The 88,103-nt window shown below is 45.8% G+C and carries 76 protein-coding genes, 1 tRNA gene and 1 pseudogene; 40 read left to right on the forward strand and 38 right to left on the reverse strand.

Annotated features, from left to right (window positions below):
* Nucleotides 1–46: 46 nt before the first annotated feature.
* Together clpP and IQ257_RS01800 are read right to left on the reverse strand one after the other, a co-directional pair.
* Entirely contained in the window at nucleotides 47–655 is a 609-nt protein-coding gene (gene clpP, locus IQ257_RS01795; RefSeq protein ID WP_193875076.1) for an ATP-dependent Clp endopeptidase proteolytic subunit ClpP, read from the reverse strand.
* Nucleotides 656–739: 84 nt separating this feature from the next.
* Nucleotides 740–1,315 (reverse strand): sporulation/spore germination protein, encoded by a 576-nt coding sequence (locus IQ257_RS01800; protein ID WP_193875074.1) that lies wholly within the window; start codon nucleotides 1,313–1,315, stop codon nucleotides 740–742.
* A 645-nt stretch (nucleotides 1,316–1,960) separates the two neighbouring features.
* On the opposite strand from IQ257_RS01800, the gene IQ257_RS01805 reads away from it, so the two are divergent.
* On the forward strand, nucleotides 1,961–3,253 hold the full coding sequence (locus IQ257_RS01805; protein WP_193875071.1) for a hypothetical protein: 1,293 nt from the start codon (nucleotides 1,961–1,963) through the stop codon (nucleotides 3,251–3,253).
* Nucleotides 3,254–3,423: 170 nt separating this feature from the next.
* On the opposite strand, the gene IQ257_RS01810 is transcribed toward IQ257_RS01805, so the two are convergent.
* The 5 genes from IQ257_RS01810 to IQ257_RS01830 form a co-directional block, all read right to left on the reverse strand.
* Complete coding sequence (locus IQ257_RS01810; RefSeq protein WP_193875069.1) at nucleotides 3,424–3,999, reverse strand: hypothetical protein; 576 nt, start codon at nucleotides 3,997–3,999, stop codon at nucleotides 3,424–3,426.
* Between the two features lie 108 nt (nucleotides 4,000–4,107).
* Nucleotides 4,108–6,450: a nitrite/sulfite reductase gene (locus tag IQ257_RS01815; RefSeq protein WP_193875067.1), complete on the reverse strand. Its 2,343-nt coding sequence runs from the start codon at nucleotides 6,448–6,450 to the stop codon at nucleotides 4,108–4,110.
* 162 nt (nucleotides 6,451–6,612) lie between these two features.
* Nucleotides 6,613–7,347, reverse strand: coding sequence for an NUDIX hydrolase (locus tag IQ257_RS01820; RefSeq protein ID WP_193875065.1), 735 nt, complete (start codon nucleotides 7,345–7,347; stop codon nucleotides 6,613–6,615).
* On the reverse strand, nucleotides 7,320–7,910 hold the full coding sequence (locus tag IQ257_RS01825; protein ID WP_193875063.1) for a nicotinate-nucleotide adenylyltransferase: 591 nt from the start codon (nucleotides 7,908–7,910) through the stop codon (nucleotides 7,320–7,322). Before IQ257_RS01825 ends, IQ257_RS01820 begins: the two co-directional genes overlap by 28 nt.
* Nucleotides 7,911–7,990: 80 nt before the next feature.
* Nucleotides 7,991–9,361: a nicotinate phosphoribosyltransferase gene (locus tag IQ257_RS01830; protein ID WP_193875061.1), complete on the reverse strand. Its 1,371-nt coding sequence runs from the start codon at nucleotides 9,359–9,361 to the stop codon at nucleotides 7,991–7,993.
* Between the two features lie 528 nt (nucleotides 9,362–9,889).
* Here IQ257_RS01830 and IQ257_RS01835 point away from each other — a divergent pair.
* Nucleotides 9,890–10,045 (forward strand): hypothetical protein, encoded by a 156-nt coding sequence (locus IQ257_RS01835; protein WP_193875059.1) that lies wholly within the window; start codon nucleotides 9,890–9,892, stop codon nucleotides 10,043–10,045.
* A 683-nt stretch (nucleotides 10,046–10,728) separates the two neighbouring features.
* Here the strand turns inward: IQ257_RS01835 and IQ257_RS01840 are convergent.
* Entirely contained in the window at nucleotides 10,729–12,171 is a 1,443-nt protein-coding gene (locus IQ257_RS01840) for a YcjF family protein (RefSeq protein ID WP_193875057.1), read from the reverse strand.
* A 382-nt stretch (nucleotides 12,172–12,553) separates the two neighbouring features.
* Here IQ257_RS01840 and IQ257_RS01845 point away from each other — a divergent pair, with 382 nt between their 5' ends.
* From IQ257_RS01845 to IQ257_RS01855, 3 genes are all read left to right on the forward strand, one after another.
* Entirely contained in the window at nucleotides 12,554–13,159 is a 606-nt protein-coding gene (locus IQ257_RS01845) for a Uma2 family endonuclease (protein ID WP_193875056.1), read from the forward strand.
* Between the two features lie 116 nt (nucleotides 13,160–13,275).
* Nucleotides 13,276–13,524, forward strand: a complete 249-nt coding sequence (locus IQ257_RS01850; RefSeq protein ID WP_193875055.1) for a DUF4160 domain-containing protein — start codon at nucleotides 13,276–13,278, stop codon at nucleotides 13,522–13,524.
* Nucleotides 13,525–13,543: 19 nt separating this feature from the next.
* A complete protein-coding gene (locus tag IQ257_RS01855; protein WP_193875083.1) occupies nucleotides 13,544–13,828 on the forward strand; it encodes a DUF2442 domain-containing protein in 285 nt (94 codons plus the stop codon).
* 166 nt (nucleotides 13,829–13,994) lie between these two features.
* Here the strand turns inward: IQ257_RS01855 and IQ257_RS01860 are convergent, their stop codons facing one another.
* The 3 genes from IQ257_RS01860 to IQ257_RS01870 form a co-directional block, all read right to left on the reverse strand.
* The gene (locus tag IQ257_RS01860) at nucleotides 13,995–14,951 is read right to left on the reverse strand and encodes a polyprenyl synthetase family protein (protein ID WP_193875054.1); all 957 of its coding nucleotides are present in this window, start codon (nucleotides 14,949–14,951) and stop codon (nucleotides 13,995–13,997) included.
* Between the two features lie 78 nt (nucleotides 14,952–15,029).
* Nucleotides 15,030–15,428: a hypothetical protein gene (locus IQ257_RS01865; RefSeq protein ID WP_193875053.1), complete on the reverse strand. Its 399-nt coding sequence runs from the start codon at nucleotides 15,426–15,428 to the stop codon at nucleotides 15,030–15,032.
* A gap of 7 nt (nucleotides 15,429–15,435) precedes the next feature.
* A complete protein-coding gene (locus IQ257_RS01870) occupies nucleotides 15,436–17,373 on the reverse strand; it encodes an eCIS core domain-containing protein (RefSeq protein ID WP_193875052.1) in 1,938 nt (645 codons plus the stop codon).
* Nucleotides 17,374–17,594: 221 nt separating this feature from the next.
* Here IQ257_RS01870 and IQ257_RS01875 point away from each other — a divergent pair, with 221 nt between their 5' ends.
* Nucleotides 17,595–19,691 (forward strand): ATP-binding protein, encoded by a 2,097-nt coding sequence (locus IQ257_RS01875; RefSeq protein ID WP_193875051.1) that lies wholly within the window; start codon nucleotides 17,595–17,597, stop codon nucleotides 19,689–19,691.
* A 14-nt stretch (nucleotides 19,692–19,705) separates the two neighbouring features.
* Here the strand turns inward: IQ257_RS01875 and IQ257_RS01880 are convergent, their stop codons facing one another.
* Complete coding sequence (locus IQ257_RS01880) at nucleotides 19,706–20,335, reverse strand: HEAT repeat domain-containing protein (RefSeq protein ID WP_193875050.1); 630 nt, start codon at nucleotides 20,333–20,335, stop codon at nucleotides 19,706–19,708.
* Nucleotides 20,336–20,375: 40 nt separating this feature from the next.
* Complete coding sequence (locus tag IQ257_RS01885; protein ID WP_193875081.1) at nucleotides 20,376–21,236, reverse strand: HEAT repeat domain-containing protein; 861 nt, start codon at nucleotides 21,234–21,236, stop codon at nucleotides 20,376–20,378.
* 268 nt (nucleotides 21,237–21,504) lie between these two features.
* Here IQ257_RS01885 and IQ257_RS01890 point away from each other — a divergent pair, with 268 nt between their 5' ends.
* The 6 genes from IQ257_RS01890 to IQ257_RS01915 all read left to right on the forward strand — a co-directional run bounded on the left by IQ257_RS01890 (nucleotide 21,505) and on the right by IQ257_RS01915 (nucleotide 32,124).
* Nucleotides 21,505–26,193 (forward strand): response regulator, encoded by a 4,689-nt coding sequence (locus IQ257_RS01890; protein ID WP_193875049.1) that lies wholly within the window; start codon nucleotides 21,505–21,507, stop codon nucleotides 26,191–26,193.
* Nucleotides 26,194–26,263: 70 nt separating this feature from the next.
* Nucleotides 26,264–27,121, forward strand: a complete 858-nt coding sequence (locus tag IQ257_RS01895; RefSeq protein WP_193875047.1) for a CheR family methyltransferase — start codon at nucleotides 26,264–26,266, stop codon at nucleotides 27,119–27,121.
* 46 nt (nucleotides 27,122–27,167) lie between these two features.
* On the forward strand, nucleotides 27,168–27,827 hold the full coding sequence (locus IQ257_RS01900) for a chemotaxis protein CheB (protein WP_193875078.1): 660 nt from the start codon (nucleotides 27,168–27,170) through the stop codon (nucleotides 27,825–27,827).
* Nucleotides 27,828–27,829: 2 nt separating this feature from the next.
* Complete coding sequence (locus tag IQ257_RS01905) at nucleotides 27,830–29,866, forward strand: response regulator (RefSeq protein WP_193875045.1); 2,037 nt, start codon at nucleotides 27,830–27,832, stop codon at nucleotides 29,864–29,866.
* Between the two features lie 184 nt (nucleotides 29,867–30,050).
* Nucleotides 30,051–31,253: an RNA-guided endonuclease InsQ/TnpB family protein gene (locus tag IQ257_RS01910; protein WP_193875043.1), complete on the forward strand. Its 1,203-nt coding sequence runs from the start codon at nucleotides 30,051–30,053 to the stop codon at nucleotides 31,251–31,253.
* A 73-nt stretch (nucleotides 31,254–31,326) separates the two neighbouring features.
* Entirely contained in the window at nucleotides 31,327–32,124 is a 798-nt protein-coding gene (locus tag IQ257_RS01915; RefSeq protein WP_193875041.1) for a DUF4058 family protein, read from the forward strand.
* 54 nt (nucleotides 32,125–32,178) lie between these two features.
* Here IQ257_RS01915 and IQ257_RS01920 read toward each other — a convergent pair.
* Nucleotides 32,179–32,991, reverse strand: a pseudogene (locus tag IQ257_RS01920) (CHAT domain-containing protein); the annotation flags it as partial.
* 246 nt (nucleotides 32,992–33,237) lie between these two features.
* Here IQ257_RS01920 and IQ257_RS01925 point away from each other — a divergent pair.
* The gene (locus tag IQ257_RS01925; RefSeq protein ID WP_193882876.1) at nucleotides 33,238–34,035 is read left to right on the forward strand and encodes a transposase; all 798 of its coding nucleotides are present in this window, start codon (nucleotides 33,238–33,240) and stop codon (nucleotides 34,033–34,035) included.
* Between the two features lie 393 nt (nucleotides 34,036–34,428).
* Here IQ257_RS01925 and IQ257_RS01930 read toward each other — a convergent pair whose 3' ends face one another.
* The 6 genes from IQ257_RS01930 to IQ257_RS01955 all read right to left on the reverse strand — a co-directional run bounded on the left by IQ257_RS01930 (nucleotide 34,429) and on the right by IQ257_RS01955 (nucleotide 40,735).
* Nucleotides 34,429–36,117, reverse strand: coding sequence for a GH3 auxin-responsive promoter family protein (locus IQ257_RS01930; RefSeq protein ID WP_193873211.1), 1,689 nt, complete (start codon nucleotides 36,115–36,117; stop codon nucleotides 34,429–34,431).
* 256 nt (nucleotides 36,118–36,373) lie between these two features.
* A complete protein-coding gene (locus tag IQ257_RS01935) occupies nucleotides 36,374–37,117 on the reverse strand; it encodes a hypothetical protein (RefSeq protein WP_193873212.1) in 744 nt (247 codons plus the stop codon).
* A gap of 46 nt (nucleotides 37,118–37,163) precedes the next feature.
* Entirely contained in the window at nucleotides 37,164–37,931 is a 768-nt protein-coding gene (locus tag IQ257_RS01940) for a hypothetical protein (RefSeq protein WP_193873213.1), read from the reverse strand.
* Between the two features lie 277 nt (nucleotides 37,932–38,208).
* Nucleotides 38,209–38,703, reverse strand: a complete 495-nt coding sequence (locus IQ257_RS01945; RefSeq protein WP_193873214.1) for a PepSY domain-containing protein — start codon at nucleotides 38,701–38,703, stop codon at nucleotides 38,209–38,211.
* An 85-nt stretch (nucleotides 38,704–38,788) separates the two neighbouring features.
* Nucleotides 38,789–40,033, reverse strand: coding sequence for a sensor histidine kinase (locus IQ257_RS30995; RefSeq protein ID WP_193873215.1), 1,245 nt, complete (start codon nucleotides 40,031–40,033; stop codon nucleotides 38,789–38,791).
* Nucleotides 40,034–40,057: 24 nt separating this feature from the next.
* Nucleotides 40,058–40,735, reverse strand: coding sequence for a response regulator transcription factor (locus IQ257_RS01955; protein ID WP_193873216.1), 678 nt, complete (start codon nucleotides 40,733–40,735; stop codon nucleotides 40,058–40,060).
* 179 nt (nucleotides 40,736–40,914) lie between these two features.
* On the opposite strand from IQ257_RS01955, the gene IQ257_RS01960 reads away from it, so the two are divergent.
* The gene (locus IQ257_RS01960) at nucleotides 40,915–42,357 is read left to right on the forward strand and encodes a BCD family MFS transporter (RefSeq protein WP_193873217.1); all 1,443 of its coding nucleotides are present in this window, start codon (nucleotides 40,915–40,917) and stop codon (nucleotides 42,355–42,357) included.
* A gap of 45 nt (nucleotides 42,358–42,402) precedes the next feature.
* Nucleotides 42,403–43,254 (forward strand): inositol monophosphatase family protein, encoded by an 852-nt coding sequence (locus IQ257_RS01965; protein WP_193873218.1) that lies wholly within the window; start codon nucleotides 42,403–42,405, stop codon nucleotides 43,252–43,254.
* A gap of 396 nt (nucleotides 43,255–43,650) precedes the next feature.
* Here the strand turns inward: IQ257_RS01965 and dnaG are convergent, their stop codons facing one another.
* The 5 genes from dnaG to IQ257_RS01990 form a co-directional block, all read right to left on the reverse strand.
* The gene (gene dnaG / locus IQ257_RS01970) at nucleotides 43,651–45,639 is read right to left on the reverse strand and encodes a DNA primase (protein WP_193873219.1); all 1,989 of its coding nucleotides are present in this window, start codon (nucleotides 45,637–45,639) and stop codon (nucleotides 43,651–43,653) included.
* A 151-nt stretch (nucleotides 45,640–45,790) separates the two neighbouring features.
* On the reverse strand, nucleotides 45,791–46,147 hold the full coding sequence (locus tag IQ257_RS01975; protein WP_193873220.1) for a hypothetical protein: 357 nt from the start codon (nucleotides 46,145–46,147) through the stop codon (nucleotides 45,791–45,793).
* Nucleotides 46,148–46,435: 288 nt separating this feature from the next.
* Nucleotides 46,436–47,242 carry a TPM domain-containing protein gene (locus IQ257_RS01980; protein ID WP_193873221.1) on the reverse strand — a complete coding sequence of 269 codons (807 nt, stop codon included), beginning with the start codon at nucleotides 47,240–47,242 and terminating at the stop codon, nucleotides 46,436–46,438.
* A 190-nt stretch (nucleotides 47,243–47,432) separates the two neighbouring features.
* Nucleotides 47,433–47,978, reverse strand: coding sequence for a DUF948 domain-containing protein (locus IQ257_RS01985; protein WP_193873222.1), 546 nt, complete (start codon nucleotides 47,976–47,978; stop codon nucleotides 47,433–47,435).
* A gap of 11 nt (nucleotides 47,979–47,989) precedes the next feature.
* Nucleotides 47,990–48,343, reverse strand: a complete 354-nt coding sequence (locus IQ257_RS01990) for a YtxH domain-containing protein (protein WP_193873223.1) — start codon at nucleotides 48,341–48,343, stop codon at nucleotides 47,990–47,992.
* A gap of 169 nt (nucleotides 48,344–48,512) precedes the next feature.
* On the opposite strand from IQ257_RS01990, the gene IQ257_RS01995 reads away from it, so the two are divergent.
* A complete protein-coding gene (locus IQ257_RS01995) occupies nucleotides 48,513–48,671 on the forward strand; it encodes a hypothetical protein (protein WP_193873224.1) in 159 nt (52 codons plus the stop codon).
* On the opposite strand, the gene IQ257_RS02000 is transcribed toward IQ257_RS01995, so the two are convergent.
* Nucleotides 48,654–49,004: a hypothetical protein gene (locus tag IQ257_RS02000; protein WP_193873225.1), complete on the reverse strand. Its 351-nt coding sequence runs from the start codon at nucleotides 49,002–49,004 to the stop codon at nucleotides 48,654–48,656. The two genes, IQ257_RS01995 and IQ257_RS02000, sit on opposite strands and share 18 nt — an antisense overlap.
* A 238-nt stretch (nucleotides 49,005–49,242) precedes the next feature.
* Here IQ257_RS02000 and IQ257_RS02005 point away from each other — a divergent pair, with 238 nt between their 5' ends.
* From IQ257_RS02005 to IQ257_RS02040, 8 genes are all read left to right on the forward strand, one after another.
* Entirely contained in the window at nucleotides 49,243–50,019 is a 777-nt protein-coding gene (locus tag IQ257_RS02005) for a hypothetical protein (protein WP_193873226.1), read from the forward strand.
* A 3-nt stretch (nucleotides 50,020–50,022) separates the two neighbouring features.
* Complete coding sequence (locus IQ257_RS02010; protein ID WP_193873227.1) at nucleotides 50,023–50,364, forward strand: hypothetical protein; 342 nt, start codon at nucleotides 50,023–50,025, stop codon at nucleotides 50,362–50,364.
* Nucleotides 50,365–50,368: 4 nt separating this feature from the next.
* Complete coding sequence (locus IQ257_RS02015) at nucleotides 50,369–52,867, forward strand: hypothetical protein (protein WP_193873228.1); 2,499 nt, start codon at nucleotides 50,369–50,371, stop codon at nucleotides 52,865–52,867.
* A gap of 2 nt (nucleotides 52,868–52,869) precedes the next feature.
* Nucleotides 52,870–53,658, forward strand: coding sequence for a hypothetical protein (locus IQ257_RS02020; protein WP_193873229.1), 789 nt, complete (start codon nucleotides 52,870–52,872; stop codon nucleotides 53,656–53,658).
* 110 nt (nucleotides 53,659–53,768) lie between these two features.
* The gene (locus tag IQ257_RS02025) at nucleotides 53,769–54,257 is read left to right on the forward strand and encodes a hypothetical protein (RefSeq protein ID WP_193873230.1); all 489 of its coding nucleotides are present in this window, start codon (nucleotides 53,769–53,771) and stop codon (nucleotides 54,255–54,257) included.
* Between the two features lie 347 nt (nucleotides 54,258–54,604).
* Nucleotides 54,605–54,904, forward strand: coding sequence for a hypothetical protein (locus IQ257_RS02030; RefSeq protein WP_193873231.1), 300 nt, complete (start codon nucleotides 54,605–54,607; stop codon nucleotides 54,902–54,904).
* Nucleotides 54,905–54,916: 12 nt separating this feature from the next.
* Nucleotides 54,917–55,273, forward strand: coding sequence for a hypothetical protein (locus IQ257_RS02035; protein ID WP_193873232.1), 357 nt, complete (start codon nucleotides 54,917–54,919; stop codon nucleotides 55,271–55,273).
* Nucleotides 55,257–55,640: an FHA domain-containing protein gene (locus IQ257_RS02040; RefSeq protein WP_193873233.1), complete on the forward strand. Its 384-nt coding sequence runs from the start codon at nucleotides 55,257–55,259 to the stop codon at nucleotides 55,638–55,640. The genes IQ257_RS02035 and IQ257_RS02040 overlap by 17 nt, the downstream gene beginning before the upstream one ends.
* A 307-nt stretch (nucleotides 55,641–55,947) precedes the next feature.
* Here IQ257_RS02040 and IQ257_RS02045 read toward each other — a convergent pair whose 3' ends face one another.
* Both IQ257_RS02045 and IQ257_RS02050 read right to left on the reverse strand, forming a co-directional pair.
* Nucleotides 55,948–56,457 carry a DUF4352 domain-containing protein gene (locus IQ257_RS02045; RefSeq protein ID WP_193873234.1) on the reverse strand — a complete coding sequence of 170 codons (510 nt, stop codon included), beginning with the start codon at nucleotides 56,455–56,457 and terminating at the stop codon, nucleotides 55,948–55,950.
* Nucleotides 56,458–56,613: 156 nt separating this feature from the next.
* Nucleotides 56,614–56,853: a helix-turn-helix transcriptional regulator gene (locus IQ257_RS02050; protein WP_193873235.1), complete on the reverse strand. Its 240-nt coding sequence runs from the start codon at nucleotides 56,851–56,853 to the stop codon at nucleotides 56,614–56,616.
* Between the two features lie 178 nt (nucleotides 56,854–57,031).
* On the opposite strand from IQ257_RS02050, the gene IQ257_RS02055 reads away from it, so the two are divergent.
* The 4 genes from IQ257_RS02055 (at nucleotide 57,032) to IQ257_RS02070 (ending at nucleotide 62,699) form a co-directional block, all read left to right on the forward strand.
* Entirely contained in the window at nucleotides 57,032–57,205 is a 174-nt protein-coding gene (locus IQ257_RS02055; RefSeq protein ID WP_193873236.1) for a hypothetical protein, read from the forward strand.
* Nucleotides 57,206–57,405: 200 nt separating this feature from the next.
* On the forward strand, nucleotides 57,406–57,639 hold the full coding sequence (locus tag IQ257_RS02060; protein WP_193873260.1) for a hypothetical protein: 234 nt from the start codon (nucleotides 57,406–57,408) through the stop codon (nucleotides 57,637–57,639).
* 114 nt (nucleotides 57,640–57,753) lie between these two features.
* Nucleotides 57,754–61,578 (forward strand): DUF3987 domain-containing protein, encoded by a 3,825-nt coding sequence (locus IQ257_RS02065; protein ID WP_193873237.1) that lies wholly within the window; start codon nucleotides 57,754–57,756, stop codon nucleotides 61,576–61,578.
* Between the two features lie 35 nt (nucleotides 61,579–61,613).
* Nucleotides 61,614–62,699: a tyrosine-type recombinase/integrase gene (locus IQ257_RS02070; RefSeq protein ID WP_193873238.1), complete on the forward strand. Its 1,086-nt coding sequence runs from the start codon at nucleotides 61,614–61,616 to the stop codon at nucleotides 62,697–62,699.
* Between the two features lie 138 nt (nucleotides 62,700–62,837).
* Here the strand turns inward: IQ257_RS02070 and IQ257_RS02075 are convergent.
* Nucleotides 62,838–62,910: transfer RNA gene (locus tag IQ257_RS02075), tRNA-Phe, on the reverse strand.
* A gap of 269 nt (nucleotides 62,911–63,179) precedes the next feature.
* The gene (locus IQ257_RS02080; protein WP_228060344.1) at nucleotides 63,180–64,949 is read right to left on the reverse strand and encodes an alpha/beta hydrolase; all 1,770 of its coding nucleotides are present in this window, start codon (nucleotides 64,947–64,949) and stop codon (nucleotides 63,180–63,182) included.
* Between the two features lie 496 nt (nucleotides 64,950–65,445).
* On the opposite strand from IQ257_RS02080, the gene IQ257_RS02085 reads away from it, so the two are divergent.
* Nucleotides 65,446–65,709 carry a DUF4278 domain-containing protein gene (locus tag IQ257_RS02085; protein WP_193873240.1) on the forward strand — a complete coding sequence of 88 codons (264 nt, stop codon included), beginning with the start codon at nucleotides 65,446–65,448 and terminating at the stop codon, nucleotides 65,707–65,709.
* 83 nt (nucleotides 65,710–65,792) lie between these two features.
* Here the strand turns inward: IQ257_RS02085 and IQ257_RS02090 are convergent, their stop codons facing one another.
* From IQ257_RS02090 to IQ257_RS02100, 3 genes are read right to left on the reverse strand one after another with little or no spacing between them, the layout of a single operon-like run.
* On the reverse strand, nucleotides 65,793–66,086 hold the full coding sequence (locus tag IQ257_RS02090) for a hypothetical protein (RefSeq protein ID WP_193873241.1): 294 nt from the start codon (nucleotides 66,084–66,086) through the stop codon (nucleotides 65,793–65,795).
* A 37-nt stretch (nucleotides 66,087–66,123) separates the two neighbouring features.
* On the reverse strand, nucleotides 66,124–67,188 hold the full coding sequence (locus IQ257_RS02095; protein ID WP_193873242.1) for an ABC transporter permease: 1,065 nt from the start codon (nucleotides 67,186–67,188) through the stop codon (nucleotides 66,124–66,126).
* A 31-nt stretch (nucleotides 67,189–67,219) separates the two neighbouring features.
* Nucleotides 67,220–67,738: an adenine phosphoribosyltransferase gene (locus tag IQ257_RS02100; protein WP_193873256.1), complete on the reverse strand. Its 519-nt coding sequence runs from the start codon at nucleotides 67,736–67,738 to the stop codon at nucleotides 67,220–67,222.
* Between the two features lie 165 nt (nucleotides 67,739–67,903).
* Here IQ257_RS02100 and IQ257_RS02105 point away from each other — a divergent pair, with 165 nt between their 5' ends.
* The 10 genes from IQ257_RS02105 to IQ257_RS02150 all read left to right on the forward strand — a co-directional run bounded on the left by IQ257_RS02105 (nucleotide 67,904) and on the right by IQ257_RS02150 (nucleotide 80,962).
* Nucleotides 67,904–68,131, forward strand: a complete 228-nt coding sequence (locus IQ257_RS02105) for a hypothetical protein (RefSeq protein ID WP_193873243.1) — start codon at nucleotides 67,904–67,906, stop codon at nucleotides 68,129–68,131.
* A gap of 142 nt (nucleotides 68,132–68,273) precedes the next feature.
* Nucleotides 68,274–68,903, forward strand: a complete 630-nt coding sequence (locus tag IQ257_RS02110) for a DUF3038 domain-containing protein (protein ID WP_193873244.1) — start codon at nucleotides 68,274–68,276, stop codon at nucleotides 68,901–68,903.
* A complete protein-coding gene (locus IQ257_RS02115) occupies nucleotides 68,903–70,324 on the forward strand; it encodes a DUF4335 domain-containing protein (RefSeq protein ID WP_193873245.1) in 1,422 nt (473 codons plus the stop codon). The genes IQ257_RS02110 and IQ257_RS02115 overlap by 1 nt, the downstream gene beginning before the upstream one ends.
* 605 nt (nucleotides 70,325–70,929) lie before the next feature.
* A complete protein-coding gene (locus IQ257_RS02120; protein ID WP_193873246.1) occupies nucleotides 70,930–72,297 on the forward strand; it encodes a methyl-accepting chemotaxis protein in 1,368 nt (455 codons plus the stop codon).
* Nucleotides 72,298–72,476: 179 nt separating this feature from the next.
* A complete protein-coding gene (locus IQ257_RS02125; RefSeq protein ID WP_322744138.1) occupies nucleotides 72,477–75,599 on the forward strand; it encodes an Hpt domain-containing protein in 3,123 nt (1,040 codons plus the stop codon).
* A gap of 65 nt (nucleotides 75,600–75,664) precedes the next feature.
* Nucleotides 75,665–76,723 carry a chemotaxis-specific protein-glutamate methyltransferase CheB gene (cheB, locus tag IQ257_RS02130; RefSeq protein ID WP_193873247.1) on the forward strand — a complete coding sequence of 353 codons (1,059 nt, stop codon included), beginning with the start codon at nucleotides 75,665–75,667 and terminating at the stop codon, nucleotides 76,721–76,723.
* 20 nt (nucleotides 76,724–76,743) lie between these two features.
* The gene (locus tag IQ257_RS02135) at nucleotides 76,744–77,856 is read left to right on the forward strand and encodes a CheR family methyltransferase (protein ID WP_193873248.1); all 1,113 of its coding nucleotides are present in this window, start codon (nucleotides 76,744–76,746) and stop codon (nucleotides 77,854–77,856) included.
* Entirely contained in the window at nucleotides 77,853–78,863 is a 1,011-nt protein-coding gene (locus IQ257_RS02140; RefSeq protein ID WP_193873249.1) for a chemotaxis protein CheW, read from the forward strand. The genes IQ257_RS02135 and IQ257_RS02140 overlap by 4 nt, the downstream gene beginning before the upstream one ends.
* Before the next feature lie 111 nt (nucleotides 78,864–78,974).
* Nucleotides 78,975–79,124 (forward strand): hypothetical protein, encoded by a 150-nt coding sequence (locus tag IQ257_RS02145; RefSeq protein ID WP_193873250.1) that lies wholly within the window; start codon nucleotides 78,975–78,977, stop codon nucleotides 79,122–79,124.
* 440 nt (nucleotides 79,125–79,564) lie between these two features.
* Nucleotides 79,565–80,962: an adenylate/guanylate cyclase domain-containing protein gene (locus tag IQ257_RS02150; RefSeq protein WP_193932907.1), complete on the forward strand. Its 1,398-nt coding sequence runs from the start codon at nucleotides 79,565–79,567 to the stop codon at nucleotides 80,960–80,962.
* A gap of 583 nt (nucleotides 80,963–81,545) precedes the next feature.
* Here the strand turns inward: IQ257_RS02150 and IQ257_RS02160 are convergent.
* Entirely contained in the window at nucleotides 81,546–81,971 is a 426-nt protein-coding gene (locus tag IQ257_RS02160) for a leucine-rich repeat domain-containing protein (RefSeq protein WP_193873252.1), read from the reverse strand.
* Nucleotides 81,972–82,335: 364 nt separating this feature from the next.
* On the opposite strand from IQ257_RS02160, the gene IQ257_RS02165 reads away from it, so the two are divergent.
* Nucleotides 82,336–83,829 (forward strand): glycosyl hydrolase family 57, encoded by a 1,494-nt coding sequence (locus IQ257_RS02165; protein ID WP_193873253.1) that lies wholly within the window; start codon nucleotides 82,336–82,338, stop codon nucleotides 83,827–83,829.
* Nucleotides 83,830–84,014: 185 nt separating this feature from the next.
* Here IQ257_RS02165 and IQ257_RS02170 read toward each other — a convergent pair whose 3' ends face one another.
* The 4 genes from IQ257_RS02170 to IQ257_RS02185 all read right to left on the reverse strand — a co-directional run.
* Complete coding sequence (locus IQ257_RS02170) at nucleotides 84,015–84,692, reverse strand: lecithin retinol acyltransferase family protein (protein ID WP_193873258.1); 678 nt, start codon at nucleotides 84,690–84,692, stop codon at nucleotides 84,015–84,017.
* A 75-nt stretch (nucleotides 84,693–84,767) separates the two neighbouring features.
* On the reverse strand, nucleotides 84,768–85,475 hold the full coding sequence (locus IQ257_RS02175; RefSeq protein ID WP_193873254.1) for a transaldolase family protein: 708 nt from the start codon (nucleotides 85,473–85,475) through the stop codon (nucleotides 84,768–84,770).
* Nucleotides 85,476–85,548: 73 nt separating this feature from the next.
* Nucleotides 85,549–87,003 (reverse strand): adenylate/guanylate cyclase domain-containing protein, encoded by a 1,455-nt coding sequence (locus IQ257_RS02180; RefSeq protein ID WP_193873255.1) that lies wholly within the window; start codon nucleotides 87,001–87,003, stop codon nucleotides 85,549–85,551.
* Nucleotides 87,004–87,068: 65 nt separating this feature from the next.
* On the reverse strand, nucleotides 87,069–88,103 hold a 1,035-nt coding region (locus IQ257_RS02185), incomplete at its 5' end, for a molybdopterin-dependent oxidoreductase (RefSeq protein ID WP_228060345.1).

Consider the following 88,103-nt stretch of genomic DNA (forward strand, 5'->3'; position numbering starts at 1 on the left):
CCTTGTCCCCTTGTCCCCTTGTCCCCTTGTCCCCTTGTCTCACTCCCTAACCAACACCTACAGGAGTTCGCGTGGCTGAAGGACGCCGCTCGATCACTTGGTCAATTAAACCGTAGTCCTTAGATTCTTTAGCTGACATGAAAAAGTCGCGTTCTGTATCTTCCTCAATCCGCTCTATGGGCTGACCGGTGTGGTCTGCCAAAAGTTGGTTGAGCTGTCGCTTATGATAGAGGATCTCTTTGGCTTGAATTTCGATATCGGTTGCTTGCCCTTGAGCACCACCCAAAGGCTGGTGAATCATAATTCTGGAATGAGGTAAGCTCATCCGCTTACCTTTAGCACCAGCACTAAGCAAAAAGGCTCCCATACTGGCAGCTAAACCGACACAGATTGTGGAGACATCTGGACGGATTTGATTCATGGTATCGTAAATACCCATGCCTGCCGTCACAGAACCTCCTGGAGAGTTGATGTAGAGGTAAATGTCTTTGTCTGGGTCGTCTGCTTCTAAGTACAGAAGCTGGGCAACGATGAGGTTAGCCAAGTCAGAATCAACCTGTTGTCCCAGGAAGACGATGCGTTCCCGCAAAAGACGAGAGTAGATGTCAAAGGCGCGTTCGCCACGACCAGATTGTTCTATAACTGTAGGAATCATGCGGTAAGAGCTCAAGCTGGTATTTTTCTAGATTGTAGCGATTGACACGCGGCTATTGTCGGATTAGCTCAAACCCATAACACTTCATAAATAAATCTCTTGTCCTTGTTCGGTAAAGCGAACCTCTTTAATCTTGAGCGGAGAATTCTCGATTAGGGTTTTGCGCAAGCTACCAAATAAGGCAAATCGTTCGCAGGTAGAGAGGGAGGCAAAGTGTCGCCGGGAATCTGGAGACAGGCGCAAATCGATGGTAGCGACACCACTGCTGGAATTGAGGTTGACACGATAGCCTGCTAGCTCGAAGTCGCTGGAGTTCACTTGCTCTAGGACTTTGCCGACAGCGGCATTGGCAGAATTGGTAGTGGGAACGTCTACTTTTTCAGGGATTAACGTCTCACACTGACTGTCGGCTTGATAGATGCTGAGGGTAACGGTGTTCGCAGGATTCTGAGTGACAGATACTGGAGAAGAGTTAGATTTATCGATGACTGAGGCGTTCTGATTTGGGGTGATTGATGGGGTTGGATTAGGATTAGTTGCTGTCGGCGGCAGTTCAGGGGCATTTCCACTCCTGCTAGTTGCAAGTAAACCCCAGCTACTAAACCCCGCAAGTATCATGCTGGTGACTATAGGAATTAAATAGGATTTAAGACTATTCATATCGGATGGGTTGTTGCCTCTGGTAGATGTTCATTTTTTAGGATTCGAGGCAATGAGCGACTCATCCGGATAGGAATTGTTCTTGGGGAAATCTGTTATCCGGGAGATGAGGAGATGGGGAGGATTAATTGAAATGAAGGAAGGTGAAATGAATGAAGGAGAAGTAACGATAACTGCCACTAATTATAGAAGTCGCGTAATCACCAATATAAAATCGGGACAAAGGCATAGATGATGGGGTCAAATGGCTAGACTAATGCCTCCCTAAAATCAAAGATTTGATGAACTTCATGAGTTTCTAGCTGAATCACCTCAGATTTGTGCCAATAATAGAAGTAAGGAATTATGCGGGAACTCTACAGCTAGAGTTAAAAATCCACTTCTAATTTTTACGGAGACTTGATCAGTCTCTCGATTTTCTATGCCGTGGGTAGTGTAGCTGTGTCCCAAAAGCTTAAGGGTTGTATCTAATCAGGTATTCAGGATTTTGCATCTCATCCATTAGTAAATCGAGGTTCATTACTGCCTTACTAAGTTTTGGCTGGAACCTTGTAGAGACATTACCTACAACGTCTCTAATCCAATGCTTAATCAACACTACAAATTTCAGGGGTAAATTACTTTGTCTACCCTTCAAGGGATTTCATGAAAGACCCTATTATCTTGCGACACAAACATACATTATCACCAATCACCGCTATTTATTGGAAAGATTTACTTTATCGCGTCAGCAAGATTGGTACTGAACTGGAAGTGGCTTGTCCAAAGGGGTTAGAATGCTCCATCTTTGAAGAAGTGGTACGCCAAGACTTAGAACCGTCCCATGATTTTGAACGACTGGGAACCTATGGCGTCATGGATGTCATACCTGAACACTGCGGCATTGAGATTCGGGTAATTGGTCGGCAACCTTACTTTCGTATCTTACAGCAGCAGTATAGCCAGATCATCGACCGACTAGAAGCTAGAGATGCACGCCTCAAAGCCACTTGTGGATTACACTTTCATTTGCTAACTCCAGGTTTAGCCGAACCCGTTCCCGAAATCATTCTTGCTAATCTGTGGAATCTGATACGTCGCTATGCTCCGGAACTGAAATTTATCACTAGTGGCGGTGACAAACGAGAAGCCCTTTGCCGCCGCCGCAATCACAACAGCCATTTAGAAATGGTGCATCATTCCCCTGGAATGACGAGTATGGCTGAGATTCAAAAACTACTCAAGCAAAGTCATAGAGTACCGGAGCATCAAAACTTCCTCAATTTAGAACATCTCAGCTTTACTGAAACCGGAAACGTACTCCCCTTTCACCTAGAGTTTCGTTTCCCTGATGCTGATTTCTCGCCAACTTCAATAACAGCCAAGACTTTTTTGTTTCTGGCAATGCTCCTCAAAGCCGTAGACTTAAGTCAATATGGGGTGATTCATGTCGGTAAAATCAGTTCTTGGCGACGCAAAATTAAATTGCTGAATATGATTAGCAACAACAAGGGCAATCTAGCAAACAGCGACACCAGTGCTGTTACTGATGAGATCATCGAGGAATTGCGCCAGGGAGCTTATGAATTGTTGGACTTGCTAGCTCCTACTTTCAGTCGTTTTACAGACAACCCAGCTTTAGATGTGTTAACGGCTTTAACGGAGCAACCTATCTCTCTGCTGCGCTGTGCCGGTTACAGTTGGGATGAAATTGAAACGCTATTAGCCAGTCGAGCGGCATTAGATGAAGTTGGACTCGATGAAACCGACCGTCGTTTAATGCAGTGTATCGAGCTAGGGGAGTGGGCAAATCTGTCGTCGGTTGATGCTTGGCGCTGGTATGCTGCCCGCGAACTTTATCTTACACCACAAAACCTTGAACTTCGCTTAGAACGGTTGGCAGCTTTACGAGGTATTCGCTGGGATATTCGCCAAGGGGCAATGGTCTTTACCAGTTAATAGACATAAGAAATAAGTCAGTTCATAGTTGGCACAAAGCGTGCCTCAAGCCCTAAAGCGCTGACTACGAACACTTAAGTCAGTGCCATTGCTGTACAAAGAATAATGAAACTCCCGAAGTTTCCCCACACCCCTCCCCAGTAACCTTATATTTGTGTCAAGCTACTTACCTAGGCAGCTTGGGCTAAAGTTGCGAGATTCACCGAATTTTCTACCTGAACGACAGCCGTTAAGCGATCGCGCGGATCGTTTTCCAGACGAGTAATTGAAACCGATTGTCCTGGATAAAGTTCAGCGGCTGCTGCTTCTAAATCAGGTTTGAGGGCAGCAAACGCTTCGTCTGTGTTGGGTGCTTGCAAGCGATCATTCGCCATATAAACGAATTTTCCACCCTCTAAGCTCAGTTTTCCTGTAACCCGGTTATCGGACTCTAGCAAAGCCCCAAACGTTGCGGTTGCCTTGGCGACATTTAAAATGCGGTCTTTATGGGTTTCACCTTCACCTAATTTACGTTGAGCATACAGACCAAATTGACCATTAGCATGATCCATCGCGTAATTAATTTCATGGGTAATTAGCATAATACCGGGACCATTAGGCACATGGCGATAATCAGCGACATCAATCAACGTACCTTTCAGCTTTTGTCGGCGAATCCATTCGTGAAAAATTTCGATAAAGGTTGTTTCGTCAATGTTGGTTTCCGGACGAACAAAGAATTTAATGCAAAAACGATCAAGATTCATTCTTTCTTCCTTCAAGTTTTTCTGAGAATTGGCGCGTTGCAGATTGCCATTGCACACACTCCCCAACACGCACAATTCACTTTACAGATGCACTAATTTGATAAGCTGCTATGAGCCAGCCACCTGCATTTGCTGCTCTATCAGCCATTTACTGAAGCTAACGGGAGTAGTAACACCCGCCTGCACCATGCGAGTATTGCATTCATGAGCGGCTTCAATAAACAAACGAGCTTCTTCAATGAGTTGTCTTGTTTGATCGAGGTTCTTAGCCTCGTGGCGTTGCTCATAGGTATTGAACAAATAGCTGGCAAATTTCCCTTTTGCAAAGGGGTCAAAGAATAGCTCAGTATCGTAGAAATAGGTGCGGAACTCGTTAACAATTACATCTGGCTCATTGGTAATATCTATGTTCTGCACTTTCAGCAACGCCTGAGCTGCACTCAACATCGCTTCTAGCGCCTTCTCTGCCGCTTGCTGCACGTTCCCATTGTTGGAATTGCCTTCTAGCAGCAGGGTGGCATCAAAGTAAATACTTTCTGCCGCTGCTACACCAAAATCGGTTAAGGAAACAACTTCTCCGGCACATTCACCCACTCCAATGTCACCGATTGTAAATTCACGGGCATCGCCCCAATCAGTGTAGAAGGATTTATCAACGGCATAGAGTGGCACTTTTGTAAAGGGCTGTATTTGGTCTTTAATTTCCTTTTTACCAACGCGGTTTACAAATTGGGGAAATTTTTCACCGTTTTGGCGTTCTCGCAGATACTTATCGACCAAAAATTCTACTACCTCTGGCACACGCTTGGAGGGAATTACACCTAAGGATTGTCCATATTGAGCGGCATTATTATCCCATTCACCTCCGAGGATGAGATGGAAGTGAGGCACCCGATGGCGATCAACCAGACGGTTTGAGCCGTAGAAGCCAATTTCGGCAACCATTTGTTGACCGCAGGAGTTGAAACAACCGCTGACTTTAATGCGAATATCTTTAACGGCGGCATCGTACTGCCAACCTTTAACCGTTAAGCGATCGCGTAATTCCCCAGCTAAACCGCGAGAGCTAGAAATACCTAACTTACAGGTATCTGTACCGGGGCAGGCAGTAATATCGACAATCGAGTGTGCGCCCGCCCCATGGAGATTAATCTCTTTGAGTGCTAGATAGAGAGCCGGTAAATCTGCTTCGTGAATCCAACGCAGCAGGATATTTTGCTCTACCGTTGTGCGGATGGTGTCGCGGGTAAAGCGACGGGTAACATCAGCTAAACCGCGCATTTGTTGGGAGGTTAAATCACCTAAAGGGAGAGCGATCGCTACACAAACAAACCCCCCTTGCCGTTGGGGATACAAATTAGTCGATTTCCACTGAGCAAAGGCTTCTGCATCCTCACCCAAGTCAATGGATTGTTCGGCAGACACAGGCTCCGGCAATCCGGCTTCTTCAAAGGTTGATAAACTGTCTAAGAATTCCGTCCATTTCGGGTCATGCTCTAAAGCGGCTCGTTCTTCTTTCACTAAGCGACGGAATTCTTCAATTCCTAACTTAGTAACGAGAAACTTAATCCGCGCCTTATTGCGATTTTTCTTTTCACCCAAGCGAGCATACACCCGCGCTACAGCTTGAGACAGGGGCAGTAATTCTTCGGGGGGGACAAACTCATCCAGCAGTTTAGCCAGATGGGGAACCGCACCTAATCCACCTCCCACATACATCTCAAAGCCTTGTTGCTCCACACCATCCACCGTCCGGGTTGTGGCAATCAAACCCATATCATGCATATAGGTTAAACCACAAGGATGCTGCTTACAGCCAGAGAAGGCAATCTTAAACTTCCGTCCAAAGTCTTGTACATCTCGGTGTCCCAAGAAGTAACGAGTCGCGGCATCAGCATAGCCACTGACATCAAAGGCTTCATCGTGGCAAACGCCAGCGAGAGGGCAAGCCGTGACATTCCGCACCGAGTTACCGCAAGCTTCACGAGTGGTGATACCCACAGCCGCCAAACGCCGATGCATATCTGGGGTATCCTCGATGGAAATAAAGTGAAGTTGAATATCCTGACGGGTGGTTATGTGCAGGATGCAATCAGAATACTCTTCCGCCACATCTGCCAGCACTTCCATCTGTTCAGCCGTCATTCCCCCATAGGGAATTTTGATGCGCTGCATCCCCGGCGCTTCCCATTTAGTTTCGGGTCCTTTCGTTAAGTCTCGATGGGGGAAGGGAATTTCTTGAGACTGTTCACCATCGTATCGGAAGCCGTTGTCATAGCGCTGACCATAGGCACCCCGACGCAGCCGTAACTCAGCAAACACTTTCTCATCCAGCTTTCCCTGGCAGCGTAAGGTCATTTGGGTTTCAAACAGATCAATCTCCTCCGCCATCTGAGTGGGAATTTTCTCGGCTAGGACGGCTTTCCACGTTACATTTTGTTCAGTTGTCATGTCAGAATCCTAAGGAAACGTTACTAAGAGTTGGGGCTGGTCGGATTAATTGGGACAATCAATCATCTTCCTACCTATCCCTACTAGTTCGATCGGATTTTTAATTTTTTTTTACAGTTAAAGCTTAGTGGAGAGTGGGGAGTAGTGCTTTCGGGATTTTTTTTAAATAAACACTAAGGGTTTATTCTTCAACGGCGCAAACGCTTCCGAGTCGAAGCGGTACAAACTCGCTGGACGTCCCGCCCCTCGTGATACCTTCAAACCTGTATCTGCCAAAAAACCCAGCTTCAAGAGGCGCGTGCGGAAATTGGAATAATCGGAGAAGTTTTCCCCCAAAACGGTCGTGTAAAGCTGATAAAGGTCGCCGAGGGTGAATAGTTCCGGCAGTACGTCAAAGGCAACGGGGCTGTATTCTAACTTATTGCGTAGTCGCCGATAGCCGTACTCTAAGATTTGATTGTGGTCAAAGGCAAGCTGGGGTAACTCGGTGACAGGATACCAGGCAATACCGCTGACTCCCTCAGCAATTAATTGGGCTTCTTCAAACCGGACTAGGGCAAAGTAACTGACTGATAGGTAGCGGACGCCAAAACTGTCCGGTGATTCTCGTGGGTCACGACCAGGACCGCCGAAGGTGTACAGTTGCTCTAGGTATAAGTTATTGACCCGGATTTTTTCTGCTAAGATGCGATGTGCGGCATCTTCTAAGGATTCTCCATTGCGCACCAGCGTCCCTGGCAAACTCCATTGAGCTGAGAACGGTTCGTCTTGGCGCATCACCAACAGCACCAAGACACGATTTTGCTGGGTATCGACCGAGAAAATAACGTTATCAACTCCGACTTTGAAATCGGCTAACGCTGGTTGGTTTACCTGCTTGGTGCCGCGTTCTGGCATTCGTACAACTGCTCTTGATGGATGTAGTCCTCAACGGGAGGCGTCAAGACCTCAGAGTCTCCTTTTTCACGATACTCTGTAGAAGACACTGCCGGAACTTGCAGATCGGCGACTTCTACACGAGCACCTAGCTGCCTCAACCTCTGGATATCTTCGTCGTTTATTTCATAACCCGGACGCGGGACTACTAGCAACTGCACTTGTGCTAACAATTTTTCAACTTCATACCACTTGGGCAACTGACTGACTAAATCCGAACCAATGATCAAGGTGTACTCGACTTCCTCTCCCCAAATTTCCTTGGCTTTCTTGACGGTTTCCAGAGTTCTGCCACTGCTGAGTTCTTCGTGCAAAGCGATGTTGTTTTGAGGTGTATCAATTTCGGAAATTAAGACTCGCAACATCCGCTTACGGTGTTCAAGGGGGGTTTGGTGAGATTTAAAGGGATTATCTGACGCCCAAGCTGCTATCCCATCATAGCGATCGCACAACCACTTGAGAATGGCTTTGTGTCCTGCAGTCGGTGGATCGGCACTAGTACCAAAAAGTGCAATGGTGTTCATAAATTAATGATTTAGGGGAATGGGGAGTAGGGAGTAGGGAGTGCTAAAACTGAACCTGTGCAAGGGGTTTAATTTATCTGTTATTCCTCTTTCAATCTCTGTTCAACCTCTGTAGTAAGCTGTTGCAAGGTGTCAGAGATTTCTACGGAAATGGGTATTGGGTCGTGTAATTGGCGAGTTTGGGGGGGAAGACTGGCAACTGAGGCAGTGGTGCGATCGCTAATTATTCCCAAGGTTTCAGGTTCTCTCACGGGTTTACCCTGTTTCATTACCAACTCCAACAACGACTGTTCCTCACTAGTGGGGGCTTCTGACGTTATACCCAGTCGATCTGCTTGAATGAGGGATGTACCTTTTTGGAAGCGCCGAAACACTTGCTTGCAACCGGGATAGGTTTCTTTACTACTCGACTGCTTCATTGTCGGAATGCCATCAATATCTACTAGTTTGTAGACACCGTTCACGGGTTTTCCTGTCACCAGTCGCGTACCAACGCCATAACCATCAACAATACCACCCGCCCCTTTAATCTTGGCAATTTCCCATTCATCCATATCACCACTAGCAAAGATTTTCGCATCCGGCAGGAGCGATCGCACTTCTTTCGAGAGTGTGACTATATCTCCTGAATCCAGGCGCACCCCTGAAACCTGCGTTTGACCTGCCTTTACCTTTTCTGCCAGACCCTTGGCAGCGGCAACTGTATCGTAGGTATCAATTAACAAAGCCGCTGTGGGAAAATAGCGCTGGAAGGCTTCAAAGGCTTCATCTTCACTGCCAGAGATTGCCCCCAATGCCATCACCAGGGAATGAGCCATGGTGCCACTTGGCTGACTGCCTAATTTCAGCGCTGCCAAAACATTGGAGGTAGAATCAAACCCGGCGGCTAAAGCTGCTCGTGCTGCCCACATAGAACCCTGAGGGCTAAATGCTCGTCGGGTGCCAAACTCCAGTAATTTAGTGTCTGCACCGGCGATATCTCGCATTCGAGCGGCTCTCGTTGCAATTAAAGTTTGATAGTTAATGGTATTGAGAATATATGTTTCTACCAATTGAGCTTGCCACAGAGGTGCCTCTACCCGTAACAGAGGTTCGTTGGCAAATACAGCCGTTCCTTCTGGCACTGCCCAGACATCACCAGTGAAGCGTCCCGATTCTAGCAACAACCAAAAGCGATCGGGTACTTGCTCGAAAATTCCCGTTGCCTGTAACGCCTGAATCTGAGCCTGAGAGAACTGTAGCTTCTCTAGATAATCCAGCGCTTGTGCCAATCCCATGGCAATCAGGTAGCCAAAGCCACTGGGAAGCTTGCGCACAAATAGCTCAAAGCTGGCTCGTCGTTCCTCTAGACCTTCGCCAGTGTAACAAGCTACCATCGTCAGTTGGTAGAGATCGGTCAAAAGGCTGTATTCTTGTGCATCAAGGGTCAATTCTTGGTCTTCATGGTTCATAACGCTGCTGGAAGAATGCTTCCTCACTAGCCGTCTCTAGCCGGACTCATTGTAGAGTCCAGTTGGAGGAGGTGGGTTGATTGCTTCAATTATAGTAGAATTCACCAAAACTAATCCACTGAACTCAAGCTATAAATTTCTGTATCTCTGACGTGTCTGAAGAATAAGGCAGTCTGAGCTAGCGATTTAGAGAATTAATTGACGCTAAACCTGGATCAAAACAGTCGCTTGAGTATTTGGTGCGATCGCTTTCTAAATTAGAGCCTAAATCTGCTAAGATTTACCGACGATCAGAAGCAGAGCATCGTTACAAATTGTTGTAAAAGCTCAAAAATGTAAAAGAAAGTTTATAAGTTTGACCAATTATCTGACTTTTAGCTGGATTGTAAGAAAAGTATTGCAAACATAAACAAAAAAATATTGCAAAGTCTCTGCATTCTAGAGAGGCTCCCTCATAATTAAAGTGGATTGAAGAATTCAGTTATTCACTGTCACTTGTCGATCGTCACTTTATCAGGAGAGGCTAGTATGAGTATTTACAAATGGTTAGACAGCATTAGCCAGTATATCTCTGAAGCCGTAGTCAGAATTTTCGGTCCCACCGATGATGCTTATCCGATTACTGGCGTGCAACCCTTCAGTGGTGAACTCTTACACAAAAAGAGAGGGGCAGCAGACTGGTAGATAGTCACAGGACTAGTTTTCCATTACGTTTCATGGGTTAATCGGGCTAAATAAGTTGGTGGAGATACGTTTTTGTTTCTCTACCGATTTTTGCTGTCTATAGCGTTTCTCTATATGGTGAGGTACACCCTGATGAAGGTAGGGAGTAGGGAGTAGGGAGTAGGGAAAGGGACTGTACCTCATGTAAATGAGAACCGCTATATATAATTCCTATGAAAACAAAACCCTGAATCGATAAAAAAACAGGGTTTGAGTTTTGTTTTTAACAATAGCTTTAGACCACTGGCATTTTAACGTCTACCACCTCAGACCGCTCTGATGAGGAGTTTAGTCCCCCTTTGGTAGTAACAAAGTGAAGGAAGCGACAAAAACTTCACACCGCCTTTAGCCAGCTATTTATTGACACCGTTTGCACATCTGACGTCGCTCTCCTTCGATGCGCAGCTATGGGACACAGCGGCAGAACCCCCATCCAGTGTGTTTTTTCTTGTATCAGGTTAGTGACTAACCTATTTATCCCTATGACTAGGGTGACAAAGGAGCATACTATGCTACTAGCCTATACAAATAGACCTACTTGTCGATACTAAAAATAATGCCATGAAAGTGATTATTTTTTTTTTACAAGATATGAAGCATTATTTCTGTAGCTCCTGGCTTTCAGTCTGTGGGTGTGTGTTGGCTTACAAAGGAGTTGGTTCAGCTTGAGCAGATTCCGATCGCAACCGCCCCAGAGCTTGCTTGACAAAACCCTGTAAGAATGCCCTCCGCTGATTTTCTTGGAAAACCTTTTTCAGTTTCTCAGCGACGCGCTCAAGATTCAACGGTTGACTCGTTGCCGCATTTGCGCCAATCTCTTGCTCTTGAAAATACTCGATTAAGCTCAAACCCGCTAATCGAGTGAGATAGGCAGCACTAACTCCCTGCACAACTCCTCCAGCCACGTAGGTAAAGGCATTGCTCTTAAGAATCCCCCCAATAGTTTGCGTAGAAAGCTCCACCAGACCTAATTTAAACATCAAACTGCCTAAGGTTTGAGCCGCTGACTGGGCTTGGGAGAGAGAAAATTGTTGTTGGTAAATCCCGCCTAATTCAATCACCAACTGGGTACTAATCGCAGCCGTTGCTAATAAATCTAGCGCTGGCACTGGGTTGGCAAAGGCAGTGGCTCCAGCAATCCACTGATATTGTTCAATAAGGGGTAAAACGCGATCGCGTCTGGCTTGATTTAACTGTGCCTTCGCCTCAGCTTTTAGCGCTGATGCTGCTCTCACGGTACTTGCCCATACTAATTGTTGCGCTTCTTGAGTGAAGATTTGACTGATTCGCTGAGTCAGTGCCGTTAAATCGGGCGTTTGCTCCTCCATCCATTCTTGTAGCGAAGCATCTGGCTGATGCTGGCGTACTTTTACAGGGGCGGGGGATGCTGAAATTTCAACGATATCGTCTGCTGGTAATAGTTCCGACATCCGCTGTCGCAATTGTTGCAAAATAAGCGCTCGATCTGTGGGTAAATACTGGTCTTGCTTGTTAAGAACTACCAGAGTCCGCTGATTTACTGCTTTGAGTTGTTGTAAGGTTTGAAATTCCGTATCGGTGAGATCGCCAGTGATGACGAATAAGACTAAATCTGAGTCAGGGATAACTTCTGGAGCTTGATTACTCACAAACAAGGTGGGTGTATCTTGCAGGTTAACGCTTTGGGACTGCTGGGGCAACCAGTCAGACTGCAACACTTTCACCAAATGGGTTTTACCAACTCCCTTACCACCTACAATCGCAACTTGGAGGTTCTGCCGCTCTAATTCTGCCGTGAGTTGGGCAAGCTGCTGTCGTAATTGCTTTTGATCGCCTATTTCAATTTCTACTAAATCGATAACTCTCTGGGTTTGAGCGATCGCCTGTTCTACCGTTGCTCGCTCTAGGGGTGAAGATAGGGGTGATAGGTCAATTTTACTAGACCCGCGCTTCTGAAAGAACCACAACCCCGTACCGAGTGCGATCGCTCCGATTACTCCAACTTCATCAAACTGGGCTACTGATTCGTGAATGCCTTGCAACATCCACAGCCCAAATGATAAACCAATACCGCCCACTAAAATAGGTCGCCGCAACTGAACAGCCATATCTCTCTTGTCAAGCGTACTTTCATTAAGATACCGTTTTTGGAGGTTGAATCGTTTACATAGTAGTGCTTTTTGCTATGTTATAGCCAAGTGCTGAGTACTTTTCCAGTGGTTTCAAGCCTTTGAGTATCAACACTGTCCTATGAAGTACCACACAGATACTTTGAAGGCTTATATCCAACGTTTTTGCGATCGCGCCAACAGGATTGATTGAGATAGGCTGGCATTACTGACGGCGAAATGAAATACACTTGCTCATTGCAGGTGCAGGATGGGATAGCTGGTGTTGCTGTATCGTAACAAGCGCGATCGCCTCTGCTTACAGAAACCTGTTGTACCCTGTAGAAGGATTCGGTACGATAGGGCGAAGCGAAGTGAGCTTATGACTTATACTCCATCAAGATTCCTGACTTTTGAGGAATTTCTGCATCAGTACGGTGACAACCCACGCTACGAACTTGCTGATGGAGAACTCATTGATATGGAACCTACAGGGCATCACGAAGCGGTTGGGGGGAAGCTGGCAACAAAAATTAGTGTTGAGATTGAGCGGCAGAACTTGCCTTGGCTGATTCCTAGAACTTGCATCGTTAGTCCTTTTGCCAATGAAGCCACTGCGCGTCGTCCTGATGTTGTCATCCTTGATGAAGCGGTGCTATCAAACGAACCCCTTTGGAGTCGAGAACCTGTGATTACGCTGGGGCGTTCGATCAAGTTAGTCGTTGAGGTTGTTAGCACTAACTGGGAAACGGATTATGCTCGTAAAGTCGAGGAGTATGCTCTATTCGGTATTCCTGAATATTGGATTGTGGATTACAAAGGACTCGGTGGGATTGAGTTTATCGGTAGGCCAAAGCAGCCAACGTTTACAGTTTGTAGGCTTGTGGGTGAGGATTATCAAAAACAACGGTATCGGCTGGGAGAAGCGATTGTCTCAGAGCTTTTGCCAGAGTTGTGTTTGCAGCTAGATGATGTGATGCCTCGGTAGGCAATAGTAGACTAGCGATTGTCAGTTATGTTGGTGCGTTCTCCGTTAACATACCCCACAAGATCGGCGATCGCACTTTGATAAAATAAAGGAATTCAGTATTTCTTAAATGTTGTATGCCAGAGGTTGCACGGTTTTATGGAATTGTAATTAAGGTGTTCTTTGGCGATCACCCTCCACCTCATTTTCATGCAATTTATGGTGAGTACAATGCGTTAGTCAGTATTGAGTCACTTGAGATTATTGAGGGAGACTTACCAAGTCGTGCACAAAAATTAGTTTTGGAGTGGGCAACTTTGTACCAGCAAGATTTATTGCAAATGTGGAATAGTCAGGAGTTTCGTAAATTACCTCCTTTAAAGTAAGTTTAGGTTTATGAGCAGCATGAAGTATCCTCAAATCCATAAAGCTAGAGCGCTAGATGACACAACTCTAGTCATTGAATTTACCAATGGAGAGGTGAAAAAATATGATATTCGTCATCTTTTAGAAACTCCAATGTTTTCTCCACTTCGACAACCTGCTTTTTTCAGGAACTTTAAAGTCGAGCCAGGTGGTTATGCAATCGTGTGGAACGAAGAGATTGATATTAGCGAGTATGAGCTTTGGAAAAATGGTGTGATATTGGAAAGCAAAGATTTAGCTGGCGATCGCATTCAGTCGCTTTAGCGGGAACGCCCTTCAAACTCCACCATCCGAGAAAAATCAGCGATCGCACTGCTTCATCAAGACGAGTTAGAGTTGGGAGTTACGGTTAAGGGGAATGTGACAACGTTTGGTGAGTATTGCTCTGAGTAGGTAATCGCAACCCTCCTTCGGAAAGAGAACATCTGCACTAAGCCTTGTCACTTTCTGACTGTTGCAATAATAAATCGATGTCTCCGAACATCCCGGTTATGTAAGATTCAAGGACTTCTCTTCCCTCAGCGTTGGGACAAATTTTGATGGCTTCTAATGCTTGCTCCCGTTCTTTTAGAGCCGCCCATAGCAAGAAACTTTTTGTATCAATATTGTCTAATATTTCTTTAATTCTTTCGGCATGATTAGCAATTTTATTGTCTGTCATTAGGGACAAGAGTTCATCGCGTTCTGGGTGATGAAATTGTAACCCATAGAGCAAAGGAAGAGTAATTTTTCCCTGTTTTAAGTCAGTTATGCCATCAGGTTGCCAAATGGAGTCCATATCATTAAGGATTTGTACAGCCATACCTGAATGATGCCCATAAACACCACAAGCCTGAATTAAACTAGAACTGTCAGTCCCAGCCATTGCTCCAGTTGCACAAGCGGTAGCATAGGCGCTGCCAGTTTTCATTTCTATGGTTTTCCAATAGTCTTCGATGGTTTTCGTGACTCCAGCCAGATCACGATCTTGGCCTGCGGCGATACAAAAGTAAGTATCGATGCATGTTTGGCTAATTCTATGGAATGTAGAAGGAGGAAGAGGCGCTTGACTTAAAATTTTAAAACAAAGAATATGCACAGATGAAGCATAGTTCCAAGCTCTAGAGAATCCGACTTTCTCCCACAACTGATCGGGTCTGTCTTGATCTTGTAGTTCGTCAAAAATACGTAAGCAAACTGCAAAGGCTAACATCGCAGCTGTTACATGGATAGCATCTTTTGGATCGCCATTTACAGCCTTACAAGCTGCCAGAGGTAATGCTGTCTCCAGGGGTACTGGTTCCTCAAATAGCTCGGCTAAGACTCCCCCAAGTTCGTGCCAACAAATTGGTAGGGAATCTTGAAGAATCTGTCTAATATCCGGATAAAGTGATTTCAGCCAATTCACTTGAAAAAAATTAAAGCAATTTTTAGAGGTTGATCGCTCAAGATCGAGTTATTGACATTTTATTCGCATCACTGAAGATTATTCATCAGGCCAGGGGAAAACTAACTTAGTTTCACCAACCTCTAAACAGCCGATATGCTCAAGAATTGAAGCATACTCTTTATCAGTTGGCGAATAGGTCAAAAATGTTTGACCTGAAGCACCATCTTCGGTCTCTGCCCAAAGCTGAAGTATGATTGAGCCATCTTCCTGCATGGTTGCCTGACCGATAGGTTGTTGAGTATTTTCTGTTTGCTCAACCGATTTAGTATTTTCTTTTTTCACTGTCTGCTCCCTTACACCTTTAAATATTTTTGAAATACCAATAGCCGTCATGTCGGAGCGAATATTCAAGGCAAACACCAGATTGTGCTTAAGTGATTCTGATATGAGTGGGAATTCCAAAGAATCTATCAGACTCAAGTGTTGAGTGGTCAAGACATCCTCATTTTGAGTCAGAGATGAATGGGTTCCCTGCCCAATAAGCATGAAGGTTGGGATATAAAGTAGCATCATTAGGATCTTTTCCATAAAACCTTGCAAAGCTTTCCGCATAAGTTTCTTCTACTCCTGCTGCACCAGCTTGATTTTCATAGCCACTCAGTTTGGCTTTATCTTGATTACGTGCTGCCAGAAACTGCGGGTCGTTCTCACCCCCGCTTGCAGAACCCAACGTACCGCCAACTGCATGACCAACCTCATGAAGCACTAGATTATGGCTACCATGACCATCACCAGACGGTGGAATACGTCCGTTTCGAGTCGCAATGATTACACGATTACTATTGGGATCATATAGACCTGGCACACTATCCCAGGTTGCACCTGGCGGCCATCCACGAGGTTGAACTCCTTTGAGATCTGTCCGGATCTCGGTCACTGAGTTTCGACAGACCACTACTTTAATACCTTTATTTTTGAGAGCATTAAGTGCAGGTAAGGGCATCTTAATTAATTCTGCAACAACGAGTTGTTTGTCTCCAGCGTCAGCCGTCCCACCAATCTCAACTAAGGATTCGGCAACTTTTTTGAGCGCTACTGTAGGATCTACAGTTGGTTGGGATTTTTCCGCTGCCTTTTTGATCTTTTCTTTCTTTTGTCCACTACAGCCACATCCTCGACGAAGAGCTTGTGATTTGTCTGTTTGAACCACTTCTACAGCGTTTGGCTGTTCGAGAAGTTGATACTGGGATGCTCTGATCTGTTGCGGAGGATTAGCCTGCTGGAAGCTAGATATCTCTTTTCGATAAACAGATGAGTTATGATTTGCATCTTCAGTTAGGGACTGAAGATGGCTCAACACAGGACTTCTGGACACCTCACCCGCAAGAACAGGAATGGGGTGAAAAGTCTTTTGGGTATTTGTTGGCGTTGTCTGCCTATCTAGTCTTGTTGCAGAGCTTGGGTGAGTTCTTCGCTGAACTTTATCGCTATTCTGCTGCACCACATGAGTCAACTCATGCGCCGTCAACTCATTATTCCCCGGCGACTTCCCCGCCCCAAAATAAACATCACTCCCATGAGCAAACGCCTGAGCGCCCAACTCCCGGTTCATCTGCACCGCTTCAGAACCCGTATGCACCCGCACTCCACTAAAATCAGCACCAAAGCGCGGCTCCATAAACGATCGCACGTCCTCTGATAAAGCCGAACCCCCACCCGAAGATGCATTCAAACGACTTTCTAAATCCCCAGGCGTTTCATTCCCACCCGCTTGAAATGCCCGTTGCACCAACGCTTGCATTTGCACCTGCTCATCCACTTGCCTCTGCACCACAGGTGTAATTGACTGCGCCAATGACAACCTCTGAACTGGGTTGTCCTCTGCGGTAAAACGCTGCACTTGGGTCGAACTATTTGGCATCGACATTACCTGCGCCGCTACCCGATCCGCTTCCTGCTCATACACATCTCCGGGCGCTCCTACTGTTAACTTAGCCTGAATCCCACTCGCCGCCAAGGACATATCATCAACATCTTTCCCCTCTGCGACAGATTCCTCAAGCTGTTCAGATGCACAATCAGCACATTGCCGTTGAATCGGGTGTTCTTGTAACATTCCCGAAACCGTTCCCATTTGGGGAGTGGGTGTCTGTATTGTCGGTTTCACTACATCAGCAACAGAAATCCCACCTGAGTCTGACTGAGGCTGCACCCTTTGCGTTTCTGCCTGTTCCTGCTCCTTCGCTTCCAGACTTCGCATCACATTCGCCATTATTCCATCGGATGCGCCTCTGGAGTAATTGGGCATTTCCGACTGCTGGGAAGATTTGTTCTCCCGCTTGGGTTGGATAGCTTTACTCCCAGCAGCAAGGCTTTTACTCTTCTTCTGTACAGATGCCGGAGTCCAGGAGGAACTTTTCTTTTGCAGGGGTTTATACATGATGAAGCCTCAGTTGTCTGATGAGTTGCCGATTGCCTCAAGAATTCTAGGGAATTTTCCCACAAGCCAATACCTACCCGTCGCTAGGAAACCTGAGCGCTAATGAATCGAGACTTCTTGAGAGGTGGCTAAAGTATAAACTATTTTTTTCTAACTTAGATCAAACCGAAATATGCCTTAACATAGAAGCCATCAAATTCTAGATACTTAAGCAGCCACCTATGGATACTCCCGCACCAACCAACTGGTATACCGCTAATTTTCACTATTTGCAGACAGCCGTCAATCAAGTCCGTCAGGTATTAGAAGATACTATTAATCGCCGCCAAAATCAGCCCAGTCCGTTCAGATTTGAAAGAACCTTAGCGCCAGACGCCTTAGCCATTCTACAAAATACTCCCTCAGCCTTAGATCAACTCTGCACACTCTTTAACCTTTCCCACTTTGAGCGCCATATCCTCTTACTCTGTGTCGGCATGGAATTAGATGATGAGTTTGAAGAATTGTGTATCAAAGTTCACGGCAATTCAGAACGAAATTATCCGACTCTTGGTTTAGCTTTATCTACTTTCAACGATGCTCATTTCAGTATTCTATCCTCCCAATCTCCTTTACACCGTTGGGGACTGATTGAAATTGTAGAAGGACAAACCCTAACTCACTCTCCTCTACGAATTAATCGGCGTATTCTTTGTTATCTATTAGGCGAACATTCCTTAGATGATGAATTAGCGGGCATCCTCCAACCCGTGCCACCCTTACCCCCAACCTCTCTCCCTCCTTCTTACCAAAAATTGTCGGATCAACTCATCTCCACTTGGTCTCAAAAAACACCAACCTCTACATTTCCCATCGTGCAACTCTGTGGTGCAGAATTAGCCGCCAAGTATACGATTTCATCGGCTAGCTGTAGTGCTTTTGGTTTACGTCTGAATTTACTCTCAGCTTCCCGACTTCCTATCAATCCCAATGAACTTTATCAATTAAAACAGCGGTGTTTACGCGAATCATTTTTAACCAACAGCGCCCTTTTACTAACCTGCGATGAAGTGAACCAAGCAGATGGTATGCGAGAGTCTACTATCGCTCAATTCATTGAAGACTTAAATCTGCCCTTAATCCTCAGCACTCAGGAACGACAGCCGCAACGCCAACGTCCGATGATTACCTTGGATGTGGGTCAACTTTCTCACAACGAACAAAAGGCTATTTGGGAATCTTACCTGGGTTCAACTGCTTCAGAACTGAATGGGCAAATTGATGTACTAGTCTCCCAATTCAACCTTAGCCCCTCGGCGATTCAAGCTGCTTGTTTATCGTTTAAAAGTATAGAATATATACCAACAGAAGTAGAAAAGCCAAAAGAGATAGAACTGGAGAAACCCTCCCCATCCTCAACCCGCACTCGTAAATCTAAAACTCCAATCTCAAAAACTCAACTACAGAGTCCACTATCTCCAATTCAAACTCACTTGTGGGATTTTTGTCGTGTCCAAGCCCGTCCCCGTTTAGATGATTTAGCTCAACGTATTGAAGCGATGGCTACGTGGGAGGACTTAATTCTGCCAGAGCAACAAAAAAATATTCTCCAGGATATTTCCGCTCACGTTCGACAACGGGCTAAAGTTTACCAAGAGTGGGGATTTGCAGGCAAAGGAGGTCGAGGATTAGGCGTCAGCGCCCTCTTTTCTGGACAAAGTGGTACTGGAAAAACAATGGCAGCCGAAGTGCTAGCCAAAGAATTACGATTAGATCTGTATCGCATTGATTTGAGTGCTGTTGTTAGCAAATATATCGGCGAGACAGAAAAAAATCTGCGGCGAATCTTTGATGCAGCGGAAACGGGGGGTGCAATTTTACTCTTTGATGAAGCGGATGCTTTATTTGGTAAACGGACTCAAGTGAAAGACTCTCATGACCGTCATGCTAATGTGGAAGTTAGCTATTTACTCCAACGGATGGAAGCGTATCAAGGGTTGGCTATTTTAACAACAAATCTTAAAGACTCTTTAGATCAAGCCTTTTTGCGTCGCATCCGTTTTGCTATTACATTTCCGTTTCCCGATGCCGCCGCACGCAGCCAAATCTGGCAGCGCATTTTTCCCAAGGAAACCCCTACTCAAAAGATAGATATGAAAAAATTGGGTAATCTCAATGTTGCTGGGGGAAATATCCGCAATATCGCCTTAAATGCGGCGTTTTTAGCAGCGGAAGCGGGAGAACCTGTGATGATGAAACATCTGTTTCAATCGGCTAAAACTGAATGTGCCAAGTTAGAAAGACTCCTCACAAATGTTGAAATCAGAGGTTGGGTTTAGGAATTGTGGATGAATTAAGGAAGTTGCCCCAAAGCTAGCCGCACACGAGTACACACGGCTAAATCGGACTCCCGATCCAGCATCGTCTGGTAATGAGTCATAATTTGCGAGAAAAACTCTGGCTGAATTACAGCAGTTGCCAGTGCTTGCAATCCCGCTACAGAAGCATAGCGCACTACCCATTCCGGGTCTTGGCTCGTTAATCGTAAGGTATTGAGCGATCGCTCTTGGGCAGATTGAATTTCCTCAGCAGGCAGTTGAAACCAATGCAGATTGCCCAACCCTTGAGCAGCAGCTCGACGAACGCTCAAGGCAAAATCTGTTTCTGCGGCGACTAGTAATGTTTCCAAAGCTCTAGGATCAGCAATTTTGGCTAAAGCCCGAATTGCCCACGCTCTGCCCCCATAGTTATACCCATCTAGTTGGTGGAGCAAGGGCAGTACGGCAACATCTCCCAACTGTACCAACCCGTCTACCGCAGCGACGGCAGCACCAGGATTGTTGTAGCTGAGGACGGCAATTAAGGTGGAAATCCCCGCTTCCAAACGGGCATTGGCTAGCGATCGCACAGCGGCAACTAAGCTAGAGGCAGAATCAGCTTGTTCAACGGCTTGGATGAGGGTTTGTCCTTTGTCATTAGTCATTAGAACAAATTCTTTCACAGTAGAAACTAAGGATTGGGAATTACAGTAAATTGTCCATTAATGTCATAAGGTGGGTAGCTGCATCAGACACTTCCGAAGATTCTGTGGAGTTATTTTTGACTTCATGCTCTAGAAGCCCTTTGAGAGCAATGAGTTTTAGGCTATTTTCTGCCAGGGTTTCAGCGATCGCATCCGCTGCATTCAAATAAGCGATCGCTCCTAAATCGGCTAGCGCTGCCCGCCGCAGTTGCAACTTTTGACCTTTTAGGGCTGTTATTAAGCGATCGCCATAGACCCGATCTTGAGTAAGCTGGTACATAGCTCGGAAGGTGGCATACTGGACTAACTCAATCGGGTGCTCTAAGAAGGGGGCAATTAAATCGATAGCTTCGGTAGCGCCTAGAGTGCCTAGGGCTTCAATCACGGCATTGTAGGGTTGGGTTAGGTGAGGGGAACCGGGTATAGGCAAGGCTGCTGCCAAGCCACCGTCTAGAAGGCTCATCAGCTTAGGAATGCAGGTAGAATCCCCCAACTTTCCCAAAGATTGAGCGGCTGCTTCCCGAACATAAAAATCCGGGCAATCCAGACAATCAATCAACGGCTGCACCGCTCTAGAATCTCCCAGTTTGCCTAATGCCCTCGCTGCATTTCTGCGCAGGGGATATCCTCCCGATTCCGTTTGATCCGCCTCTTCGGCTAGTGCCGCAATTAACGCTTCAATCGCTACTGATTCCCGGACTCGAAACTTACCGAGCCACCAAGCGGCGTAATAACAAAGACTTAAGTCTTCCCGTTGCTGTAGATTAGCGATCGCCTGTTCTACGGTTAAAGACTCAGAACCCGCAGAGGCTTGCTCTGCCGACGATCCAGATTTTAAATTTTGTTCAGCGCCAGACACCATTAAAGACACGTAAAGACACGCAAACAGGATAAAAGGTGAGAGTTTTTGGCTCCCTACTTTTGTTTACCATTGTGCCATAGGAGGGGTCGATTCTGAACTTCTCAACTCCTGCATTCTTCTGAGTTTTTCTCCCAATGTCAGCCTCGCGAATGATGCCGATCCAACTCCTACAATGTGACGCTAAAGTAAGTATCCTAGTGCAATATTGCAGAAATAACTAACATCTCCCCTGCTCATCTGCACCCTTACGCCCCTTAATCCTAAGGTCATGCCAACTGCACAGATAGCTAACGATAATACCGATAATTTAGACCTCAAACAGCTCCTAAAAACCCTAATAGCGGTCAAAAAAGGTGATTTTTCCGGTCGTATGCCCATCGATCGGACGGGTATCGCTGGGAAAATCGCGGATACACTCAACGACATTATCGAACTCAACCAGCAGACAACTCAGGAGTTAGAGCGGGTAGCGACGGTGGTGGGGAAAGACGGTAAACTTAACCAACGTGCCTCCCTCAACGGTGCTAGCGGTGGCTGGGCATCAGGTATTGAGTCAGTCAATACCCTGATCACCGATTTAGTCCAACCGACAGCAGAAACCGCACGGGTGATCCGAGCCGTAGCCAAAGGCGACTTATCCCAAAAAATTGCCACAGAGATTGATGGCAGACCCCTCAAAGGAGAGTTTCTGGCTACCGCCCAAGTGGTTAATACAATGGTCGATCAGTTGGGTGCCTTTGGCTCAGAAGTGACGCGGGTTGCCCGTCAAGTCGGCACAGAAGGCAGGTTGGGCGTTCAGGCAGAGGTTCCAGGGGTAGCAGGAACCTGGAAAGATTTGACCGATAGTGTCAACTCTATGGCAGGCAATCTCACCGCTCAAGTGCGCAATATTGCCGACGTGACAACCGCCGTTGCCAAAGGCGACCTTTCCAAAAAGATTACCGTTGAAGTCAAAGGCGAGATTTTAGAACTCAAAAACACCGTCAATACGATGGTGGATCAACTCAACTCCTTTGCCTCAGAAGTGACGCGGGTAGCCCGAGAAGTTGGCACCGAAGGCAAGTTGGGCGCTCAAGCCGATGTCAAAGGTGTGGCAGGCACTTGGCGAGATTTAACGGGGGCAGTCAATACTATGGCTGACAACCTGACAGGACAGGTACGCAACATTTCAGAAGTGGCAACCGCCATTGCCAACGGCAACCTCTCCAAAAAAATTACCGTCCCAGTACAAGGAGAAATTCTAGAACTCAAAACCACCATCAACACCATGGTGGAGCAACTTTCCTCCTTTGCCTCAGAAGTGACGCGGGTAGCGCGGGAAGTTGGCACCGAAGGCAAATTGGGCGCTCAAGCGGAAGTGCGGGGTGTAGCAGGCACCTGGAAAGACTTAACCGACAACGTTAACTTGATGGCAGGCAACCTCACTGCCCAAATGCGCAACATTGCCGAAGTCACCAAAGCCGTTGCCACGGGCGATCTCTCCAAGAAAATTACCGTTGAAGTCAAAGGAGAAATCTGGGAGCTAAAAAATACCATCAATATTATGGTCGATCAGCTCAACTCTTTTGCCTCAGAAGTCACACGGGTAGCGCGAGAAGTCGGCACCGAAGGTAAGTTAGGAGGACAAGCTGAAGTCAAGGGTGCAGCCGGGATTTGGGAAGATTTGACCGATAATGTCAACTCCATGGCAAGCAACTTGACGAATCAGGTGCGCGGCATTGCCAAGGTAGTAACAGCAGTCGCCAATGGGGACTTGAAGCGCAAATTGTCCCTAAATGCCAAGGGGGAAATGCAAGCCCTAGCCGATACGATCAACGAGATGATCGAAACCTTAGCCACCTTCGCCGATCAAGTCACGACAGTGGCACGGGAAGTCGGTATTGAAGGCAAGCTGGGAGGACAAGCGAAAGTGCCGGGGGCGGCTGGCACTTGGCGAGACTTGACGGATAACGTTAATGAACTGGCTGCTAACCTAACTCGACAGGTACGAGCAATAGCAGAAGTTGCCACGGCTGTCACCAAAGGCGATTTAACCCGCTCTATCTCCGTTGAAGCCCAAGGTGAAGTAGCTGGACTCAAAGATAACATCAACCAGATGATCGCTAATCTGCGAGAAACCACTCGTAAGAGTACCGAACAAGACTGGTTGAAAACTAACCTCGCTAAATTTAGTCGCATCCTCCAAGGTCATCGTAGCTTGGAAACCGTCTCCAAACTCATCCTATCGGAGTTGGCTCCCCTAGTCGGAGCCCAACAGGGCGTTTTCTACCTGATGAATTCAGAAGACGATCAATCCGTTTTAAAACTCTTTAGTACCTACGCCTACCGCGAACGCAAGCATCTGGCAAATCGCTTCCACTTGGGTGAAGGCTTAGTCGGACAGTGCGCCTTAGAAAAAGAACGAATTCTGCTTACCGAGGTGCCGAATGACTATATCAAAATCAGCTCTGGTTTAGGAGAAGCCACACCCCTCAACGTGGTTGTCCTCCCCGTCCTGTTTGAAGGACAAGTAACCGCTGTGATCGAACTGGCATCCTTCCAGTATTTTCGAGAGATTCACCTCACCTTCTTTGACCAACTTACCGAAAGTATTGCCATTGTTCTCAACACCATCGCCGCCAACACGCGCACCGAAGAATTGCTCAAGCAGTCCCAGTCTTTGACCCTAGAACTGCAAACCCAGCAAAAAGAACTCACCGAAACCAACCAGCGTTTGGAACAACAAACCCAATCCCTCAAGTCATCGGAGGAACTGCTCAAGAAACAGCAGGAAGAGTTGCAGCAAACTAACGAAGAACTCGAAGAAAAAGCCGAGTTATTCTCCTTGCAAAACAAGGAAGTTGAACGCAAAAACCGCGAGATTGAACAAGCGAGACGGTCATTAGAAGAAAAAGCCGAGCAATTGGCACTCACCTCTAAGTACAAGTCAGAATTTCTGGCAAATATGTCCCACGAGCTGCGGACACCCCTCAATAGTTTACTGATTTTAGCCAGACTGCTGGCGGATAACAGCGAAGGCAACCTGACAGACAAGCAAGTTGAGTACTCCCGTACTATTCATTCCTCCGGCAGCGACTTACTCAACCTAATCAACGACATCCTGGATCTCGCCAAAATTGAATCGGGAACCATGTCCGTCAACCTCGACCATATGCCCTTCACCGAGTTAGAAGGTCAGCTCGAGCGCACCTTCCGTCAAGTTGCACAGAACAAAACCCTTGATTTTGTCGTTGAATTTGACCCTAACCTGCCCCAAACTATCTATACCGACTCCAAACGCTTGCAACAGGTGTTAAAAAACCTGCTCTCCAATGCCTTTAAATTCACTGAAAAAGGACAAGTTAGCTTGCGAGGGCAAGTAGTTCAATCCGGCTGGAGTCCCGACCGACAGCCCTTGAATCACGCGAACACTGTCATCGCCTTTGCCGTCACCGATACAGGCATTGGTATCGAACCCGCCAAACAGAAGGTCATTTTTGAAGCCTTTCAGCAGGCAGATGGCACCACCAGTCGCAAATACGGCGGTACAGGTTTGGGCTTGTCCATCAGCCGGGAAATCGCCGGACTACTGGGCGGCGAAATTCAGCTACTCAGTCATCCCGGTCAAGGCAGCACCTTCACTCTCTACTTACCCCATATTTATCAAAAAGTCAATGAAAAAAGAACAGCAAATAACAATTCTACAGGAAGATTAGCTCCCCCATCTCTCCCATCTCTCCCATCTCTCCCATCTCCCCCATCTCCCCTAGCCGATGACCGAGACACCATCGAAGCGAGCGATCGCGTCCTCCTAATAGTAGAGGATGACATTAACTTCGCTCGTATACTCTTAGATATGGCACGTGCCCAAGGGTTCAAGGGTATCGCTGCCTTAGAAGGCGATACAGGTCTGGCAATGGCACAGCAATTTCAGCCTGATGCCATCACCCTAGATATCCAGTTACCCGTAATGGATGGCTGGACTATCCTCGACCGTTTGAAGCACGACCCGAGTACCCGTCATATCCCCGTGCATATTCTCTCTGTACAAGAAGGAGAGCAACGGGGCTTACAGCAGGGAGCGATCGCTTATCTGCAAAAACCTGCAACCGGCGAGGCACTCACCGAAGCACTCTCAAACATGAAAAACTTTGTCGAGCGCAAGGTGAAAAACCTGCTGGTTGTCGAAGACGATGAAGTGCAGCGCCAGAGCATTGTGGAACTGATCGGCAACGGTGACGTTCAAACCACTGCCGTTGGTACAGGTGCCGAGGTACTCTCAGCACTGCAAGCGGGACACTTTGATTGCCTAGTCTTGGATCTAGGACTGCCGGACATGACGGGTATCGAACTCATTGAGCAGATCAAGCAGCAAGAGAACCTCTCGAAGCTCCCCATTATTGTCTATACCGGTAAGGAGCTTACCCTGCAAGAAGAAACCCAACTCAAGCGTATCTCTGACACGATCATTATCAAAGATGTGCGATCGCCTGAGCGTCTCCTGGATGAAACGGCATTGTTCTTGCACCGAGTCCAAGCCAATTTGCCGCCCACTAAGCAGCAGATTCTGGAACGGCTCCATCAGAATGATCCCGTTCTCGCTGACAAGAAAGCTCTGATTGTTGATGATGATGTACGCAACATCTTTGCCCTAACCAGTATGTTGGAGCGTTATCAAATGGAGGTTGTCTATGCTGAAAACGGTCGAGATGGCTTGCAGTGTTTGCGCAATACTTCCGATATTGCGGTGGTGTTGATGGATATCATGATGCCGGAAATGGATGGCTACGAAACCATGCAGGCTATCCGCACCATGAGTCAGTTTGCTTCGCTGCCCATTATTGCTCTAACGGCGAAAGCGATGAAAGGCGATCGCGAAAAGTGTATTGAAGCTGGAGCCTCTGACTATATCACCAAACCTGTTGATACTGAACAGTTGCTCTCTCTGCTGCGCGTCTGGCTCTACCAATCCCAGTAGAGAATCCCTCAATAAAGTTAAACTTTTGTTAAGTACCCTTGTTAATTTATGAATAAACCCCTGTTCCAATATGCTAGTGCTATCCCCTGACCACAACTACAGCCCCCTAAAAAATGAATTAGAAAAACTAGAGATTCACTTGCTCTTAGAGGGAATGTTCCGTTATTACGGATTTGACTTTCGTGATTATGCTCTAGCATCCCTCAAGCGTCGTATCTGGAACACCATTCGTGACGAAAAGTTGACCACCATATCTGGACTGCAAGAGAAGGTACTTCACGACCCCGCCTGTCTGGAGCGCTTCCTACTCGGTCTATCGGTGAATGTCACCTCTATGTTCCGCGACCCCAGCTTTTATGTTGCCTTCCGTCGCCGAGTCGTACCCCTATTGCGCACCTATCCCTTTATCCGGATCTGGCACGCGGGTTGCTCTACGGGTGAGGAGGTTTACTCAATGGCGATTTTGATGCAAGAAGAAGGATTATACCATCGCTGTCGGATTTATGCAACCGACATGAACGAAATGGTTTTAAAACAAGCCAAAGCTGGTATTTTTCCGTTGGAACTGATGCAGGAGTATACCCAAAACTACCTGCAAGCCGGTGGGAAGCGATCGTTTTCGGAGTATTACACTGCCGCCTATGACCATGCCATTTTTCGCTCGTTTCTGAAAGAAAATATTATCTTTTCACAACACAATTTAGTAACCGATGGCTCATTTAACGAATTTAATGTCATATTTTGCCGCAATGTTCTGATTTATTTCAACCAATCCCTGCAACAGCGTGTTCACACGTTACTCTATGAGAGTCTGAGTCGCTTTGGTGTTTTGGGACTGGGACGCCAAGAGACGCTAAAATTTACTCCCTACGAAAACGATTACGAGGCATTGGATCAGCGTGAAAAGCTCTTCCGCAGAACTAGGTAACGGTCAAGCTGGAAACCTGGAAAGCGAGGGTTTCCAGGTTTCCAGCTTGAACACCCCGACAAGCCAGACGGCAGAGGGTGCGAATGCTCCCTTTAATCTGGTGCTGATTGGTACGTCATTGGGGGGATTACACGCCCTGGAAATTCTGCTTTCGGGTTTCCCCAAAGATTTCCCGTTGCCCGTGGCGATCGCTCAACACCGTCACAAAGACTCGGATGAAACCTTGATTACCTTCTTACAACGTTGGTGTATTCTGCCGTTAAAAGAAGCAGAAGATAAAGAAGCGATCATGCCAGGGCGAGTTTATCTGGCTCCCCCTGACTACCATTTACTGGTGGAAACCGAATCCCATAGCAACGATTGGCAGCAGAAAACAGGTTGCCCCATGCCCCGATTTTCCCTATCAAGTGACCCACCCGTATGCTATGCACGTCCCTCAATTAATGTCCTGTTTGAGTCAGCAGCCGATGCCTGTGGTGAGCGGGCAATTGGGGTGATTTTAACGGGAGCGAGCGCTGATGGTGCTCGTGGGTTGGTGAGTATCAAAGCCCGAGGTGGCTTGGCGGTTGTGCAAGACCCGACAACTGCTGAAAGTGCCACCATGCCAAGGGCGGCGAGGGCGGCTGTTTCGACGGCAAAGATTCTCGCTTTAGAAAATATCGCTCCCTTTTTAACTCACCTTTGTTGCTCCTCCCTAACCTCTTGAATATGGAGTCTGAATCAAAAGCTAACATCCTGCTTGTGGATGATCGTCCCGAAAACCTATTGGCTCTAGAGGCAATGCTCGAGAGCCTGGGTCAGAATTTGGTGAAAGCCCATTCGGGGGAAGAAGCCCTCCGATGTCTGTTGCATCAAGATTTTGCTGTAATTTTGCTAGATGTGCAAATGCCGGGGATGGATGGCTTTGAGACAGCAACTTTGATTCGGAACCGCAAGCGATCGCACCATACGCCGATTATTTTTCTGACAGCGTTTAGTAAAAGCGAATCGCTGATGTTTAAAGGGTATTCTCTGGGGGCGGTAGACTACCTGTTCAAGCCGATTAATTCGGATATATTAACCTCGAAAGTGACGGTCTTTGTTGACTTATTTAAAAAAACCGAAGAAGTCAAACATCAAGCCGAACAACTCACCGCCGTCAATGCTGAACTCGGGGAAAGTGAAGAGCGATTTCGTTCCTTAAGTGCTTGTTCCCCAGTTGGCATTTTTTTGACCGATGTAGCCGGGAACTGTAACTACATCAATCCCCGCTGCCAAACGATTTGCGGGTTTACTCCTCAGGAGATTTTGGGAGGCAGATGGACGCGGTTGGTTCATCCAGAAAATCCGGGGCAAGTACTGGCAGATTGGTCAGCTAAGGCACTCAATAGTCATGAATACTTCCAAGAATTTTGCTTCCTGACTGTCGAGGAAAGGGCGCGTTGGGTGCGGGTGCGATTGTCACCCATGTTCTCTGATAACGGGGAATTGTTGGGTCATGTGGGAACCATTGAAGACATTACCGAGCGCAAGCAGGCTGAGGAAGCACGCGCTCAGATTATCCGAGAACAGGCAGCACGACAGCAAGCCGAAGCTGCAAACCGGATGAAGGATGAGTTTTTGGCAACCCTTTCCCACGAACTGCGCACACCCCTAAATTCGGTATTGGGTTGGGCGGGATTGTTGCGAACTCGCAAGTTTGACGAAGCAACGACAGCTCGCGCCTTAGAAACGATTGAGCGCAATGCTAAATCCCAGGCACAACTGATTGAGGATATTTTAGATGTATCGCGGATTATTCAAGGCAAGCTGAGTTTGAACTTGTGTCCGATTTCCCTCGTCCCTGTTATTGAGGTGGCGATGGATGCGGTGCAGCCTGCGGCTGAGGCAAAAGCGATTCAACTGGAGTCTGTAGTTGACCCGGAGTTAGAGCTGGTTTTAGGGGATTCTGAGCGCTTGCAGCAAGTCGTCTGGAATCTGCTGACCAATGCGATTAAGTTTACACCTGAAAGTGGACGGGTTGAGGTGCGACTCGAGTGTGTAGACTCCTATGCCCAAATTCGGGTCATTGATACGGGGATTGGTATCGGTTCTGACTTTCTTCCGTATGTGTTTGAGCGCTTTCGTCAGAAAGACAGTACAACCACTCGGACACATGGCGGTTTGGGGCTGGGACTTGCCATTGTCCGGCACTTAGTTGAATTGCAGGGTGGCTCAGTCTGTGCAGATAGTAGCGGCGAGGGACGAGGGGCGACTTTTACGGTGAAGTTGCCGCTCCAGAAATCAGCGGAGTTGGAAGACAATTGTATAAAGTCACTGGAATTTGAGTCAGAAATTAATGCCACATCCGCAGAATTGTCAACCCTTCTCTCTGGCTTACAGGTATTTATTGTGGATGATGAACCGGATGTGCGCGAATTTCTAACAACGGCCCTGGTGGAGTCTGGGGCTAAAGCGATCGCACTTTCATCAGCAGGTGAAGCGTTTAAGTTTCTCGAACAGCTCAAGCCGGATGTCTTGGTTAGCGACATTGGTATGCCGATTGAAGATGGCTATACACTAATTCGCAAGGTGAGAGATTTGGAAGCTAAACGAGGGGGATTTCTGCCTGCTGTCGCTTTAACGGCTTACGCCCAGAAGGAGGATTGCAAGTCTGCGATTGAATCGGGTTTCCAAATGCATCTGTCTAAGCCTATTGATTCGACTAAGTTGGTGATAGCAGTTGCTCGTCTTGCCGGACGAACCCTGGAGAGGGTTAAACCATGAGGGGGACAAAAATCCCTGGTGGACGTTCTTTGGTTAAACTTAACTTGTCGCAGGGAAGTCCCCCACTATAGATGTACTCATCTTAGTGGCGGGATGAAAGGCAGGGAAATTGGAGGGACGGAAATTTCCAAATCATCCTGACAGTCTTACTACGAAGTGTATAATGCAGTAAGGAGGTATTAAGATGCTACACAAAGCGGTCAAGGTTCGACTCTATCCAACACCAGAGCAAGAAGTGTTACTATCTCAGCACTTTGGTTGTGCCAGGTGGTGGTGGAACTACGCTCTAAATAAGTCAATCGAGACTTATAAAGAAACTGGAAAAAGCCTTGGTCAGTCAGCGCTTAATGCCTTCTTGCCAAAACTCAAAAAAGCAGAAGAAACTCTATGGTTGTCTGAATGTTACAGCCAAGTTTTGCAAGCAACGACTCTCAATCTAACAACAGCCTACAAAAACTTTTTTGCAGGTCGTGCTAGATTCCCTCGTTACAAATCAAAGCATGGTAAACAGTCAATTCAGTATCCTCAAAATGTCAAAGTGCTTGAGGGGCTAGTTCAATTTCCTGGTAAAGTTGGCAAAGTTAAAGCTAAATTGCACAGGAAAATAGAAGGAACAATAAAGACTGTAACGATCAGCCTAGATCCTTCAGGTAAATACTTTGCCTCAATACTGACTGAAGCTGAAGGAGAGAATCCAGAAGTTTCAACTGATGGCAAGGTGATTGGAATTGACTTAGGATTGTCTCATTTTGCTATTACCAGTGATGGTAGCAAAGTGTCTAAATACAACAATCCTAAGCATTTAGCCAAGCACGAAAAAAACCTCAAACGTAAGCAGCAGAAGCTGGCTAAAAAACAGAAAGGAAGCAATTCAAGAAACAAAGCCAAAAAGACTGTAGCTAAAGTGTACGAGCGGGTAACAAAATCCCGTCAGGATTTTCTGCATAAGTTATCAAGAAAACTCGTCAACGAAAACCAAGTTGTCGTAGTAGAAAATCTTAATGTCAAAGGCATGGTACGCAATCACAATTTAGCTAAAGCAATATCTGACACTGGATGGGGAACCTTTGTCAATTTTTTAGCGTATAAGCTAGAGAAGAAAGGTGGGAAGTTAGTAGAAGTTGACCGTTGGTTTCCCAGTTCTAAACTTTGCTCTAATTGTTATTACCAAATCGACAAGTTGCCAGTTGATGTCAGGGAGTGGACTTGCCCTCATTGTGGCACTCGTCACGACCGTGATGGTAATGCATCGACCAATATTAGAGCAGAAGGTATCAGAATGTTACAGACGGATGGAACAGCCGTCTCTGCTGAAGGAGGGGGAGTAAGACCAAAGTTGGGACGCAAGTCCGTTCTGAGGCATTCCCCCGCGAATTCAGAAGCCTAGACTATAGTCGCTTCGACTTAGTGTAGGTAGTTCACTTCTAAGTAGTCAATTGATCCCAGATGGACTAATAGCCATGCCTTCGCCGTTTCCGGGAATGAATCCGTATCTGGAACAGCCTGCTTTTTGGTCGTCATTTCACAGCCGTTTGATTGTGGCTCTAGCTGATGCCTTGGCTCCCTGTCTGCGCCCGAAGTACTACGTTGAGGTGGAAACTCGCACTTACTTGGATACTCTGGAAGACGAGATTTTGGTGGGCATTCCCGATGCTGTTGTCCTTTCGTCAAAACTTGTTGCCCGCTCCGAAATCAGAACAGAGGCAACAGTTCCCAGTACAGCGGTACAACCACGCCCCAAGCAAGTGACTGTTCCCATGCCCGTTGAGGTCAACGAGCGTTATCTGGAAGTACGCGAATTAGGCACAGATACCGTGCTTACGGTAATTGAGGTGTTATCTCCCAAGAATAAACGCAAGGGGGAAGGACGAACTGCCTATGAAACCAAACGACAAACGGTTCTCGGTAGTCTGTCCCATCTGGTTGAAATCGACTTGTTGCGTGGGGGAAAGCCAATGGCAATGAGCGGGGACGATATAGCAGTAGACTATCGCATCCTCGTGAGTCGCCGCCAGCGTCGTCCAACTGCCGAGCTATACGGATTCAGCTTGCAAGAAGCGATTCCCGACTTTCCCTTGCCACTCATGAGCGGGGATACAGAACCTTGGGTAGATTTGCAAGCCATCCTCAATGGGGTGTACGACCGGGCTTTTTATGATGCGCGGATAGACTATCGTCAGCCACCACCGCCACCAGCCTTAGGAGAAGCCAATCAGCGATGGTTGGATGAGTTGTTAGCAGCTTTCTGGGAAAGCTGAACAGATCGCGCGTTGACACTCAGCGCTAAATCTTGGGCTACGCCCGCCGCAACCCTACCAAGGATTTCCCACTAAAGTAAATGCACTCCAGTAGTAAGGATGGGTGAGTTCTTTGTCCCCTTGTTCGGCTAATTCAGGGGGTAAAGGAATCGTACTGTTAGGGGTGATGAGCTGACCGTTTTTGAGTTGCACTTCGCCTCTGAGCATTGCTAATTGAGCTTGTCGCAGGGCTTCAGCTTTGATGGGGGCTTGTTTCAATTGCTCGTAAAAGTGAGTCATGAATCCCAGTGTGCCTTCGTCACTGACATACCATAAACTTCCCATAGCTGATTTTACCCCAGCTTGTACAGCTAATCCGGTAAATCCTAACTCGGCTTCCTCATCCCCCAAAGCGGTGCGACAGGCACTTAAAACGAGGAGTTCTACGGGTGGATTGTTTAATTGTAGTGAGCGCAGTTGGTCAAGTCCCAATTTTGTGTCCCAAAATTGGATATAGGAGTTTTCGGGTTTACCGGGTTTAAATTCGCCGTGGGTGGCTAAATGGAGGATGCCAAAGGGTGCTTGAGCGCGGGCGGTTTTCAGATTTTCTGGGGTAAAGGTAGAGTTGAGGAAGGATTCACCTTACCATAATTTATCTGCGATCGCATTTAATTCTGTTGGGACTGCGGGTAAGGGGTTTTGGTTAGTAAATTGGGAGGCTCCCATGGCTAGGACTTGCAGATTCCTGACATCTACATAGCGGGTATCGGTAAGGGAGAGGCTGGGCATGAAACCGATACTATAGTGTTCTACGATAAAGCCAGTGCCATCATGGAGGGCGGCAATGGGGAGCGATCGCAGTCCTTGATCTACAATGAATGCCAAATTCAGTAGATCAAAAACTTTTGTCTTAGGCGGCGCTTACCTTGATATAACTAGGCTTTTAGACGCTTATTTAAGAAAGTGATCGCCATAATTTTGTCGCCGCTTTAGTACATTTGCTCTAATCTCGACTTGATTTATAAGTTTACCTTATTATTAAACTTGAATTTACTCAACTTGAATATATGGAGAAAAAAACCTTGTTAAAAATGTTAAATAGTGAGAGTTGTCTCTAAAATTCCTTGAGAAAAATTGACCCAACTAACAGAAAAACCAGCTCTTACTGATGAAGAAACATTAGAAGAAGTTCTAGACTGTTTAACAGAACACATCTCTGTTGACACACAAGGAGCTTTTGACCAAAGGGACTTATTTCAAATTCTAGTCAGAGCGGCAAGTAACAAAGACAGCCTCGAAACTTATTTATTAGCTGAACTTTCGGCTCTGAAAATTAAAATTAAAACGCTATATTTAGATAGAGGTTTTTTTAGCGTCCCAGTCATCCGGTGGTTAAAAGCCTTGAAGATTCCTTTTATTATGCCAGCTATCCGCCGAGGTAAAACAGGCGGAATTAAGCAATACTTAAAGGGAAGAAGCAGCTATAAAACCAACCACACCATGAGCCGAGGTCAAGATGAATCCGTTACTTTTGACCTATGGATTGTTTGTAAATATAGGAAAGGTCAGCGCGGAAAACAGGGTCTTGAATATTTTGCCTATGTAGTTTATCAAGCTTCAATTAGTTTGACATATATCCATGAAGATTATCGAAAACGATTTGGTATTGAAAGTAGTTATCGCTTAAAAAATATCTGTAGAATTAAAACAACGAACAAGAAACCTGCTCTCAGGTTATTCTTTGTCTGTCTCTCTTTTCTTCTGGTTAATATTTGGGTCAACTTATTATGGCGAAGGATTAGCCGACCGAGAAAAGGAGGACGCCTAGTTTATCGTGAACTGTTGACTTTCAAACAAATGTTATTGTTTTTATGCCAAGCTGTTGAGCGAATTTATCAGGTTGTTCAAGCCATCTACCTTCCTGCTGGCTAGTTAAACCAAGTAGTTTCTTGAGCAAACTATAAGTAATATTAATAAATAGCTCGCTCACTTGTCCCAGACAAAAGTATCGCAGAATACAAAATTATGGGGGCTTGCTCCTGAAACGAAACTTTTCGATCTACTGACTCTACCAGAATGACTGACTTGAGCGAATAGATCTGCGATCGCACCCGGTAAGAGTCGAAGTGGGGCTTTCATATCAATAAAGCAGAACTCGACTTTATCTAGTATGAAGGATTTTGTCGATCAAGACCGTGATTGAAGATGGACGTATTGGTGAGAATTTCATATTTTTAACGTGATTTAAATACCTTTTGACAGTGATAGCAATCAAATTTTATGGTGATTTGGATCACATTACTTTCCCTTCACTAAAAATATTCTTCACACATCTGCATATTCTGGAAGCCTGACTTCCATATTTACTGGGAGTCCTGCGAGAAAACTTCGGTCTTCACTGATGTGGGGAAACTTCAATTGCGAATCAGGAATTCCTCTTTGCAGTTGTCTTTGGCGAAGAACCGCAAAACTCCCTTGCTCTAAAATTCGCAGTCGGGGAGGAGGGATGACATCTCGACGACTAATTTCATAGTGAGTGTTGACGTTTTGGAGCCTACAATCAAACTGAGCGAGAAAAGCTTGGGAGTTGAGGAGGATTTGACCAGAAGCCAGCTCAATATTGACTAAATAACGAGCTGGAAAATCATGCTCAGACAGCGTAATACAAAAATCTTCTAAGTGTACGTTAAATTCCTGTTGTAAGGCTTGCATGACTTGAGTCACATGAAACTCAGTCGTCTTCTCAGTTGTCGAAGAAATGAAACCACCTCGACGGTAACGAAAAACAATTAAGGGAGCTGTGTTATAAAAACCTAAAACTTCGACGACATCACCGATATCATAACGGTAAAAACCACCGTAGGTAGTGATGAGAATCCGATAGCATTCTCCTACCTTAACATCCGTAGCAAGTAGGGTCTTGGGGTGTTCTGCTTCCCACTGCTCTTCAGGAATAAACTCAAAAAAGCCACTCTCGATCGCTAGAATACTGCTATCTTTGTTGAGGTCATGGTAAATACTAAACATCCCTTCTGCCGATGAGTAGACGGCTCCCCATAGGGGAGTATCTCCGAAGTAGGTAGGAAATCGCTCAAAGTAAAAATCTGACGTTCCCCCACGTGCCGTAGCTACAAAAGATAGATTCGACCAAGCTAGTTTGGGAGTAAGCCGTCCCTCTGATTTCAAAATTTGCCGTAATTTTGCAGCGCGTCTGGGTGCAGGTGTCCATTGTTGCTCTAAGTTGGCGCGAATCTCTGGTTCTAGTTCTAACCAAGGTGCAATGGTTCCTGTTTCTAAATCTTGAAGTAAGTATTCGGCATATTTCTCCAAATAGTTGCAAGTTCGTAGAATCAGCATCGGAAAGTTGGCAACCATGCCGCGCATTAACGGTTCTCGCAGGGAAAATAGCAGACAAACGTAGTGGCGAGCAAGGCTGTTGGCGGGTTGCAACGTCTCGTAAGGGTGGGCAAAAAATTGCTTGTACAAACGCTTATCCATACGGAGAACGCCAGCACTAGAGGGACCGTATGGGATGTCGCCACAGGTGCGTCCCCATAGTTGCGTCGAGTTCGTCACGAGCAGTTTGCCAAACTTCAGATTTTGAGCTCCGAGTGCCTCACTTAAAAAGCCCATACTGGTTAGTGTTGCCTGTCGGACAATATTTTGCGATCGCCGAGTCGTGGGAATTAGCTTTTTCTTTCCGGTTGAGCCACTGGTGAGAGTCAGATAGACAACAGGTTCGGCGGTGAGAATGTTCGGCTCCCCTTGGGCAATGCGCTCAGTCAAGGGTTCATAGCTGCTGTAGGGTAGAATGGGAACCTGTTGCTGAAATTGTTCAATCGTTTTAATCGCGCTCAACCCAAATTTCTGACCTAGTTCAGTATCTTGATGTGCTAGTAATAAGTCACGTAATAACTGCGTTTGCACCGCTTCAGTTTGGCTGGTTTTTCTGACGAATTTTGCTTGAGTATATCTAGCAACAGCGGTCAATATTGACAGGGCAAAACCATTCATAAAAATCCTAGGGTGATGTTCCTTGAAAAAAGCACTAAATCCTAATAAGTTTGACTTTCTGGATTCACTCAAATGAAAAAGAAATGTCATTCATTGTTAGGAATTCTAACCTAACCACGGCTACTGTTCTCTGCTTTAGAGGGATGAGTCATCTAAGCTAAAACGCATTTAAATTGTGTATTTCCTGTTGCCTGTTGCCTTTGAGGCGTGTAGGCATCCTACTTTAAATGCCGAACAGCTTATCTACTTAAACCCATCATTCAATTGGGTAAGGCACTTTTTTCTCCTTTCGCACGGAAAAGAATAGGACAACTGCCAGTAAAATAAAGGCAATCGCCGTAGCATAGCCCCTTGACAGTGATAGACCGCCATTTTTGATTGGCTTGGTCAGAAAATCTCCGAAGGTGGCTCCGAAAGGCCGCGTGAAGATGAACGCGATCCAGAACAGGAGGTTATCGTTCAGCTTTGTTACATAGTGAAGGGCGATGACAACACCAATGACACTAGCCGTCACAAATGCACCTTGGATATAGCTCAATCCCACGTTGTCTGTCAGAAAGTCACCAAAAGCTGTTCCCAAACTGTTGGAGAAGACAATAGCTAACCAATAGGTGGTTTCTGCGTCTTTTTTCAGGATCGGATAAACGCTCAGATCCCGATCTCGGTAGTACCAGATGGCAAGAACGCTCAAAAGACCGGCTACCAGGATAAGCGATCCCACTGCGTAGCCCAGCCCGAAAGAGCGATCCATCAAGTCTGAAACTTCGGTGCCGGCTGTGGTTGTTCCGATGATAGCCATCCAATAAAGGGCTGGACGATATCTGTCGGATTGAATTTGAAAAAACAGGAGAATGGCCAGGATGGCGAACGTTACGGCAAAGCCGACGTAATACCCCAGTCCGAGAGACATTGAGATGAAGTCACCAGCCGTCTCGCCGATTGTCGTGGCGATGATCTTCATGATCCAGAAGTAAATTGTGATTTTTGCAACTTTGTTCATTTCTTTTTCACAAGAAAAATACCCAATTTGATAAGGCGATCGCTAATTAGTTTTGTTGGTCAATCGGCAGTGAGGCTGGTTTCTTCTGCTTAAAGCTTAAGTAAATAACCAGAATCACAATGATAGAAAGAAACATCATACTAGTTCCGACCGTACCGAAACCAAAGCCACCATTTTTAGCAGGTTGGGATAGTAAATCACCCATAGATGCTCCCAGGGGACGAGTCAAGATGTAAGCTATCCAAAATGCCAAGACTGCATTCATGTCGAAGTAATAATAACCGATCGTTATTATTGCAATTGAAGCCCCAAATATTAGTCCTGCTTGGGCATAACCCAAGTTCAAAGACTCTGCCAATAGATCTCCTGTTGCAGTACCCAAAGCAAACGTAAATAAAATAGCCACCCAGTAGTACAGCTCTCTTTTAGCCGTGTTAATTGAGTGCATAGCTAATGTCTTTTCACTTGAATACCAAAGCCCAAAAACCACCAATAAGACAACACTAAAAACTATAGTTGTTGTCACCAAGCTAACTCCAAAATCGTCCACTAATTTATCCGTAATGAGCGTGCCAACAATACTTATTAAAACGACTACCAGCCAGTAAATTGCTGGGACATATCGTTTAAGCTGAACCTGCTTAAAAAGTGCAATTAGTAACAAGCCGCTCATAATATAAGATGTCACACTTAAACCCAGGTTCAGCGTTACTGACAGAAAATCAGCCGCCGTTTCACCTACTGTGGTTGCCAGAACCTTAATAATCCAGAAGTAAAGTGTAACCTCTGGAACTCTGTTTAACCTCTTATTCATGATATTTATAACTCCTGATTCTTCGTAAAATTGAGATTACTTCACATCCTAAAATTTGCTCATTATTGCTCCTAATTAAGGCAATTGATTTCACTTTAAAACACAAAAGGGGAGAACTAGGGAAGATTGAAACAAGTATCCGATAAAAAGTCACCCCGCCTCTGAAATTAGAGGTGAGGCAACTCACATTTGGTATTGCACTCAAACAAGAGCGCGAGTAGAAAGTTAAGCTGCTAGTATGGATAAGAGCAAACGTCCTTGTTTTCGGCTACTCTACCTAGCGATCGCCATTGGCATCGTTATCATCTTCAGCATCCGTATACGGAACTTGAATGCTGCTACGAGGACGAGTCGCTTCATTGGCGTCGTCTTCTTGGTTCATGTTCTCGGTATAGAGGACTTTACCATTACCCGCATCTACAGCAACTTCGGTTTGACCGATAATCGCTGTATAGACTAGGTTGCCGTCTTCATTGTCTAGTGTCACACGGCTGGCTGTACCGCCTTGAGCAGCTTCTGCCGCTTGTTTGGCTTGCTGGGGTGTGATTTTAGCTAAAGGTTGGAGTCTTGCCGCTTCTTGCTGTTCTTCTACATCATCTGGTACTTCCCCATCCCCATCAGACGCTTCGGCAATTTGAGTGTTGGTGTGATGTTGGGTTATGGTTGCAACCGCAGGTTTTGATTGGGTGGCGTAGACAGTTCGGACTAACCCACCAAGCCCCAAAGTTCCTAATATGGCAGTGGCTAGAATCCATTGGGTAGATCTGTTCATAACGTGAAACTCCGGAAATTCTGGTCTGTAGTTTCACTCTAAACAGCAAAAAGGAAGAACAAGGAAAGATAGAGTTCATTTTTATCTACAAGGGATAATGTGTGGGTAAGCGCACGGTGAAACAGCTACCAACTCCTAGCTGACTTGTAACTGTGAGTGAGCCTCCATGACTTTGAACGATACTTTGTGCGATCGCTAAACCCAACCCAAACCCGTTAGACTGATAAGAACGCGCCTGATCTGCTCGCCAAAACCGATCAAAAATGTGCTGAAGCTGTTCGGGTGTCATCCCAATTCCCGTATCCTTCACGCTTATATACAACTGCCGATCAACTTGATTCGTTTGGATTTCCACTAAACCTCCCGTCGGCGTGTACTGAAGGGCATTTTGGATTAAATTGGCAAAAACTCTTGTGAGTTGAACCAAATCACCTAACACATACAATGGCTGAGTCAGGTTGGCTTTCACGTTGATTTCTTTGGCATCAGCTTGAGGCTGATAAAGTTCAACCAGGTTATGTAAAATCTCCTCTAAATTCACAGCTTCCTGGTGAGGGCTTTGAACTTGGTCACTTCGAGCCAACAGCAGCAAATCTTCCGTTAAGCGCGTCATTTGATCAGCCGCATTAGCGATCGCTTTAAACTTTTTGGCATCTGTTGAGCGCATCCCTTCTGGATATTCTAGTGCCACTTCCACATTGGTTGTAATTGCCATCAACGGACTACGAAGTTCGTGAGATGCATCTCCTGTAAACTGTTTGAGTCGTTGAAAACTCTGCTCAATGGGTTGCATTGCCTTGCGAGTCAGCAAAAGCCCACCAATACTACTCAGGGCTAAAGTCATAACAACACCACTCCCTAACCCCCAATCTAACTGAGCGAGTGTTTCATCAAATTCTTCTAAAGATTGACTTGCTCTTACATAACCAATTAGGCGACCATTGTCACTACTAATTACAGGTAAAGTAACGCCCCGGATGCGAATTTTGCCAATTTTCTGAGTTTGCACATCTATATTGAAAGAAAGGGGCAACGTTAAGATATATTGTCCTTGTTGGTCAACCAAATGACATTGAGAGTCAAACCACTGCAAAGCTTGATGACGAATGATTAACTCGTTAGTGGGAAAATCATTTTCTACTTGCAAACGACCGTTATCTAACTCACCCTCAGCCGCAGCACTTTCTCCTAAAATTGTCAAGTTTTCTGTGAGTTTTTGACTGAGGCTGCGAGCAAACACAACTCGAACCGCCAGTGTAAATATTCCTAAAAGTGCCGCAAAAACAGCTAGATAAGATACTGATAATTGATAGCGAGTTTTCTGAAACACAATAGACTTTTTTTTACCCAATAGTTAATCAGGTTTTCCCAGGCGATAACCAATGCCATACACATTTTCAATAATGTCGATTTTATTGCCTGCTTCTTTAAGCTTACGCCGCAGATTTTTTAGGTGAGTTTTAATGGTTTCTTCACCGGAAATATCCTCAAACTCCCAAAGCTTATCTAACAATTCTTTTCGAGTGAAAACCCGCGCCGGACTTCTCAAAAAGGCTTCTAAGAGCATATATTCTTTTGGAGTCAGAGCCAGAAGATTCCCAGCATAGGTAACTTGGTGGGTACTGGGGTCAAGTTCCAAATCCTCATAAGTTACAATAGAGGGTCGAATATCTGGACTTCGGCGCGATAAGGCTCGTATTCTGGCGGCTAGTTCTTGGATTTTAAACGGCTTTACCAGATAATCATCCGCTCCGGAGTCGAGTCCAATGACTTTATCGGTAGTGGTATCTTTCGCTGTTAGCATCAAAATGAGAGCCTTACATCCCTTAGTCCGTAATCGTTTGCACAAGCTAATTCCATCAAGACTAGGCAACATTAAATCCAACAGAATTAGGTCATAGGGGGCTAATTGAGCCTGTTCCAAGCCAGTAATCCCATCTTGGGCTAGATCGACTACATGATATTGACGGGTTAAGTGTTCGGCTAAAGGTTCAGCGATCCGCTCGTCATCTTCGATTAGCAAGATTCTCATTTTCCTGTTGTCCAAATTTCCCACACCAAGATACAGGTAATTATTAACCATGCACCCAGTCAGTACGCCATTGGGGTTGCGTTCCTTCTCATTTATTAATTTTACCGTTGCAATACATTACAGACTCTCATCAAGAGGGCGTATAGTTTTAGTTGGGTTAAGAACAGAAATTAAAGAAGATGAATACCAGTGATTTCGCAAAGTCCCAGCCAACTGGAAAGACCAAAGCACCCCCCAAAATTAACCTGCTGATGATGTTTCGGCTGGGTTTATTCCAGATGGGATTGGGTATTCTCACAGTTTTGACTGTGGGAGTTCTTAACCGAGTGATGATTGCTGAACTGGCAATCCCGGCAGGGGTGACATCCATAGTTCTGGCAATTTCTCAATTTGTCGCGCCGACACGAATATGGTTTGGTCAGATGTCTGATGCCAAGCCCCTATTCGGTTATCACCGCACAGGTTATGTCTGGATTGGAGCGGCGTTATTCGCGCTGATTTTGTCCTTAAGCGTGCAAGTCGTCTGGCAATTGGGGAACCTCGTGCAAGTGGCTGATGGCTGGCAGTGGACTATTGAAATATCGGGTTGGACAGCGCTGCTAGCGCTACTGATGGCACTCTACGGTTTGGCGGTGAGTGCCAGTTCTACGCCCTTCTTTACCTTATTAGTTGATGTTTCGGATGAAGACAATCGGGGTCAACTCATTGGCATTGTTTGGTCGATGATGACGGTGGGGTTGGCAGTGGGCGGTATTACTAGTAAAGTTTTGCTCAATCCTCTAGATGATATTAATGCCTCCATTGAACTGGTGCGCTCGTCAATTAGTTGGCTGTTTGTCGTTGTCCCGATTATTGTTTTGGGACTTGCGTTCGTGGCAACAGTGGGGGTGGAGAAAAAATACTCCCGCTATGCGTCCCGCTCTCGGCTTGTTGATCGAGAAGATCAGATTACCCTAGGACGAGCGTTAAAAATTTTGACGGCTAGTCGGCAAACGGGTTTATTTTTCACCTTTTTAGTGGTAATGACCTTAAGCCTGTTTTTACAAGAAGCGGTTCTCGAACCCTATGGGGGTGAAGTTTTCGGTATGCCCATCCCGGAAACGTCTTTTCTCAATACCTATTGGGCGTTGGGGATGTTGGTAAGCTTGAGTGCTACTGGCTTTTTCTTGATTCCGCGTTTCGGTAAGCGCCGAACGACGCAATTTGGCTGTATCTCCGTAGCGTTTTGTTTTATTTTAATTATCCTGTCAGGATTTACTGGCAATGTCAGGATGCTGCAAGGGGCGCTAGTCCTGTTTGGCTTATTTACGGGTGTCTTGACGACGGGCGCACTCAGCTTGATGCTGGACTTAACAGCCGCAGAAGCCGCAGGCACGTTTGTGGGTGCTTGGGGATTGGCGCAAGCCATGGCAAGGGGTTTGGCAGTAGCTAGCGGTGGCATTATCCTCAGTGTCGGAGAAGCTCTATTTGCCAAGCCAGCCCTGGCGTATGATTTGGTATTTGGCTTACAAGCCTTGGGGATGATTGTGGCAGTTGGGTTGCTCAACCGAGTGAATGTTCGAGAGTTTCAAGATAATGCTAACAGAGCGATCGCTACGGTGATGGAAAGCGATTTAGATTGAATCGTCATGAACCCGGAATAAACGTTAAAGGAAAAACAAAAACCCGTGAATGAGTTTTGGACAGATATTCTCAACTTTGCGAAAGAGACAACGAACCGTGTCGGCACCCAACTGCTGCCTGATTTCCGACGGGTACAGGCATTCCAAAAAGCCGATGGTAGTTTGGTGACAAAAGCCGATCACTGGGCAGATGATACCCTGCGAGAGGCGATCGCGTCTCGTTTCCCCAGTCACGGTATCTTGAGTGAGGAAGGAGAACACCAGTTTCCGGATACGGAATGGTGCTGGATTATCGATCCCCTTGATGGCACCACCAACTTTACGCGGGGAATTCCCATTTGGGGAATTTCCCTAGGGTTGCTTTACCACGGCACGCCTGTCTTTGGTTACGTGCATTTTCCTCCCATCGCCCAATCCTTTCATGGCTTTTGGGGTGGGGAATCGGGACTCTCAGAAGTGCCGACTGCCGCATTTATGAATGAATTTCTGATTCACAGCAGTCCCGACGAACTCAGTAGCAACCACTTTTTCAACCTTTGCTCTCGCAGTACCTCACTCTTACAGCAACCCTTTCCCTGTAAAATGCGGATGCTGGGAGTTGCTAGTTACAATTTCATCACCGTAGCTACCGGTGCCGTCTTAGGAGGAATAGAAGCAACACCCAAAATTTGGGATATTGCTGGGGCTTGGGTAATTGTGCTAGCTGCGGGTGGTGTTTGGGTGCCTCTAGAATCCGAGGCAATTTTCCCCTTAAAAGTAGGGGACGATTACAGTAAGCGATCGTTTCCCACCCTAGTTGCCAGTCGTGATGAACTGGTGAATGTTTTTAAATCCCACATTCAATCTTCTCAATTCAATCCAATTCTTGATTGTTATAGCAACTGCCAAGACGGTTAGGACTCACATCTTGCACCAGTCTCACTAACCGCCAGTGGTTTAAAGCACTGGCTCATAGCTGGCATTCGTCTTGCATACGACTGGATAAGAGTTTTAGTCCATTTCAATGGACTTGAGCTATTAGCCCGGAGTTCAAACTCCGGGCGGATTTTCGGGCTTATCGACAAAGGTGCAAGATGTCAGTTAGGACATATATGAATTTAGTAGAGACGTTCCGGCGGAACGTCTCTACCAGAGTTTGTCCTAAGATATGTGTCTACTGCTATATTAATGTTTGTTTGCTGAAATCTTGCCTCTAAGTCCCACTAAGCTGGCAAGGGTTTAAGGCTACTGTAAGTCCCCCCCTAGGGGGAACTTCCGTTTAAACTCCACTTAATCCCTATCAGGGATTGAAACCTATAGCTGGAGAATTTCCGAGAAATGAACCTGACGCATTTGCTCTAACTCTTGAAGTTGTTGATCTGCGGATTGGAACTCCTGCCCATAGTACTGTTTGAGCGCCCGTTCCTTAGAGATATCCAGTTTTTGCCATTGCTCTAGACAGTAACTTCGATGCCTTTCGCACGCTACCATCTCCAGACAAACTGCTGCCGTCCGAATCACCAAAGGGGTGCGGGTGATCTCTTCCAAACACTTTTCGTCTAAATGAAATAGATGCTCTACTTGAGCCAATTGGTCAGGAAACTCAATGCTGCGGTCTTGTAATAGCGAAATCAATGGGTTAGATGTATCTCCTAACATTTGGTCGGCGATTGCTTGCAATTCTAAAATTTGCTGCCACAAAAAGCGGTGATTGGAGAGGCTAAAAAGCAAATCTTTTGAATCTAATGTATCAATGATAGTCTGCCGATATTCGGGACGGTGAAGGTAGATGCGTAAAAGTAAGGCTTCAGCTTGTTCTAAAAGATTTTGTTCTGAACTAATGGGTAATAATAGTGCAGAATCTTGATTCTTTTTATTTTGCTTTTGTGTTGGCAGTGATGCGTTCTTGATTGGGGGAATTCGTAGCTTCTTGAGTTGAACTTGTAGATTTTTAGCGTATAGCGGTATAAGTCGATTTTGTCCCTGACTGAGCAGTTGAGCGCAGTGGTTGATGTAATAAGTCCGTTGGTTAATATCTTCTACTTGGTTGAGTAACTTCACCATTTCTCGCGCAGCTTGCTGAAACTGGTTCGCATCTCGACTTCGCTCAGTTTTAGCTTGGGTGATGTCTTTATCTAAAAGAATTTGGTTGATTTGCCAATCCAGCCACAAAGGAGCATCAATTAGCAATTGCTGATATCGTTGGGCAGCGTTGGGGTGCCCTTTAAGGAACTCATCGGCATCTTTGCCATCGGGAAGGTTGAGAATCCGCAGTTGGACTTGTCCTGTATAAGCCAAATTAGCAATTTCGCCGATCGCTCGTTCTGCTGCTATATTCCCAGCCCGATCCGCGTCAAAGTTGAGTATAATTTGCTTAGATTCGGTGTAACGTAGGAGTTGCCGTACTTGGTCGAGACTCAGTGCTGTACCGAGGGAAGCTACTACATTTGCGATACCCACAGCATGAAGTGCGATCGCATCAAAATAGCCTTCCACCACAACGGCTTGATCGTGCTTACCAATAGCATTCCGAGCTTTATCTAGAGCAAATAAAGTTTTACCCTTATCAAAAAGCTGAGTTTCGGGAGAATTGAGATACTTGGGTTGTTCGTCTCCTAATGCTCTCCCCCCAAAGCCGATTACCCGTCCCTGAGCATCATGAATGGGAATTATAATGCGATCGCGAAACCGATCATAATAACCATCCCCTGATTTACGAGGCAAAATCAAACCTGCTTGCTCTACCAGTTGCACGGGTTTGCCTTTGTGTTCTACCAGATAGCGGTAAATCGTTTCCCAACCCGCCGGTACATATCCCAACTGGAACTGCTGAATCGTTTCTTCCGAAAGACGCCGTGAGAGCTGCAAATACTCCAGCGCGTGCTGCCCTTGAGGTTGCCGCAGGGCGTGTTGGTAAAATGCTGCTGTTAGTGCCAGAATCTCATACAGTTGCTCACGCACAGATAACTGACGCTGCAATTCCTGCCGCTGTTCAGGTTCTAACGTTTGCACTGGCACCTGATAGCGTTGCGCCAAGTCAAGAACAACTTCACTAAACGACTGCTTCCCCACCTCCATCAGGAACTTAATCGCATTTCCACCCACACCACAACCGAAGCAGTAATACATCTGCTTGCTGGGGCTAACGGTGAAGCTGGGCGTCTTTTCTTCATGGAAGGGACACAAACCCACATAGTCTTTACCCCGCTTCCGCAGCACGACTCGCTCGGAAACTACATCAAAAATGTCTACTCGTTGCTTGACTTGTTCAGTGGTATCTGGATGTAGCCGGGGAATTTGCACGAGTTTGTTTGTTGAGACTGTTAATGGCTCTATCTTAATTGGAACATTTTTTTATAACTTCGACTTCAAGGGAGCAGAAGAATTGAGACAGAAGTGATGGAAAAGCGAGAGTTGCAGCGATCGCCCGACAGAGGTAAACTTTTCAGAAAGCTCATGACCGAATAATAGATTTTCTCGCCCAGTCTCTCGTATTTTCCAGGTAAATCAACACCGTTCTCCAGTGTTGTATCCACCAGTCTCCCTCTTTATTAATACAGTTTTTGACGGTTTCTAGATAAAAAAGGGTAGTACTGCGCTCGTAGTTGTTGGGACACCGTTCCAGAATTAGATTGTAGAGCTGTTGCCACTGCTCCAACCAATTCCCCTGATTGGGATGAAAAATTGCCTCGAATAGATTCCGCCAGAAAAATTCGATGGTGCCAATGTCCTTGAGGTTTTCGTTAGTTGGCTTATCCCAACCGGTATAACGAGCGCGTAAATCACTAATCGGGGGGAGACTGCCGCTCATAGAGATCATATAAGGGAGGGGTTAAATAGGTGCTGCATAGATTTTAGAGATCGAAGGGACTCTAGCTAGGGGAAAACCTGTCCCGTCTAACATCGTATTACAGCACAACTGAGTCGGAGTTGGAACCGAGCGATCGCTTTCTTTTATCTGCTATTCCCCTCAATCCCTTATTCAGTGGGGCAGAAATGGCTGGGTGTAGGAGGTAGGGAAAAGAAGTGTAGCCAGAAAATTTTTAGCAAGAGTGAATCACTAATCCCCCTTCTGTCCATACCCCACACCCCCATTAGGCTAGGTTTCAGAAGCTGGAGTTTGGGCGATGACAGGGGATAAGTAAGCCACTAATGCCCCTAGGAGAAAAGCGATTACGTTGCGAAATAAAGGCAACCATTCGGACGTTCGGGTAACGACTGGACCTATTCCAAAAGCAATAAAGAGAATGCCCCAGAGGGGAGAAAAAATTAACGCCCATTGCCACGCTACTATTTGCTCTGAGTTTTTGCCAGGAATACAGGCAAATCCCAATACTACCCCACCAACCAGAGAGCTAATGAATGTAAGAATCCACTGTTCCCGTGGTAAACCCGGTACAACCTGACACCCCCCTTGACTTAGACAGCTTTGTATGGTATTCAAGGCTTGCACAATCGATTGGTTTTCGCCGTTTTCACGGACAAAGTAGAGGTTGCCAAAGCGAGTCTGTAATTCTATCCAAAAAGTGCGCGGCAGGAATTCGTAAAGGTCATCCCCCACGTTGAAACCCAATAGATTGCCGCCCCGTGGATCAGCAATCAGCAAAACACTTTTGTCGTTCAGCCCCCAGAACTTTCTGACTGCCAGACCCGGTGTGCGATCGTATTGAGTGAGTACTCGCAGTTTCCAGCCCGTCTGAGCTTCAAAGTTTTCCAAATCTTTAATAACTGCCTCTTCTTGAAGTGTTGGCAGCAGGTTCGCTAAATCAATGATGGGTGTCTGGACTTCAGGAAGTAAATCGGGATTGTTGTAAGCTCGTGCTACTGGCGCAATCGTCCAGACTGAGAAGGCAAGACAAAAGGCTAGCAGGGATACTAAAAGTCGTCTTGGAAAAAAATGCTGCATCGTCTCAATGAAGGCAATGGACAGTAAGGAAGTCTTTTAAAAAGGGAATAAGGTCAGAAGTTCTTTACACTTGTTTACTTTACTCTAATATTGGCAGCGATCGCAAAATTTCTTGAGTAAAACCTTCAAGGCTTACGCAGACACCCTATATCTGGCAGGACACGATACCAAAGACCCTACCCATGGTGATTTAGAGGCTGTCTCTGCGTGAGTCCGGAGCTTCGCGATTGCTCGGTGCGTTATCCGTTTGAGTGATATCGTCTTCTGTATCTGAGGAGAACTCAGCCATTGAGTCAGAGTTTTGGCGATCGCGCAGATCGATAGCCGTTCTTTGAGACGGTGGCAAGCGATCCATTGACCTACGTCCTGTGGAGGGGCGTTTCCAGCTTTTCCAAGCCGCTTTCACTCCCGCAAAAACGCTGCGAGTTCCAACCTGCACATTTCTAGCTTGATTTTTAGTGCTGCTGATACTTTGATCAACTTGTTTAACCACTTGACCGGCGCTTTTAACACCTTCGTTCACATCATTAGTCAAGTCACTAATTTCTAAACCTGTCAGGCGAATGGCTTCTAGGGTAGGCGGTAACTCTCGCTGGAGTGTCTCCGCCAATTTTCCCACACTACGAGCCGCCCGTGCCAATTCTTGCAAGGCAGGCAGTGCCGCCACCAAGACAGCAGTTAGGCTGACAGCAACTAATAAAATAGATAATCCTAGCCAAAAAAGAGGGTCAATCACCGACAACTCGCCTACAGTTGGTGGTCAGGAACTGAAGGGTGTGACTCAGTGGCTAAGTCAGACTGAGACTGCTTGAGTTCTATTTTCTCCCGTGCTGAAGCCTCAATCCCCGCCGCGATCGCTTCCCGCAGGCGACCTAGTGTCCCATCCCAATTACGCAGTGCCGATTCTGAAAGGCGATCGGCTTGTAGTTGTACGGTGGTCGATAAATCTTCGGCTAAGTCAGGTAAGGCATCTGCTGATTTCTTCAACAATTGCCGCGTATCCCGACCCGTGCGCGGGGCAATCAGCAAACCCGTCACGGTGCCAATGACGCCCCCCACCAGCAGACCACCAATAAAGGCTCCAGCACTTTTCTTTGACATCTTTTGGTTTCTATTCCTACACCAATTTTATGCAGATCTGCTCCCTTGAAACTGGCGAGAGTTTCTTGAAGACTCTGCTGTTTTGCTAAGATGCCGGTGATTATCCGTTCTTGCTAGCTCCCTTGTAACATAAAGGGATGCAATTAGCCCGGTTGGTCTTTGTGAAACAATGACTGGGAACTCTATTCTCCAATCCAAGTCCAGCGATCGCTTGACCCTGAGCGAAGTCGAGGTATTGAGTTGGCGTGGTGAGGATGTCAATACTCTACTCATGGCAGTAGTGCGAAACGCCTCAAAACTGCTGTTGCCCCTAGGGGCGGCGTGGTGAATATCTTGACTTTCTGGAGTGCGATCGTCCACTATTGCGGCGAAGCGCAAAGCGACCGAGCCGTTGAAACAAGCCCAAAATTAACAAAACTCGCTGAACTCGTTGCAACTGAACTTCGAGTTGCTGATAACGATCCCTCAATCCCTCTACCCCCAACTGACCCCGATAGATGGTTTTGGGAGTACCATGCAAAACCGCATAGGTACTGCGTTCAGCAGCAGCAACAATATCAGCAGCTCTTGCTAATACCCGCCGCAATTTCCAGACTCGCCAAGCAACATAGAAACCCAACAGCGAGATCAGCACGTTGAAAACTACAACAACCGTTACCATTTTTAGGTCTCGGGCAATCAACAGTGGAATCAAACTCAAACCGGAGATTCATCGCTGTAGTTAATGAACCCCAGCGATCTCCTTTATCCCTGCTTATTTTCAAGGGATGAGAATGAAAGCACTCCACTCACTTAAAAATAAGTTGAACTGGGTTTGAGTGATGCCAGGAGGCGGATTTGAACCGCCGACACGAGGATTTTCAGTCCTCGCTAGCCTTAATACAATAACACAAGTATACATGACAGAAAAAAAATGTGAGGGCAGCAAGCAGGCAGTAGTACTCTGGCAGACAGGACAAGGAGAAAAGAGGTTTCTTAGCCGAAATCCTCCTATTTCCTGGGTTTGCAGCCCTGGTCCCCCGGAGGGGTGTGGAGTTGCTGGAAGTTGGATAGTAGACTCCGAACCTATTGGAGTCAATGGCTGTGGAGCGTGGGGGTACTGGAATGGTAGTTATGAGTATGAATATTCAAGCTCCTCTAGGCGAGTAACAACAGTTTCACTGGAAGGATTCACTTCTGATAATCCTTTTATTTTTCAAGGAACTATAAAATCTTCTTGTGATGGGCGCACAATGGCGGAGAGCTTGCGAAAAAAACCTTCAAATCTTCAAGTCATCCATGCCAAAATGGGCGCAAAAAGCACTAAAGTCTCTGGAAATTCAAGAGATGATTTGAGTATAGAAGTTGTTCAGTCTGAGTCGCTTTATTTTAGCTACATTTATTCAAACTGCAAAAAAAGAAATTTAGGACAAGCCATTAGAAGCTCAAGAAATAGTTTCGACCTTATTCGTAAAGCAGTTTTCACTGCTGATAGTTCTCAATTACTAGAAAAGGGATATTTCAAAATTTGGGATGCAAGAGGGCAAGTTTATGAAGAAAGAGTAGAAACTGAATGTCCGACCGTAAAAGTAATTTGTGATAAGGCTTGCCCTTCCAGTACCTGCGAATGTAGGCACGGCAACCGAGTGTGCTGCTACAATTCACAGGGATATGTTATTCACAGTTTTTTAATTTAAATTATGTCCCTAACCATACAACAAAGATTCGGCGTGAACAGTTCCCTGGTAAATCAAGAGTTGCGAATTATCCTAAGTGATTTAACCGCAGTAGGCTTGGAGGGGTCTAGCCCTACTGCTGATCAGATACTTGACGCAATCCTTCAACTCAGTCTGCTCAATCAACCACAAAATGCAGTAGACGATCCAACTATTGGTATTGTTGTCGCTGAAAGCTTACTAAATAAGGCTTTTGTGCAGCGCGGGACAACAGAGGCAGGCAAACAGATTGAATATCAAAAAACAGTTAGCAGTTATGTGCTTGACACCATAACGGATTACGATCCAGACAATTTAGTTTCTTAAAATAATGAGCACCTGCGAAAGTCTAGCAACTAAAGCCGAAGTCGCAGAACTTCGGCAACTTCTTAATCGGAAAGCGGATAAATCAGACCTGAACGCAATTCGAGGAACAATCAATGCTCTCTGGAACCGGATTAATCAGTGCTGCAATCAGCAGGGAGGAAAGATTGATGAAGAGGCGCTCTTTCAACGCCTTAAATCAAAGATGCTTCCTGTTATAGGAAGCACTGTAGCTCTCTCTTTAAGTCCTTATAAGCCTTTACTGGCATTGAAGCCGCAAATCCCAAGCTTATTGCAAATTGTCTCTCAGCTTAAGGGGTTGGTTCCTACCTTAAAGAATCTAGCGAGTAAGCTTGGTCCGTGGGCTACGTTGCTAGCTACTATCGCTCAAGCGGCAAAAGTGTACAGCGGTGTGCGGGAAAATATTAGCGACTGGCGAGATTTCTTCCGCCAGCAATCACAGTCTCAATCTCAGCCCAAATCTTCAGATCTTACTCGGCTGGAAGCAAAGGTAAATAACCTTAACGATATTGCAGCGGAAGCTCGATCTAATGCTTCTAATGCTTTAATTCAATTAGACAAGTTAAACCCAAGAGTGGATAATCTTAATGATTTAGTAGCGCAAGCGAACTCCAATGCGTCTGCTGCAATTATTGAGTTAAAAAATATTGTTACACCCAAGCTAAGTCAACTTAATGATTTAGTAGCGCAAGCGAACTCCAATGCGTCTGCTGCTGTTATTGAACTGAAAAATGTTGTTACACCCAAGTTGAAGCAACTCAATGATTTAGTAGCACAAGCGAATTCCAATGCGTCTGATGCTGTTATTGAACTGAAAAATGTTGTTACACCCAAGTTGAAGCAACTCAATGATTTAGTAGCACAAGCGAATTCCAATGCGTCTGATGCTGTTATTGAACTGAAAAATGTTGTTACACCCAAGCTGAAGCAACTCAATGATTTAGTAGCACAAGCGAATTCCAATGCGTCTGATGCTGTTATTGAACTGAAAAATGTTGTTACACCCAAGCTGAAGCAACTCAATAATTTGATAACTCAGATTAACTTAAACCTTTCGAGACAAATTTCTGGATTACAAGGAGCGATCGGAAACCTCCAAACTGCGATAACCACAGCTCAATCCACTGCCAATAATGCCCTAACCAGAGCGCAAACCGCCGTGACGACAGCCGCCGCCGCGACCACTACCGCAACCTCCGCTGGCGCAGCAACGGGTGGGTTACAAACGAGCCTTGGTCGAATTACTCAGCAAATAACAAATATCACCAACCAAATAACAAACATCACCAACATTCGCGCTGATGATCCAGTGGCGCGAAGTCTAGCAAACCAAGCGATTAATCTAGCAAACCAAGCGCTTCAACAAATTATGGGACTTGATGAAAGCATCGCAGCGATTCCGGCAGCAGTCGGAGCGATTTTGACTCCCCAGTTGGGTCAGCTTTCAGGAAAAATGGGAACGGTGCTCACTCAAACCGCTCCAACAGCTCTCTCTAATGCAGCAGCGGCGGGTGTGTGCAATACCGCCAAACCGGGGGGATGCTTAGGAAATCAATTTGGGGGCTTAAATTCTAAGCTGGATGGGATTCAGGGCTTGCTCAATCAGCTAGGAATCACTGGGCTGGCAGCACAGATGCAGGCTGGCTTTGCCGCTACTCAAGCACAGGTCAGGGTTTCTCAAGCCGCAATAGCTTCTCAAGTCGCGGGGGTCAGCACGGCGGTTAGCACTATGTCTGCTCTGATGGTTGAAAAGTTTAAGGCTACCTGGAATTTCTTCCAGATGGATCGAGTTATAAATGTCCTAACATTAGTAACTAGCCTTATTACGGCTCGACAAGTTACTGTTGATTTAGCCGAATTGTTTTTTGAAGTAACGGGAACTGTAATCCAGGCAATGCAGGCTGTAATCCCTGGCTTCCTCCGTAACCCGGACGGAGAAAAAATGGATTTAGACCTTGATGAGTTTTTCAAAGCTGAAATTGAAAAATTCTTAATCGGAATTCTTGGTGTAGAGAACTATAAAGCTTCTAGAATCAAATGGATAAGGCTTAATCGAATTCTAACCAGTGCCGCTAACGTTTTGGATGCTTCGCGGTCAGCGGCTCAGGCAGTTGGAAATGGCGTGGAAGTTACAGCCGGGTTAGTGGGACGATTTTCTAATGCTGCTATTCGTGAGGGGCTTATTAGCGAAGATGGAATGCCGTGGAGTGCCGAAAAATATGAGTTTAATCGCTTTGGGGCGGTCGGAAAATACCTCCAACAGGCTGAGAATTTAGAAGAGGCTCTGGAAACGGTTCAGCAATTGGCTCAAATACCAATTGAATTTACTCAATACTATACTGAAGCCGTACAAGAAACTCAAGAGCTGATTAAGACAGTTGAGGGAGATGAGATTGCTAAGACTGAAGAACAGCGTATTGATAAACTCGTTACAGAGAATGGATTAAATCTTTCTGAAAATCAGCTTTTGAATGACACTAACTGACGATGGCTATTTCTAATTGGGCAGCTCAAAGGAGTTTACTTTTAAAAAGTTACAATCAAGAAGTAAAAAAACTGTATAGAGAGAATTCAGCAGCATTTGATCGAGTTGAGCGGTTAACCAAGGTTCAAGCTCTAGAAGCTTCCTTAATCTTAAATAAAGACTCTCAGCTAATGGCAAAAGCCAAGCAAGATTTTTATTATAATCAAGTGCTACGAACTCCTTATCAACCTGAAATCTGGCAAGCTCCCGATTATACTAATATCAGCCAGATTGAGTACGATCCGCAAATTATTTTACTATTTCGCGAAACCAAAGAAAGGTACAAAGCTGCTAATAGACGCCAACCCTTAAGGGTACAATGCTCCTTAAGGTTAAAAGAGTCTATTGTTGAAAGCTTGAGAACCAGTAACAATAGACTTGAGACGATTAGCAATCAAATCGAAATAGCTTTTGGTAAAGAAGAGTACGATAAAGGAAGGCGAAAGTTTACCTACAAAAATGATAGTTTAAAACATCGATTTTATTTTAACTTCAACAGCGAGGCTCAAGCCAGAGAGTTGCTCACAAAAACTTTAGCATTGCAAGATCAAACGCCAGACTTTGACCACTACTGGTCAGAGTCCAGCCGACCAGCAGGCTATCATACAATTCGACGGGAGACGGTCTATGGCGAGGTTATGGAATATCCGGCATTGATGCCCCAGGCTACTTGTAAGTTTTACAGGGCGACGGCTCACTTCTTCCCAGCCAAGCCTATCTTGCTAGTAGAAAATCTTATAGACCATCTTTAAGTACCCAGATAAAATCAACAGAGATATATCTGTGTGGATTCAGAAACCAATAGCTTTCTAGAATGAAAACTACAATAGAGCTATAAACTTAGGCAAATTTAGGCGCAAAAATGGCAAGAGTTTACCGGATATTAATAATCGATGGCAATTTAGCAGCGGCAGGTGATCAGCCTGCGGCAGTGAAAATTGGAGAAGATTTAATAGAATATTTTTCAATACCGGGGGCAACCTCAGGAACTAGTACCCCAGAGAAAACGGTAACAGTTCCGGCTTCGAGAAGATTTAAAACCTTGCAAGATGCGGCAGCCGGTACCAATCCAGTTCCAGTCGGCGGATACACAAGAAAATATCACCTAATTCCTGCTATTGATTCTTTTTCTGGAGGGAGAAGCGTAGAAGTTGATACAAAGATTGAGAAAGCAGAGGGAACGGTCCATCAAACTTCTTTTCGCGTAAGCAATAAGGCTACGATTGCTTCTATTAGCGCATTTATTGCTACCTGGGGGGCGACAAATCGCCCTAAGAAATTTTCTATCCAAGGAAAAAGTTATCCGGTACTGCTTGAGGCAGACATCAAGGGTGCGGCACCAACACCTTAACTATGTGGGCTTCACTGGGTGAAATTAACAAATTATCGTGGGACTGGGAATTTTTCCCAACTCCCGATGTTGGGGGCGATCGCTTTCGGATTACCCAAGTAAACGGACGAAACCTTCATAATGGGCACGGAGTAATTAGCTCCTTTTATTCGGATGGGGAGTTTTCCGGGCGATTTGGCTGGCAGCGGATTTACGCAGATTGGGATGGGTCCAGAAAAAAGATCACATTTCCTCAACCATTCCCGGCTGAATTACTCTCGGCAGGAATAACGACCCGATATTTGGGGTGTCGGCTAGGTCGGGGAAGTGTTTTAGCCGGGCCATGGACACTGATATTAGAAGCTGAGGTGAAGGAAGAAGCGGAAAATGTAGGTTGGCAAGATTTAACCTTACAAGCTGGCTGGGCAGGAACAGCCAGGGTCAAAAAAAATGACAACTACATCGACCTGGAGGGTTCAATTTCCAAGATCAATCCAGGCTATAAAGAGGCAGTGCTACAGCTTCCATTGGAACATTTTCCATCAACAGAGTTGATTTATCAGACCTTGGCGGATAACACCACCCGATTTTCAATTATTCCAACAGGGCAACTTCTCTATTGGTATGGTCCTTTACCTGTGCCTATTGATAAAATTTTTAAAATTTAAGCTGATTAATTAATGAGCTTCCCAAGGAAAATAGCTTACATCTTAGCTGGAATCGCCGCGATATCTTTAATAATTTACTTTTTAAAAGAGCTGGGAGTCCCTGTTGAGGTAGGCTTTGTAACAGACGTACTTATCGGCGGAACTGCCATCCCCTTAGCAGTCCTACTATTCCAAAAATCATCTGAGAAGCAGGACAGGGAACAGGAATTCATTCAATCACTGAGATTGAACCTTTTTTCAACCAACGAGAGGCTTGAAGATTTAGAGAAAGACTTCAAAGAGCTTCATGGACTTTTCTTAAGGATTGAAGCGCAGAAGGAATCAATTCTAGAGCGATTAAGAGAGGTAGAGAATGAACAAGATCGCTGAGTTGGAGATTCATCATCCAGACGGAAGGTGTGAAACTCACGAATTAGACCTACCTCTTTACACGTTGGGGAGAGGGCAGCATAATTCCTTCCGCTTAATTGGCGACACCGCGATTTCCTTGGTTCATTTAAGCCTGAAGCGAATCCGAACAGAGTACAGGGACTTTTACAGAATTATTGATGGCAAACTAGACATGAGGTTTCTCTCGCAAAATGGAGTCTATCTCAATCGCTGCCGGATTCAGTATTCAGCCGACTTAAGACACAATGATGAAATTAGAATCGGCTCGAATTCGTGGATGATTTACCGGGATGATTTTGAGAGGGAGAGTAGAGAAGACGACACAATGGATTTAGAGGATTCGTGACTTTACTGGGGTAGACTTCGCTCTATGTTATACAAATAACCTTTTATCCATTCCAGGCGATTACGGAGTTGCTTATTACTTTCCTCTGTCGCAGTCTCAAACCCGTTTACTGTCTCCAAAAACCGCTCTACTTCGGTCTTTAACTCGTTCCCAATTTGCCAACATTGAGCGTAGTCCCAGGCTGGGTCGGGAGTTGGGTTGGAAGATTTGGGATTGTTTATCACCACCGCACCTCTTGCGAAACTGGTTAACAAAAAGCCACCCAACGGCGGCTTACTTTCAAGGGTAGTTTAACTCTATCTTCAGGTTACAGTCTCACGCTAACTGTCCCCTGCTGAATTGAGAAAAGATCCATCATCAATTCCTGGGCTTGAGTGCCACGGGGGACATCAAAGAGCCACACCTCCGAGCGGGTCTCTCCCGGTGTGAGCGGTTTGAACAACCGATCGGTGTCGTATTTGAGTTCTCGCTGGAAGGAATTGTAGGTGTTACCCCGAAAATCAACCAGCGTACTAACGAAGTTACTGAAGGGTATGTCTTCGGTTGACTGCCGTTTGCCGCTGGTGTTTCGGATGGTCACGGAAACGGCTATCCAGGTGTCGGCGGCTTCATAGGTCATGTACTGCCCGTTGAAAATTTGCCCGACCGAGCGAACGTCGGTTACTCGGAACTCCCAGCCGGGGGCGCGGATGGAGCGATGCCCAATAGTGGCTGGAGCTGGGACTACGTTGACACGGGTTCGTGTGGTTTGAGCTTTAACGCCGGGGGCAAAACAACCGATGATCAGAAGTGCGATCGCAATTTTTTGAATTTTCATGGGTACACTTGTATTGGATTTACTACCCCTCCCAGTTGCCGGAGGGGTTCCTCTTTAGTATTCCCTGAAATCTTTTACAGCTATCACCCACGACAAAGCCCCGTCACGAGCTGGCGGGGCTTAAAGAGTTTGAATAGGTGTATGTCAAAAACATACTCAGTCGAGGTCGTCGGATAAGTCCTGGATGTCCAACCCTGCATCCTTTAGGAGTTGATCCAGGCGTTGGACTTGGTTAAGCGACAACCGCATACGAACTCCGTTTTCATGCCGAGTTACTGTTTCCCTAGCCATGCCTAGCTTCTCGGCTAGTTCTGCTTGAGTTAAGCCAAGTCTTTCACGAAGTTCTTTTAAGCTTCTCACTTTGTAGTTGCTTTCTTCCCTGCTGTGGTCTACCATTGCTAATTGTGACGCCAAGTCACCTGAGTGGGTCAACAACTGAAGGGTGGGGACGATTTGTGGTCTAAGCCTGCCCTTTAGTTGCCATTCAGTGTATCAGGAAAAGTGACGGGGCGTTACATGAGGGATTAAGCCTACCGAAACAGCTTGGACGGATTTACACTAACGTGAGGATCGTATGGAACTGACCAAGAAAGAATACCTGACAGCCTTTTTCCTTGCACACTGGCTCCCGCCCAAATCCATGAAGCGTCAAATCGCCATGTACACAGACTACGCCGCTGAAGTGGCTGGCATTGTACTAGAGCGCCTGGCGTTGATGGAGCCAGAGCCAGAAGAGCCAACAACTTAAGTTTGACCTACAGTTACCGGGCAGGTTTCCTCAATTCCTGCCCTTTCCTCTTACTTATGCGATTCAGAACCAAAAGAAGAGAACTACTATCTCTTGCACTGCTCCAAGCCTTTGCCAGCCCCACCGGAAAGACTGCCTTGGTGGCGCTGGCGGTAGCTCTCGCAGACGAACTCTTTAGATCGAAGTTGAGGTCAAAGACGATGAATAGGTGCGCATTACCAAGATGGGGCAGACAGAGAACCGCTCCAGTTCGCTTTATCGGCAGCTTAATCGACCCCAAGCCATGGGTCGTGTTCCGGTTGCTGCCGACTCAAAACATAGAGGTAGCTCGGTACGTGAATCGTCAAGATGCCGATGAACACAAGCGAATTCTGTCGCGGTTTATACCGGATGGGTCGTTTGAAACAATTTTTGACGAATCGGTATACCGCTAAATCCGTAGCATTACGGTCGCGACCAACTAAAATTCTCTGTAGGTTGAAGAAATGGTCGGACGTCCAATAAACGATCCGACCCACAAACTAAATGTTCAAATACAATCTTGCCCTATGTGGTGTCAAGAATTGGCGATCGATCGCAAGACTTCACGGAATCTTCGTGAGTTTTGCGATCGGTTCTGCGTTTCAGTGGGCGTTTCAGGGAAAGGGGGACAGATAATGCAAATAAAGAACCTAGAACGAGTCAGCAAGACTGAACCCTGTCTTCACTGCGGCAAATCTGACTGGTGTTACCGGATTGGTTCCCTCGACTGCTGTAAACGTCAAGCCCAACCCGCTCAAGGTTGGCACCAAACCAGTAAGTCCGATTCCGATGGCACTCCCTACTATGCTCGTGTTGAGCTTCAGCAAAAACCAATTCGCCCCGCACAACGGCGGAATTGGCTGTATTTATCCCGATCCGGACAGCGGCTCATCCAGGTTTGCCGGATAGATGATGGCAAAGGCGGCAAACCCAAGCGCTGGCAAGAAGAATGGGACGGCGCTGGTTGGCAGAAAGAAATCTCTGTTAATCGGCAGGATATCCCAGTGTACCGATACCAGGAAATCCAGAAAGCGATCGCTCACGAAAAAACCATCTGGATTGTTGAAGGCGAACCCTGTGCCGATGCGCTCTGGGATTTAGGAATCCCAGCAACCACTAACATTGGTGGTTCCGGCAAGTGGAGAGAGTCGGATACACAAGATATAGCGGCTGCTGTCAAAGTGGTACTCTGTCCAGATCGGGATAAGCCCGGTCTGAAGCACATGCAGGACATCGCTGCCGCACTGCCACCAGAGAAGGTCGCTTGGTGTTTCCCGTTTCCTGAATCCCTCTCATGGCGCAATCTACCGACATCACAAGGGGTTGATATCGCTGACTGGATTTTGGATTTCAAGTTGAATAAGGCAGCAGTTTTAGCGGCGGTCTCTAGCGAACTTCCTGAGTTTTTAAAAACTTCACCATCCCTCTCTACTGAGCTTCTGAAAAAAATTCAGAATCTGGTAGACCGAAACCTTCCAGATTCTGAACTTCAGATCATTCTCAGGGAGCTATCGGAGCAGATCGGCTGGACTACCCAGGAACTCAAGACCCTCTATCTATCGAAACTTCAAGAATCAGACCGTCAGCAGGAGTTGGGTGAAGGGTTGCCGGATTTAGAAAAACTACTCCGGCAGCAGATGGAAAGTCAAGCGTTTGACTGGGGGGGAGTGCTGCCAGAGCCTGTGTTCCGTGCGTTGAAAACCAAAGCTGATTCCAGCCGAATCGACCCTATGTATCTTATCCAAAATTTGTTCCCAGCAATAGGGGGACTAATCGGTGCAAACGTCGGCTTAATTTGTAAGAAGGGTGCGACAGAGAAAGACCACTGGATTGAACCTCCTATCATCTGGACAGCCGTAATCGCGCCCCCTTCAACCGGGAAATCTGACGCCGATCGAGCCATCTTCCGACCCATCCGAGAGCTACAAGATCGACAAATTACCGAATACGAAAATGCCAAGAACCATCTTGAGGAATTAGAGGAAGATTGGCGATCGTACTCCTCAGAGGAAAAGCAGAAACTCAGAGGCACCGAGCAAGATCCATCTGTTCGTCGGCAGGAAATTGGCAGTTGCCGTAAGTTCCTCCTCGATGAGGGGGAGATTGAAGCCATTAAGCGGCGCATTGCTGAACAGCCACCAGCAGCAGGAATAACCTGGAGTGCTGACGAGCTACTGGGATTATTCCGAGGACTAGACCAGTACAAGGGTTCTAACAAGGGTAATGGTCGCCAGTTTCTATTGAAAGCCTGGTCCGGTCCACTGACGGGTTACGTGGATCGGGTTAACGAAAAGGAGAGCTTCCGCTTCCAGGGGCAGTGTCTCAACTTGTGCGGTGGGATACAAATTGAGCCGGCTAGTGAGTTTTTCGATGCCGATGGGCGGTCTGTTGATGCCGATGGGTTACAGAGCCGGATACTGCCAGCCGTCCCTGGACTCCGTGAAGATTTTGAGGTTTGGTCAGATGTCCTATGCGACGTTAACGGTTTACTGGCTGACTTGTACTCAAAAATCCAGAATTTGCCTAAAGGGTTGGTTTCTCTCAGCCCCCAGGCGGCTCAAGCGTGGCAGCGCCAATGGACCCTTTACAGGAAGGGATTCAGGCAGCACCTCAACTCAAACCCCGCTTACGCTTACTTTCAGGGGAAGATGTGTTCCAATCTGATGCGGTTAGCTCTTGTCCTTCACTGTCTAGAATTTGTTTACTCGCCCACAGAGAACTTCTACCAACTAGAGCTATCGACCCTGACCAAGGCGATTGCCGCTGCCGATTATTACCTGGGTCAGTTCCGACTGATGCAGGTTCAGTTCAGTAAGCACCCAGAGCAGGGCATGAGTGAGTTCATGATGAAAATCCTGAATTTCGCTCTAGACCAGGGGGAGCTCACCCCCTCACAGGTGGTAAATAAGTTCCGACGACAGAAGGGGGAAGACGGTAAACCTATCCGGTCAGCAGAGGTCGTCGAACTCTTCCGAACGATCGCCCTAGCTCGACCCCAGCGAGTGAAGCTGGAAGGGAAGAAATTAATTGCCTTACCCCCACCCCCCCCAGAAGCGATCGCACTTTTGATCGAAAAAGCTATGAAACCTTCTGAGGATGAGGCGTTAACGAATACGATCGCACGATCGCAAAGCGATCGCATTTGCGATCGTATTCCGGGAAAATGCGATCGCCCCCCCGAACAGCACCCAGTATCCGAAACCACTGTCACCTCGTTAGCGACGGTGGATTCCGACCCAGGACTAGTACAAATGAACGATCGCATTTTGGAAAAAGACGATCGCACTTTGATCAAAATGCGATCGTGCGATCGCACTAATTTAGACCGAAGTGGTGAGGGTTTGAGTGAAAAATGCGATCGCTTGGCTGTACCCCCCCCTCTCTCCACTGGTGAGACTGGTGGTCAGGAGACATACTCTACTTTTCGCATCGGAGATCGGGTAAGGGTCACAAAGGCAGAAGCTCCAGAATCAATCAGGAATTCTGAGTGGGTTGTTGAGGAGTTCATGTCATGTCCCTCATTGAAAGAGGGAGAGATAGAGCTAATTATCATCAAAGGAAAAAATAGCGACGGAAGAGAAATAAAGCGCTCCTTTGAGGCTAAACACTTAGCGATCGCATCTGAGCCAGACCCAGGAAATCAAGCGGAACTTCTTTCAGTGTTCCCCCTGATTGAGACAAAGAAAGATTTGCAGGCGCTGGTCAGTGGATATGGCTTCCAATCTGTATCTGAAGCCTTTTCCAAGCTCCCGCCAGAAGAGCAGCAGCGGATTCAGAATCTAGATCTAGAAAAGACGCCAATTAAGATTACCGAGTTGAAAGTGGGCGATCGTGTTCGGTCTATCAATGGCGGTGGAACAGCTACCGTTACGGCAGCAAATGACTGCCTGTGTGTGACCTACGACACCTCACCGTCCGAGAGCAGGATGGTCGATGAGAGTTGGTTTGAGTCGTTGCCAGAAGCCGAAGACCCTAAATTCTTGGCATTCAATCTCTATGATCAAATTGTTGAGGGCTGCAAGCTGAAGGTAGGCAAGCACCCCTATCACGGCAATTTTACAAACCGCGTAGGAACCGTACTTCAGAAGAATCTCCTAAACGGGGTTCCTGTTGCAGAGTTGAGGCTCGATGGAGGTAACCAATTACTCACCTGTTATCTGGAGTTCGCCAAACTCCACAGCTCTTGTCTCCAACCAGGCATGAAGATTCGATTCAAGAAGTGGTACGGGGAACTATCTGCAAAGATATCCGCTACCGGGCGCTGGCTAGTGAGGTGGGAAAATCACAAAAAAAGCTTAAGCTTACCCCCCAGTGAACCGCTTTCACCCTCAGAATTCGAGGTGATTGTATGACACATCCACTGACAGATCCACTCAATTAAACAAAAATGACCCGAAACCCCAAGGGGTCTGTAGTCGTTGAAACTCTTAAAGGACGGCTCAGACTTCGCTTACCCAAATTTTGCCCAAAGCGATACCTTTCACTTGGATTAGCCGATACTCCACGCAACCGAAAAATTGCTTCTCTCAAGGCAGCTCAAATTGAAGCTGACATCCTTTATGAGCGCTTTGACCCTACCTTGGAACGATACAGATCGCCTTACCAGCGCCCGACCGAAAAAATGCCGCTGCTAACAGTTTGGGACGCTTATGTAGATGCTCGGAAATCGGAGGTCAGCATCACGACCCTGAATATCGATTTTCGGAGGGTTCGCCAGCGGATACAAAGTTTTCCAGTAGACCTGTCCGAATCCGACCAGTTCAAGAACTGGCTGGGCAAGCACTACTCACCGGGGGGCAGTAGACGGGTGCTAGTACAGCTTCGAGCTGCTTGTAATTGGGCGCTACAGGAAGGGTTGATACAAAGCAACCCTTTCTCTGATCTCCCCCGTAAGGGCAAACAGTTAAAGCCAAAACCCCAGCCTTTTACCAGAGCGGAACGAGACAAAATTATTAGCGGCTTTGAAACCCATCAGCACTACAGTTACTATGCCCCGTTTGTAAAATTCCTCTTCTGGACTGGAGCGAGAACCAGTGAGGCGATAGGTCTGAGGTGGAAAGACCTTGATCAAGAATTTCAATTCATCACTTTCTCTGAAGCTCTAGTACAGGGTCAGAGGAAAGATACCAAAACTCACCAGTCTAGACGTTTTCCAGTGAATCAAGCGCTTGGAGAGTTGCTGCTGACTATTCGACCAGAAAGTTTTAGTCCAGACGCGCTCGTGTTTTTGTCTAAGACCGAGCTGGCTATCGACTCCCATAATTTTCTAAACCGAGCGTGGCGATCAGTGCTTGGAAGCTTTCCCACTATCCAGTACCGAAAGCAATATGCGACCCGACATACTTTCATTACTCTGTGCCTAGAAGAAGGGGTTCCTGTGGCACTGATTGCCCAGTGGGTGGGCAATTCCCCCCGTACAATTTGGACTTCTTACGCTGGAATCGTCAGCGCTCTACCCGTCCCAGAGCCGTGACCACTAGTACAAAAGATATCCTTTTTATATCCTTTTTGACCAAAAAGCCACCAAAACCACTTGGACTTAGGGAGTGGTACACAAATACTAGAACCCGCCACGATCAAGTTGCGTAGCGGGTTCCAAATGCTAAGATTATGCCAGGAGGCGGGCTCGAACCGCCGACACGAGGATTTTCAGTCCTCTGCTCTACCAACTGAGCTATCCCGGCATATTTTCTCAGCGACTACCTATGATAGCAAGGTTAAGTAGGTCTTGTCAAGCAAAAATTCCAAGTGATTTCATTTTGGATATCTAGTTAATCTTACCATCAGTCAGGCTCAATAAAGTTTTACCGACACAGTATCCAGAATAATAGGCTGTATAAATCCAGACAGTCCAATTTAGCACAAACTGCGTTCATTAATCCCCCTTTTTTTCTTGAAACCTCCTAGAGACGTTGTATACGTCTCTGACATCTCAAAATCCGCAACACCGACGCTAACTGATGCCAGTCAACCGTTGCTGGGAATGGTTGATAATGTTTGTAAAAATCTGATTAAGCTGCCCGCTGTAACCATTTGCCTGTGTGATTGCTTTGGCTTCCTTAAAAAAGAACCCTTTAATCATACCGATAGACCATTGGTTCACGTCAGGCAAGCGCAGCGCAATCTCCTGATTGCCAACGGCTAAAACTTGTAACCAAGTTGCCATGGTTGGCGGTAATGTTGTGCTGAGGCGCAGAGATAAGGTTGGCGTAGAGAGAGATTGGGCATAAGCAGGGGTCAAAAATGGTTCATAGGTTTTCGCTTCGGGGGTTAGCTGTTTGATAAACGCCAAACTCACCCCTCGAAACAACTGCCGCAGAGGTTCTGCTTCTTTACCCGTCAGTTCTTTAACGAAAGTACTTTGAGCCAAGGCATCATTAAGATTGGCGCGGTCTGTCACACTCAAGTGAGTGCCTCCAATCGCGGCGATTAGATATTTGGAACCCCTCAACTGAGCAAAAGACCGTAACTGGTGGTCTAAGGATGGAGTAATCGCATCGTCTGTCCCAGTCAAGATTAAAGTGGGAATGCTGACCTGAGTCAAACCGTCTTTGCCAAACAGTCGTCCAGTCACGGCGTTGAGAGCCATGGCTTGAACGATACGCCGATCGCTTAGTTGTAGGTTGTTTTCCTTCAATTCAGTAGCAGAACACTGAAACCAATCGGCTGGTGAACGTTCTAGGGGACTACGATTTTTACAAAACTCTTGCAGTCCGGCTAAATCTAATTGTCCTCCAGCTAAAGCCAAGGCAGTGTAGCCGCCTAGAGAATGACCGATAATGCTGACTTGTTGAGTATTGAGTTTGTCACGCAGGCGACCGTATCCCTGATTGATTTGTGCTAAACGGTCGAGTACGAAACTGACATCCCTGGGGCGGTCTATAAACTCCGATGCAGGTAACAACTCTCCTAAGTTGCTGCCCAGGGAGACGCCGTTGAGCCAAGTCAAGTTACTACCTGGGTGTTCTAGGGAGGCGACGGTGATGCCGTGGGAAGCTAGATGGCGGGCTAAGTAGGTTAAGAATTTGCGGTCAGAACCAAAGCCGTGGGAAAGAATGACCAGGGGACCGGAAGTCTTACGTGCCCAATAGAGGTCTACCAAAATAGTCCGTTGCCGTTCTCGGTCTCGTAGCCTCAGAGTACGCTCCTGTACATACTGATAGCCCGTGGCTGTCGGGTCAAGGCTGGGGCGGAAGGTTGCTACATCAGGAACTGCCAGTTCTTGCTCTAGAATAGGACCAACCGTTAAGCTCTGCAAGTAAGAGGTGTTGAGCTTGAGGACAATGGCGATCGCTGAAGAGGCATCGAGTGTCACTTCCTCGTCTGGATAAGCTCTCAAGAAACTTAGCGCCGAAAGACCGTCGGCTTGCCTTGCTGCCAAAAACAACGCGGCTTTTAACTCCTCCAGGCTGCTGCTAGGAAGCGCCAATCCGATTTGATCGAGTAAGCGAGCACCGTCAGAAGAGCTGAGTAGGTCATCGATAAATTTCTCAGTCAGGTTGGGGTCAAGGTGAAGACGTTTACTCAGCAACTGCCGCACTTGGGGAGTCAGCAGCGAACTGTAGGGTTTAAGGGCAGGTGACACTTCCCCTGTCTCGGCAAACTGTTCTAAGTCAGTGATGTTGACCGATTGCTTAAAGGGTCCCAAGCGCAGGGTTACTCGTTCAGCAGCTCTCAGAGGTGTTGCAATTCCCCAGCATAAAGTCAGAGTAATCGCAAACAAAGCGGGTCGTCCTATTCCCTGAATTTTACCTCTGGAATTAACCCGCTTTCTACAATGAGAATGCTGAAATACCCGGGTACCAAACCAGTTGAGCCGAAACTTCATAGGGATTGATTTCACAACCATGTGAATGGAGCTATATGTTTAAACCTTAATCCAAGCGACCCGTTGGAAGCTGTACAAGTTTCCCATACATCTTCAGCTATCAACGGGATAATCTCTTTACAAAGATGCTGCTATGTGCTATTGAATTTCAGAAATAAACCAAGCCCGTCTGAAATCCTATTGAACCGTCTAGGGTAGGGACAAATTCCGATTAAGTCTTGTTTTTTTTTCGTTGCCATTCCTTCATTTTGCTCCGATTTATTGGTATTAGTACTAAAATTTTCCGAAATTTATTAATGATGTTGTTTTGATGAAGAGTCCGGAAGATTCTGCTATCGAGATGAAGTAAATACGAGCAACAAAAGCAATATCCAATTCGGAAATTTTCTCCATGCAACTAACTTATCGCGGAGTTCCTTATCACTCTCAATCCCATACTATTGAAACGACGGCGAGTGAAAGGGTTGGCAAATATCGCGGTGTGAATTTGAGATTTAGACATCGAAACGTGATTTTCATCCCCCATTCCCTCTTCAGACTGACCTATCGCGGCATCTCCCACCTAGCAATGGGTCGATTCTCGATTCAACCTCAACTCAAAAGCGTACCTAATTCAAGAGACTCTGGCATCAAAAGCCACGATTCAAAGGGGTAAGAAGATTTAAAATCATGTCAATAAAGTTTAATATTTTTTTCATTCACTACCCAAAATGCTTAAGCAGAAGCGAGAAAAAACACTTAACCATAGGATAAAAATTCAATTTGAGGCACTAACGGGTCTTGAACAATACCTACACCAGTAAACCCCCACCGTTGGAGCAAGCCTTTTAATTGAGTCGAGGGGACTGACTCAACGGAAAATCGATCAGCAACGTCACTGCCGTGGGTATTGAGATAACTGAGAGCATCAAATCGTTCACGGAACATCAACAAGTATCCTGCTCCCACCTCGCTAGTACCCGCGTTGGGTTGGGCAACCAAATAGCGCCCATCTACTCTAGAAAGAATCAGGTAATAGATTTGGGTGAACATTTTGATCTGCCTTAGTCCTTTGATTCTCATCGCGAGTTTATTTCAAGTTTTCTAGGCGAATCCGAGGATCGACACCTTTGAGCAGTAAATCTGCCAGCAAATTGCCGACAATCAGCATCATTGCGCCCATCATCAAGCTTGCCATGACCAAGTAGATATCTTGAGCAGTCACTGCCTGCAAAATCAAACGTCCCAATCCGGGCCAGTTGAAGAAAAATTCGGCAATAAAGGCACCACTTAACAAACTAGCAAATTCAAAGCCGAGGAGCGTGATTAGAGGATTGACGGCGTTGCGCAGGGCGTGGACGTAAATAACCCGATTTTCAGGAAGCCCCTTGGCACGAGCCGTCTGGATGTAGTCTTGGCGCAAAACATCCAGCATTTCTCCTCGGGTAATTCGCTGTAAACCGGCAAAGCTGGTAATCGAGAGGGCAATGGTTGGCAAAATCATGTGCCAACCGATATCTAAGACTTTGCCGATGGGGGATAAATCGGCGTGATTGATACTCGTCATGCCACCGACAGGAAATAGGGGGGAGGTGTACTGCGCCAAAATGAGTAGTAACAAAGCGGTGATGAAGCTGGGAAAGCCCTGACCGGTGTAGCTCATGACTTGCAGGACTCGATCACCAAAGCGGGATTGATTGACTGCGGCAATAATTCCTAGGGGAATAGCGATCGCCCAGGTAACAATGATAGACGCGATCGCTAACAGTAGCGTTGCTGGAATCCGCTCCCATAGTAAAGAGGACACCGAGCGAAAATAGACAAAACTTTCACCAAAGTCCCCTTTCGTCACCACCCGCACCAACCAGCGCCAATACTGCACCCAGGCAGGTTGATCTAAACCAAATTGCTGCCGCAGTTCCTCAATCCGTTCTGGCGAAATTTTGGGATTTTGTCTGAGGGTATCTAAATAATCTCCTGGTGCGAGCTGAATAATCGCAAAACTTAGAGCCGAGGCTAAAAGTAAAGTCAACAGTGCCTGCAATAGCCGTTTCACCACGTAAAGAAATGTTTCGCTTGTGACTAGCTGTTTAAACCAACCGACAGCAGCACTAAATCCATTCCGAATAGCAGAATCCCTAGTTGAAGCAGTCATTCATTCTTTGTCCTTTATAAAAAACCAATGACTAATACTCAATTAACGTCACAACGGGTACATCAGGCAGTTTCTGACGCCCACCAAGAGCCGTTAGCTCGATGATAAAGGCAAATCCTACCAGTTCGCAGCTAATTTGCTGTACGAGCTTCGCCGTAGCAACAGCAGTTCCCCCCGTAGCGATTAAATCATCGACAATAAAAACCCGACAACCAGGATTGAGGGCATCTTGATGAATCTCTAGCTGATCCATGCCATACTCCAGTTCGTACTCAATGCTGTGTACAGCGGCTGGCAGTTTACCGGGTTTGCGAACGGGGATAAATCCAGCTCCGAGTTTGTAAGCTAAACTAGGTCCGAAAATAAAGCCACGAGACTCTATGCCGACGACGTAATCGATGGATAGTCCAGCGTCTTGGCATTTTTGAGCTAGGGTATCGATTGTGTAGCGCAGTCCCTCTGGATGGCGCAGGAGCGTAGTGATATCCCGGAATGTAATTCCAGGTTTGGGAAAGTCTGGGATATCGCGGATCAGAGACTTTAAATCCATCGGTAGGTAAACTCTATAATTCATTGATGAGTAGTTAGGCAGATACTTGTGGCATAGCGGACTTGCCACCGGCTGCCAGCAAAATCGTACACTAGAAAGATGGAGGCTTCTCGATCAATTGGGGTGAGAACTGATTGAGATCTGACTTGTGGCTGGAGAGCAAAGGTGATTATTTTTATTATTCTGGTACAGGTCACAGTTGTAAAAATTAGGGCAGGCAGCGATCGCCGGATGCTAGTGTCAAGTCAATCCATTCGCAATTCCTTCCCGCCCCAAGCAGATGAGGCATGGGGGCAGGGTTTCGGAACGCCCACCCCTCAGACAACTGGAGCAACGCCAAAAAGGGAGCCAGTAAAACTCCCAAAAATCCTGAACTACAGTGATATGCTCTGACAAAGTATGACAGACCCTTATAGAACTCAGATAGACGCAAACCTGGCACAAATGTCAATTGTCAAAAGTCCTCTAGTCTATAGGTATCACCCTGTTTGAAATTGTTATTTAAAAATGTGTTTACCCTAACTTACTCGTTGGAATGAATCTTGCTGTGAGTGTAATGCCGACCAACAGTCCCCCTGCTAACCAGTCAACACCAATGATTTTAGAGAGTTTACCCGACCTGGATATCTTAGATCGGGGGTGTCCGTCACGAAGTCGGCAGCAGATTGACCTGATTTTACTTGCCATTGAAGCCTTGGAACTAGGAGGTTCTGAGGCGATGCTGTACATGGCTAAGGAATTGGAACTCCAGGATATCATTAAAAATCGGGTCGTCCTGTGGCGTTTGCGCTGCACCAATCCCTTACGACGCTCTCATACGCGCCGTCCTTTACACTTAGAGGAAGCCAAGGCGTTAGTGGTGATTGCCAGTTATCTGGCGCGACGAATGACCGTTTTAATCCGGCAGTTGCTTTTGGCTTACGAACAACTTAGCGAGAAGCAGATCCCCGTAGAACAACATTTTCGCTTGTCTGAGTACCTAGAGCGGTTCCGTACCCATTTCCGCAGCCGAATGAACCCACGACGGGCAAAAGTTTCTATTTACAACACCGACGAAAAGTTAAATGAGCTAGCCCTCTCGCTATTGAGTCAACTGCTGTTCTGTACGGGAACAGGTGGAATGCAGCGATTTTGGACTAGCTTGTTTGATGGAGAAGTAACCTAATGACGATTCGACGCCAGTATAGTCTGCCCAACTGCACGCTGATTTTAGAAGGTTTGAGTGAAGCAACCGGAGCCGTTGGTTCTCAGATAGATACTCGACCTTTAATGACCATTCTAGTTAACGCTGAGTGCCATTTGGCAGGTCAAAAGCAACCCCTCAGCGGCGGACGTGACTTTTTGGAAGGCTTAGTGCAGGTTGTAAGTCGCTATGCTCAAGAATTTTTAAGTCAGGTGCATCACCCAAAACCAGCGGGGGATAAGCCTTCAGTCGTGCAGTTGCACCCCATGCCAGATAAAAATTTGCACCGATTGACGCTGCTGCCGACGGCGGAAGGGTTGCTGCCGATGGGGGCTAGTGGCGAGATGGTAGCAGATGGGTATCGGGCTGGGGTAGAGCCAGGAAAACCCCTACAGATTGATTTAACCACAGTCCAGCTCTTTGACTTGGTGGAGGCAATAGACCAATTGCTGGCTGATCAGCGAACTCTACCTGATCTGAATTTGCGGTTGCAACCCGTTTCTAGACGCTACCGCAAAGCCGACCAACCTGTAACCAAACGGGCAGCACCAGCAGCATTGGGTACGACGAGTTTGGTACTAGCCGCGATCGCATTTTTCCTTGTACCTATCCCAGAAGTACGCCAACCCCAACCCAATAGCAGGGAAACGAATTCTCAGACTTCCGAAGGTGAAAGTCCAACAACCAGAACTACACCCCCCTCAGCCTCTGAATTGGAGAAGACTCTAGCATCGGCTCAGGAAATCACTGATCCAACGGAATTGGATTATTTGAAACGCAACCTGTACAGAAAGCTCAGTCAAGGTTGGGAAAACCGGGGGCAGGTGAACCAAAACTTAGAGTATCAGGTTGGAGTCGCTAGAGATGGAACCGTTGTAGGCTACAAGTCCGTCGATGACACGCCCATGGAGGAATCCCAGAGAACGCCCCTACCTGACTTGCTCTATATTCCGGCTGAGGGGGGTACTGCTAGTCGAGAACCCCTTGCTCAGTTTCGAGTTGTGTTTACCCGAGGCGGTGTTCTGCAAATCAGCCCTTGGCAGGGTTATACGGCACAACCGGGTTTGGGTCCAGAAATCACTGATTCGGCTACGATCAGAGAGTTGAATGCTCAGATCTATGATGAACTGAGCGATCGCTGGGAGGGAACTCCCCTATCTCCAAGACCTTTAGTTTACCGAGTTGGTGTCACGGAAGATGGGGTCATTGCTGACTACGCACCCCAGAATCAACCGGCTTGGGATTATGTTGAAGAAACCCCTCTTGAGAAATTACTCAAGCCGGAGGCGGCGGGTATTGGCAGTGAGGAAAGTGGCTTTGTTCCCACTAAACCCCTCGCTCATTTTCAAGTTGTGTTTAAGCCAGACGGTGTTTTGGAAGTTAGTCCATTCCGGGGGCGATAATTCCTGGAACTGACGTTTTATTTCAAACCCAAAATCCATACTATAAAGATTGTTATTGCGGGGTAGACCGGAAAGCCTGCCCCGTGAAAGGCTTTTTGATAGGGGAAATTCCTGTTTCTAAAGCCTATTTTATTTTTTTATGCACAGAATTATAAATAATTGATAAAGTTTGCTTGAATTTGTTGCGTATATCGAGCAATTGAAATAACATTTACACAAGGTGTAATACTTGTCATACACAAATATGACACATTAAAAGGTTTTGCAAGAGGACAGAAGCAAACTGGCAATGGCAGTCCTCTTGGTTCAGCCATCCTGTGGATTGAATACACCAGGGTATCTATTTTTTTAGTTTCAATATTCATCCGTTCTGAATTCCGCTTAGGTTTTCTCGATGTCTCCCTAAATGGGGAGAAGAAATCTCAGGCGGGGTTTTGATTAACGGACACTATTTTGGATATCAAATTCGCGTCTACTACCCCCTTTTTTTAGAAAACAGGAGGAGAAGGGGGGGCAGAGAAAGAATAATCCTAAATGGAATTGATTTCTGGGATTCATCGCTACAACAGGTAAAATCACGCACCTAAATTGGAGAAGTATTGGCAATGAACAATGTCATTAATCAATTGCGCCTTGCGATCATCATGCTGGCTGTATTCGCTATTTTTAATTTAGTTGCAATCTATCGCCAAATCGACAGTATGAGTAGCGATAGTAGGATTGTAAATTATGCCGGAATTGTTAGGGGCAAGACTCAACGATTAATGAAGCTAGAACTCTCAAGTCAAGATACAGGCAGTATAATTTCCGAATTAGACCAAATCATTAAAGGATTAATTGATGGGGATGAAGAACTTAAGTTAGTCAATGTTAGAGACCGAGACTTCCAGTCAAATATGCAAAAAATTGAACAAGACTGGGATAAAATAAAACTTACATTGAAAGACTTGAGAAGTAACCCCAGCGACCAAAATCAAGAGCGCATTATAAAACAAAGTGAAGATTACTGGGATTTAACCAATGCAACGGTATCTTCTGCAGAAGATTTTGCAAAACGCCACGTACAAAACTCAAAAAACCTAGCTATCATTCTTTTCTTCGCCAATCTGGTTGTCCTGGCTGCAATTTGGAAACTCTCTCAAAATATTAAATTGAGGCTGAAGAAGACAGTCAATATCCTTGCCTCGTCTTCAAGCGAGATTTCTACAACTTTAGAAGAGCAAGAACGGGTAGCCAGTCAGCAAGCTACCTCGGTGAATGAAATCACTACCACAATGGATGAATTAGAAGCCTCCTCCCGACAGTCGGCGGAACAGGCTAAAGCGGCTGTCACCGCTGCACAGCGAGCACTGAAGCTTACAGAAGGTGGAACCGAAGCGGTGGGAGAAACCTTGGATGGAATGTATACCTTGGAAGATAAAGTAGGAGCGATCGCAGAACAGATTGTACGTCTTTCTGAGCAAGCTAATCAAATTGGCAGCATTTCCCAACTCGTTTCTGACTTAGCAAATAAAACGAATATGCTGGCGCTCAATTCATCCGTTGAAGCGGTTCGTGCTGGAGAACATGGTAAAGGCTTTTCCGTGGTTGCTAATGAGATTCGTAAATTAGCGGATCAAAGTCAACAATCGGCTGACAAAATTGGTCTTTTAGTTTCTGAAATTCAGAGTGCGATTAATTCAACGGTGATGGTGACAGATGAAGGAACCAAAACAGTCACAGCCGGGGTTAAGGTTGCTCAAAAAACGAATGAAGCCTTCGCTGGGGTGGCGGATGCCGTTGACAAAGTGGTGTTAAACAATCAACAAATCTCCCTGAACCTTAAGCAGCAAGTGGATGCAATTCAACAAGTGGTTCAAGCGATGGATACCATTAACAAGGGCGCAAAAGAAACGGCAAATGGTATCAATCAAACCAAAGTGGGTACTCAGCAACTGAACGAAAGTGCTCTGGATCTCAAGCAGATGGTGTAATCGGTGTTGGGCGCACGTCGGTGCCCCCCTACGGATCATAAATTTTAACCTCATCAGGATGCACCTATTACTTCGTTTCTTGTCTGTCGGTTTTAGTCCTTAGTCTTCGGTTGTAATTGGAAAGCCAATAACTAATGACTAATGACGAATGACTAATGATGAATGACTAATAACTAATCATGATGATAGAAGACGAAGAACTCCGGACTCTGTATAAAATTTCTGCCGAAGAACGCTTGCAGAAACTGGATATGGGTTTGCGGCATTTCCAAGAATACCCGGATGAGGAAGCAACTTTAGAACAGTTGCTGCGAGAAGCCCATAGTCTGAAAGGAGATTCCAGAAGTTTAGGTGTAGACACTGTAGAAGTTCTGACTTATCGAATCGAAGAGATTCTAGGATGCATCAAACGCAAACAAACTGCTTATACCCCGCAAGTGAACGAATTTCTCTATCACGGTTTAGATGCGATTAGCCGTTTGGTACAGGAAGCCGTGACGGGTGAACCGAGTGGGGTGGATACGGTTGAAATACTCGATCGCTTAACAAATGCTGTCTCCGAATCAGAACAGCAAAAACTTGAAGGCGAATCAAAGGAAGAGTTTGCCTTCCAACGTTTTATTGATAATGGCAATCTATCTACTACAGCTACTGCGATTGCCCAAATTAATGATAATACGTCTCAACTTGCATCAACGTATATCGATGATGAAGAACTCCGGACTCTGTATCAATTTTCTAGTGAAGAACGATTGCAGAAACTGGAAATCGGTTTACGCCATCTGCAACAGTATCCCAATGATGAAACAACCTTAGACGAGTTGCGGCGAGAAGTTCATGGACTCAAAGGAGATTCTAGCAGTGTTGGGATAGACGATGTAGAAACTCTCGCCCATGGGATTGAAGAGATTTTAGAGAACATTAGAACCCAAGAGGCTACTTTTACCCCCCTGGTGAGTGAAAGCCTCGATTACGGATTGGAAGCGATCGCTCTTTTGGTTCGAGAAGCCGTTACGGGTGAACCGAGTCAGGTAGATATTGCTGGGGTAATCGAGCAATTGATGGAAGCACTTTGGGCGTCAAACCCGCCACAGCCAAACGCCCCATCCCAACTCGCACCCAGCTATATCGAAGATGATGAACTGCGAGAAGTTTATCATCTTTCTAGTGAAGAACGGTTACAGAAACTCGAAGCAGGTTTACTGCATTTAGAAAAGCATTCCGGAGATATAACTACCTTAGAGGAGTTGCTGCGCGAAGCTCATAGCCTGAAGGGAGATTCTCGCAGTGCAGGGGTAGACGACGTAGAAACCATCATCCATCAAATTGAAGAAATTCTGGGTAACATCCAACACCAACAGACGGTTTTAACCCCAGAGGTAAGCGATCGCCTTTATCAAGGATTAGATGCTACTGCCAAACTAATCCAAGAAGCCGTAACGGGTCAACTCGTTGGAGTGGATACGCCTGGGGTGGTGGAACAGTTGATGGAAATTGTTGTTGCACCAGCTACTCCAGAGGCTTTACCCGTTTCGCCGACAGAAAGTCCTATCACCGCCACTCCAGACATATCGGGTGAACCTTATCACATTGACACCATTCGCGTTCAAACCCGCGATTTGGATGCGTTAATGGCACAAGCTGAGGAGTTAAACGTTACTAAAATTCATATTACTCACGCTACTACTGAAATTGAGGAACTCGTCAGTTTATGGCAAGAGTGGAAAGGGTTTGAGAAACGGAAATCCCGTGCTCCTTCGTCAGTAGGCATTAATCCACACCAAGAGCGTCTCGACGAAATAATCAACGCCCTGAGAAGTGCAGCCCAAGAAAATAGCAGTAATCTCGATCTGATTGCTGGAGACTTGCGAGACAAAATTCGCACCCTGCGGCTGCTACCCCTCTCCACGGTGTTTCAGTTTTTCCCCCGAATGGTGCGGGATTTAGCCAGACAGCAATCTAAACAAGTGGAATTCGTTATTGAAGGTGGAGAAACAGCCGCTGACAAACGCATTCTTGAAGAAATCAAAGATTCCTTGATGCATCTGATTCGCAATGCGATCGATCATGGTATTGAGACTCCCGATGAGCGAGAACAACGGGGCAAACCTGCCACCGCCACGATTTGGTTAAGGGGCTATCAAAGTGGCAATACTATTGTCATTGAAGTGGCAGATGATGGACGGGGATTAGACGTAGAAAAGATAAAACAAACAGCTATCCGGCGCAAGCTTTACCAAAAAGAAGAGCTAGACGCTATGACACCCAGCCAGATTTACGAGCTAATCTTTGCTCCTGGGTTTTCAACTCGAAGCTTTATTACTGAAATTTCTGGTAGAGGGATTGGCTTGGATGTGGTACGCACTCACATCGAACGACTCAAAGGCACGATTACAATCGCCTCCACTCCCAATCAAGGAAGTAGTTTCCGCATCCAACTCCGTACCACCTTAGCAACTATTAATGCACTAATGCTAGAAGTTGAAGGTATTATCCAGGCTCTACCCATTGAATTTGTAGAAACGAGCTTACTAGTTTCCCCAGAGCAAATTTTTACCATTGACGGTCGAGAGAGTATTGATTGGGATGGTAAAGCTGTTCCACTATCAAATTTAGTCGATTTGCTAGAACTTTCCAACTCCCCTGCTTATGCTTTTACCGCTAAAATAGAGCCACAAACGAGCGATTGGCGACCTTGTATCCTGCTCAAGGTAGGAGAAGACTATGCCGGATTATTGGTTGATCGTCTCTTCGATACGCAAGAGCTAGCGCTCAAACCTCAAAGTCAATTATTAAAGCGGGTACGGAATGTCATGGGAGCAACAATTCTACCCACCGGAGACGTTTGCACCATCCTCAACCCTCCTGATTTAATCAAATCCTTACAAAAGCAAACCCCCACAACTATTTCCGTCAAACCCATCGTAACGATTCAGCACAAACCTCTGATTCTCTTAGTCGAAGACTCCCTCCCTGTTCGCACCCAAGAAAAACGACTATTAGAAAAAGCAGGGTATGAAGTGGTGATAGCCATTAACGGATTAGATGGCTATAACAAACTCCAAACCCGTAACTTTGATGCCGTGATTTCTGATGTCGAAATGCCCCATCTAGACGGGTTATCAATGACTGCAAAAATTCGCCAACATCCAGATTATCAGGATTTACCTATTATTCTAGTCACTACCCTCAATTCCGATGAAGATAAACAAAGAAGTGCCGTAGCCGGAGCCGATGCTCATATCATTAAAGGTAAATTTAATCAAGATTTTCTCTTAGAAACTTTAGGGAGATTTGTTTAATTACCCTTAACTCCACCACCAACAACTCAATCATCCGTTACAAAATCTCTTACCAGCAATAATCTATGCCAATTCGAGTCCTATTAGTTGAAGATTCAAAAATTTCTCTAGTAATTCTAAGAAGAATTCTCGACTCATCCCCCCAAATCGAAGTGGTGGGAGAAGCTCATACAGGTTTAGAAGCACTGACACTCATTCCCAAAATTCAGCCCGATGTCATTTGTACAGACTTACATATGCCTCAGATGGATGGTTTGGAGTTTACCTCTGAAGTGATGACACACTATCCTCGACCGATTCTAGTGCTGAGTGTTTCAGTGCAGCAAGAGGATACTCATCATGTTTTTGAGGTTTTAGAAGCGGGTGCAGTGGAGGTTTGTCCTAAACCCCTTGCTGGACTCACAACGGATAATGAAGTATTTAAGCGAGAGTTAATTGATAAAATTATAATTCTATCTGGGGTAAAGGTATTTAAGAAAACCCGTAAAATTTCTTCCCCAGCTAAGACTAAAAATAGGTTTAATGTAACGACTAAGTTCTACCCAAAACCCAAAATTATAGTTGTTGGCGCATCAACAGGGGGACCTATAGCTCTACAAGAGTTATTCTCTCAACTTCCATTGGATTTTCCCATACCCGTGATTTGTGTACAACATATTTGTCTGGGTTTTTTACAAGCATTAATAGATTGGCTAATGACGAGTTGCCAATTACCTATTCAGATTGCTCAACCCGGAGAGATGCCCAAACCAGGAATAATTTACTTTCCACCGGAACACCGACATTTAGAAGTTGATGGGAAAGGGCGATTTGTCTGCTCGGATTCAGAACCCCTAGACGGACATCGCCCTTCTGTTACTGTCACCTTTGAGTCTGTTGCCCAGTTTTATGGCAAAGCAACCGTGGGAATATTGTTGACGGGTATGGGTAGAGATGGAGCGCAAGGAATGCAAGCGATCGCTCAAGCGGGTGGAGTGACTATCGCTCAAGACGAAGCTACATCAGTAATCTTTGGAATGCCGAAAGAAGCGATTGATTTGGGAGCTGCCAAAGAGGTGTTACCCATTAGTGCGATCGCGCCAATGCTGCTGGAGCTATTACAAAAACAGTTTCTGACCCTTTAAATTAGTAAGGGTATTATAACGTGGCAAATATAGATGATTTAAGTACAGGACTCAAACAGGCATTTATTCAGTTAATTGCCAAACAGACAGGCATAAAAATTAGGGAGCGCGATCGAGATGCTTTAAGCGAAAACATTTTTTTAAGAATGAAAGCGCTTCAAGTAGCATTTCCTGAAGATTACTATCAGTTGTTGAACTCCAAAACCCTAGATAGCCAACAAGAATGGCAAAAATTAGTTGTTCTGCTTACCAATCTCGAAAGTTACTTTTTCCGAGATAAAGAGCAATTCTATCTACTACAATCTAAAATATTACCTGATATAATTGAACGCAAACAAGCCAACAAAACTATCCGTATCTGTAGCGCAGGATGCTCGACTGGAGAAGAACCCTACTCTCTCGCTATTCTCCTCAAGGAAATACTACCCAATCTAGAACAATGGAATTTATTAGTTTTAGGTCTAGATATCAATAAAGAAGCATTACAAAAAGCGAAGATTGGAACTTATAGAGCTTGGTCATTTAGGAATGTTGATAAATTAATAAAGCAGCGATATTTTCAAATCATCAATGACTACTATCACATTGCTCCACAAATTAAGCCATTTGTTAAATTTCAAATTTTAAATTTAGTCAACGATCCATTTCCCCATCCTAGCTCTGACTTGCAAGATTTTGACTTAATTCTTTGCCGTAACGTTTTTATCTACTTTGAACCCCCAGCTATAGCCCAAGTTTTAGATAAATTTTACCACGCCCTGCAACCTTTAGGATATCTGCTAACAGGTCATTCTGAACTTTATGGTCAAACATTAAACCAGTTTCAGACAAATGTTTTTCCAGAATCACTAGTTTATCAACGTCGGGAAGATAGTTTAGGTTATCCGTATCAGGTTTCTTTCCCCAATAATCTCACAGGTTATCTAGAAGAAAACTTATCCCTAGATATGAATCGTACTACTCTCGAACGTGACCTAGAAAAAAACAATCTTAAAATGCAGCAATCTGCCCTTAATCTCCTTAAGCAATTACCTGCAGATACTAAACTACCGAAACTGGGTAATCTGACGGCGGCTGAACTCATTTTGCAACTGGAATCTTCTTTAAACGCAATTAACCCTGACTCCCTATGAAAGATAATTCCTATCTAGTATTCGGCTTAAATACCTACCTTTATGGTATCCAACCAGCTTACGTTGAAGAAATTTTTTTGCTCCCAGAGCTGATACATTGTCCCGAAGCTCCGCCTGAAATCGTTGGTGCTGTTAATCTTCGGGGAGATAGAGTTCCTGTTGTAGATCTAAACCTCACCTTTGGCAATCAAGTATCTGACTATCGCTTAACCGATAGTGTTATAGTTTTAAGGGGAGAACAATTTCGAGTTGGTATTATCGTGAATGAAGTTTACGAAGTAAAAATTATAGATTCAGAAGATAGTACTCCCGAGCTTTCTACTAATCTAAATTTAGCAGGAGTTGAGGACAATAAACATATCGCTCAGTTTACCCGACGCGCCGGAGATATTTTAATCTTCAGTAGTCCAGAGAATTGGCTGCCGACGATAGAAACACAACAATTTATATCTTTAGACCAAAACCCTGTATATTTTTCTAACTTCACTCTCGAAGAACAAGTAATTTTTCAACAACGCTCTGATAACCTAAAGCTCTCGGTAGATAGCCAAGATTTGAGTTTAAAACCTCTCGCAGTAATTATTTTAAATGATAATTTATTGGGTATTGATTTAGCCGTGGTGCGAGAGTTTACCGATATCCGTCAAGTGACGCCTATTCCTTGCTGTCCACCCCACATCATCGGAAACATGAACTTACGAGGCGAGATTCTTACCCTAGTTGATATTCGCGGTTTATTGAATTTACCAGTAACAGCCATGACTGCTAGTTCTAAGGCGATGGTTGTCGAGATTGAGGGTATAGTGGCTGGGGTAATGGTAGAAACGATTCGGGATGCGATGTTTTTACTAAATTCCCTAGAGATAAAGGCAGTACCCACGGCTACCTATTTAATGAAGGATAAATATATACAAGGGGCAGCATCCTATGATAAAAAAAAGATGGGTATTCTGGACTTACCAAAACTATTTCAGACGGCTGGCTTAATTGTTGATGAGGCAGTTTAACTAATGATTAACCGCTCATCAGGATCAATAAACCCTTGTGATGCACTCCAGACGCTGACTTCTAGGAGGTACAGCGCTGGCTTCTCTTAGAAATTCCCAGAGCGGTTTTAAGTGAGGCGACATCCATCCCCACTATCAACGGTACTCTTCACGATACGCTACACTCTCACTTTATATCGACCAACCGCCAATCCCAAGACAGGTAAAGAATCTAGAGTTTTCTGGAATGAATCCTATGCCATGATCGCAACTGTTGGCTGATCATCTCTTGCCAAATGTTTCCGGATTTGTAATTCTACATCCATTGCTCTACTTACCTTTCAGGGTTTTCTTTTTTTCTTCCTTTATTCAGAATATCCGGAAAGTGACAGAATAGGGATATACCTTGGAAAATAAAGTAGGAGCGATCGCTTGATGAATTCCTAGATCTGTCCGAAATGACCGAAATCGATGGGTTTCAAGCTCCGCCCTTCCCTTGACGGCTTTCCGCCACTTCCCGACATCTTCCAACTCGGAGTTACTCTAGGGGAATACTCCAAATAGCTGATTTCTTACTCTAAACGGCTTGTTACATTAGTTGATAAAATTCAGGGACATCTAACTCAGCTATAAATTCCAAGTTGCCGCGCGGCAATATCTGATACGGGTTATAAAACAGATAGGAGAAATTCCATAGCATCAAGTTATAAATTAAAATTCCAATGACGAGTAAAATGTTAAGACAAAGACTCGAAGATTTGAAAAAAAGAACTGGTGCAAATCTCGTCACGATTGATGCCATTAAAAAGTGGTTATTTCAATCAACTCTTCTCCAAAGACTTCGAATAAATCCTTATTATATTGCAGAAGATTCCGATTGCAATGTGGAAAAAATTATCTCAGAATTATTATATGGCGTCAAGGCAGGAGTCTTTGATTTGCACTGGGACGTTCACTGCCCTCATTGCAATATGATTACCGCTGAATTTAATAACTTAGGAAATGCCTCAGCACTCTCATTTTGCCAGATGTGTGCCCGTAGCTTTGAGATCGATTTCTTAGAGCGTGTTGAAGTAACGTTCTCCCTCAATAAAGAAATTGAAGATCCAAAAATTTCTCCTGTATGCGCTCCCCCGCCTATATTAAAAGCTAAATTTCAACTAGTTACTCCGCTCAATGAAACTGACTCCGCTACCGTCATCTTGGAAAAAGGGAGATATCGCTACTGCTGCCCTCTCACCTGTGCAAAAGGAATTTTGGTGGTAGAGGGGGAAGAGACGGAGGAACTTCAGGAACTTTGCATCAAACAATTGGAAGGCAAGCACTTTGATAAAAGCCAGCTAACTGTCTGTCCTGGCAAAGTCAGAGTTGAACTCACCAATATTGGTCACTCGTTATCTGGCATGATTATGCATATTGACGAGTTACCCGATGAGCTGACCTTAGAGCAACTTCCTCCCCGTCTTAGCGGTCTTCAACTTCTTCATTTTCCCGATTATAAATGCCTATTTGGTGAGCAAGTTTTATCAAGTCGAGAACGAATGAAAGTTCGCTCTGTTACTATTATGTTTACCGATATTACGGGTTCAACTTGGATGTATGAAACCCTAGGAGATGCTAAAGCTTATAATATCGTGCGTGACCATTTTGAAATTTTATTTCAGGCAATTGAACAGCATGGGGGAACTGTAGTCAAAACCATTGGTGATGCGGTAATGGCTTCTTTTTTAAGCAATGCACAAGCCATGGAAGCAGCGGCAGATGCTTTGTTAGAGTTTAGAAATTACAACAAAAATCGCCCGGAGTCCGAACAAATCCAGGTCAAGTTTGGAATACATCGCGGCTCTGCTGTGCTGGTTAATCTCAATGATCGTCTCGATTATTTTGGCTCAGTAGTCAATAAAGCAGCACGCATTCAAAGCGTATCGAGAAGCTACGAAATTTCGTTTTCTGATGAGGTTTATAGCGATAAATCTTTTTTAGCCGCATTAAGGGCTACTGGAGTATCGGGAATTCAAAAACATTATGAAGATTTAAAGGGTCTTAAAGGAAGACAGGTCGTGTACACGACCAGAATTGACATAGAGGAGCTAATTCCCCTAGTGAATATCCTAATCTGAGTGAGCCGATTATCTCGTACTACAAAAAATAAAGAAGAGAGCCACTTGAGGCGACTCTCCCGATCATCAGGGTGCATCTACTAAACACAAGTATAGCGCTTAGGGGTGAGGGGTGTAACCCCCTTTTTGTAAAGTTTTGATGAAGTGAGAGCAGGCGATCGCTGGAAATCCAATCGATCTTAGTCGGTAGACACCATTAAACTGAGACTCTCCCGTTTAAAAACGGAAGGTTCTCCCGGGTTATGAAGCCATGCATGAGATGGCATTAGCTTGTTTGCGATCGCACTTACCCAAAACTGCCAATTTGTTGGTAGTTGGTGCTGGAACAGGAATGGAATTGGTTAGGTACGGAAGTCGCAATCCTCCATAATCCCTATCAGGGATTGTTATTTATCGCACTCTGATTTTGACTATTTATAATCGTGAACACGACGGAAGTAAAAACGCAATTTCGTCGCGATCGCTTTTACCAGCCCCTGGCGCTCACATCATGTTGTATAAAGTTTCATGGGCTAACGGATAGCCTCATAAATCTGAGACGCTGTGATAGGACGGTAAATACGCTTTTTAAAAGAGCGTTCCCTCAAAAAAAGCAAACATTGGAAGGACTGACTGGGCAAGTTGGCTGTGCGATGGGATTGTTTTTAAGTTCAAGCTCAGTCAGGTTGGTAAGTCCAGACAGAGGACTGACATCTGTTATTTGGTTACCGCCCAGGTTAAGCTCAGTCAGATTGGAAAGAGATGAGAGAGGACTAACATCTGTTATTTGGTTAAAGTTCAGGTTAAGCTCAGTCAGACTCGACAGAATTTCATCAGCTTGAGAACAATTACTTGTACCTGCTTTTTTTAAAAGTACCTCGACTGTTTTTCTTGAAGAAGCTGATAAGTCGGTTCGCTGGAGACACCACTCTCTAAAAGAACTACCCAGACTGGGTTGGGCAGCTATCGCAACTTCATATCCCCATCCCCACAGACTTAAGGAGAGAGCAAGTACGCTAATCCGTTTCATTTTACTTATTTTTTGACATCCCTTACCCCCAGATTATTGCACCTAGAGGTTAGTCGTTGGGGTATGTGATATTCCCTTACTTTAAGCTGCCAGAGGTGCAAGGACTTGTCGGTTTAGATAATCGGGTGTGGAGAAGGTTATAACACACGACTATGGTACTCCCTATCGTCCAAATCTGCGAAATGCAAGCGGATTAACCTATGCTATTGAAGTGGGGGATTATTTTCGCAATCTTAGCGGAGAGATGAAACTGCCCGTGCCTGTCCTACTGTACAGGATGTCCAGGTTGTCGCCTACTTTCTGCATATTCGGGTAAAAACGCCTGCTGATTGAGGCGCGATCGCTAATTTACAAGGAAAGTCCTATGACTGCACAAGCCCCATCTGCCAACCTATCTGTATTAGAAGAAATTAAGTCTGGTTTGCCTAATATTTGCGGTTGGGAAGCAGAAATTAGTTCGGTAGTAAACCACAATGAACCCGTATTTTTGCCCACAACGAATCTCCGCCTAGAAGACATCACCGCCGGATTTGCCTGTGCCCTCCATATGCATCAACCCACCGTCCCGGCGGGTGCGAATGGCGAACCGATCAGCCATCTCCAGTATATGTTTGAGCATTCCCAGGAAGGGGATAACCACAATGCCGAACCCTTTGCCTGGTGCTATTCGCGCATGGGAGAGTTTATTCCCCAATTAGTTTCCGAAGGTTGCAATCCTCGAATCATGCTGGACTATTCCGGCAATTTACTCTGGGGATTGCAGCAAATGGGGCGAGAGGATATCCTCAATAATCTCAAGCGTATCACCTGCGATCCTCAGTATCAACCCTATGTAGAATGGCTGGGGACGATGTGGAGTCATGCTGTTGTCCCTTCAACCCCAATTCCCGACCTTAAACTCCACATCCAAGCGTGGCAACATTACTTTGCTGCCATTTTTGGTTATGATGCCCTGAAGCGGGTTAAAGGCTTTTCGCCCCCAGAAATGCACCTGCCCAATCACCCCGATACCCTATACGAATACATCAAAGCCCTGAAAGAATGCGGCTATCGCTGGTTAATGGTGCAAGAACATTCCGTCGAAAACCTGGATGGCTCAGGGCTGCAACACGACCAGAAATATATCCCAAACCGTTTAGTTGCCCGCAATTCCCACGGTGAAACGATTAGTATCACCGCATTGATTAAAACTCAGGGTTCAGATACGAAGTTAGTGGCGCAGATGCAGCCTTATTTTGAGGCAAAAGGGCGAGGGAAGCAACAAATTGGGAATGTAACGGTTCCCTCGGTAGTCACTCAAATTGCCGATGGCGAAAACGGCGGTGTGATGATGAATGAATTTCCCCGCGATTTCTTCCGCATTTACAATGAAATCCGCGAACAAGGTGGGGGGAAGACAGGTATTGTGCCAATGAACGGCACTGAATATTTAGAACTGATTGAAGCCGCAGGGATTAATCCTGACGACTATCCCACTTGTCAAGCTGTAGGTCAACATAAGATTTGGCAGCAAGTTGACCCAGATAATGCTACACCGGAAGCCGTGGAAAACGCGATCGCACAATTAAAAGAAACTGACCACAATTTCCACATGGACGGGGCTTCTTGGACTAATGATTTAAGTTGGGTCAAAGGCTACGAAAATGTTTTGGGTCCCATGAAGAAACTCAGCGCCGCATTTCACCTAAAGTATGATCCATTAGTGCAGCAAGACCCCTCAGTTACGAAGCAACCTGACTATCAACAAGCTTTGCTGTATAATTTGTTACTGCAAACAAGCTGTTTCCGGTATTGGGGACAGGGGATGTGGACTGATTTTGCGAACGAACTGTACCGTCGAGGTGAAGCAGTACTCTAGCTGTTGTGGTGTCCTTTTACTAAGCTTAAACTTTGCAGCCCTGACAATGAACCTCAAGATATCGTAAAGTGGGCAAAATAACTAACAATAGTATAAGCATTTCAGCTTTATAAATTTTGCCCACCCTACCTAAAATCTGAAAAGTCGTACCCATGCAATTTTGAAAATATCTCGATTGGCAAAATTTATTTCAAATTCATCCGGTTCTGAATGAGAGTTTCAGTCATCTTAGCTAAATGATCTAACTTCTCTTTCTTTTCTTTCGCCGTTTTCTCATAATTTTTCTTCCGCATCAACGCGGCACGCGCCAAGTCTTCCCGCTTTTGTTTCAGTGCTTTAATCGCTACTGTTTGCCAAATACTTATCTCACGCACATCCTGATTATACTGGGGTTGGAGGTTATCCCAAACAACCTTAATATCAGCTAATGCTTTACTCAATAACTGGTTTGCCTTGTTCGGATCTGTTTCCTGAAGCGCTTGTTTAATCGGATTATACAAGTTATCAGTATTCATCTGGCTGATCAGCGGAATAAAATTCCTAATTTGCTGGCTTTCATTAACCCCAGTTTTGCACCAAGTCGCAAAGTGTTCGCAGTTATTGTAAAGCAAGTTGTATTTCCGTTCACCCAATCGACTCCCGGCGCGGTGAACTACCACATCGGGAATAAATGAGGTTGGGAAACGCTTGATATAAATTTTTCCCCCTCTGGCAAATGTATCTAGGGAGGTGCGCTCAATCGTTTCACTGGGTTTGCGATAGTGGATAACTGTGCCGTCTCCACAGTCAATGCCATGATGCTCGTAAACCCCTTGTAGGTTGAGAAATTCTCGATAAGCGTAAATTTGATCGCCTCGCGCCATAGTTCGTTCAAAGTGAGATAGGGGAGCAGGGGGTGCAGGGGAGATGAGTAACACCTTAAAAATCTCTTTGTCTCCTTATCCTCCCATCCGACGCGCCGCTTCTTCAAAATCAGTCGCCGCTTGCTTGGTGGCAGTCACCTCAAAAAATGCGGAAGCGATCGCAGGTGAAAATGTAAACGTATTCAATCCTTGAGTTGTCAGAAACGCAATATCATCCACACTACGAATACTAGCAACTAAAATACGAGTAGTACTATCAACACCTGTCATTGCTCGCTGCATAGCCACTAAATCCTCACGCCCATTGCGCCCCAAATCACTAATTCTACCCAGGTAGGGAGCGGCGTAATCTGCACCTAAAGCAGCGGCAATCAGAACTTGGTGAATGGCGTAGACACCTGTGAGCGTAATCCGAATCCCTTGACTTATCAACCGAGAAGCGGCTTCCGTCCCAAGTTGAGTAACTGGCACCTTCACAACAATGCGATCGCTAATTGCCGCTAACAGCTTGCCCGTACTTACCAATGCATCAACCGAGGTTCCCCATGTCTGAAGCTGAACTTCTTTCGCCCCTAACTTAAACGCTTGTCGGGCTAACTCCTTCAACTGCTCAACGGAACAAGTCACCTGCGCCCGTTCTAACAAAAGTGGATTAGTCGTTACCCCGTAAAATAGACTGGTTGGCAGCCAAGTTTGCCATTGGGTTATGTCGGCGGTATCGAGAAACAAACGGATTTTTGGAGGGCTGGATGCCGATAATGTAGTGCGATCGCGTTGAATCATGAGGGCGCTTTATGATTAATCAAACATAAATTATCTCCTATCCCGTAGGACAGGCATCTTACCTGTCTTCTTGCTATAACAAGTGATAAATCGCTACAGGTTCACTCTTGCCCTTAACTTTGACCAACTCATCAACCAAGCGCAGATCAAAAGCTCTGGGATATTCTAGTGCGGTGACAACGGACGCCGTAACTAAAATACCACAATCGTACTTCCGAGTCAGACCTTCCACTCGTGCTGCAACATTCACAGCATCTCCAATTACTGTAGACTCAATCCGAGAAGTAAAACCAATTGTTCCCATAACCACCTCACCGCGATGAATGCCGATGCCAATTTTGATAATCGGTTGACCTTGGTTCAAACGCTCTGCATTAAATTCTTTAAGTGCCTGTTGCATTGCAAGTGCTGCGTGCAGAGCATTGCCTGTCATTTTGTCATCGAATAGTGCCATAATTGCATCGCCGATATATTTATCGATGAAGCCACCTGAATTGTTAATGACTTGCCCCATACAAGCCAAATAATCATTAAGCAGCGCAAAGGTTTCTAACGGCGTCATCTGTTCCGACATCGAGGTATAGCCACGAATATCGGCAAACAAAATAGTCATTAGGCGAGTAGAAGCGACACCCACCTGAATATTCTCTATACCGTCTGAGGCAATAACATTCAGAAATTTTTCCGGTACGAAACGTTCAAAAGATTCTAGGGTTTTCTGAAGTCGGTTAAAGGATGCTTGTAAGGTGGCAGACATCTCATTAAAAGCGGTTGCTAAGGCTCCAATTTCGTCGGCAAGCTTAACATCAGCGCGATGGTGCCAATCTCCAGCCGCAATTTTAGTAGCACTCTCCTGTAAGCGCTGTAAAGGATAGCTTAACTGTCGCGCCAGGATGTAGGCACCAACCACACCAAAACCAAGCCCCAGAGTCCCCACGAATAAAGCTTTTTGCACGGCATTTCTCACAGCATGGTTGACTTGCCGCATGGAAATGCCAATCCGCAGCGTACCCATTTTTTTATCGGCAAGATTGCGCATATCTGATGCCACTTCAATGATGGGTTCGCCACGATGTGCCCTCTGTTTACCTTTGGGAAATTCAATGTCTCGCAGCAGAAATGTTTCCGCAATCCGGGTGTCATTATAAATCTGTAACGCCGATTTTGTATCTTTAACGGCTACTATGTCGGGAAAGTACTGCTCCTGAAAATCATCAGGCACGGCAGCGACAATCTGATTGGACAAACGGGTATCTGAAACCAGAATGTAGATAAATTCTGGGTTATTTTGGAGTAAGGAATTTAGACCTACGCGGATTTGACTCCAATTCTGATCGATCAGTTCGTTCGTCCAGGCATTGGATAGCGCTACCGCTAGGGTCTGAGCTTCCCGCCGCTTTTGGTCGCGGTAAACTTGACTCTCGTTTTTCGCCCAACTCCACACCACGGCACCAACAATCGCCACAATTAATAGAGTGGTGACGGTTACAATCCGAGTGCGGATAGAGCGAAATAAAACGACTTTCATTCAATTAGGAATTTTGGAGTGGGGAGTGGGAATTTTTCTCATTACGTTTTGAAAGCAACTTGGTATTAATTTGCAATTTCAAGTTCTTCTACAAAGGTCATCCAGCGTCGGTCGTCGAGATGAGTCTCACAGGTGTCAGAGAGTGCTAAGGTGACAGGACCACCCATGTTGGCTGGAATGGGTTTCCTGTCATCACCCCAATGAGTTGCTAGCAGAATATTGCAATTTTCGATATCAGATCCCTTTAAGCGAATAGGATTAGTAGGATCGCGGTAGATTGGTGGCTTTCCGCGCACGATGACAGCACCGTTTGAGGGAACTGTGACTCCGGCAGCCGCTAAAACGTCCTGCATCAGTACTCCATGAAGCTTGACATCACCAACAGGCCAACCGATTCGGTAGCCGACGTTTTCTTCTAAACTAACTTGTGGTAGTTTTTGGAGAGTAGCAGCATCGAAAGAGTGATCGCCGACTTTTAGCTGGATTGGTTCGGTGCCAATTATCATATCGGTGACGTAAAACACCCAGAAGCGATCGGGATATTTGGGTTCGAGTTGCGGAAATTCTGTATTGGGAAACACTAAGTACAAGGGACCGCCTTCGCTGCGGGAAATCTTTTGGCGATCGCGCTCTAGGGCAATAGTAATTGGATATTGACGCAGATCTGCAAGGCTAACGGTTGAGCGATAACCGTCGTAGGCAACAAACGTTACCTCCTGAACATCAGGAGCAACTCCGAAGCGATCAAGCAATTTTGAGACAGCAATACCCCGAAAGTTAAAAACGCCATCGGGTGTACTCGTATTATTCGGGTCTTTGGTCTGAACTAATGTTGTTGCTAAGGCTTCGAGTTCTGACCAACTCAAGCGCACGGATTTGCCAGTAGCTGTTTGCCCATCAATGACTAGTTCCCACTCGGTCTGATCCTTAGTCGCCACCTGGGTGCCAACCATCATGGCATTCAGAGCAACTGCCTCTTGGCGTAGAGCTTCTAACTGAGCGTCGGTGGGTCGGTCGCTACATCCTGTTAAATAACTGACTAGAAGGAGTAAAGCAAAAACTAGAGATATTGAGAGGGGGAGACGGGGGAGATATTGAGA

This window comes from Coleofasciculus sp. LEGE 07092, assembly GCF_015207375.1.
GTDB lineage: Bacteria > Cyanobacteriota > Cyanobacteriia > Cyanobacteriales > Coleofasciculaceae > LEGE-07092.

Bases quoted from the DNA above. Each gene is read 5' to 3' on its own strand.
- clpP (WP_193875076.1), bottom strand. From the start codon at position 655: ATGATTCCTACAGTTATAGAACAATCTGGTCGTGGCGAACGCGCCTTT.
- IQ257_RS01800 (WP_193875074.1), bottom strand. From the start codon at position 1,315: ATGAATAGTCTTAAATCCTATTTAATTCCTATAGTCACCAGCATGATA.
- IQ257_RS01805 (WP_193875071.1), top strand. From the start codon at position 1,961: ATGAAAGACCCTATTATCTTGCGACACAAACATACATTATCACCAATC.
- IQ257_RS01810 (WP_193875069.1), bottom strand. From the start codon at position 3,999: ATGAATCTTGATCGTTTTTGCATTAAATTCTTTGTTCGTCCGGAAACC.
- IQ257_RS01815 (WP_193875067.1), bottom strand. From the start codon at position 6,450: ATGACAACTGAACAAAATGTAACGTGGAAAGCCGTCCTAGCCGAGAAA.
- IQ257_RS01820 (WP_193875065.1), bottom strand. From the start codon at position 7,347: ATGCCAGAACGCGGCACCAAGCAGGTAAACCAACCAGCGTTAGCCGAT.
- IQ257_RS01825 (WP_193875063.1), bottom strand. From the start codon at position 7,910: ATGAACACCATTGCACTTTTTGGTACTAGTGCCGATCCACCGACTGCA.
- IQ257_RS01830 (WP_193875061.1), bottom strand. From the start codon at position 9,361: ATGAACCATGAAGACCAAGAATTGACCCTTGATGCACAAGAATACAGC.
- IQ257_RS01835 (WP_193875059.1), top strand. From the start codon at position 9,890: ATGAGTATTTACAAATGGTTAGACAGCATTAGCCAGTATATCTCTGAA.
- IQ257_RS01840 (WP_193875057.1), bottom strand. From the start codon at position 12,171: ATGGCTGTTCAGTTGCGGCGACCTATTTTAGTGGGCGGTATTGGTTTA.
- IQ257_RS01845 (WP_193875056.1), top strand. From the start codon at position 12,554: ATGACTTATACTCCATCAAGATTCCTGACTTTTGAGGAATTTCTGCAT.
- IQ257_RS01850 (WP_193875055.1), top strand. From the start codon at position 13,276: ATGCCAGAGGTTGCACGGTTTTATGGAATTGTAATTAAGGTGTTCTTT.
- IQ257_RS01855 (WP_193875083.1), top strand. From the start codon at position 13,544: ATGAAGTATCCTCAAATCCATAAAGCTAGAGCGCTAGATGACACAACT.
- IQ257_RS01870 (WP_193875052.1), bottom strand. From the start codon at position 17,373: ATGTATAAACCCCTGCAAAAGAAAAGTTCCTCCTGGACTCCGGCATCT.
- IQ257_RS01875 (WP_193875051.1), top strand. From the start codon at position 17,595: ATGGATACTCCCGCACCAACCAACTGGTATACCGCTAATTTTCACTAT.
- IQ257_RS01880 (WP_193875050.1), bottom strand. From the start codon at position 20,335: ATGACTAATGACAAAGGACAAACCCTCATCCAAGCCGTTGAACAAGCT.
- IQ257_RS01885 (WP_193875081.1), bottom strand. From the start codon at position 21,236: ATGGTGTCTGGCGCTGAACAAAATTTAAAATCTGGATCGTCGGCAGAG.
- IQ257_RS01890 (WP_193875049.1), top strand. From the start codon at position 21,505: ATGCCAACTGCACAGATAGCTAACGATAATACCGATAATTTAGACCTC.
- IQ257_RS01895 (WP_193875047.1), top strand. From the start codon at position 26,264: ATGCTAGTGCTATCCCCTGACCACAACTACAGCCCCCTAAAAAATGAA.
- IQ257_RS01905 (WP_193875045.1), top strand. From the start codon at position 27,830: ATGGAGTCTGAATCAAAAGCTAACATCCTGCTTGTGGATGATCGTCCC.
- IQ257_RS01910 (WP_193875043.1), top strand. From the start codon at position 30,051: ATGCTACACAAAGCGGTCAAGGTTCGACTCTATCCAACACCAGAGCAA.
- IQ257_RS01915 (WP_193875041.1), top strand. From the start codon at position 31,327: ATGCCTTCGCCGTTTCCGGGAATGAATCCGTATCTGGAACAGCCTGCT.
- IQ257_RS01930 (WP_193873211.1), bottom strand. From the start codon at position 36,117: ATGAATGGTTTTGCCCTGTCAATATTGACCGCTGTTGCTAGATATACT.
- IQ257_RS01935 (WP_193873212.1), bottom strand. From the start codon at position 37,117: ATGAACAAAGTTGCAAAAATCACAATTTACTTCTGGATCATGAAGATC.
- IQ257_RS01940 (WP_193873213.1), bottom strand. From the start codon at position 37,931: ATGAATAAGAGGTTAAACAGAGTTCCAGAGGTTACACTTTACTTCTGG.
- IQ257_RS01945 (WP_193873214.1), bottom strand. From the start codon at position 38,703: ATGAACAGATCTACCCAATGGATTCTAGCCACTGCCATATTAGGAACT.
- IQ257_RS01955 (WP_193873216.1), bottom strand. From the start codon at position 40,735: ATGAGAATCTTGCTAATCGAAGATGACGAGCGGATCGCTGAACCTTTA.
- IQ257_RS01960 (WP_193873217.1), top strand. From the start codon at position 40,915: ATGAATACCAGTGATTTCGCAAAGTCCCAGCCAACTGGAAAGACCAAA.
- IQ257_RS01975 (WP_193873220.1), bottom strand. From the start codon at position 46,147: ATGAGCGGCAGTCTCCCCCCGATTAGTGATTTACGCGCTCGTTATACC.
- IQ257_RS01980 (WP_193873221.1), bottom strand. From the start codon at position 47,242: ATGCAGCATTTTTTTCCAAGACGACTTTTAGTATCCCTGCTAGCCTTT.
- IQ257_RS01990 (WP_193873223.1), bottom strand. From the start codon at position 48,343: ATGTCAAAGAAAAGTGCTGGAGCCTTTATTGGTGGTCTGCTGGTGGGG.
- IQ257_RS01995 (WP_193873224.1), top strand. From the start codon at position 48,513: ATGACTGGGAACTCTATTCTCCAATCCAAGTCCAGCGATCGCTTGACC.
- IQ257_RS02000 (WP_193873225.1), bottom strand. From the start codon at position 49,004: ATGGTAACGGTTGTTGTAGTTTTCAACGTGCTGATCTCGCTGTTGGGT.
- IQ257_RS02005 (WP_193873226.1), top strand. From the start codon at position 49,243: ATGACAGAAAAAAAATGTGAGGGCAGCAAGCAGGCAGTAGTACTCTGG.
- IQ257_RS02010 (WP_193873227.1), top strand. From the start codon at position 50,023: ATGTCCCTAACCATACAACAAAGATTCGGCGTGAACAGTTCCCTGGTA.
- IQ257_RS02015 (WP_193873228.1), top strand. From the start codon at position 50,369: ATGAGCACCTGCGAAAGTCTAGCAACTAAAGCCGAAGTCGCAGAACTT.
- IQ257_RS02020 (WP_193873229.1), top strand. From the start codon at position 52,870: ATGGCTATTTCTAATTGGGCAGCTCAAAGGAGTTTACTTTTAAAAAGT.
- IQ257_RS02025 (WP_193873230.1), top strand. From the start codon at position 53,769: ATGGCAAGAGTTTACCGGATATTAATAATCGATGGCAATTTAGCAGCG.
- IQ257_RS02035 (WP_193873232.1), top strand. From the start codon at position 54,917: ATGAGCTTCCCAAGGAAAATAGCTTACATCTTAGCTGGAATCGCCGCG.
- IQ257_RS02040 (WP_193873233.1), top strand. From the start codon at position 55,257: ATGAACAAGATCGCTGAGTTGGAGATTCATCATCCAGACGGAAGGTGT.
- IQ257_RS02045 (WP_193873234.1), bottom strand. From the start codon at position 56,457: ATGAAAATTCAAAAAATTGCGATCGCACTTCTGATCATCGGTTGTTTT.
- IQ257_RS02050 (WP_193873235.1), bottom strand. From the start codon at position 56,853: ATGGTAGACCACAGCAGGGAAGAAAGCAACTACAAAGTGAGAAGCTTA.
- IQ257_RS02055 (WP_193873236.1), top strand. From the start codon at position 57,032: ATGGAACTGACCAAGAAAGAATACCTGACAGCCTTTTTCCTTGCACAC.
- IQ257_RS02060 (WP_193873260.1), top strand. From the start codon at position 57,406: ATGAATAGGTGCGCATTACCAAGATGGGGCAGACAGAGAACCGCTCCA.
- IQ257_RS02065 (WP_193873237.1), top strand. From the start codon at position 57,754: ATGTGGTGTCAAGAATTGGCGATCGATCGCAAGACTTCACGGAATCTT.
- IQ257_RS02070 (WP_193873238.1), top strand. From the start codon at position 61,614: ATGACCCGAAACCCCAAGGGGTCTGTAGTCGTTGAAACTCTTAAAGGA.
- IQ257_RS02085 (WP_193873240.1), top strand. From the start codon at position 65,446: ATGCAACTAACTTATCGCGGAGTTCCTTATCACTCTCAATCCCATACT.
- IQ257_RS02090 (WP_193873241.1), bottom strand. From the start codon at position 66,086: ATGTTCACCCAAATCTATTACCTGATTCTTTCTAGAGTAGATGGGCGC.
- IQ257_RS02095 (WP_193873242.1), bottom strand. From the start codon at position 67,188: ATGACTGCTTCAACTAGGGATTCTGCTATTCGGAATGGATTTAGTGCT.
- IQ257_RS02100 (WP_193873256.1), bottom strand. From the start codon at position 67,738: ATGGATTTAAAGTCTCTGATCCGCGATATCCCAGACTTTCCCAAACCT.
- IQ257_RS02110 (WP_193873244.1), top strand. From the start codon at position 68,274: ATGAATCTTGCTGTGAGTGTAATGCCGACCAACAGTCCCCCTGCTAAC.
- IQ257_RS02115 (WP_193873245.1), top strand. From the start codon at position 68,903: ATGACGATTCGACGCCAGTATAGTCTGCCCAACTGCACGCTGATTTTA.
- IQ257_RS02120 (WP_193873246.1), top strand. From the start codon at position 70,930: ATGAACAATGTCATTAATCAATTGCGCCTTGCGATCATCATGCTGGCT.
- IQ257_RS02125 (WP_322744138.1), top strand. From the start codon at position 72,477: ATGATGATAGAAGACGAAGAACTCCGGACTCTGTATAAAATTTCTGCC.
- cheB (WP_193873247.1), top strand. From the start codon at position 75,665: ATGCCAATTCGAGTCCTATTAGTTGAAGATTCAAAAATTTCTCTAGTA.
- IQ257_RS02140 (WP_193873249.1), top strand. From the start codon at position 77,853: ATGAAAGATAATTCCTATCTAGTATTCGGCTTAAATACCTACCTTTAT.
- IQ257_RS02150 (WP_193932907.1), top strand. From the start codon at position 79,565: ATGACGAGTAAAATGTTAAGACAAAGACTCGAAGATTTGAAAAAAAGA.
- IQ257_RS02160 (WP_193873252.1), bottom strand. From the start codon at position 81,971: ATGAAACGGATTAGCGTACTTGCTCTCTCCTTAAGTCTGTGGGGATGG.
- IQ257_RS02165 (WP_193873253.1), top strand. From the start codon at position 82,336: ATGACTGCACAAGCCCCATCTGCCAACCTATCTGTATTAGAAGAAATT.
- IQ257_RS02170 (WP_193873258.1), bottom strand. From the start codon at position 84,692: ATGGCGCGAGGCGATCAAATTTACGCTTATCGAGAATTTCTCAACCTA.
- IQ257_RS02175 (WP_193873254.1), bottom strand. From the start codon at position 85,475: ATGATTCAACGCGATCGCACTACATTATCGGCATCCAGCCCTCCAAAA.
- IQ257_RS02180 (WP_193873255.1), bottom strand. From the start codon at position 87,003: ATGAAAGTCGTTTTATTTCGCTCTATCCGCACTCGGATTGTAACCGTC.